We start from the raw sequence: 115,343 nt of genomic DNA on the forward strand, positions 1-115,343 counted from the left end.
GACCGGCAGCGAGCAGGAGCGGACGGCAGCGCCGTCCAGGTGCACGGTACAGGCCCCGCACTGGGCGATGCCGCATCCGAATTTGGTGCCGGGCAAGTCCAGGTGATCCCGCAGCACCCACAACAGCGGGGTGTCCGGGGCTGCATCCACCTGGTGCTCTTCATTATTGATGTTGAGTGTAAATGTTGCCATGGCTTAATTGGTTTAATTAAGTCGATCCCGGTTATTTTTTAAAGAGGGCTCAGGCTTTGAGCCTGGACAAAATCCCTGGTTTTTCGAAGTTCATTTAAGGTATTTTATAATACTGTATCCCTCACTTCAGCATTCAAATGTCTGCTTGATTCGTTAATCTCACAGGATAATTTCACTCGGTTGGAACTCGCTGCTAAGCAGACCTTAATTATTGTATCGATTTTTTTGAGAAAAAACCATTATCAAATCTATATTTAGAAGGATTCAACGGTATTATTTTAAATTGCAAAGTAATAAGTTGTAAAGCCGCATTTTTTATAAAATTGTGAGTTCATTGTTCCATGGATCACGCGAAAAAAATTTATCTGGACTACAATGCCACCACACCTGTTGACCCGGCGGTTGCAGAGGAAATCCAGCCCTATTTCACAGATAAATTTGGAAATCCCTCGAGCAGCAGCCATACCTTTGGCTGGGAGGCCGACGAAGCGGTTGAAAGGGCCAGAGAACAAGTTGCGGACTTGATCGGAGCATCAGCGAATGAACTCTGTTTCACATCCGGGGCTACGGAGGCCGTGAACCTGGCCATCAGGGGGTTGTGCAAAGCGAATCGCGACAACGGGAATCACATCATTAGCTGTGTTACAGAACACAAAGCCGTGCTGGATACGTGTGAAAGCCTGGAACAGGGAGGGTACAAAGTGACCTACCTGCCCGTTGATGAGTCCGGTTCCATCGATTTCGGCAAGCTGGAAGACGCTATCACCGATACGACGATATTGGTGAGTTTGATGCATGCCAACAATGAAATCGGGACGATCCATCCCCTCAAAGAAATTGCCCGGATCACCAAGAAAAAAAACATTCCGCTGCTGTCTGATGCCACCCAGTCGGTCGGTAAAATTCCGGTGGATGTGAAGGAACTGGGCCTGGATATGATCACCTTTTCCTCCCATAAACTGTATGGACCTAAGGGGGCGGGAGCACTGTACGTGAGCAAGGAGGACAAGCCGGATATTGCTCCCATTATAACCGGGGGTGGCCAGGAAAAGGGATTGCGTCCCGGAACGCTGAACGTACCGGCCATTGTGGGATTTGGGAAGGCCTGCCAGCTGTGTGCTGAGCAGATGGAAGATGAAGGCGGTCGATTGGCCAAATTGAGAGACCATCTGGAATCAGAATTAGCGGACCTTGAAGGAATCAAGTTTAATGGCGCTTCAACGAATCGCTTGCCTCATATGACAAGTATTTCGTTCCAGAATACTGATGGCAGCAACCTGCTCCGGCGATTAAAGGACCTCGCCGTCTCGCAAGGATCGGCCTGCAGTTCCGCAACGAAAAAGCCCTCGCACGTGCTCAAGGCGATCGGTCATTCTGATGGGCTTGCATTTTCCACCATCCGGGTGGGATTGGGTCGATTTACCACGAGAGAAGAGATTGAACGCGCTATCAGTGATATCAAGGAAGTAATCCCCAGGTTAAAACTGCTTGCCCGATGAGAGAAACAGAAGCGATCATATCATCTTATGACGAAGCCCGAAATGAAGGGCGACAATGTGTGCTGGCGACCGTCGTTCATGTGGAGGGCTCCTCATACCGTGCCGCAGGGGCGCGGATGCTGGTTGATGAGTATGGGGTTATGACCGGGGCTATCAGCGGGGGATGCCTGGAAGGGGACGCCCTCCGAAAAGCCCTGCTGGCGCTGGATCAAAACAAAAATAAGTTGATTAGCTACGATACCAGCGATGAGGATGATGCCGTGATCGGTGCGCAGCTGGGTTGCAATGGCATTATCCAGGTGTTGTTTGAGCCGATTGATCCCAGGCAAGAGAACAATCCCATAGAACTGCTCAGAAAAGCAGAGCATGTCGAAAGGCCGGTAGCCCTTGTGTCGCTGTTTAATCTCGATAAAACCAAACACCAGGTCGGCACCATGTTGCTGGTGGATGAAGAATCGCATGTTACAGGACAGCTTGATGACCAGGCTCTCTTTGAAAAGATTACCTCAGTTGCTCGAAATTCCCTGAAGAAGCGGGTTAATCATTTCGGGGAATATCGCTCAGCCGGTGTTACGCAACATGCATTTATAGAGATTGTTGAACCGCCCCCCAGGCTGGTGTTGGTTGGCGCAGGCAACGATGCCCAAGTCTTGTCCCGAATGGCGGAACCGCTGGGGTGGGAAATCATTGTTGCTGACGGTCGCCCCACACATGCCAATAAGCAGCGATTTAATTCGTGCCAGGTAGTCGTCACCAACCCGGGCGAAATCCTGGATAACATCAGGGTCAATGAAAACACCGCATTTGTTCTGATTACCCATAATTATAATTATGACCTGGATGTACTTAAGCTGTTGCTCAAAGAGGAGCAGGTCCCGTACATCGGCATTCTGGGCCCCAACAAGAAATACCGGCGTATGCTGGATGACCTGGAGGCGGAGGGTATTGCCCTTTCCGAAGAGCAATCCGCAAAAATTTATGCACCCGTGGGGTTACAGCTGGGCGCGGAAACGCCTGCTGAGATCGGGCTCTCCATACTCTCCGAAATACAGGCTGTGCTGACCGATTCCAACGTTCGGCACCTTCGCGAACTGGAGGGCTCAATCCACAACAAAGAAAACCGTGAATTTGAGGAGATTGAGCTTTGAGCAAGTCATCCGACATAGGAGTAGTGATCCTGGCAGCGGGCTCATCCAGCCGCCTGGGCCGCCCCAAGCAGTTGTTGGGGTACGAAAATAAAACGCTCCTTCAGCGTGTCATTGATATAATTGGGCCCTTTGAATTCAATCCCTCAGTGGTTGTACTCGGTGCGAATGCCGATCAGATCCGGGAAGCCACAGACCTAGCACAGGTTACCGCTGTTTATAATGAGCACTGGTCAGAAGGCATCGCTTCAAGCATTCGGCTGGGAGTTACAGAATCTCTAAAATTAAATAGTTCGCTCCAGGGCATTCTGTTTCTTTTATCTGATCAGCCTTATGTTTCCGGTGAACTGATCCAGGAATTGGTCAATACCCACAAAAGCGGGGAGCAACGAATAACAGCGTGTCGTTATAAGCAGAATGTTGGTGTCCCTGCCATTTTCGGGAAACGCTTTTTCCCGGGGCTACAGAAGCTGACCGGTGATGTGGGAGCTAAAAAAATTATCCTCCAGCATCGTCAAAAAGTAGAGGAGGTTCCGTTCAAGAAAGGTTTCTTTGATATAGATACTGAAGAAGATTATGAACATCTTAAGGACAACGAGATTTAATCAATCATCTTTGGCATGACCGTAACGATTAAATACTTTGGTTCAATTGCTGAAAAGACCGGTACGAAAGAAGAAGCAGTGACTTTGGATGGGGAAGAGTATGATCTGGAAGCCTTAAAACAGCGTTGTTTCTCAAAATATGGGTTTTCGGAGATGGAATCTGTTAAAACTGCTGTCAACCAGTCTATTGAGTCTTCCGGCATGTTAAAGGATGGTGATGAAGTCGCTTTTTTGCCACCGTTTGCCGGCGGATGACTCTTAAAGTGTGAATCAGCTTTAACCATTAAAATGGGTACCTGTTATGCCTAAAAAAGTTTTTGTTAAGGGTGCGATACCGCCTGGAAAAATTTCAAATTCCATAGCACACCATCAATCCAAAACAACCATCGGGGCCCACAGTATCTTTTTGGGGCAGGTGCGGGCTGACGAGGTGGAAGGCAAAACAGTGGCTGCCATTGAATACACCGCCTATGAAGAGATGGCTCTGAAGGAGGTTGAAAAAATCAGGGAGAATGCGTTTTCAAAATATGACCTGACCTGTGCTCATATTTATCACAGTTTGGGAACCGTGAAAGCCGGCGAATTATGTTTCTTTGTATTTACCTCCTCCGCTCACCGCAAAACCGCCCGGCAGGCCAACCGGTTCCTGGTGGATGAGATCAAAGAAAAAGTGCCCATTTTCGGCAAAGAAATTTTTGAAGATGAATCCCACCAGTGGAAGGTGAATCGGTAACCTGTATTCGGTAAGTCAGTATCTGGTAAAATCAATTTTTACTGCCAGTGTTTCCGGCCTCTGAAATTTTTGTTGGTACAGTGAACAAAACCGAAGCGTGAAAAAACCATTTATGTCTGAGATCCGTGTAGTTCAGCGGATCGAGTTAAATGGTTTTAGCGGAGGGAACTCAACAAAAATTTCAAAGTCCGGTGACTTTTGGGGTTAGTTTTACTACACACAAAAAAGAACATCTCTGCCACGGGAAAAGACGACTAGACTTTTTGAGGAAGGCCTATTAAAACTTAACAGTGACTAGTCCACAAATAATAGGCTAGGTGTTGAAAGTGGGGAAGCATTACCGGCAAAATCGTTTCATGAATTTAATAGGTGGAAAATGATTTCAATAGAAGAAGCTTTAAAAATTGTCAACGAGCAGGATATCGAACGGACTGTGAAAGAGGTCTCTCTCGAGGACGCCCAGGGCTTCTGGCTGGCGGAGGAGATCACATCCCCTTTCGATCTGCCATCGTTCGATAACTCAGCGATGGATGGCTACGCGGTTTCAGGCATTTCAGATGAATATGAAATTGTCGGGGAGATTCCCGCCGGAAGCACCGCCGACCATACCCTGCAGCCTGGCGAAGCCATGCGCATTTTTACCGGCGCCAAAGTGCCACAGAATACCACGGCCGTAGTGATGCAGGAAAAAACCAGTGTTGAAGACAACACTTTATATGTTGACGAGGCGATCAGCAAGGGGCAGCACATTCGGCCAAGAGGAAAGGAATTAGCGCTGGACCAAACCGTATTCACGGCCGGTCATTTTATATCTCCGGCCACGGTCGGGCTCATTGGATCGTTGGGGAAGAGCCGCGTCCAGGTGTACAAAAAGCCGGAGATACGCATCATCAGTACCGGCGATGAGCTGGTGCCGCCCGGAAGCCCTAAATCGGAAGGGGAGATTTATGAATCCAACAGCTTTGCGTTAAGCGCCGCTCTCGATCGATATGGTTTTAGTTGCGAGGAAAGCAAACATATTAAAGACAACTTTTCTGCCATAAAGGGCGGTATTGCTGATTTCCTTGATCACTCAGATGTGCTGTTGCTGTCCGGCGGCATTTCGGTGGGCGATTATGATTATGTGAAGCAGGCGCTGGAAGAAAACGGCGTTTCGGAACTGTTTTACAAAGTCTTCCAAAAACCCGGGAAACCGCTGTATTTTGGCAGACGGGACGATACATTTGTATTTGCCCTGCCCGGGAATCCTGCTTCCTCGCTCACCTGTTTTTACATCCATGTGTTGCCGTTACTCCAAAAGCTCAGCGGGGCCGCTAACACCGGGTTGCAGCGGGTTCGTATCCCCATCGACCATAATTATGATTACCGTTCAGATCGCCCCGTTTTCCTGAAAGCAAGTATCGAGGGGCAAACGGTATCAATTTTAAACCGGCAAAGCTCATCGATGATTCATTCTATGGCCATGGGCAATGCGCTCGCCTTTTTGGATGGCCCGCAAACGGTCCAAAAGGGTGATATGGTTGAGTGCATTGTAATTTGAAGAACACAACCCCTAAATGGATATCGAATTCCTGCCCTACATTTTTTTCCTGATCGCCCTTTTTTACAGTTCTGTCGGTTTTGGCGGAGGATCAAGTTACCTCGCCCTCTTGAGCCTGTTTATCGGTGATTTTTATGAAATCAGATCCACGGCCCTTGTTCTGAATATCTGTGTGGTCACGATTGGGACGTCCGTATTTATCAAGAATCGCGTGTTTAGCTTACGGCTGTATTGGCCGTTCCTGGTATCCAGCATTCCCATGGCATATATTGGGGCACAGCTTCAGCTGACCCAGACAGCGTTTTTCCTGATTTTAGGCTCGGCCCTGATTATGGCGGGGGGATTCCTGATCCTGAAATTTGTGGCCTGGAAACTTAAGTCTAAAGAGTTTAGTCTCCCCAAAAAAATGTCTCTCGGCGGAAGTGTGGGTTTGTTGGCCGGCATCTCGGGCATTGGCGGGGGTATCTACCTGTCTCCGCTCCTCAACCTGGTAAATTGGCAAAATCCCCGGACTATCGCTTCACTGGCCTCCGTTTTTATACTCGTAAATTCAGTTTCCGGAGTCATCGGTTTGATGGTTGCGGGTACCTTCCAAATCGATGGTGATCTTATTTTCCAATTGATAATCGCTGTAGTCCTTGGCGGGAGTCTCGGTTCCTACCTGTCTAATGAAAAATTTGATCTCCGCATTCTGGGCGTGTTAACGGCTATCCTTGTGGTGTATGTGGGACTCCGATTAATTTTGCTGCATGGATTCGGGATTCGGATATAGCCCCATTGTTCATAATAAAGTGGATCCACCTGCAGTCAACCCAGCCCGGATCAAAAAACTTGATCGCGGGGGTGTTGCAGCAGAACGGATCCACCTATACATCCAGTCACAGTAAGCCGACCGCATCTATATTTCCGGACAGGCACGTTGTTCTGCAACCACAAGGCACGGATCCCGGAAAAGGATTTCGATAGTGTCCCAGGGTGGCCCCTGGCGAATACCGGTATACTGATCTCTTGCTGTTGGAATCAAAATGAAGGTTGGCCACGGGCCGCTATAATCCCCTTCAAAAGTACTATCTTTATTCCAGACGAAGTTCCAGTATTGATTCCAGTTTGCAAATTCTGCATACACAAAGGTGGTCCAGGGACCATAATCTGCAAACCGTGAACCGGGCGTATTGGCAAACGTTCCTATAACATGGAGCGAGTCGAGATTGCCAATTTGGTTTATGCGGTTAAGCAAAACACTGGTGGGGGCGATGGGGTCTTCCCCTTCACGCATCAAGCCGGCAAGGGCATCCTTCCGGCCCGCCTCAAGCTTATCCATAGCATCCCTGGTGCGCCGGTTAAGTTTTGCAAAATGTTTCTTCTGCCGCTCTGTGGGATTTAGCATCAGGTTCAGGACAGGTTGCCCCCATAGCTTGGCGACTAGCCGCGTGTCGTCGGTCGTAAGTTCCAGTTTACCTCCATCAAGATAATAGCCCCCTTCTCTTTCCTGAGCGAGCCCGGGATTGGCATTATCTTCAGACCCGACGAGCGGGGGCATGAGGAAATCAGACTTGAATGCTGCACCCAGAATGGAACTGCGTAGCTCGTCAGCGGCGATCATGGACGTATTGCCCTGGATATAAAAGAAAAATTCCTTCTCCGGGAGCCAAACAAAGTCCGCTGAGAAGATCGTGTTACTGCCGCTGTGGGCAATCATCGGTCCCCACTCGGAATCGTACACCACCCATCCGTACCCATACCTGGATGCACCGTTGCTTTCGGTGACATAACCCTTGGTCCAGCGCCTTACAGTCTCTTTACCCAACACGTCCTGGCCTTGCAGGATGTTTTTAAACCATCGATACATGTCATCTGCCGTGGTGTGCAGTCCGCCATTGGCGCGCAGGTGCCAGCCCGGTCCGTCTCTGAGCCAGCCGCGCTCATAGACGAATCCCCACCGTTCACCATGTCGGTATCCCACCGCCAGCCGGTCGCGATTCCAGGTGGGAAGCAGGTAACCGGTTTCCGTCAGACCGGCCGGCAAGAGCAGTTCTTCACGCAGGAACTGCTCATACCCCTGGCCCGATACCTGCTCCACGATCATTCCCAGTAGTGCATACCCGACATTGGAATACGCATAATCTGTACCGGGATCAAATTGCAGGGGCACCCTCATCACGCGATCGATATAGGCCCGGGCTCCCGTGGGCTCTTCATCCGATCCAACTCCACCCGGCATGCCGGATGAGTGAGTAAGCAGTTGATGAATCGTAATATCTTGCTTCCCCCTTGGAATGTCATCGAAATATTTGGCAACAGGATCATCGACGGAGAGCTGTCCGCGGCTTTCCAGCAACAGGATTGCAGCTCCGGTCATCTGCTTGGTGATCGAGCCGTGCGACTGCACAGTGGTTGGCGTGTAGGGGCGCCGGGTTTCGCGGTCTGCAAGGCCATAGCCTTTCCTCAGTACAATATTGTCGCCTTCGCTGACAATAACAGCACCGGAAAACCCCATCACTTCGATACCCGAGAGATAGCGGTCAATATGTACTCCAATTTCGGACTCCCGGGCTACTTTTTCTGTAGGTAAGGCAGGTTCTTCTTCAGCCGAAGGAGTAAAATCGGCATTGTTATTCTGGCTGAAAGCGTTAATAAATAGAATCAATGGCAGTAAAATCAAGGGAAATATTTTTTTCATCACGTATTGTCTATAAAGGGTTGTGTTGTGTAGTACGGGGCAGATTGTCTAAGGCCCATACGAACCTGGAATTCACGTAATGTTTTTGATTTATGATACCCGGTGTTTGGGGGATAAGGTTCTCAGCTTATGAAGCAAGCATGCAATTTGCATAAGTAGCCATCCCAGAATGGTATCCGATACAACACAAATCAAAAGTGATTTCATCGCAGGAATAAATCATCGTGCAATGACCAGGTTGCTTTGACCGATATCTTGCCAAGGTCTTTGTAAAACCGTCATTTTGCCCAATTTCAGCCTGTTTGCACATTCGAAATCCCCATGTATGGAGTATAAACTGCGGGTTCGGATACGCTCTGGCGTTGAAAATGGACAGCATTCCTGGCTTTAAAAGCCCTCTTGCCCGTATTTGTGTTTTTTTGATAAGACTGAATGCTGTTCAAAAGCAAACCTAAGGGGCATTTATAGCTATGCCACTGACAAGAGGAGAGAAATCTATATTATGAGAAAATACAGGTGGGTTGGTAACTAAACTGCTGTATATTCCCCGTATGAATCGATGATTCTTGATATGATATATCGCCTCCACAGAAAAACCTTCTGCGGGTAAAAAAGATTGTGCACGATCCTGCTGAATAAAAACAAGCGCATTCATTCCGGTACCGGAATGTTGATTGTCCTCCCATTCACTTAGTGAGAGTCTAAACAAGTTGCCGTTGTCATCAGCTTGTTTATCAACCGGCAGGTCAGCGTCATGTGCACAGGCGTTAACACATGTTAACAGGCTGCATGAAATGGCTTCCGTTTTGCCTGTAGCTGGGTGTAGTTCTCCGCTGGTGTTGGATGGGGTGTGGTCACTGTTTGTTTGTAAACCAGAGTCAAGAACAGAATCCCCATTGTGAACAACCGGTTGCAATGAGAGGAAAGTGACCCCGAGTAATAATAGGGGGATGCTAAGAAATTGAGCGATATATGCTTTTGAAAATGGCATGTTGTAATGCATAATAACCAAAAATTATATAATTACAACTTTGAGCCTGAAATAGAGCTTTTAGCTGGCTAACTATTTTCCTGCCAAAAGCTAACAAGATAATCAAACTGTCTGGAATGCAAAGTTTTGCGGGTAGTTGCTAATTTGGCAGTATAAAATGATATAAGTTATTGTCACTCAAAAAGTGACATGATTTTATCCGAAATACTTGTGAAAAATTCGGATTAAAAACCTTTTCCGGAACAGCTTACATAGTACCAATTTGGAGAAGATTGATGGCGAAAGAAAATGTCAGCTTACGTTGGAAAGATGTAAATATTGACAATATACTTGTCGAACATTTGACAGACCCATTGTTCAAAAATACGCCCGAAAGGATTCGAACCCCTAACCTTCTGATCCGAAGACAAACTGATATATGGCTTTCTGATTCATAGAGGCTAATTTTCAGGAGACATGTTACATCATATGTAACAACTAATAGGAAAGCTGTGAAAACTATTCATTTTTACCTAGCATGATCGGCATTAAGTTTTGCCGAAGAATTCTAGAAAGTATATAGCCAAAAATAAACAGGCCCTAGCCGTTCAAAGCTAGGGCCCTGACTATTCATCAAGAGAGACGCTACTTGAGAGTAGCGCAGACGAAGTTCGGTAAAATTTATTATATATGAAACCTACGGATTCGACATAATTGACATATATCAAGAGTATTTCCTGTCATATATCAATGGCGTTCCTGTAAGGCTTCCCTATGTTAGGAGCGAACAAACTGTTTAACATCAAAGCATATAACAATGACTACTACAACAAAAACCTTATGGACCATTGATCCAACGCATTCGGAAGTACAATTTAAAGTGAAGCACCTGGTAATTTCGAGCGTTACCGGAAATTTCGGTTCCTATGACGGGAAGATTGAAGCTGATGGCGACGATTTTGAAAATGCCAAGGCAACGTTTACGGCTGATATCGATAGCATTTCAACAAATAATGAAGATCGTGACCAGCACCTAAAATCTGATGACTTCTTTAATGCGGAAGAGTATCCGCAACTGAAGTTTGAGTCCACAAACTTTGAGAAAGTTGGGGAAGGCGAATATAAAGTCACGGGTGATCTGACTATTCGTGATGTCACTAAAGAGATTGAACTTGACGTAGTGCATGGCGGTACCGTCGGAGATCCTTATGGACAAACGAAAGCCGGATTTGAAATAACTGGCTCAATAAATCGAAAAGAGTTTGGCCTAACATGGAGTGCCGTAACCGAAGCCGGAAATGTGGTTGTAGGCGATAAAATTAAACTGCAATTGAACGTACAGTTTATCCAGAACTAAAAAGGACTAACTTTCTAATATTTACCAGGCGGGTATGCCTCTTTTGGAGGATATCCGCTTTTTTATTTCCTGATATTTCACTGTACATTTTTAAATATCTTTGATAAGTCGTTTTGCATTAACAAGATGCCAATCCCAAAGCCTATAACGAATGTATCAGAAACTTAAAGAAAGTTTACAGGAGCATGTCTCACTATCTAATGAGGAGTGGGAATTGTGCAAAAACAATTTCCGTCCAAAGCGAATGCTTAAACGACAATTCTTGCTCCAGGAGGGTGATATTTGTCGCGAACTAGCATTTGTTGAGAAAGGAGCTCTTTGTTCCTACTCTGTGGATTCGAAGGGCAATCAGCATGTTCTTCGTTTTGCATTTGACGGCTGGTGGATTGCGGATCTGCAAAGTTTTTTCACTAAACACCCATCCACATTTAATATTGAAGTGCTGGAAGACAGTGAACTGTTGATGCTTGACCGGCAAAATCACGAAAAGCTGCTGGAAGAGATTCCAGGCTATGAACGCTACCATCGTATCATTGTGCAAAATGCCTATGTAGCACTGCAGCAACGCGTCGAAAATGCGCTGGGGCTTACGGCCGAGGAAAAATATGCACGTCTCATCAAACATAATCCCGAGTTCATGAATCGGGTCCCGCTAAATTTGGTGGCTTCCTATCTAGGGATGAGTCCTGAGACCCTAAGCCGTGTTCGAGGAAATTTTAGTGGTTAATTCAACACATCCTGTAGCGACTTGTCTCTTTCAATAATCGACTTGGCAAACGGGCATAGGGGAATCACGTTCAAGTTGTTTTCACGGGCATAGTTCACTGTGTGCTCAACCAACCTCTTTCCAATGTTTTCACCGCGCAACTCATCGGAAACCTCGGTGTGATCAATGATTATTTTAGTGTCCCCAGCTTTTGAATAGGTGATTTCAGCTTGTACTTCACCGTTCTCCTCAATAAAAAATGATCCTTTACTATCTCCCGCCTTGTATTGGATGTCCATAGTGGTTCAAAGTGTATTGTTAGCATCGTGAGCTTTATTCATCATATAGTATGCAAAGTAGGGAGCAATTAACAGCGTTAAACTAAAGACCATGTCCTTGATATATATCAAGGGTTTTTCCTAATACATATCAATGGCAAGGGGGCACCGATAGGTTATGTTTGTTGTAACAAATTTAAACTACAAAAGAACAACCGTTATGCCTATTACAAAACAAACAATCGCTATTATCGGAGCCGGTGGGAATATGGGCTCGGCCATTGCCAAAAGTATTGCAGGAGACAACTACCGTCTTCTTCTTTTTGACAGAGCCCCTGAACAGTTGGGGACATTAACAGAAGAAATTCAACAGGTCCAACCAGAGGCGGATTTGGAATCCATGAACTGTCCTCATGAATCCAGTTGGGAAGCTGATATTATTATTCTTGCGGTTCCCCATAAGGCCGAAAAAGAAATCGCTGACAAAATACGCGATGTAGCTACCCAAAAAATTGTGATCAGCATAGCTAATCCCGTAGATGGAGATTTCAGTAAGCTGACAACGGCACCCGATACCAGTGCGGCGGAAGAGTTGCAGCAATGGTTGCCTCATTCCAAGGTTGTTAAAGCTTTCAACACCACTTTCGCCGCCGACTTTGGGCAGCCGCTTATCGACGGAAAGCAGGCAGATGCCTTTATCGCAGGCGATGACGAGAATGCGTTAGAGGCAGTCACCGAACTTGTGGAAACAGCGGGATTCAACCCGATTATAGCGGGTGACCTGTCAGTAAGTGGCACACTCGAACGGATGCAGCTCCTACTTATGCAGCTTACGATCAGAAACAATGACGAATGGTTAGCTGGCTGGAAGATACTACGCAACTAAATTACACTTTAAAATTAACAACAAACCGATGAACACTATGATACTTATAACAGGAGCAAACGGAGAACTAGGGTCGCGAACGATTGATAATTTGTTGGATAAGAGTCTCGACGCCGATATAGCCGGACTCGTCAGAAGCGAAGAAAAAGGCGCTGAACTAAAGGAAAAAGGCGTAGAAATAAGGATCGGTGACTATACCGATTATTCATCTATAGAAGAAGCTCTTCAGGGAATTGAAACCTTGCTTCTGATTTCCTCCAGCACGCTGAAAGGACGAGCCCAGCAGCACAGCAACGTTATTAAGGCGGCAAAAGAAGCCGGCGTAGGACAGATATTTTATACCAGTATTGTAAAAGCAGAAAAAGAGTTGAGCCCGCTTTCGCCGGACCATGCCCAAACCGAAAAACTCATAAAAGAGTCCGGCATCCCTTATACGATTTTCCGGCACACATTTTATATGGAATTTCTACCCCTGTTTCTGGGCAATGCCCTTGAAACCGGTCAGTGGGCTTTCCCATCGGATGGCAACCCCATCAATTTGGCGCTGCGTTCAGAGATGGCCGAAGCATTGGCAAACGGCCTGGCGGATCCCGAGAAACATACCAACAGCATCTATGAAATCACGTCGGGTAAGGCCTATACCCTTGATGAAATTGCCGATATGCTGAGTGAAGCGTCCGGCCGGGAAATTACTTATACGGATATATCCGTTTCTGAATTCGAGAATATCCTAAAAGAAATAGGATTGCCGGAAGAACAGATTGCCATGAGCGTGATGACGGCCCAAACCTTCGTCAATAGAGCCCTTGATTTCACTTTTGATGATATGGAGAAGCTGCTCGGACGTCGACCTACCGGACTCGATACTTTTATAAAGCAATTTGGCCAACAATAATTTTAACAACCATTGCATACAAATAATCATACCTAAACACACAAATAAGTTACCACTATGAAAAAGTTAACCTTTATTCTATCACTCTTAATTCTTCCTGTCAGTGTTTTTGCCCAGGACAGCTGGGTGGAAGATCCCGCGCACTCAAAGCTAGGCTTTACGGTCACCCACTTGGGCATTGCGGATGTTCCCGGATACTTCGGTGAATATGACGTCACGATTGAAGCCTCTGAGGAAGATTTTAGTGACGCGCAGCTAGAGCTCATCGTACAGACGGCCTCTATCGATACACGCGTCGAAAAGCGTAACGATCACCTGAAAAGTCCCGATTTCTTTAACGTGGAAAAGTATCCGACGATGACCTTCAAAAGTACGGATATCAAAGAAGTGAGCGATGACAAATACGAGCTGACTGGAGATCTGACTCTGCATGGGATAACAAAATCTGTGACGGTAACCATGTTGTATCGCGGGAATATTCAAAATGAAATGACCCAGGGCAACCTTAAGGCTGGAATTCAAATCACCGGTACCATCGACCGCTCGGAGTTTGACCTAGGAGGCGATTTCCCGCCGCCCATGATCAGCAATGAGGTTCGTATCAAAGCCGACGGAGAGTTTACACAAGCTAATTAATATCTCTTTCATGGCGATGTATGAGGCCCCCGATATCGTTTCGGGGTCTTGTAGATCTCCAATAAAGAAATCTTAAAACGAATAACTGATTACTATGGAAACCAACTACACCGCACCGTCGCAGACCCACATTGGACACGTGCATTTGAAAGTGTCTGACTTGGATCGGGCTCTTGAATTTTACCGCAACTTGCTGGGTTTTGAGCTAACAACCATGTATGGTGAGAACGCAGCCTTTCTTTCGGCCGGAGGATATCACCATCACATTGGGCTCAATACATGGCACAGTAAAGGAGGTTCGCCTGCGCCACGCAATAGCGCCGGACTCTACCACACCGCTTTTCTATATCCCGCGCGTAAAGATCTGGCTGAAATTCTCCAGCGCCTCATTGATGAGGACTATCCCATTGACGGGGCCAGCGATCACGGTGTCTCGGAGGCCATCTATTTAAGAGATCCCGATGGCAATGGCGTGGAGCTGTACCGCGACCGTCCCCGCGACGAGTGGGAGTACACAGAGGACGGCTCGGTAAAAATGGTAACCCAGCCTCTTGACTTGCAGGACTTGCTCAAAGAGTTGAGCTAACACGCACTTTTCAAACTGAATTTTTAACAACTAACACGTAACTAAACAGATATAATCAACAATGAAGAAATTGAAAATAACATACTGGATTGCGACCGGAATCTTCAGTGCCATGATGCTATTCAGTGCAACGATGTATTTTACCAGTCCTGACATGGCCCAAACGTTCGAACATCTGGGATTCCCGGATTACTTCCGGATAGAGCTGGGCATAGCCAAAATAATCGGCGTACTGCTGTTGCTTGCTCCTTTCTCCGGGCGCCTTAAAGAGTGGGTCTATGCCGGATTTACTATTAATATGATTTCCGGTAGTATCGCTCACGGGGCAGCGGGTGACCCCATATCTGCTGTTCTTACCCCTTTAGTAATGTTGGGAATATTAGCGATCTCTTACGGAACGCTCCAAAAGCTGGATGAAGAGATCGAGTCTGCTTTTGTTTCGCAGCTGACAGGTTCAACTTCTTAACAGAGGGCGCTATGATACACATTGCCAGAGCCGACAAACGACACAAGGTAGGCCGGGGACCTTTTACTTCCCGGTTTTTACCACTGGGACGAACCATGGTTGACTCCACTGATCATGGTATTGCCCAAATTGGACGACTGGAACATGCCACGCTCGAAGGCGGGGCGCTGGTGCCGATGCACCTGCATCAGAACGAAGAGATCCTTTCCTACCTACGCAAAGGTGCCATGTATCACAAAGACAGCGATGGTAATGACATACCCATTCACAACAAGCATCTAATGTTGATGAATGCCGGAAGCGGTATTCATCATGAAGAAGGGGTTCGTGAAGGTGATGAAACCGTGGAAATGCTGCAAATTTTTATCCGTCCAAAAGCGGATAACTTACAGCCGAAGGTCCAGTTTTATAAACCCGACGAAGTCTACAGCCAAAACCAATGGCGGCTGCTTGCCGGCCATGACCGTTCGGAAGCCCCGATGCTATTCAGAAGTGAGGTGCTGTTTTATGACGTCAGACTTGAAAAAGGAACTTCATTGAAAACCCCAAATAATGACGGGTTGACTGGCCTGTTGTATCTGTTTAGCGGAGGCGTAACGATTAAAAATAATGGTAAAACCGTAAAGGAAGGAGATTCCATCATCATAAAAGATGAACGATTGACTCTAAACAGTAATGAAGATTCAGACCTTGTCTTTTTTGTACTGAATGAAACTGCATTGTATAGTCGAAATGGGTTATATGCAAATTAAAAAACTCATGCTTTGATCGGTAAAGCCTGTGACAACTTCACAGGCTTTTTTATTGAGATTTATCAAGGACTTTTCTTACCAATGATCAATGAAAGTGGAAGAGTCATATGATAGATTAGTAATAGAATATTTAAACCATAACAAATATAACGGTGAATTTTATGAAACAGTTAGAAAACAAAGTCGCCATTGTAACCGGCGCAGCCTCGGGAATAGGAAAAGCAACTGCCCTATTGCTTGCGGAAGAAGGTGCACGAACAGTGGTTTCTGACATCGATAAGAAAAAGGGACAAAAAGTTGTCGATGAGATCAAAATGAGCGGCGGAGAGGCATCCTTCATCAAAGCCGATGCTTCCAAGGCCGAAGACAATGAAAATCTTGTCAAGCAAACACTTGATGCTTATGGCAAACTTCATATCGCAGTAAATAACGCCGGTATCGGCGGACCACTAAGCCTCACGGCTGATTATTCTGTGAATGACTGGCAAAAGGTCATCAACCTGAACCTGAATGGCGTATTCTATGGTATGAAGTATCAAATAGATGCCATCCAAAAAGCGGGTGGTGGAAGCATTGTCAATATTGCTTCAATTTTAGGCCAAGCAGGAACTCGTCAATCACCGGCCTATGTAGCCGCCAAGCACGGAGTGGTTGGACTTACCAAAGCTGCCGCGCTTGAATATGCGCAGGAAAATATCAGAATTAATTCGGTGGGGCCTGGATATATAAATACACCTCTTGTTCAAAATTCTTTAGACGATGAGACTATTGACACACTGAAAGGGATGCATCCTGTGGGACGCCTTGGCGAACCTGAAGAAGTCGCCGAACTAATCTTATGGCTGGCATCTGACAAATCATCCTTTGTTACCGGCAGTTATTACCCTGTTGACGGCGGATATCTTGCACAGTAACGATAGTTTAAAATACGGCTGTTTTTAAAGCAGCTGTACTTTTTTCAAGACCAAATGTATTCGAAAAGCTGGTTTATATGAGCAAAAACAATGAACAAAAGCCGTTTTTTAAAAAATTGCCTGAGGATGGACCGATTACTAATATCCAAGTGAAGGGCAAGCAGTTTATTTTGGAAATAGTTGAGAGCGGTGAAAAGGGTGCCACAACTGCTATTGAGGCAGGTAATATCCAAACCATTCTTGATAACCTGAAACACGAACCGGCTGAGGCTATTGAGCTGGAAGCTGCTATAGCGGATATCGAAGATCAGCTGATGCCCATTATCAGGGACTTGCCCAAACGCCGCTGTTTGGTGACATCAGAAGAAACGTTTTGGAGTATCGCCAAAGTCGCCGGATGTAATACTGATGACAACCTCCAACTTGATATTGCCACCGTCGAAGAAATTTTTAACCGACTGGCTGATGTGGCCTATGGCACTCCTGCTTCCAGGCTCGGTGTACCGGAAAACCGTGAATTTGCTGCTGCCGTTCTATTTCTTCGCGAGCTGATGCACCATGCCGGCTTTAAGTGCATAATCCTCAGGCATTAAATTGCCAGAATGTTCATTTGTCATAACATCACCAACGAACCACTGCCTAAACTTGTAAGATCACCCGTCCGTTAATAGATCCGATTTCAATCGCTTTGTGCGCGTCCGCTATAGATTCCAGTTTAAATATCTCTCCGATTTCAAATCCTGACCATCCGGTGTTCAACAGCTTGTTGATCTCCTTTACAGCGGTTTGTTTTGATTCTTTGGGAAAATCATCACTCCCAAGAAAAAACAAACGCACATTCTTGAAAAGCAGCGGCCAGAATGGGATGGACGGTTCGGGATTACCGGTTGCATAGGCGGAAATCGATCCACCTGTGGCAATCAACTCTTTGTCGATTTCAATATTAGCATCAAAAGCGACTTCTATGATATGATGAATATCTCCTGGTGCTGCACCCTGTATTGATTCGATTATTGTATCCTGAGATAAGTTGTCGGTTCGAATCACCTCTTGGGCCCCAGCCTTTTTGGTAATCGATTCATCATATTTTGAACGGACCGTTGCAATTACTTTTCCACCCGCTAACTTGGTAAGAGCCACAGCACATTGTCCGACTGCTCCCCCGCCACCTTGCATAAGTACGGTTTTCCCCTGAACATCACCTGCGACATGCACCGCACGATGAGCGGTAATTCCCGGGATACCCAGGCAGGCTCCCTGTTCAAATGAAACATGCTCAGGCAAGGATACGGCATGATCCGATGGAACAACGACATACTCCGCAGCTGTGCCAAACGGACGGTAGCTTTGCGCGCCATAACACCAGACCCGCTCTCCAACGCGCGATTCGGAAACGTTCTCTCCGACGCGGTCTATAATACCTGCACCGTCACTGTGGGGAATCACGCGAGGATACGGCATACCCATGCCAAAAGCATCCTGGCGTTTTTTGATATCGCCCGGATTGATCCCGGAATAACGAATCTTAATGCGCACTTCACCTGCTTTAGGATTCGGATCAGGTTGTTCTCCGACGACCAGCACCTTGTCGGCGGGACCTTGGCGTTCGTACCAAGCTGCTTTCATTGCATGTTTTTTGTTAATTATAGAGAATCAATAGTGGGATTTTTTACTGGGTAAATAATCCGGCACCAAGATCTGCACCCTGCGTACCTGGTTTAATATGCAGGTAATTTCGCTGGGTTTGCCCTTCCTCGATTTGAATAGTACCACCTTTTTCAACAACTACATCATCGCTTAGTTTTAATCGTTCCGGGTCGGCCGGTTCACCAAAACCAGATGCGCCGCCTCCTTTATTCACAAATTGATTGTATCCAAGAACAAGCGAGTTTGAAAGTGAATGCGTTTTACTCTCATCCCTTCCTAAAATCCAAAAAATATTCGTATTGGCAACTACATTATTATAATATTTGAAATCATCCGCTACAGACCACGACCACACTGCTGCCCCATAGTTGCCAATCATCAAGTTGTGATGCAATTCACATCGCTGGGCAGGTTCTTCTGAAAACCAGAATACCACGGAATCCTTACAGTTATAGAACACGCAGTGATCTACAACCACTCCCTGCCCGCTTGCCAGTATCGGAAGGTGATTTGGTATGGCATGTCTATCCCCCAGGAATAAACATTGGGTAACCCTCAGATCATCCAGATCTCTTCCTTCCCGAACGATCGGGTAATTTCTTCGGACCATCCCTTCTTCCGGCTCTTCATGAACGGGAGTCCCCAGAACCCGTAATCCCTGAATGGTCACATGGTTCATTTCCATCTGCATGCCATAAGAGGTCCCGCCGATATCATCAACATTGCCACCCGGCTTAAAGTCCAGCGGCATGGTTGATATGATGACGGGCATCTTACCAGGATTCCACTCCGGGTCATCCGGAAGTATTTCCGAGCGAATGGTTAATCTTTCTTCTGCTGTAAAATGCCAGTTTACCGGGTGGAATGTGACCGTATCATCCAATCCGTAAATTCCCTCTTTCAGAAAGATGGTAATGGCCCCTCTGCCATTGGCTTTGTTGACCCTTCCGGCAGCTTCATACAGTGTTTTAATTGGATTTTCTTTCGTTCCATTATTTGAATTCTTCCCAAATTCCGGATCGATATACAACTCGCCATCCTCGGGTATGGTGCCATGGGATGCATGATTTATTCCTAGCAATTTTCCGGGCGCCAGCAGCGTCGATCCAGCCATGGTAGCGAACATGGTTTTAATGCTTTTTCTTCTATCCATTGTCTTAAATGTTTATTTGATAGTTAGTATTAACCGAACGAATATCTTGCGCTGACTCTGGAATCCCAGTTTCAACAGGATTGTCAGGATCCGCACACCATTCAAACCAGCCTCCATCGTATACCGAGATATTGGGCCACCCCATTAGCCACGCATTCCAAAAAGCCTCGCTTCCCCGCCATCCGGTACCACAATAAAAGGCAAGCTGTTTGTCGGGTGTGATGCCGACTTCTTTCCACGTCGTCTCAATTTCCTGGTACTCCCTCATGGTGTGGTCAAAGTTGCGGTAATTTTCCATATGATAGGCGTCACTTCCACAATTTCCGAATATGGCACCCGGAATTCGTCCTTTCTGGTCGATATAGTGGTAGCCGCTGCGGTTGCCGATAAACTCTTCCCAGCTTCGAATGCTAACGAGTTCTCCTTTGTCTGAAGTCAATAGTTGTTTTGCCGATGGGGTGTCGATCATGTATTCAGGATGGGCCGGAATATCGATTCCAAAATCATGAACCGGAGTAGGCTCACTAGGAGTATTTGAAAGCTCATAGCCTTCCGTTTTCCAACTAGTAAGGCCCCCATTCAAAATCCTGATATCTTTTACCCCGGCGTAAAGCATAATGGCTGCAGATCGGAGAGCACCAAGATGCCCTGCACTTTTTCCGGGGAAAGGATTGCCATCAAATACCGGTGATGAAAACCGTCCGTAAATAACTACGGTTGTATCATAACGAATGCCCAGATCCTGGAGCGTTTTACGTAGCTCTTCCGCTGGGCGCCGATTCCAAGTTTCCGTCGATTCCAAACTGTTGGTATCCACCGGAATAGCACCCGGAATATGGCCATTGTGATAATCTTCTATATAATCATAATGGGAATGGCAGATAACATAATCTTCATTTTCATAAAGAGGAGGCTGCCCATTATGGATGAGTTTATTTACCCATTCGGGATACACAAGATGTTTGAATTTTGGAAGCTTATGCAAGGGTAGATTTGGATTGGCTGACCACTCTTCCACAAAATGGGAATAGATTGCAAGATCGTGGAACCCCAGATCAACCAGTTTTTCCGCCATATGGATGCTGTCTTCTCGATTATATCCATAGATGATCAGAGGCCGTTCTTTCGTAATATTCTTCTCTTCAAGTACTTCAATCCAGTCCATATAATGCGTCCACTGTAAAGGGATACTTTTCGCGCCAGGAATATGTCCGCCTCGCTGCTCTCCCTGGAGAGGCCACCCGTTATAAGCAGCAATGGGCCGTGAATCAATGATGATTGAATCATCCGATTGTCGATTTGTCTCAAAAAGCGCCTGCGTTGAAATTTCTTTAAATGTTTTCATATCTATTATCGGATGCCAAGGATTTGAAATGTTTTTGGGTTCTTATATCCAGTTTTATTCATAAATCGTGAACTTCTTAACAGAGAACCAAGAATGGACCAGTTCTTTAAACTCATTCAATAAATATTTAGTTATTTAGCGATTTCGATGAGCAAGATAACACCCTGGCGCACTTGCGGACGCCAGGGCGACCATCCTGTGCAGAGTCCTGTTCAGCCTCATCTTACACGGTTCTGTTAGCGATAGCGGGACGGTGCCAAGGTGCTGTTGACCAAGCGGGCCCGGCACTTCATCTTCAGAAGACGATCACCGGTTTTACGGTCACACCAGATGCCGAGTCCTCAAACGCCTTGTTGATCTCATCAAGCTTGTAAGTCTTTGTCAGCTTATCGGCGGGGAATCGCCCCTGCTGCCAGAGGCTGACGAGACGAGGAATAAAATCCTGCGGAACCGAGCTGCCCTGAACGATGGTTTTGAATGTCCAGCCTCGAACGAGCGATTCGCCGATCTCAAACGGCGCCTCAGTGCCCGGACTAGCAGCGCCAACGAGTGCTAGTGTGCCACGGATGCTTAACGCTTTCGCAAGATTCTTCAAGACCTGTGGAATGGCAGTCGTATCCAGTATGTAGTTGACCCCTTTCTCTTCCGTAATACGCAGCAACTCCTTGAGGGTATCGGCCGAACTCGCGTTGATCGTATGCGTGGCTCCAACTTCTTTGGCGAGTTCCAGGCGAGAGTCATTTAGGTCGATCGCGACGATTGTCGTAGCCCCGGCAGCGCGTGCAGCCATAACGGCTGCGAGCCCTACGGCACCTATCCCCGATACCGCTACGGACGAACCTGCCCGCGGGCGTAGTTCATTAAGTATCGAGCCTGCCCCGGTTTGCATGCCACACCCGAAAAACGCAACCTTTTCAAGTGGCACGTCCGCCGGCACAGGAATGAGAGCACTCTCAACGACATTTGCATGCGTCGCGAAAGAAGACTGGCCAAAAAAGTGCGAGGAAACCTCCTCGCCTTCCGGGGTCTTGAGTGAGGTGGTGCCGTCACTGGTGCGTCGCCCCCCAAAATCTTCGGCTAAGAGGTTCTCGCAGTACGCAACATTCCCGGTGCGGCATTGTTTGCAGTGGGTGCAGTAAGCCGCGGACATAATGACGTGGTCACCAGGCTTCACCGTCTTCACAGCAGAGCCGACCTTCACGACGACACCGGCTCCCTCGTGGCCGAGCACGGCGGGCAATGGCGTAGGATAGACACCGTCTCGCACAATGGCGTCCGTGTGGCAGACGCCTACAGCCACCATGCGAACACGTACCTCGTTGGGGCAGATTTCATCAAGATGTAGCTTCTCAATGGTGAGTGGGGCCTTAGTTTTTCGAGCGACAGCAGCAGTGATAGTCGAGCTCATAACGTACCTCCTTTCTTTTTGAGTCCGATGATCTTGAATCCGAGGTCCGTACCGTAATTGGTGGGACCATACCCCAGTTGGATGTTGAGGAAACCAAGCGCCTCAAGGTAGCGCGCATTCGAGAGTGCGCCAACGTCTACAGACTCGAAGCCGATCGCTTTGCCGAGCTCCATTATCTTTGTCTTCGCATCCGCGTCATCTCCGGCTACGAGAAGGCTCAAGGCTTCGCCTTTGACTTTCCCGGTGGTCATATTCTGCGCGAATACCGTGTTAAACGCCTTCACGACATGTGTGTTTGGTGTCCACTCTTGGACCTGCTCGGCGCCGCTTTTCTTGAGATCGCCCGCATAGCTCCAGTCCTCGTTGAGCAGGTTCGTTGGGTCGACAAGTATCTTGCCCTTGATGTCACCGAGGTTCTTGATGGCGTCCTTGCGAGCCGATGCCGGGATGGCGAGGATAATGATGTCGCCCCAGGCGCCTGCGGCACGGACATCCTTTGGGTCAGATCCTGCGGTGCGAACCTCGTATTCTGCCTTTTCTGCCCCCTTCTGCAGGGCACTTCCAACGTTTCCGTTTCCGATAATTGCGATCTTCTTTGACATAAGTTACTCCTTGTTTATTACTAGTGATAGTTTCATTTACAATGTGCTGTATTAGAGTTAATTGGATTTAACCTCCAGATCGGTAAAGTATCCTTCAGTCCCTACATCAACCCACAAGCCAATAGCACCGGAGGCATTATTTCCGTGTTTTAAATCATCCACAACCAGTGAGGGTTGATCTTTATCATTTAAATAGAGCTCTGCCTTTTCTCCTTTTACGACAACTTTCATTTGAATCCATTTATTCAACTCCATGTCGGCATACGACTCATATTTTCCGGGGTCTTCATCTCTCAGACGGTCAAATTTGTAGTCTGGATAGGAGAAATATTGAATGGAATGATTTCGTCGTAATTGATCGTCTGATCGTGCATTGGTCGGGCGCAAGTAGATGCTTTCGAATTCTGAATTGTCCTGATTAATTCGAAACGCTATTCCAATAAAACCACGGGCAAAATCAGGAGCATCATCCGTAAGCCTGCTTAGTACCTTGACCTGGATGGTGCCGTCTTGAAAATCCACATCGTTTACCTTTACAAAGGTTGGTTCATCATACTTCTTGATGGCAGAGTTTTTTATGACTTTTATCGCTTTTTTGCCCAGTATATTTTCAATGGATGAAAATACATTTACCGCTTCTACACTATCTTCATTAAACCCAATTGATTGAGCGTATGTATTCGTAACAGTGATACACAAAAAACTCAGAAAGGTGAGTATTATTTGTTTCATAACTGACTGTGGGAAAAATTATCTGTTTGACTACCCTTGACATGCAAATTTGCCTTGTATACTAAAATCAAGGTGCAATAATGGTACCACAGATACTGAGCTATACAAATAAACTATCTTAAGAAATACCCTTAAGATAGTTTAAGAATCGCAAGTTACTGTTCGGCCAACTCACTGCGAATTTTGCTCAAAAACTCCGGTGTGATCCCCAAATAGGAGGCGATTTGGGTATTCGGCAGTCGGGAGGCAAGATTGGGATACTGTTCTATAAAATTGACATATCGCTGCTGTGCGTTAGAGCTAATGTTATTTAACACGCGGTTTTGCAGCTCAACAAACTTATTCTCAATAGTTATTTTGAAAACTCGATTAAGCTTTGGAATTGACCGAAATAGAAAATAAAGATCCTGTTTTTCTATTTGGATGATGGTTGAAGGCTCGATTGCTTCAATAAATAGTTTGCTCGGTTTATCAGAATAAAAGCTATCTACATCGGCTATCCATTCATTTTCTGCAGCAAACTGTAGATTATGTTCTGTCCCATTTTCATTAATCGCATACATACGAAAACAACCTTTCACAACAAAGGAAAAATGCTTGCAGGGAAAGCCTTCCTGCAGGATCATTTGCCTGCGCTTTATCCTACGCTTTGTTGTTCGTTCTTCCACTAACTTTGTCTCTTCATTCTCGAAAGGAAAATAGTTAGTCAAATGTTTGATAAGAGGCTGTATACTCAAACTTACCCCTGACTTAGTTTATAGCTCATAAAAGATTTTAAACGGTCTATCACTCTACCGATACCTCAATGTGTTTTATTTACACCAAATTTGTCTTTTCAATGTAATCTTTAGAGGGAGCTTCATTCATTATAAAATTTAAAACCTAGGTAGCATAATATATACTTATGTCAATCAATGCTAATTTAGGCTCTTGAGTAAAATGGTTCAACGTATAGCCATATTAGTATTAATCTGACTACATAAATCCATTATTATAAGGTGATATATGTAGTAGATCGCTTGACACAAGCTTATAATTTTCCTGTTATGTCGATAAGACTACCATGATGAGCAATAAAACTTGTATTAAAAGAGTTACATGACGTATATTGTGGGAAATCCCACCATGGGATGTATTTATCCCCTGGAATGCAATGGAAGAAAAAATAGACAGTTAGTTATGAATGCTACAGAAAAGAAAAAGGAGTACGATGCCAAACTCGACTCTAAAAAACGATTAACTATACGAGGAGCCCGTACAGAGTACTACCATGTCACGGAATTTGAAGATGGATCTGTTAAACTAAGTCCCCGAGAGTTGATCCACCCTGATGAGGTTTCCAAGCGTACGTTAGAGATGATGGACAAGGCGATGAAGAACCTTGAGGAAGGTAAGGTATCAGAGCCGGTGGACATGGAAGAACTCGAAAGGCTGCTTGAGGAGTAATCGCACCATATGTTTGAAATCTTGATGGGCGTCCCGGAAATGAAGGAGTTTTGGGACGATTTAAAGACCCGTAAAAAGAAAAACCAGTTAAGCGGGGATGAGAAAGAATTATTTAAAAAATTTGGTAAAGCCATTCAGTTTTTAGCCGCTGATCCTAGGCACCGGGGACTACAGACGCACGAAATCGATGATTTAACTCGAAGGTATGGTCAGAAGGTCTTTCAATCATATCTCGGGCAGGGGAAGCATGCCTACCGCCTGTTTTGGGTCTATGGTCCTAATCGGAAACAAATAACGATTATCGGCTTAGAGCCACATCCAGAAGATGCCAAAAGTGGGGCTTATGATCGTATTAATCTTTCTGATCTGCCGAATCCTTAAGATCTAGGTCGTAGCCAGTCTATCTGTGGAATAGTCGTTTAAAGACAAACATTCCTTGGTGCCATTTCATGTACCATCATACGTTACATCAGCATAGCACGAGTGGCGATTTTCCGAAAAAAATTTGTTCGAAAAGAGTAGTCATAAAATAAGCAGTGCCTGCCCATTGTAGGCAGGCACTGCTATGAAGTACGCCCGGTAGGACTCGAACCCACAACTTTCAGATCCGAAATCTGACGCTCTATCCAATTGAGCTACGGGCGCTTACAGTAATGTGTCAAGGTCAGTTGTACAACTTCTGCAAGTGAGTCTGACTGAGTAAAAGCCAAAGAACAAAATAACTACCGTAATCCTATTCTAAGCACCCCCTATTGCAAGTATTGCCACTGGATTGTCTGACTGGCCTGTTCCGAAGACATGACGATATTACGTTATATAAATCAGAAACACTGATTTTTAAGATTCATGTTACATCATTTGTAACAACAAATATGAAAGCTGGGAATGGGTTTCATTCTAAGTGATTTTTAAAAAATTAGGTTAATCTCTTTTAGTCCAGTTTCAAGGTTTTGATATTATGAGATATGGCTATCAAATAAGTCTTCTCTTGTTAAAAAAATATGAATTATAGTAGGCTTCATTTAAATGCAAGAACTGTAAATATATAAGGCCTCACAAGTATCAGTTGTGAGGCCCTGACTATTCATCAAGAGAGACGCCCTAAGGTGGGCGCTGCAAAATATCTACTTTTCCGTTTGTTATATCAAGATATCTTTAAAAGAGTCTTGTAAGTAGTGATTTGATAAATCCACCAATACGAATCAGCATTCTCCCGCCGTACTGATCAATTACAGTCCGCAGCTCATGTAGAAAAAGATCCAATAGTCGCTCCTTTTCTTGAGGAGAAAGTTTCTTGCCCTCTTCGCTGTTGGGATTCGTATACTGGACGTACAAGCGAAGAATTTCTTGGGCTTTTTCATATAGGATTCGGATTTGAACCGAGGCCGACAAGGCTATCATCCCCAAGATAACCACGCCAATTTCGGCCAAGTTATTTGGAGCCATCAGGCCTGAAAGCCAATCAGTGCTTAAGAAAACTAATAGGGTTGTGAAAATGAAGGATAGAAATGTAGTCATCGTTTTTTCTTTGATTTATGGGGTTTGTATTGGGAAATATCTACGGCTTGAATTTTGAGATCGGAGTAATCCTCATCAAACAAGGAGTTTCCGGGAATCCTGTATTCCTGATTCTTCTGCATTTGCTTCAGCCAATTTCGACCTAAATTCTTAGCCTGTTGGTCGGATAACCCGTCCCCTTTCCCTTGGAGTAGATCATCTACAGGATTGGTCTGTGAGGCCCCCGATGAAATGGCAATCATACCATAGAGATATCCTATGATCTCTAGGATGGAGAGGATGAGCAAAAGGGTTGTATCAATTCCAGATGCAGATAACCTGCCGGTTGACAGGAGTCCAGAAATAGTGAGGCTGGCTATGCCACTTTTTACGATTCCCTTTCCCTTTTCAGGGGTTTTGCTTTTGAAAAGACTGATTAGGGTGGGAACAGCCTTAATAATTGGTTTTAGTATCTTCAGCATTGGAGGTGTCCTCCTTAATTTTAGATTTATACCGGTGGAGTTGGCTGGGAATGGTTTTGAATTCAATAGAGCGAATTCGATCATTATGATCTTTGAAACGTTCATCCGCATGCTGGACATGCGTTTCTAAGCTTTTTTCCAATCTGTGGAGATTGTCAGCCTGCACTTTCACTTTCTCATTGATGCCAATCATCAGCTGGTACCACTTTTTGATCTCAGCAGTTTGATTATTGATCGAATCGTAGATGCCGGTCAGAAACAGGCAGATGATCGTAGTGACGATCAGCTCCTTATACTTTTGAAAAAAGCCATTGGTTTGTGGATTATTCATGGCCCGTACCTCCTTATCGTCTCGTCCAGCGTTATGGATTGCTTGTTTGTTTTACAATAAAAGTGTCCACTGGCAAGTGATTGGTAATAGTACTGACCGTCAATTCGCAGCCAACGCAGCGGACGCTGGGAATGGCCGTTCCCTGCCCATCCGTCCACGTGCAAACCGATAGCCGGTACTTTGTTACCTGCTTTGTTGGTGTAGCTCCAATCAAAGTACAAGCCTACGCCGTTAAATCCCCAAGTGGTTGCAAGTAACCAATGTTGTAGTTCTAAAACTTGACTGGAAAGCCACTGGTCAAAAAGCAACACATCAAAAGCAAACCCGTGGCCGTGGGATTTTTGGTCCCCTTTTCGCCAGGCGGAGCTGATAAGGGTCGGTAGGCCGTGCCATCGGCGCCAAGCTAAAAACGAACGCAGAAATCCGATGTCCATGTGTTTGATCGTTCCAGGACCTTGGATTTCGAGCTCTCCGATAGAGAAGTGGTTGCCGTAGCTATCCAGCAGCGCGTTATAATCTTGAGTATTCATTATTTTTTACCTCTTGTGGCTACAAGCAACAGGCCAACGATACCTAAACCGGCAACTACTTTTACAGGCGTTGGTATTTCGCTGTTAATGTACTTTTTGGCTTCCTTGATGAGGTCTTTCTGGGTCTCACTGTTGGTTTCGTCTTGGCCGGATTCGCCCAGGCCCGAGTGGCATCCGCAGTCGCTTTGCAGGTACTCGGAGCCATTCGCTAATGAGTGATCTGTGCAGCCGCAACCACATGGCTGGTCGGAGTAATGTAATGTATGTTCCATGATGGAGTTGTAATGAGTTGGTTATCGTTGAATTGAGTTAAAAGAGAAGTTTCCAGAGCAACAGGCCGGATATAGTTGCCCCACCAGCTGCGGCGTGTGTTTTCTTAATTTCCATGCCACCTATATTTATGGCCCCTTCTAAAAAACCGCCGTTGGGACTTGGTGAGCTACTTTGCACCGACGATTTAGATTTCGTTGCCCTTTTCTTCTTTTGAGAAGATGTTTTTGCGGTTGATTTCTGTTTGGTCCGGGTCTTCACGTTCCTAGTGACAGGTGGTTTTTTGGCCAGTTTTACCGTGATACGCCGAGGGGCCGGAATAGGGCTACGATGTTCAATGACCGGATCCAGGACTGGCCTCTTCATAATGGGGGTTACTCTAGGGTTCGGAGAGGATCTTCGGGACCCAGAAACGGTTCTGAGGGGTGTACTGATTTGGGTAGCGGGGCGTAGCCTTTGGTGTCGGATAGCGGGTAGGCGTCCTAATCCCTCCGGATAGGTCTCGTCGGTATCGATATAATGGGAATCCGTGGTCATAATTTCTGTGGGTTGATATAGTTATAGGTAAGAAGGGCCACTACACTTAATGGCAGCAGGTACGCCGACAGGCTAACGGCTTTGGAGAAGCCTAGCAGCTGGCTGATAAGCTGTTTTCGCTGCAGGACATCACGGCTGTAGTCCCGTCCGGTGGTGACCGCATCCGGTGGTAGTCCCGCATAAGTGGCGGTACGCACTTTGTTTGGGCCAGCGTTATAGGCTGCTACGGCCCAGGCGGTATTTCCGTTAAACTCTTGAAGAAGTTTCGCCAGATACTCGGCGCCATAATCAATGTTAGCCTGGTGATCAAAGGGGCTGTGATTCTCAGTAAATCCGGGATGATATCGCCGGTCAATCTGCATGATGCCTATCCCATTACCGTGATCACCGGTGCCATCGGCCGAAAGAGCTAGCCCCATCCGGCTCTCGCGGGAAGCCACTGCCAAAAGCAATACCAGGGGCAGGCCATACCTTTTTGATGCTTCTGTGAAATAGGGCATCAGGCCACGAATCCGCGCGTAGGTAAGTTCGGTTGACAATGAAAGTGAGCTGGCCATTAGACAACCATTTTGATCTTATAGTTGACCTTGCGCATCTGTCCGGCCATGATGGTAAATTGGTCGGCAGGCGCCAGGGCCCGGCGAGCTACCAGTTTTGGAATCCATTCGTCATAGTCATCCCCACGGTTGGCGTAAATACCTACCTCCTTTATGGTGATGTCGGTAGTGCCCCTGTTTTCAAACACGCGCGCCAGGTTGAAGTGCGCTTCATTATTGACCTCATCAATCGTCACCTGGTCGTCAATGAGCATTCCGTGATGGATGAGCTGCCCGTCTCCGCTGCCATGGGTGATACCTCCGAGGTTATAAGGAGTCTCTTGTGTGGCATCGGGAGATAGGTCAGCGTCTGTCATAGAGACAAATTTGTTGCTTTGGCCCAACCGAAGACCCAGATGCCATCCTTTATTTACTTCGGACGCCCGGCGCTCCAGAGAGGTCATCGAAGTGCCGCCACCGCCGATACACATCAGGTCCCGCCAGTTGGTATTGGTGTTTTCGACCGCTTGTCGCCGGAGGGCGCCCACAAATTCAGCGGTAAACCCACCGTTGGAACCGTTGAGATCCGTGTCTTGGTTGAAGTTTTCAAGCTCAAAACGGCACTCGTAGTCCAACGTCAGTGTTTTACCATTTGGAAGGTTCAGGGCCGCGGGCAGTACGTCACGGGCATAGAGGGTGGCAATGGTGTTGATTTCATGGCGGTTGACGTTGATGTGGGTCATCAGTCCCATCTCTGTGATAGCCAAGTCACCCCCGGATCCGTTAGTGAACGGGGCCGAAACGGTGAAGACACTTTTTTGTTGGTCTGTAATCACGCCGGAAACCGAGCGCGCTCCCCGAGCTAGCAACGCGTCAATGGGATTGTGCAGGCCCACATCAGATATGCTTACGGGGCGGCTGCCTTGCCCAATGGTGGGTAAAATAACGCGAAAAGGTGGGCAGTAGCTTTCGGTAGTCGTAATGGGATGATAGTGCTTGGCAATGACTTGCGCCTGGTCGGCTACGTAAATCGCTGGGTCAAAATTAGTTGGCGCGTCCTTCAGACGGATATAATAGTCGCCGTAGGTACTTTCGACCTCCCAAGTTCCATTGATCTGCGGAACCGAACTGCATCCCCAGATATGCACCCACACCGGTTTTTCGCCGTTAGGATTGACTCCGTGCATACCGCTGAATATATATTCCAGATAGTACTGGCTATAGATTTCCAGCGCCCCGTCGACAATATGCAGGGAGGTAATTTTTCCATCCTGAACGTAATCGTCGCCGGGACTAATCAGCCGATCCGTTTTCCCGCCGTGCATCATCCCGTGGACATCGCGCAGAAGGTTACCTACGAACGACTCGCAGTGCATCCGAAACAGGTGCTGCCCGTCGATGCTCACGTTGCAAAACAGATCCAGCCCTGATTTGGGGGTACCGATGGAGAGGGTTTGACTAATGGTATTCATAGGGTCAGGTGATAATGGTAATGGGGTTGGTGGTGGCATTGCTGCTGGTGGCTCCCGTCAGCTCCGACAGGTTGTTGTCTGTTGATAGTCCACTTGTGATGGATTGCGAGGTCACTTCCGGCTGGTGGTCCGCCCGGATGTCCGTCACTGGGGTACAAGCTAGATACCCTTCTTGCTCGTCAATAGGTCGCAGCTCTAAGATGACCTGGCCAGTCGGAGACTGAGTAGTCTGTTGGACATCGTCGGGTGTAATGACGGAGTAAATGCGGGATTGGCCGACTTGCCCACCGGCGGTCTTGGATCGAACTCGAAAATAGTGTCGGGCATCCAGGTAGGTGATGGGGAAATAAAGCGTATGGTAGCGCACCATCTCCGCTGGTTCGCGATGATATTCAGGAGTCGTAGCCAGATTTTCCGGATCCAAGCCCCAGTCCATTTGGGAGGAGGCTTTTTTGCCGGTAGCCCACGAGACCTGGATAGACCCATCAACCAGCATGCCACTTACCACCCGCATTTTAAACCCTTCGCTGAACTCTTTGCCGGTAATTTCACTCATGTCAGGCGCTCCAGAAGATTTCGGTTACGAGGGCTTTTGAGGTATCTAAGGCTCCAGAGTCCTCATCCCATAGCCCCATCATGCCGCCTTTGTAAAGTTCTTTGAACTGGCGCTCGTCCATATGGAGCGTTTCGCCGGGCTTGAGTTTGAAGGTATAATAGCGCCCGTCAATACGGTTCTCATCCAGGGCAATCATAAATTCTCCATCGCTACTATTATGGATGATGACGCCAAGACGCATCGGGTTTGGGTTCACCAACTTTACGGGATTGGTGGATTGTTTTAATACCGGAGAAATAGAGGTTCCAATTCGCCTGCCTCCCTGTTGGCCGACAGAGATATTATTCCCGTGAAGTTCAAGTAGCAGGCTATCCAGTTTTTGGGTCAGCTCGCAGAGGGATGCGATTAAGGCGTTCCACATCGGTTATACCTCCAGTGGTTTGCTATCAGCTTGCTGGACAGCGTATGCTTCACAGAGGAAACTTACGTTGGCCTGCGAGGGGCCTCTGTTGGACCCATACACCTGAAATGGCATATTAGAGCCAATGATAAAGGGGACGTTAGCATAGAACTGGCCGAATTCGTCGTTAATCTGCTCCAAATAAACCTCGTTGCGGATAGTCGTATTATAGACTTTCAGGCTGGCGGTGATATCGCCCGGCCGGTCGCTGGTCATTGCCAGGCGTCGGGCTTCCACGTCGATGCTTTTGGCTTTTACGCCCATATCGATATTGACTGCACCCGGTGCCAATGCGGCTTGCCCGTAGAGAAAGCGCGGTTGGGGCATCGGACTGCCAATTTCGGAGTAGATGTTTATCAGTTTGGTTAGGCTGTAATGATCGTAGCCGACAAGCTGGATATTGACTGTTTGGGGCGTGTTATGCGTATTGGTAAGCTCAAAGACGAGGCTGTTGCTTTTCTGAATGATAAACGGAGCAAGCAGGCCCTCGATGCGTTGAAAAAGCCGGTGGACGACGGCAAGCTGTAGGTCTCGAAATAGGTACAGGTCTTCATTCAGTCGTGCTGATACCAGCACCTTGTCCATGTTGGGAGCATAAGGGAGAATACGGCGAACCCCGAAACTTTCCCCGCCCATCCCGTTCATGATAATTTGCCCACTTGCTCCCGCCGGAAGATCAACCGATTTGGCAGGATTGAAGGGGCTGGACTCGGTTGGTGGAATAAAATTCTTTACAATCTTCATCGCTGATACGTTATAGGATTAGAGCAATATTGAATAACCGGCAACGGCCACGGGCCGCTGCCGGTTAGGGAGGTTATTTTTCGGGCTTCATTTCGGCGACGACAATACTTGCGCGCAGGTACAACAGGCCTTGGCCGGATGTGGTCCAGCCCGCATCACTTGGGAACACCGAAGCATCATCAAAGTGAACCGATAGCGATAAGGTTTGGTTAACCGCCAGATCGAACGGATCGGCCAGGCGATACTCGTCAGCGGATTTCAGGGAAGCAATGCGCTTGAAGACCACAGGAGCATCTACGGTATTGGCCGTACCCGCTACCATATGCATACCTGTGCCGGAGAAGTTGGAGTGCTTGGAGATGGGCACCCGCAAAAATTCTTTGTTGTCATTGTCAGCCTGCAAAATAACGCCGGCATCCTTCAGGGAGTTGACAATGCCACGCGCATCAATGCCGTTGGCTTCATCGTCCTCGATGAACTGCTTGGTCACCTCGAAGGAAAGCGCGAGGATTCGTCGCTTAAGCTCGCCCGGGAAGGGATTGCCCACGTAGTTGTTCCGGGTGATTTGCCGCGTGGAGTTGGGCGGGAAAAAGTTTAGGACCGCCCCATTTTGTTCCACCTTCTGAGTGTCAAAATAGGTTTTGATGCGGGCGCTGGCGGGTACAATTGCTTTTTTAGTAATTTGGTTGCTCATAGCTTGTAGTGTTAAAGAGATTTTAGTTGGGCCAGTTGGCCATTTAGCTTATTCCCGTAAGCAGTCTCTGGGCAGTGAGAGCTATGAGTAAAAGAGGGGGTTATACCTCCACGGTTTCCTCAATGATGTTTTCGATTTGGGATACGTGGCCGGTTTGCTGGGGAAGCGAGGCCGCAGGCGCGGCTGTTGCGGGAATGTCCTGGTCATCCCACAGGTATTCGCTGCCTTCCATCAGGCCTTGAGAGGGCGTCCAGTCGGGCATGACGAACTTGATCAGCTCCATCACGCCTTGTACGCCGAGGCCCATGGCCAGGCCGCGAAGGTGGGCGTTCTTGGTAAACATGGTGAAGACCATGCCGAGCGTAAGGGGCAGGCCAACGCGGGCCGCTTGCTGAACGGTAGGCGAGCTTCCGCCAAGAATAGCGGGAACGGCCAGCCCGTTAAGCTGTGCACCAATTGCCTGGCCGCCCACAATATATCCGGCAGTGATAAGCTGCTGCTTGAATTCGCTGACAGCTTTTTCGGTTGTTAGTTGTTTTGCCATAGTTGCAGTTTTTGGGGTTGTTGGGTTTTCGATTATATCCAAGTGGGTTGGATTTTTTGCAAATATTCGTTGGGTCATGGGAATGGTATTAAGGGATTAGTTGAGAATTCCTCGTCCGTCGATATTTAAGTTGGTTATGATATACACATCTCCGTATTGGAAGATCGGGCGCTTGCCCCCGTCGAAGTAGTGATAGTACTGGTGGTTCTCACCTTTCTTGTCGCCGGGGTATATCACCTTGTCGCTGCCGTACATGATGCGCTCAGCGTGGCCGATGGAAACCAGCTCAGCTTCACCAGGTGGAAACAGTTCGTAGTCATAGCCGTCGGCTGGAAAATGATGGAACTCCTGGTACATCTGCTCGGCTTGGTCGTTGTCAAAGGCTCCTTTAATTAATTTCATGCGGGTGGTCGGGAAGGCGAACAGCGTGGTTCCCTCGGCGTCGATGATCATCGCCAGATCCTGATTCTCTGAAAGAATGCGCTGCATGAACCCTTTGGTGTCGATGAATTCTAGTTCGCCCACGGTTCCAGCATACGCCAAGGGTTCCTCGTATAAGGTTTTGAGCGGTTTGGGAAGCGCCCTGTTCTTTCCGGGTGCTGATCTGTTGGGACGGATATCGTCAGGCTCTGGCGTGTCGCGATAAATACCAACTTCACGCACGCGAACAGTCCCTTTTATTCCATAGGTGGGCGCTATGCGATTGAGTTCTTCATAGAGCTCCGTGCGGTCAGTGAATTTGGTTTTGACCAGCTCGTTGACTACATCTTGCAGGCGGGTGACCGTTTCTTGGTTGGATTTCAGGTTGTCTTGGGCCCGGGCAAGCTCGGTTCGGGTTTGCTCGTGGGTAATCTCTAGTTCCTTCAGTGTTTTCTTCGAACGGTCCAGCTCGGCGGTGATCTGCTCGATACGGACCTGAGCGGACTGTTGCCATCCTTTTTCGAGGGCTAAGAAGAGACCCGCTAGCTTGTGTTTAATGATGGGCAGCCAGCGCTCGGTTTTGTACATGCCCAGCTTTTGTTTTATGTGATCAAAGGTTACTTCCGTCCCGTCTGGATTTGTAGCCTGTTTTTCGGCTTCGATATCTACCTCGTAATGAGCGTAAAAATCTGCTTCATCGGCAATGATATTACCTTTATTACCCGCCAGGCTTCGGCCCGATTGCACCGGCTCGTCCATGCTCCAACCAAATTCTTCATTCAGCTGGTCACCGGCCATCTGTTTGATGGAGCTCCATTTGATCTTGTTGTAGAAGCTTCGGCTGGGAGCGTTGGGGTCAGGGATAAGATTAAACAGTACCCGCCCGTTGGCATTATTTTTCGGTACTTCCAAGGTCAGTTCGTGGCGGAACCGTGGGATGCGTTTGCCGTCCGTGGAGAGGTTATTTTCGATGGTGCCGATTTCTCCGCTGTAATCCAGCCATCCTATGCGGATAAGTCCTTGCTCCAAAGCCTCGGCCCCCGAGGCTGGAAGCTCCGAATCCAAAAGGGATTGCTCACGGGCAATAGCAGATCCCATACGCTCGGAGCGTTTTGTTACATCCCCGCTTGCTTGCGCCAGAGATGACTCCAGACGTTGGGTTTCGCTGAGCAAGGAATCGATGCGGGCTTTCAGCACCTTGGTTTGGGCTTTGGACTGGAAAAATTCTTTGACCCGTGGGTCGGAGTTGGTAGCGGCCACCATTTGCTCGTATTCCAGGGACTCTCCCTCGGAGTCGGCAGAGGTTTCTCGGCCATCTCCAAAGAACAGTTCGTCAATCCAGCTTTGTTTTTTGCTGACCAGCTCCAGGCGGTACTGATCGAAGGAATCCTTCATTAGGTAAAAGTGGATGTTCACTTTTCCGTGTTGGTTTCCTTGCCGGAGCCCGCGGCCGTTGCGCTGCTGAATTTGCGAAGGGGTATAGGGTACGTCCATGTGATGCAGGTCGGTCGTCCATTTTTGCAAGTTCATCCCTTCGGCGATGGATTGGTTTCCGATCAGCACACGGTACTTGCCCAGGTTGAAATCATCCTGCACCTGCTTTTTGAGGGCTTCCTTATCGTCGGACGAAGAGACAAAATAGTCGTCACCTTTCGGGCCGGTGCCAATAATAGAGCCGTTAATGATGGCAATTTCTCCCCTGGGGATCCCGGTTTCGGCCAGCTCCTCTTTTATTAGCTGATGGTAGCTCCCGCCTTTTTGGCCTTCCACGGAGATCCAGTCGCAGAAGATGATTTGGTTGCGGAAGGTAGGAGCGGCTGGATTTACGCGCCTACTGTACAGGGCTTCGACAATCATTACCGCTCGGTCGAAGGTTTCTTCCATCGAGTCCGACCCGTCGGAGTGTTTTTTCCGCTGTTTTTCGATCTTGTTCAGCAAGAACTGCTTCCCAACGGGGACTTCGTGAAGGTCGCCTTCGGTGGCCTCGATTTCACCGGCCACCTCTTTGAAGTATCCAAGGGATTTTAGCTCCTTGATAAGTTTGTGGCGGGACTGGCCATGGTATGGATTCGGGTTTTCCCTAGCAGGGTCAGATGTTACTTTGGAAAAATAATCGCCATAAATGCTATCGGGTATCCTGCTTGGAGTTGGATTTGCGCGTGTAGCATAACTTTCGGCAACGTTATCTACCAAGGCGCCCAGCTTCAGGAACTTACCATCTACGCCTGTGAAGCTGCTGTCATAGACGCGAAGATCCGTAGCTATTTTACTTCCGTCGCCGGTGATGACCAGGAAATTGTCTTTGGTCTGGCATCCGCGCTGGCGCATGCAGTCCAGAATGTTATCGGCCCGGAGAATAATATCGTCAAAGAGCAGCTTGTGAATTTCACTGGGCTCGATAACCTGCTGTTTGGTTTCGGCTTCGGGGCGCTTGAATTTCGGTTTTAAAGCTTGGGGGTTGCCTTGGTTATCGGTTACAATTTCGCCTGATTTATCCCGGAGGTAGTCCGGAAATTTCTCGTAGAATCCCACCAGCTGATCATAGCTTTTGATGTCCATGACTTCATCAATGATGGCACGCATTTCAGGCAGGTTGTAATATCCGGCTACTACGCGCTCGGTTCGGTATTCGCCGTTGGTCTTTTTGACGATCTTTTCTTCCTCGCGGACAAACTGATTGATAAAGTTGTCCAAGTTGGCAATCTGGTATTTTTCGAGCAGATCCGGGGCGCAGAGGTTGAGCATGTGCCACACCTCCACCGGGGAATTTACCACCGGCGTAGCAGTCAGGACAAACACGTTCCGGTAGTCCACTTTTGAAAACAGCCACTTCGTTTTTTGAAGCGCGTCCTCGGCTCGTTGGGATGGTTTGTTGGCTGCAATACCCAGCTTGGCCGCTTTCGCGCTCCCCAGAGCATTTTTGTAGAAGTGGGCTTCATCAAAGAACAGGGCATCCACCCCGAGCTCATCAAAAAAGATATCGGTATCCAGGCGTTTGGCACTGGCTACATTGCGGAGCTTCGCCTCCCACTCCTCTTTCATCTTCTCCAGCCGCGTCACCATCGACTTTTTGGCCGTTGAGCTAAGGGCATCATCTTCTTCGATGAGTTCGTCGAAATTTTCGATCATTTGATCGAAATACTGGACGCGCTCCGAGTACATTTGCTGCTGGACCGCTGGAGATAGCGGGAGGCTCTTGAAAGCGTGATCGGCGATAAATATCGCATCCCAGTGGTAAAGCTGGGCCATGGTCAGTTCCTTATGGCGGTCTTTCCCTGCCATCTTCATGTTGAGGATTTTCGCATCGGGGAATAGCATGGAATATTCCTCCACCCACTTTTCCTGGACTTTACCGGGCACCACAAACATGGGTTTTCGGCAGGCGCCCTGCTGCAACAGAACCTGGGAAGTGATGATAGCCGAGAGCGTCTTACCGGCGCCCACGTCGTGGCAGTTGGCCCCGCGTCCGTTCCAAACTAATTTTTCGGCCACCGCGCGATTGTGTTTATACACCGCAAAATCCTTTACCCCGTAGAAGGTGTCGGACATGCCGCGCACTCGGAGAGTACTCCCATCGAATTGCGGGTTGATATGAGCGTTGTACTCGTGGTTATATGCCAGTTCGATGAGTTCGCGGATCTCCGTGGAGGCTTTGGTACGTACCCACTGATTGAACTTTTGGGGCACGCGCGTGAGCATCTGGTCATTATGGGTCCTTTGTTTGGCTCGGGACCGCTCGATAAGAGCTACAAGCCCTTTCTGTTCGGCATATTTCAGAGTCATATTGGGTATGACATTGTCATCCTCATCATAGAAGACCAGCGGAAAGCTTGAATCCTGAATATAGTTGTTGATGATTTTGCTGAAGGGCGTCTGTCCCCAACCTTGGTTCCAGTCATCTTGGGTTTCCTCACCGCTGGCCACATACCGCCCCGCTTTGCGGAGTTTCATATAGAACCGGTTGCCGAGGTCGGCCTTGTCTTTTACAAGTCCGATATGCACGTCCCGATAGCCCAGCTCATCTTTGATCCACTCCGTTAGCACTTTCGTGGGCAAGTATGTGAAAATGTGGCGGGGATCGACGGTGATGCTGTAGGCATCAATCCACTCAGGAAGAACCGCTTGTAGGGCCTGGATATTTTTCTCCAGCTGATTGTCTTCGGCTATTTGCAGTTTCTGGCGAACATTTCCGGCCAGGTATTGGTAACGAAATTCGTAGTTATTGGACTCAGGGTTATAAAAGAAATCCGGATGGTCCTCGATAGCTTCGGTGAGCTCGGCCCGGCTGGCCGTACCCCCTTTGTAGGTGGAATGGTAGAAATCCAGCGAGAGCTCTTCCCCAATGGAGCGGCCATACATGGCAATTTCGGCCAGGTCATCGGAGTCGGAAACTGCCGGTACGTAGTTGCGATTGAACATTGATTCGGCATCGATGATATCAGCGTAAACCAGGTCTCTGCTGATGGGATCACGCTTAACAAAGGTCGTGAGTTTATACAACCGGTTGTCGTAGCGGAATATCTGGCGAATGTCTTCGTCTTCGTCGGGAATGCCGTAGCTGTTGATATGGCTTTCGAGTAGCTCCTTAAACTCTCCGCGGAGCGGCTCTTTTTGCTCGCTCTCTTGGGCTAGTGCCGTGACGAAATCATCGTATTTGTCTAGCATCCGGCAGGACGAGCTGATTTTGGCGCGAAGTCCTTCGCCCGCTTTATCCGAGCCGCCCACGGTAATAGGGTTGAAATAGTGGCGCTGTTTTTCGTAGAATTTCTCATCATGGAAAATGATATTCCCGGCGTGGTAATCGCGGGTTGTCTCCAGCCGCACGCCCTCATCGGGGATCCGGTAGAACGGTATTTTCCCCGGAAGCGGATATGGGAAGCGAAGATCATCTCCAAGAACCTTGCCGGCCGTGGCCTCATCTACTTGGCCTTTGACGCCCATGCGGGTTAAAAACTGCATGTCGTGTCCCTGAATATGTTTGCCTAGTACCTGCTGGGGATATTTCTGGTAATACGGATTATAATAGGCCCCGTAGGATTCGCCTTTGTGTTCGGTGATACTTACCGCGAGATCCTGGTAGGCAAACAGCTGGTTTAATTCACTGCTGACATCAGGATGGGTTTCGCCTCTAGCGTCGGGATACTTCTGAAACAGGAGCAGATCCGTGGTTACAAGGGTATCGGCATTGTCTTTGAATGCCGTGGACGGGAGCCGGTAGGCGCCCACAAATCGGGCGCGCTGGACCATGGCCTGTCGGATGGCCGGATCTTTTTTGTCCATCGTGCCGACCGAGGTGATCACCGCCATAAAACCGCCCGGTTGGAGAGCGTCCAGAGACTTCAAGATAAAGTAGTCATGGATGCGCGGATTTAGGTGAGCCAGCGGATCGCGCTGTGCATGAATTTTTATATCTCCAAAGGGGACATTGCCTATGGCGCCGGTAAGATTGTATAGTGACAGGTCGGTCTCAGCAAAGTTTTGATGTTTAACTAACTGATTAGGGTATAGGAGCCGAGCAATACGAGCGCTCACTGCAGACCGCTCAACCATCAGCATGCGATAGCTGCCGGAATTGGGTAAAAATCCCGCAAAATTGCCAATGCCTGAGCCGGGCTCTAATATGTTGCCACTGTCCACACCCATAGCCTGGAGTTTATCCCAAATTAGCTGTATCAACGGGTAGGAGGTGTAATGCTCGTTGAGTAGCCCGCGCTCGGTGCCGGTGCGATCCTCCCCGTACCCCAATCCACCAGCTCCAGTATACCGGCGAAGGGTGTCCAGGTCGGATTCGGTGATAGCACGATCTTCTTTTTCCAAGACGGCCAGCGCTGCTTCGTTGGCCCGGCGACGCTCGGATTTCGTTAATTTGATCGGATCATAGTTTTTCAACGAAAGGTCTGAAAAATCGCTTCCATATTCGGCTTCTCCCGCACGATCTTCAGAGGCTTGGTATGATTGGTTGTCTTCAATTTTAGTTGTTAGGTCCTCACTTGTGGCACCTTCAAAAATTTGGTCAAAGTCGACGCCAATAATATTTCCATGCTGGCGAAACAGTTCCAATGCCTGCTCGCGATGCTCGGTTGGAAATTTGTCTAATGAAAATGCCAGTGCTAATTTCTTTACCGTTTCGGTGAAGGAGTCCTGGAGTGCCTGCAACTGGCTAGGAGGATTGTTACGACTCGTCAGCTGTTGGTTCAATTTTGTGGAGTTGTCCAGAAGGTCATCTATTTCCTTTGCGGCCTCCTTATTTCCCTGGTCAGCTTTCCAGGCCAGATCGGTTAGCTGTTGCATGCGTTTCGTATTAAGTGTATTGGATTTATAAGGCTGGTGAGCCGCTTCAGCGATTTGGGCCATACGCTTGGTTTTTACCTGAATCTCGACCGGAATATCTCGGGTCGGACCCGCCATCACGACAAAATGGTGAGCGCGATATCCTCCAACGGGCTTGGCGTATTTGTCTTCATGTTCAAATGCTTCTCCGATTGCTCCTGAACCAATTTGTTTTACCACTTGATCCAGATCTTTTTGATCAGACAACACGATCATGCATCCGGCCATATCGGTCAGGCCTTGCATATAGTGTTCGCCAGCGCCAGCCTGCTTGATATCTCCTTTAATGCGCTTGCGACGCAATTTATTGATAACTGAATATGGAGATTTAACGCGCCCTTTTATCATAGCTTCCGGTTGCATGTCGGTGAGCTTTGCTACCACTTCATCGAGGGCCTGCTGGTAGTCCCCTCGTAAGTCGATCAGCTGTTTGATTTCGTCGGTAAGCTTGGTTTCTTCGACAGTTTCGGTGTCCCCGGCCAGCTGCGGGTTGGGATCGTCGGCGTTGGGGATACCGTCTCCATCGAAATCGCCAAAAATACCGGGGTAATCCTCGGTTGTAATTTCGTCAAAAGGAGTAACAGTCGGATTGTCTCGCATCGGGCTAGCCCAGTATTTTGGTTAAAAAGGCATCCAGTTTGTCCTGGCTTTCTTTGGCGGCTTCAATGTCGATGGGTTGCTGCGTTTCTGCGGCCGGGTCGGTGTCACTCGTTACCGGTTTTTCGCCAGTAGAAGTGTCGGCGGGCTGGGTGACTGGGGTCGGTTTATCTTTGCCGGCAGGCTTCTGTTTTGCCTTTGGCGCTGGCGCCTCATTTGCAAAAGATTTTTTGTCCTTTTTAGCAAACGCTCGTTCCTGTCGCTTATATTCTTTAGCGCCCAAAACGACCTTGGCATGATCTTGTTTGAATATGCGTACTTCCAAATCGCCATATTTGCTGACTAACTTTTTCCAGCACGCTTTGAGCCCGCCCCCTTTGCCTTCTGTACAGGCCTGGTATTCCAGGTGGCCATCGAGGAGCAGGTCCAAGACATATCGCTTTTTGGGGTAGTCGGCGGTGTAGCGGATCGACAGATGGGCATTTTCGGATTCTCCGGAATGCTTCGGGGCATAGCAGGGCATCTTGCTGCCGAACATGGAGTTAATGCGTTTCCAGGAGCGGATTTTGTGGAGCTTGTCTAATTCTTTGAGGGTAATTTTAAAAGGGGTGTCCACGGGATTTTCGCGGTTGGCTGGAGCCTTTTGTTTCGCTGGCTTAGTTTTTCGGGAAACGTTTCGGTCAGCGGCTGTAAAGGGCACGGCAATAGCGGTCAGCTCCTGGTAGCGGTTTTTTTCGGTTTCGGCTCCGCCTTCTTTGGTAACCTTTATTTCGATGTCGCATTCGTGGGCAATACTGGTATTACCCTTGTACTGTCCGTCCTTAGTGGCATGCGATACCATAACAAACATGATCCCGTTTTCTCGGCACCACTGGGCCAGCTCCACGGTTTCTTTGGCGTTGGCATCGATCACGGAAATCGAATCCAGAATACAGGCGAAGGATCGGTTCTTTAGCAGAATTTCTTTGAGCGCCTGAATGGATTTCCATTTGGTGAAATTCAGGTTCCGGTGGGTCGCTCCTAGGCGCTTGACGCGGTCAACCAATGTTTTGCCAAAATGTTCTTCGGCGGGGATATACTCGATGCGCCCGTGTTCGGCTAAGGCATCAGCCAGTCCGAGACTCATCGTTGATTTACCGGCTCCTTTTTCGCCCCAAATAAAAATGACGGCATTCTTTTCGGGCTCACCGAGAAGTATCCCGTAGGGTTGTGCTATTTTTATGCCTTTAATATTAAGCTTGGAAAGCTGCTGGGCAGTCATTGATTCCATATTACTGTCGTCTGATTGTTTTAATTGCGATTCCAATGGCGATAATAGTCAGGCTGCCAAACAGCAATACCTTCCGGTTTACCGATGCCTGTGGTGGCCTTTGGGTTATGGCGTTCGGATTAATGCCTAGTTTTTGTAGTAGCTCCTGACCGGCTATGCCGCTGGTCGGGAGCCCAAACTGTTGTTGGGCTTGTCGGACGGCCTGCTGGGTCTCCGGGCCAAATATCCCGTCGACACCATATTTGGGCAGGTCCATACCGGCGGCTTTGAGTGCTGATTGCAGGTGCATGACCTGCGGCCCTTTGTCACCTATTTTGAGAGTCATTGGGAAGATCGGTTTCGGTTTATGAAGGTGAGACCGGCTATTCCAATGGCGATGCCCATGGAAAGAAAGCCGGCCTGTTTAAGTGTGGCCATGGATTTGCTTTTTGCAACGGTTTCTTCAAGACCGATAAGATCACTTACAGCCTGTAGGTCCACATATTCGAAGTACCGGTTGATAACCCCAGCATGTTGGTGGTAGACGGTATTTAACCCATCTTTATCGGTTGTAAGGTCAGCCATGATGATAGCCGTAGTTGCGGCTTTTCCTTTCTTGCCGCTTAGGGCGCGGTCGGCTAGGCTAATGGCTTTGCGAAACGCATTTTTTCCGGTTTGGCGCAGGTAGCTGTTTAGCCCGCCCATACCGTCGTCCACAATCTGATAATCACGACCTTCAATGAGCTCACGCATTTTTCTGTTCCTCCCGGCCGGTGTCAGGGTTGGCTATGTTTTTCAAGCTGTCTCGCATGCCGGGGATAAGCGGGCCAAGGAAATACGCTCCGGCTCCGATGCCAACCAGCCATAATACTTTAGTGAGCGTGCTGTTGACGCCGCTGAATGCGCTTTGCGGATTCGGTAAGCTAATCTGATACCACGGCTCGGTGGGCGGGGCATATACCCCGCTCTGTTGGCCTTGGTCGATATCCAGATCCAGCGTCATAACCTTGGAGGCCGCAAGCGGTTTGGCTTCGGATATATTGGCTTCGGTGACATTGCTGGGATGCAGCTCAAAGATGACCGGGTGATTACGGTCCGGACGAAAAGATCGCCCGAACACCAGCCGGGTTTGCCCGCGACAGCCGTCCCACATGCTGGTCAGGATTCGGGATATGGCCAGTACCTTTCGGGATTGCGGATCAAGAGCGGCAATGACCGCATCAGGACATACTATAAGTAGAAACGAGTTCCAGAAGTTGCGGTACCGGTCGATTTCGATATCAACGGAGAAGGGAACCCCGTTTTTGGGCACCCCGCGCTCGGGATACCGGCCAATAATGCGAACTTCGCCAGCCTCAGAGCTAATAATATTTCCTGTAATGCCAGCGGATCCTAATCCGTTGTCGCTATATGCATATTGGGTCTGGGTCATGTTATCTTCGTCTGGTTAAGATTCGAAAAGCAAGATATCCACCGGCAATCCATCCCAGAGTTTTCTTGTGTTGGTCAAACCAATTTCGGAGCTCTTCGGAGGGTCGGGCGGCTGAGAGCCGCTGGCAGATCGACTGGTCTTCAGAGGCTTCAACCTCTGCCCCTTTTGGGACTTCCTGCAGCTGGATGGTCGGTTGCAGGTACACCTTTTCCTCCGACCGAGAGGGATTTGGGTAGCGCCCGTTGGGAATATGACCATCGAGATAATGAGAAATTCCTACCGGATGGGCGGGATAAGTGGCTTCTATCATATTACGATTTCTTTTTTAGTAAGGTGTACATGAGTCCTCCCCCAACGGCAACGACGCCGCCAATAAGCAGAATGCTCGTCATATTGGGGCTGCTCGATTTTTGGGCTTGCAGGAGCGCCATTTGTTGCTGGGGGGTCAGGCCGCTGCCACTGGAGTTATTTTTTCTGCCATTGATAACCCCGTCCACAGTTACGGCGGTATCGGCCGCTGTGGTCAAAAAGCTGGACAGGTCATTGAGGATACTGCCAAACTTAGTTTTCTTTGACTCCGGAGGGGCAGTAGGAAAAGTGGTGGTGGTAAAATTAAACGGTCGGGTAGTTTGCAAGAAATCGATTTGATCAAAAGAGCTGCTGTTCATAATGCAGTAAGTTATGCAGGTTGGGGTTTGGCTTTTTTCTTTTTGGCGATGAGCATAATCGCTACTCCAAGGATAGCCACGCCTCCGACAGCCGCCCCCGCAATCATGGCTGTGCTTGCGGTCTCTTGTTTGGCAGCTGTATCGGTGACGTTGTGCTGTAGGGCAGTCATGAGTTGCTGTTTTTCCTGCTCTATTTTCTTCTTTTCAGCCAGCTTGCGCTCGTGGGCCTTGCAGAGGGCTTGCGATTTTTCGCGCTTGCGCCGACAGCTTTTGAGCTTGCCGAACATCTTTCCCTTACAGCTCTGGTTGGCATATCGGCAGGGATCATCTTCTTCCCAGCCGTCTAAGCCACTACGTAGGCTATTAGGTATGATCAACTGATCATCGTCGTTTGTTATCGCTATAGGTTGTAAGTAAGCACTACTCATAAGGTCAGGAGTGGTTAAGGGTCCAGTAGCTGATACCGCCAAGCGTCAAAAGCCCGGCCGAGAGTCCGCCGTACAGGAGCCATTTTTTGTTTCGAGATTGTTGTTGGCTGGCCAGAAAGCTGTTGTCCAGGCTTCCGAACCTATTCAGGTAATCAACGGCCGGTTGGCCATGTTCTTGGATAATCATAGCATACTGCTGGAGGACTGCGTTATCCTTTTGGGAAAACGAAATGACATCCGAGCGGACCCCTCGGGCCATCAGATAGTCTCGCCACTGCCCGCGCTGGATGCGCTCATCTTTATCCTTCGCGCCAAACCATTTGGAAAACATGCTTTTCATAGTGACGCCTGTTTGCAGAGCTGTCGTTGCAGCAGCGGTCAGGGTAATCGGGTCAATACCTAATCCGTCCGGCATCCGGTTCGGCAGGTGCTTGGATTTTTTGATGAGGGTTTCGTCAAAAGCGAATCCTGGATATTTGGCGACAGTCGTATCAAAAGATTTCCATCCATCAGGGGAGCGAAAGACGGTGTAGATATGATCGTAGTTTCGTCCCGTCCGGCTTACAATCCGAAATCCGGTTTGAATGCCTAGGCTTTGTAGCAGGGCTGACGACAGGATTGCGTGATCGTCGCAATCTCCAGCCTTTTGCTTGATTGTGACATCCGGGGATTGAATGCGCTCAACATTCCAGGGATCACGAACGTAGTTGATATTACGAGTCATCCACTTGTAGATAAAATCTGCAATCTGATCTACATTTCGTAGGTCAGGAAGGCCGGTGCTAATATTCCTGGGAACCCTACGAGTGATTTTTAAAGCAAGGCTGCGGATATCATCCCGGCCGGTATATTTGGTTACGAGCCTGGAAGCTAATTCGAGGACGCCATCGATACCAGGGTACTTTTGGCGGCGGGAAATAATAGGGGCGGCAGCATCACCTTGTAGGGTAAGTGCTGCCGCCTTATTGCTCATCACTAAACCGTCGGTAGTGACTGCGTTACGGGAAGGGGTGATATGAGGATAGTGGCTACTCAAGAGCGGTAGGTGATATAGTCAAGCAGAAGTTGCAGGCCGTGCTCGGGGTTGCGGGTTGTGACATCACCGAGCCGTTTCGCTAGTTTTGGATCAAGGTCGCCCAGGCTGATAAGCACGCCTGCAAATTGACGGGAGCGCGTGATGGTCGTTATTCCTGCGGTATCCAATTCCTTGTAGATATTATCCCGAAGGCTCGTAACGGGTTGTTGGGTAATGGTTGGCATAGGGGTTAACTAAGATTTGGGTCCGTTGGACGTGACTAGTTTTTGCAGTTCGATAATGACTTCCGTAAGGAGCGCCTTTATTTGATTGCTCACCTTCATACCGGTAAAGCGCAGCAGCTGTTGGCAAGCGAAAGGGGCAGGGATATAGCAGAGCGTAGTTGCGTGTTGCCCTAATCCATCCACAAGGGGATATATCGTTTTTGCAATGCGTTCGGCTCCGATATCCCTGCTTATCGCTTCTTCGGAAAGTAGTTTGGCCATGCGTGTCCAATCCTGTATCGTAATCGGGCGCCCGTAGGACTGCATCAGTGCGAGTTGTGATTTAATGCGTTTGGCATAGCGCCCGTAGGGCTGCGGGTGGTCACCAAGATATTCGAGGGCCATTTTGAGCAAGGGAATATGATCAGGATTCATGGCGGGGTTGTTCAAAGTTGGTTATATGGTCATGGGTGATTCGGGATGGCCACCTGCCTCGGGTGAAGAAAAGCTGCCGTTCAGAGTCGGCCCGCCTGCGGCATCCAGTAGGGTCTCTGGGATATCGGCTCCGTCGGCGGGAAGGTGCCGAGGAGTCTCCTCCCCGGCACCTTTGGGTTGTTCGGCTTCGTTTTTCAGGAGGGCATCTTGTTGGGGTAGGTCAGACTTGTTCTGAGATTGAATCTTTTGGGCTACTGCGGCTTTAAAAGCCTCGGTTTGCTCGGGAGTTAGTTGGCCTTGGCTTCCGGCCCGTTGGGCAAAGAGCCCTGAGATGACGCTAAAAAACAAGGGCGCATTTTCTTCCAGCATATCTAGCATGCGGCTTCCGGCGTCTCTGCCACCCGCTCGCTGTTCCATCTCCATGCGGAACTTTACCTTTTCCAGTTCTCCGAGCTCTTTTTCGAGAGCTTTGAGGTTACTTCGTTGAATTTCTTTGAGCCGGTCAATTTCGTTGCGATGGGATTCTTTGAGGTCGGCCAGCTCTTTCTGGTGGGTGAGCAGGGTCGTAGTTTTATCTTCGGCAAGTTCTCGTTTCAGATTCATAATCTCATCAACCTGCTGGCGGATCTTGCGGTCCGCATCGTGGAGCTCCCCTTCCAGTCTAAGAATACGGTTGCTGTAATAGTCTTCGTCTTTGGTCTCCCTGGAGCCCGTTGATTGCCCGAACAGGTCACCAGCTACTTCAGCCTGCTTGTTTGGGTCGTCAATCCGGAAATTGATTTCAATATCATGGTCATCGCCGGTATGCAGGGTATAAATGCCAGGCTCCAGGCGGCACATGGCCTTCGCCACCTTAAAAGGAGAACGAATGTTGAACGGAATATCCTTCTCGACGTCGATGAAATCATCAGTCCGGCCAGTAATGCGCCCGAAAATAGGCATCCCCTCTCGCAGTTCCTGGAGGGTAGTGGCATAATCGCGTTTCTGGGTTTCTAAGGTATTCGACAAGTGTTGAGGCATCGGGCCAGGCTTGGTTAATATGTCGTGATTGTATCACTATTTGCAATCACCGATGTCAACGTAACACTATTTCAAATCAAGAGAAATACCCCGGGATGGGCTGGAATAGCCTGCAATAAACTGCCAGAGATTGGGACAGGATGGGAAAAGAAGAAACAAGATGTGCTAGTTTGAGAAAAGTTCTTCTAAGAGTGAGGGATATGGATAAACAATATATTGACAAATCCCTTTTAGATGAACTTAAACTTCAGCTTTGCATAGTATATTGACAATGAATAGTATTTAACTCTCTGCTCATAAGCTAAGGTTAGCTATTTGTTAAAAATTCACCTCATGAAGATAGAATTACCTGATCCTTTTATAGAACACATAAATTCAAAGGGAGAGTATTTTTATTCTGAGCTCTCTGTATTCAGTAAAAAACCTTCTGAAAATACTGGAAATCCAAATAGTGAAAGATCGGTTGACCACCATCCTACTAGCCATATATCAGACGATGGTATTGAGATAAATACTGAAAGTGTTGTTAATATTTTGGGAGAAGAAATAGTTAAAACTTTTCCTAATCCCGATAACGATACATATGTTGGTTTCAAAGATGAGAAACTAGAGGAATACTCAACTTTCATTGATAGCTTAGCCAAAAGAAAAGAAATAAGAGATCTTCTTAGCGATAAATATTTAGATAAATTGGTTTTTCAATGGCTAAAAGAAAAGTATCTAAAATCAAGTGAGGTTACTTTAACCAAATATATAATTAAGAATTCAGAAAATGATATAAAGCCTTTTAGAATAGCATTTCCAATCCAAAACTTATTCATAGATAGTTCTTTTTCAGTAGGCAATTGTAAATTCACATTTTTAAGACAGAATTTATTTGATGATTTAGAAGAACACTATCAAAAAGAGCATGGTAAGGAACCTTCTAAAACGCACCAATGGCTAAGAGATAACTTTCAGGGAAAAGTTATTGCTTACCATGAGTTGATTGCTGAACAAGATAAGGCAATTGAAATTGCAAAAAGGGAAGCTGAAAAAAGTCTTGTGGGTTTACGGTTTTATTCACCATCAGCAAAACTTCCAAAACTTATTTCTACGGTTGGTTTCTTTGAAAGTAATATAGTTCCAGCCACCCATGTTTTTGCCTTTTCTGAAGGACTCCCAGACTTTGTAATTAATCCCAAAATAAACGGTCAGCCATTCTGGAATATTACAGCTCAGGAAATAAAAAGAATGGAAGATCTAAGCATGTATTTAATTGATGATTTATTAAAAAAATCGGAATTAACAGATTTCCAAGAAACTTTAACTAACTGTCTATTTCTTCTCGACAAAAGCATTACCTCTTCAGACATTCAAGATAAATTAGTATTTCTACTAGTATGTCTAGAAACACTTCTACTGAAAGACTCAGGAGAGCCAATCAAAAAATCTATTGGACTCAGATTATCATTTTTAGGTTTTGAAGATATTGAAGATCGGAAGAAGGTATTGGAGTATTTAAGCGAAGCGTATAAATATAGAAGTTCTTATATCCATCATGGACGTCGAACAGATATAGATGATGATCTCTTAACCTATTTCCAAGCTCATGTTCGTACAGCGATATTAGAGTCTTTACATAAGATGGACGAATTTGATACGAAATTATCCTTTTTAAACTACCTTGATGATCTCGTACTTACCGGAGACAAAGCATAAACGAACAGCTAATCCGCCTTTAAGGGGACATACCTCGCCTATACTTTGCCGGTCTTGGGTTTTAAACTCATCTTTTGTTAGTTGCTAATTCAACAGTAATACGTAAAGGCACCTTATACGCAATGTCGTTAGCATGCTTAATTCCATTTCAATATGATTAGTTTGGTTTTTGATACCAATATCTGGATTAGTTATGTAGCCAAGAATTGGCCTGCTGGCATAATTGATCAAATCAAAGAAAAAAGAGATTCTGGAGAAATCATTTTATTAACCAATGATATCATTATACAAGAGTGGGAGAGAAATAAAGAAACAACTTTAAAGGATGTAGCTAAAAAAGCAGATGAAGTATTTTCTTATACAAAAAAGATGTTTGAAAACTTTGACGATGAAATGGAAGATAAATATGGGGAACTGGTCAAGGATTTTTTAAGCCATCGAAGTGAGTTTATTGAAACTGCTAAACAACAAGTTGAAGAAACTGAAAAATTAATTAAGGAATGTGATGTCACACCTATTACTGATGAAATGAAAATCAAAGCTGCAGAATGGGCTCTTCAGAAACAAGCACCTTTTATCAAGAATAAGAACAGTGTTGCTGATGCGATAATAATTTTAAGTTCTGCCCAATATCTAAGGGAAAAATCCATTGGCATTACTGATTCAATATTCGTCTCATATAATCATGAGGAGTTTTCTAGCAAAGAAGATAAAGACAAGATTCATCCAGATCTAGAAGATCTCCTCAAAGAAGCAAATATGACATTCACCAGACATCTTGGAAAGGCTCTAAGATTACCCGACAAAATGCTGAAAGAAATTGATGAATATATTGAGTACAGGGTCCAAGATTGGATAGAAACTCAAGCAGAAATTGCTCGTGGAAAATAATATAACAGGAGGCAAACCCGCCTTTAACGCGGACAGGCCTCGCCATTTCCTTGCCTCCCTTTCATTTATTAGTTAAGCTTTCATTTTAAAACTAATTCAACATTCTGGCGCCTGCCAGTTATACGCCATGTCGTTATATGTGGCTATCATATTCTATGAATAAATTCAACAAAAAAGGAAAAGAGGCCGAAGAAGCTACCTATGAATTATTAACTTCTTCATACCTATCACACTGGACATTTATTAATCCAATGGATGTGGATGGTGATAAAAAAGAAATATGTGACATCTTGATTTTTTTTGATGGGCATTTGTTTCTAATATCTGTCAAGAATTATGCATTTAAAGGAGATCATGAGAAATTTTTCAGAAAAGTGATTGAAAAATCATCTCGTCAACTTCATGGGGCAGAAAGAAAAATTACTAATAGAGATAATATTAAAATTATTCATGAAGAGCGTGGCGAAGTCGTCATTAAAAAAGAGGAAATTACTGATATTTATTTAATAACAGTATTTCATAACGATGATTTAGAATATTATCCTATTCACGACTTAAAAAAAGAAGACAAGCCCATCTCAATTTTTCTGCAATCCTACTTTGAAAAAGTAGTAAGCGAATTTGACACCACTTCAGATTTAATAGACTATCTGATTAAACGCCATAATTTATTATCAAATAACGAAAACGTTTCTTTAAACGGAAATGAGCTTGATTTAGCAGCAGTTTATTTAACAAATGCCCGCGAATTCCCTTCAGAATATTATCAGAAAGTGGATCACGTTCTATTAGATATAAGTGACGAATGGAATAAGTATGACCAAAATGAACAAACTAGATTAAAACGGTTAGCAGATAAGCCAAGCTATTTTATTGATTGGCTCGTAGAAGAATTTATTCTTAAAAACTATTCCAATCCTGCTAATACTAAATTAGCAGAAGTGCTACTTAATTTAGACCGATTAATGAGAAGAGTTATTACAGATTCACTTTTTGAGCTGATCGACAAGCACAAAGAGAAAAAAGAGTTTATAGCACGCCGTGTTTTCTCAATTGATGATCATTATTATGCCCTTATATATGTTAGTAATGATATCTTACAATCCGACCTTGCTGAGTGGTTATGTGAAACATTAGCTGTAGGCACCCACATTTATTTCGCTGATAAAAAATCATCAAATCATATAGTTTTAATAACTAATCAAAAAATTCAACCAGTATACTATGCTTATTGGGGAATCGGGGAAGAGTTAGATGAATCATATCTGGAAGAAATAGAAAAAAGGTGCAAAGAGTATGGGTTTCTTCAAAATTTGAAAGGATTTAAGAAGCACTACAGCGAATATCCCAGCGATATATAACTCGCGCATTAAGGCACCTTATGCGATGTCGTTAGGGCAAGTTAAATTCATTCAACCAAAAACCGCTAAATCTTGTGTGCAACTTTAGTTTTTTAAAAAACCAATTCACCGATTTTGATAACAACTTAGCACAAACCTTTTTAACAGGTGTGATGAATGAAGATATATTCGAGGATTTTCCTAGCAATGTGCCTAAAAAGATTGAAGCACAATGGAAAGATGAAATCGAATATTTAGCCGATGGAATTAGGGAAAATAAGAGAGGGACAACAGATAGAAATTTCAGGTATATACGTCCATTAATAAAAGTGTTTGGTGATGCTAACTTCCAAGATGGTTATAATTTTGATTTCCAAAAGCTTCATTTGAAGCAAGAGTATATTACGTATTTCACCTTCTTAGAAGGTATTTTTCAAGACTATCTACGAGTGATTTTTAAACAAAAACCGGAATTTATATCAGGAGAAAAACCTGTTGAATGGCAAACAATATTAGATCTTAAAAACTTTGACAACATCCATGACTATTTGATCGAGAAAGAGTTAGAAAAATCTGGATATCAAAAAGTTTCTGACTTAATTAAAAAATTAAATAACAAACCTTACGTATTTAAAATAAGACTCAAATCAGATGAGATTGATAAACTACATGAGCTAATACTTGTAAGGAATTTCTTGATTCATAACAATTCCAAAGTATCAAAAGATTATTTAGCGTTTGTTGAAACCTCCGATTATAGTTTGGGAGAAGAATTTAAACTAGATAGAAATTTCCTGTACAAAAGTTATGACTTGATATCACATGTTAGTTTTGAATCTCTTTCAGCCATTGCAATTAAACTTTTCGATAAGGAATATGGTGATCTTTGCAAGGAGTTCCAGCATGTGGAAAACTATGAGTTCAATTGGAGTTAAGATGCCCACTTGCCCTAACCCGCCTTTAAGCGGATGTGCCTCGCCAATTCTTGCCCGCTTCCCTTTTATTAGTTAACCTTTCATTTACAGGTAATTTCAACACGTTGGTGCCTGTAGCTTATTCGCAATGTCGTTAGGTACAAAAAAAAGATATTGTACACATTTTAAAGCTATTCGTTTAGTCATAGTCCAGTCATTTTTGTTCTATTTAAACTTTACCAAAGCTTTAGAGGCTGTGATTACAATTTTAAGCTTACAATATTTATGCCTAAAAGAAGTAATGATTTTCAGAGACTTATAAAGCTAATTGAATCTCAATTGGCAGAAGAAAATATTACTGTAACTGAATCTAAGTTGCTTGAAGATAAAAGAAACGGCGTCCAAAGGGAGGTAGATATCCTCATTGAGACAGAAGTGAATGGACACCCTGTTAATATTGCAATCGAATGTCGAGATCAAAAAAGAAAATCGGGAATGCCATGGATAGACTCATTGATTGGCAGATTTAAATATTTGCCTATACATAAAATTATAGCTGTTTCCAGGTCAGGTTTTACAGATACTGCTTACGAAGCTGCAATAAAAAGTAATATTGAACTATTAACACTTGAAAATGCAATTGAAGAAGATTGGGGCAGAGATGTAAAGAATATTGATGCGATGTATATAACACTAGTTAGATTTATACCTGTATCGATTTTTTATGAATCTAACCGAGTTCTTTTCGAGAAAGATGAATCAAAAGTCAGTGTTTTTAACCTTGAAGGAAAAAGACTTGGAAATTTGGATGAGTATCGTGCCTCCATTTTTAATAAGCCGGATATTAAAAATCCAATGAGAGAGACTCTTATAAAAGCTTATGACGAGGAAAAAGGAGATTTCAAAAAAGGCAACATAGCAGAAGCTAGATGGGCTTTGAAACAGCCTCTGGTTCTAAAGGATGATTTTGGATTTGCGAGCGAGATAAATTCAATCTCTTACAAATTTAAATGTGAAGTAGAAAAGGCGTCTGTAGCTACTCAAAAATATAAATACGGAGAGGCACAAGTCGCAACAGTTACTAATGAGATGCACGACATGAAAGTAATGATGAGTGTCAGCGAAAGTAAACAACGTGAACCCAATTTAGCTATATTTTTAGAGATTGAATTAAACAATGGGAAAGTATTTAAGGATGAGATAATTACTGCGCCACTTCCTCAAAATGAAGGTCCAATTAAATTTACTAGATATATGCTAGGTTAACCTAAACTAATTTGTGCCTAACCGCGCAATAACTCGGACAGGCATCGCCATTAACTTGCCCCCCTTTCATTTTAAAACTAATTCTATATTCCGGCCGGTTATGCGGATGTCGCCCGATTCTCTACTTTTAACTGGCTGAATAATTGGGAGGGGCTCATTAGCCTGCTAATTTTAATTTAACAAGTCTATAAAAATGATTTTACCTGACGAAGTAACTTTGATCAAGAATGGAGAAGTTTTTAAAGAAAATATACCTGCTGATGTTCAACCTGAAATAATATTTATCGATAACCATAAAATTCCTCTCGAAGAAGGGGATATTTTACAACGTACTTTGCCAAATTGTATCGAAGAAAATTACAAAGTTCTAGATAAAGGATTTTTTTCAAACAATTCAGGTGGGGAATATCAAGCAAAAGTCAAAAAAGTAACAACGTTATCTAACGAGTCAGATAAAACAGTTTTTAATCTTCATGGTGAGAATTCGAGAGTTAATATTAGTTCTAATGATAACTCAATTAATATTGTCGACAAAAGTTCACAAGAATTCTTTGCTGATTTAAGATCCACAGTTGAGAATGAGATTCCTGACTCAGAAAAAGAAGAACTGCTTAAGAGAATTGAGGAGTTAGAAAATTCAGCAGGAACAGAATCTTATTCCGAAAACTACGCAAAATTTATGGCTATAGCCGCTAATCACACAACTGTTTTAGCTCCTTATTTTCCAGCCTTACTTCAGTTGTTAACTTAATTTTAGCAGGCTAACCCGCCTTCTCGTGCTTGTTTTACTTTCTTGTCAGCAAATAGTAAACTGAAATTGAATTAAAAACTGTAAGGCCGGTTATGTACAATGTCGTTTGGCCAACTCAGAAAGTTAAATCATGAATGAGGACAAGGAAAATAAAAGAATTCAGTTTTATTTGAGCGAGCAATATCAAAAAAGTATGGAACAGCTTAGTAATGCTATAAAAACAAATGCGTTAGCTGGACTTTCCCAACAATTCTCGGAAATAAATAAAATTGCGATAAATCCATCACTTAAACTTGCTGAAGCTCTAAGTTCTGCAAATTTTCTACACGATTTTGACTTTGCAAAAATTGCAAAACTAAATGAAGAAGTCTTTTCTCAATTCAATGAACAACAGCAGAAAATTTATCAAGAGTTAAATCTTAATATTGCTAATAACATTGCTGCATTAGCTAATAATATAAATACTGCTGAACTTGCTATTGCATCAGTAGCTAATCTCCCACGAGTTGATTTTAAAAAAATCAATGAAGTTTATAAGCAGGAATTAGCTTTAGAAGAATTTGATAGAAGTTCTAGGGAAACCCTCCTTGAAGATATAAATCATTTTTTCAGAAAAAAGATTGAAGAACTGCCAAAAGGAAAAATAAGTGCTCATGGCCTGCTACATTTATATATGGCAGTTTTAACAACTATTTCCTTGGTTTTAACTTACTCTCAATCTCAAGTTAACAATCAAGTATCTGATAACCTGTCCACCTTAAATGAAAACCAGGTGAAATCCAATGAAATACTGACAGACCTAAATCAAGAAGTGATTCCGTTACTTAACGATTTAGCTAAAGATGACAGTGAAGAACTAATTTATATTGTTACAAAGGAGTCACCTATAAGGGAACAAGCTACCAGCAACGCCGATACCCTTTATAGAGTTTACCCTAACCAACCCGTCAAAATTTTAAAAGACCAAAAGAGATGGTTCTATGTTGAGTATTTTGACTATGAAAAATCAATTCCGAAAATGGGATATATTTACAAAGGTAATGTAGAAAAATATAATTCTAAATAAGTTGGCCTACCCCCTTTAACTCGGATACACCTCGCCTATTCTTGTCAACCTCTCTTTTTATAGTTACTCTTTTATTTGCAGACAATTTCAATACGTTGTCGCCTACAGCTTATGCGCAATCTCGTTATAGGAACCTGTTGAACATAGTTTAAAAATATTTCAATGGACGATTCAGCCACAGCTTTGTTGGTGTTATTAGTGATAATCGGTTTTGTTTGGCTAATTCCACTAATGCGTAAAAAAATAATGAACCTATTTAGAGGTTGGTTTGGTGAAAAAAAGACTACTTTCTATCTATGGCTATCACTCAATTCAAAAGTTTACCGAAGATTTCATGATGTCATCATTAAATCGAAAAAGGGTACAACCCAAATTGACCACCTTCTTGTATCACCATATGGGCTGTTCATAGTAGAAACAAAGAATAGGAAAGGTTGGATATTTGGATCTGAGGATCAACAAAAATGGACCCAGTCACTATATGGGGATAATTATTCTTTTCAGAACCCGATTAGGCAAACCTTTAGACAAAAAAAGATTCTATCAGAATTTTTGGGCCTTAATGAATCAATCATACATACTGTTATTTACTTCGTTGGCAATTGTAAATTTAAAACACAACTGCCAGATAACGTATTAAACTCCCGGTTAGGCAAATACATTAAGCAGTTTAAGGATCGAGTTCTTTCGCCTGAAGAAATTGATCAGATAGTCAATGAAATTGATTACTTCGTTTCTGAGTCTTCACTCACCACTAAAGATCATGTGCAATCATTGCGTGAAAGGCATAATTCAATAACAGTTTGCCCGAAATGTGGTTCGAAGCTAGTTGAGAGAATAGCAAAAAAAGGTCATAATGCTGGCACGAAGTTTTTAGGATGCGAAAACTTTCCACAATGTCGATTTACAAAGGACTTATAACAGAAACTAAGCTGCATTAAAACGCATTTAGCTGGGCATAAAATTCTAAAACGTACCACAAGGCGATCTATAATTGCCTTCAAGGGAACATACCGCGTCATCACCTGCCAACTTTTGGCTTTTTAGCTTTCCGTTCGTTACTTAATAGATTATTGTTATTCCGAGGGCACCTTAAGCACCAGGTCGTTATACGGCCTTTAATAAATCGAATAGAATAATTCATCATGCTACGTAATCAACTTTTATTCATTGTTTTCACAATATTTTTAACTTCTTGTGTAACTACTTCAAACATTCCTACTGAAGTTTCATCTGAAATACCAGATGACGCAAATGCGATTGAACTGTATTCTAATGAATCATCATCTGACTTTTATAAAACAATCTACCAATACCTCGCTTCAGAAGGATTTAGCATTTCTCAAGAAAATAGCGAAATGGGTACGCTTTCTACTGGGTTCAAAGAAGTTGGACAAGAAACAACTTTAAAAATCGACGTATTTGTCGAGAAAAATAACAATGGAAGTAAGGCTACATTAAGAGGTTCTTGGAATGTAACATCTTCAATGGGAGCTGGAATTACAGCTGCAACTGGGGCAAGCTTAGGCGGTACTTCAACAGAAAGAGCAAGTTGGGATCAATCAGGTCGTCCGAAAGTTGCCTTCGGTGAAATGGCTATAATTGCCAAAGACATTAAGCATCAAAAATTAGAATATATTACAGATTAAAAGTATTTTGGCTGGCCATATTACTCGTCTTTAATGAGACGCTCCTCGCCATTCTTTGCTCCCCTCTTATTAATTAGTTAACCTTTTATTTTATAATTACTTCAAAACGTGTCGCCTGCCGGTTATGCGCAAAGTCGTTAGATTGTTAACATATTAACTATGGGATCACAATTAACTGCTGAAGAGATAAAACAAAAGTTTGTTAAATCATATCCTCAGGATTCAGGCTTATTGGCCTACTATCTTTGGAATGATATTGCTCACCTTCATCAGAATTGGAAAAATTACCGAATATTTTATGGGACTGATCAAGAAACAATTGAGTTGTTAAATGAACTAGCTCCCTCCTTTTTTAATTCATTGCAACGAATTTTGAGGCATGAAATAATTCTCTCAATTGGTAGACTTACTGATCCACCTTACTCTGGCCGAAATAGAAAAAAAGAAAATGCATCGATCAAAAAGTTATTGGAAGAAGTAACTTCTACACTGGATAGTGATGTTGAAAAAGAATTGCAAAAAGAGCTGAAAAAGCTCAAAAAACAAACATCTAAGATCAGGGACCTCAGGAATCAGATAATTGCTCATTCGGATTTACCAACAAGATTAGAACTCAGATCTGATCCCTTACCTGGCATAAGTAGAGCTGAAATTGAAGAAACCTTAGTAACTATCAGAAAAATTTTTACAAAAATTGAGAAAGAGTTTACTGGTTCCACAAGTTATTTTGAAGGAGTAGTCACGACTGACGATGCGAATAGTATTATTGGCTACTTAAAAACAGCTAGAAAGTATCATGAAGAAGAGTACAAAAGATTAAAAGGAATAGAATAGCAACTTATCCTCGTGCAGTTCATCAATTTATGACCAATAATAGAGATTATTCAAAACAAATTTCACCTGCTGCTCTTCATGCTTTAAAAGAGGCATTAACATATATTTATTGGTTTAAATCAGATTTAAGAAGCTTCTTATCTCATAGTCTTCAAGATTCTCAATTAATCGCAAGGCTTAATTGGGACGATTATAAAAGGAATGTTGTAGGCAACCTCGTGGATTTTCTTGCTCGAAACGAAGATATATATCAAAGAAAACTCTTGAAGTTGATGACTGATGTGGCCAAAGTTGACGATTTTAGTCATTTGGCACGAGTAGAAGATGGAGAAGAAAAAATTGAAAGAGCTGAAGATTCCGTAAAAGCCCTCCAAAAACAAATAAAAGGACTTGAGGATATTTTGGAGGAAGAAAAAGAAATTGAAAAAAGACGCGAAGAAGCCCATCAAAAAATGATGGAAGCTACTGCTGTCAAGGAAAAGCTTAAGGAGCTTAAAAAGATTTACTACGACTTGCTTTCTTCCGATGATCCACAGCAAAGAGGTTACCAGCTTGAAACGATCCTGAAAGATTTATTTGAACTATTTGATCTCGATCCAAAAGCTTCTTTCAAAATAAAAGCCGAACAAATAGATGGTGCTTTTACATTTGAAAACACTGATTATTTACTTGAATGTAAATGGCAAAATGATCCAGTTAATGCCCAAAATTTGGATAGCTTAGCAGGTAAATTATCTCGAAAACTTGAAAATACCTTGGGCCTTTTCCTTTCGATAAATGGTTTTTCTCAAGATGCAGTTGATGTTCATTCTTCTGGTCGAAGTCTAATGATATTAATGGACGGTAGTGATTTAATGGCAGTTTTGGAAGGAAGAATTGATTTAATACAACTTCTGCTTAGAAAAAGGCGATCAGCAGCCCAAAAGGGGAATATTTATCTTCAGATTCATGAAATACTGGTTGGTGGAACCTAATCCCTTTAAATTCAGACACACCTCGCTAATTTTCTGCCGCCCTTGGTTTTAAAACTCATCTTTCGTTAGTTGCTAATTCAACAGAAAGGCCTCTTTTGCACAATGTCTTTATACATCATAAACTATGTTAATAACAGATAACACACCAGGAGATTGGAGAGCTTTACAAGACGAGGTTGCAGCTATCCTCAGAGAATGTGGTTTCGATGTTGATATAGAACGTACCTTTGATACTGTTAGAAGTTCAGTTGAAATAGATGTATACGGAGAAGAAGAAATAGATGGTCGTACTTATACTATTGCATGCGAATGCAAACATTGGACAAGAAATGTCCCACAAGGTATTGTTCACTCATTTAGAACAGTTTTAAGTGATCTTGGTGTTAACTCAGGTTATATCATTTCAAGCAATGGATTTCAATCGGGTGCTTTTGAAGCATGTGAGAATACCAATTTAGAATTATTAACTTGGCAAGAATTCCAGTCTGAATTTATTGAAACGTGGCTTGAGGAATTTCTTTCACCGATTTTGCAAGATGAGCTAGATCCTATTCTTTCCTATACAGAACCATTAGTTCCTACGTGGTTCACTCAGGTTCCAGATCATGAAGTTCAAACTCTGCGTGAACTTAGAGAAAGATATATGCCATTTGGGATGCTTATCATGACATTTATGCCGTATGCCGATTTCATGCGTGAAGATGGTTTTCCTGAATTACCTTTAAGGCAACATATGGCAGAAAACATAGAAATGATTCCAGATCCAATACTTGACGCAGTAGGATATCGAGAATTCATGAACCATGCCATAGAATATGGCACCCAAGCAATCGAAGAATTTCGTGAGGTGAGGAGGAGAAATGAAGTATAACCCGATTTAAGCGGGCAGGCCTCGCCTATTCTTGCTCGCCTCCCATTTATTAGTTAATCTTCCATTTGTAAATAATTTCAACACGTTGGCGCCTGTAGCTTGTACGCATTGTCGTTAGTGGGCTTCAAGTGTATTATGTTATTATTCATAATAACATTCAATTAAGAGTAAAAATAATGGCAAGGCTTATCGGGCAAAAATGGAGAAAGTTTGACTTACATCTTCACACTCCTGCATCTCATGATTGGTCAGGTGGAGAAATAACACCAGAAGAATTTGTAAAAGCTGCTCTAGATAACGGTTTAGATGCAATTGCTATTACAGATCACAACACTGCAAACTGGATTGACAGAGTAAAAATAGCCGCTGATACTACGCATTTAAAAGTATTTCCAGGCACTGAGATAACTGCTTCAGGTGGTGAAGGTGGTATACATATAATTGCGATATTTGATCCAGAAAAAAATGAGGGCGCTGTAAATGATTTGCTTGCAAAAGCTGACATCACATCTGAAATGCGTGGCAATAAAGAAGCAATTTCTTCCAAAAGTGTAAATGATATAGTTGATTTAATATACAATAGCGATGCTCTTCCAATACTTGCCCATGCAAATTCAAGTAAAGGTGTTTTAAATGATATGAGAGGGCAACAACGAAACAAAATCATGAATAATCCACGTGTTGCAAGCGTGGAAGTAAGTGATACTGAGAGGTATCGGTCTTTATTGGATGGGAATGATCAAAATTACAAAAGAGCTTTACCTGTTCATAGAGCATCGGATAATCCTGCTACCGGTGATAATGGACATTCTTTGGATGGAATTGCGTTGCAGTACTCATACTTTAAAATGGATGAAGTAAACCTCAATGGCTTAAGACAATGTTTCTACGATCCAGAAATAAGAATAAGAACGGATGAAGATATATCTCCATTATCTGAATCAATAGGTCCTTACATCAAAAATATTTCAGTTTCTCAAGGATTTTTGAGTGGTTCCTATCAATTTCATGAAGGATTAAATTGTATTGTAGGTGGCAAGGGTGTTGGAAAGTCGTTATTAGTTGAAGCAATAAGGTTTGGTTTAAGTCAAGAATCTGAGTTAGAACAGATCTCAAAAGATCATAAAAGTAAACTCGAAAAAAGGTTTGGTCTTGGTTGTTCAGTAGAAATACAAGTTGTTTCAAAAAGCGGGCAGGAGTTTAAAATAACTAGAGTTTATAATGGAGAAACAAATCCAACTAATGTTATAAGACCCTCAGATAATACTGAGTATGATGGTGAAGTTGACGAGCTTTTTCCAATTATGGCCTACAGCCAAACAGAAGCAGTTGAAATTGCTAGGGATGAAACAGCTCAGTTAAGTCTTGTTGACAGATTACTTGATTTGACATCATTATTCCGAGAATTGAGAAAAATTCAGGAACAGTTGAATGCTCTAGATCAGGATCTTGCTAATTGCATATCTGAAGCTGAAAAGTGCAATCAACTTAAAACAGAAATTGCAAGTGTAGAAGAAAAAATAGCTGAAATTGATCGCCAGTTGGGGTCTGGAGAACATGTAACATATAACGAAATGTTAACTAAAAAGGACTATTTGGATGAACATACTCAGCAACTAAATGAATGGAAAAAATCATTAAGAGAAGAAAAGGAAAATATAGACTCTGATGTTTTGCCCGATCTACCAGATGAACTTGAAGATGATACTTTATCGAATGACTTTAATGATCTCTCTCTTACTAATAAAGAGGAAATCAAAACATCGCTACAGGAATCTATAGATCTTATTGAAAATAAGATCATGGAGTTGAAAAATTTGAGAGAAGATTGGGATAATGAACTGGAAAATGCAAAAGAAGCCTATGAAGAATGGGCAGAAGAGGCAGGTGGAGATGCTCCGAGTCTTACCAAAAAAAGAGAAGAGTTAAATCTCGAATTGAAGGATTTAAAAGAATTGCTAACAAATTCTCAATCAATAGCAAACAATGCATCTGATTACAAAGTTAAAAGAGATGAACAGCTTGATAAATTAGAAGTTGTTAGAAATCGCATATTTGAATTAAGGTCAAACAAATATGATGAAATTACTGAAGCCACTGAAGAAAGGCTCCGTTTATCACTTACAAAGAACGGGAATCGGGAAAGATTTGAAGAACAATTAATTGAAATATGCAGAGGTACACACACCAGACACGAAGACTTAAAAAAACTTGCTTATAAAATTAGACCAAGAGAATTTGGAAAAATTCTTCTTGAAGACGATGCTACTGAGTTGGAACAAGTTACTGGCATTGATGGAGATTTAGCAGAAAGAATTTATGAGGGGGCATGTGAATCATTAAATATTCAGGAGATACTTTCCCTTCAACATCAAGATCTAATGGACGATGCCCCAACTATTGAATTAAAAAAACAAGATGGTTCCTATGGAAAACTATCCGAGTTATCAATAGGACAGAAATCTTCAGCATTACTTATGATTGCATTGACAGATAATGACTCTCCAATTTTAATTGATCAACCAGAAGATGCTTTGGACTTAGCATCAGTATTTGAAGATATAACAACCCCAATTCGATCTAGAAAAGAACAAAGACAGTTTTTACTCACAACTCACAATCCAACAGTTGCTGTTGCAGGCGATGCAGACCGTTTTCAAGTTCTTAAAGCGACTTCCAGCACTACTGATATATCAGTTCATGGAGCAATAGAAAGAAAGGACGTGCGAGAAGAAATAATATTACACCTAGAGGGAGGCGAACGGTCTTTTGAATTAAAGACAAAGAAATACAAAAAACATTTACAGAATTAGGCAGTAAGCTCACTAAACAGTATATACCGACAGACCTCATCAAGTCTTTTATAATCATGGGTTTAGGTGCTTCTTTCGTTAGTTGCTAATTCAACAGAAATGCGTGTGTTTGTTATGCGCAATATCGTTAGGTATCCTACTCTCTATTATTCAGTTCAGGGTTTATTAGATGCCTGTAAAAGGATGGTGTTTACTACAACCTCTTTCAGATTATGGTGGATTATCATTATTCAACTTTACCCTCGTTCAAAAAAGCTTCTATATCATCAATATTGTATCGAATTGTACGACCCTTCTGTGAATAAGACAGCTGATTGCTATCCCTTAGATATTGGATATGACGTCGAGAGCATTGAAGCATTTCCATTACTTCTTCAGTTGTAAGCCATTTCCTCCTGGTAGCTTTGCGAATAATTTCAGGCATTTCTTCCCGCAGTACTTGTTGGACGGCCTCATAAATTGCTTCTTCTAACTCTTCTTTATTCGGAATAAATACATTCATGATAAGTGGTTTTATTACAATTAGTCGTAGGTAAGTATGCAGGTTTTGAATCTATATAAAACGTTCTTACATTATGTACGAACGTTCATAAGATGGCTATGGATTCTCTTACCCCTAAACAGAAACAGTTTTACGACAGCTTGATCAGCTTCTTTCGCAGGCATCAGCGTTTGCCTTCTCACCGCGAGGCAGCTGATATCAATGGACTCCAATCAAAAAATAGTTCGCTTCAATATCACCAGGCTTTGGAAGAAAAAGGATATTTGGAAAGGGACGAGTCTGGCAATTACCGGTTTACCTCGGCTGTAGATATATGGCCGGGATCTGACGAGGCAGGAACTTCTATTCCGGTGTTGGGAGAAATTACAGCCGGTGCTATGCAGGAAGCAGTACAGGCAGACCTGGGTGAGATTACATTCAGTCATCTTTTTCCCAACGTAGAGAACGTCTTTGCTCTCCGGGTGAAAGGCATGAGTATGTCTGGGCTTGATATATCCGATGGCGATTATGTGTTGCTATCAAAAACTGAATTGCGAAATGGAGACGTAGGAGCTGTGCTATATAATGGGGAAACCACCCTCAAAAAAGTTCACAAAGAGAAAGACAGGATTCGCCTTAAACCTGCCAATCCCGAATTTGACGATCTTGTCATCGAGCCCGATGAGGCCGAAGAGGTACAAACCCTTGGAAAATATTTAGGACACATAAACCAGCATGGACTCTTTAAGTCTCCCTATTAATCCAACAGCATGCCCGCTTCTTCATATACAAGGTACCAGCCTACCTTTCGCGTGTCGAACACAATATCCAGGTAGCGGTCATCTTTGGTTTGGAGCGTAATATGAATCTGTTTGTGGCCGTGACCGACTGGTTCTTCGTGGCATTTGCGAATCTTCTGGACGCGATGAACCTGCCCGTTTTGGCGCTTGATGCGAATTGGCTGCAAGCGTTTGGTTATCCCGTTTTGCTTGTCGGAAAACGAAGCTACCGTCGTAATGACGATCAGTGGCTCGGGTTCTTTCTCGCTATGCTTGCTATTCCCACTCATCGACCTCTTCAATTAAATCTGGTTCGTTATTTCTTACATTATTTACTTTTTGTGATACAGGATAACGGTACATGCCATCATCAGGATACGGCTCAAATACTCCGGATTCTTTAATGGCCTTGGTATTCTTATTTTCGGGATCCAACCACCAGTCGAAGTCTTCCTCCGTGAGGATTACCGGCATGCGGGGCTTGCTGTTGTGTACCTCACCGACTGTTTGATTGTTATCAGTAGTGATAATCGTAAAAGATGGAATTTTCTTGCTTCCATCTTTGGATTCCCAGATGTAATACAGGCCAGCAAAGGGTACAATTTCACTATCTTTCAACCGAAAAGCATACGGGTACGAGTTACCATCCTTTTTGCGCCATTCATAAAATCCAGAGGCCGGTACAATGCACCGATACTTTTTAAAGGATGTCTTGTATGCTCCGTGTGAATCCACTTTCTCTTTTCGAGCATTGATGTATGGGTATTTCGGTTTCCCTTCCTTCTCATAGGGTGGGACCAGTCCCCAGCGAAACATTTCTATACTTCGGCTTCCATTGCGTTGCAATACAATGGGATTTTGCGTGGTTGGAGCCACATTGAAGTTCGGCAGTATTTCATCAATGTCGAAAGGGACCTCTAACATATCCTTGCAGGCCTCCTGAAATTTTATATCTCTCCAATATCGTCCACACATAATCTACTCCTATTTGATTGTTCAAATTGCTTTTGTAATATATGTACGTTCGTACATATAAAGTATAACAACCTTACGCTCATTGTCAATATGTATTATAGTGAAAAAAATAGTTGGCCGAAGATGCCCGATCCGGGCCGGTATCAGCTAAATAAGAACGTCCACAACATTACGCGGTACCAAACCATCACTGCCGATATGCAGCATCCGGGGAACAAGCCGCGCCTGTATGTGCACGTTGATATGAACGCCTTTTACGCACAGGTGGAGCAACTCTGCTACAATCTATATGGCATGCCGGTAGTAGTAGGTGGATGGCGCAAGCCGGATGGGACGGTCAAAGGTATTGTGGCAACGAGTTCATACGAAGCCCGGGCTTGGGGCATCAAGACCGGCATGAGCGCCTTGGAGGCCTACAAGCTTTGCCCCCACGTGATCTTCAAACAAGTGGATTACGAGAAGTACCGCGCCTTCAGCAAGCGGATTAAAGGCGTGCTGGACACTTTTTCTCCGGACGTAGAAGCTTATAGCATGGATGAGTATTTCCTGGATATTACCTGGAAGCTGGACGAATCCTATGAGCAATTGGTCGAATTTGCCTGGACCATGAAAGAAGCTATTTACGAAGAAACCAACCTTCGGTGTAGCGTAGGTATTTCAACCTCCAAAACCTATTCAAAGCTGGCTTCGGACCTGGAAAAACCGGATGGGCTCACAGTTTTAACAGAAGAGGAAGAAATTAAAGACAAAATTTGGCCACTGCCGGTAGATGAGGTCTGGGGCATAGGTAGTCGGCGATACGCAAAGATCAAAGGCCGAGGCATTACTAGTATAGGAGAAGCTATCCAGCGTGGTTATCCGCTTTTTCAAAAGTTGTTTGGTAAATACTTTGGCAAAATGCTGTGGGAGACGGTAGCCGGAAAGGATCGGGCCATTGTCAGTGATGATACCGAATACATTCCAGAGCGTGTCTCCTATGGACATACGTTTTCAACATGGACAGATGACCCGTGGAAGGTGGCTGGGGAATTTGCCAAGGCGACGAAGCAGGTCTGCTACCGCCTGCGAGGATACGGAAAGAAATCGGATAAATACTTTGGCAATGTTCGTTTCCAAGGGCAAGAGAAAGAAGGGTTCTCCTTTACCTTCCGAGCTCCTGGGCTGACTAACCTCGATGGATACGTGCTTCGAAATTGCCTACAGAAAGTTCTGCCGATGCTGTTCTATTGTAAAGACCAGGGGAAGAAATTTCGGGCGATCATGCTTGGGACTACCGAGTTAAATATGACTACCCAGGCCGAACTGTTTTTCCAAGAAAACCCCAAAGTCCAACGAATGTACCAGGCGATGGACTACCTGAATAACCGGTTTGGCTTAGATACTATTGACCACGGTATCAGCCAATTTGATGTGAAGGGGAATACGCATTTTAAGGAGCGGTCGATGTGAATGCTTTAAATAGTTTATTTAGATTAAAAACTTCCTTTAAAAAAGTATATAGGGTCTTATGAGTGATGAGAATTTGAATTTTGATGAATTGAGAAAGATTGACTCTTTGTCTGATTACAATAGTGATCAAGCTATTCAAATAATAGGTAGCTTGGGTGACTTTTCATATGATAGGAATTCTCTGAAGGGTATAAAACATGCTATATCACTGAGTGAGCAAATAAAAGATAAGCCACTCAATGAGGTGCAGGAGGCTTATTTTCATTACACTATTGGAAATTTATGGTCTTATAAGCATAAGATAGAAAATCCAAAGGGACAGAATAAATGGCCTTGGGAATCCGAAGAATTTGAAAAAATTATTATTAATCTTCGAAAAGCTCTTCACCTTTTAAGGGAAAACAGATATAAAGAGAAGTATTATTACTGTCAGATTAATACGAACCTAGGCAATCATCTCTCCCATCTTGGTCGGATAATAGGTGCTGTCGAATATTGGAATGAATGTATCCAAGTTGATGAAAATTTTGGAATGGCTCTTGGTAATTTGGGCCACGGGCTAATGCAATACTCAAGAATTGTTTATGATAAGGGCCACAAAGTTATCCTACTTAAAGTAGCTTATGGTCATTTAAATAAAGCATTAAATCTGAATATCACGGTTGAAGCACATAAGGGATTCAAGAAATGCATAAATCATATTACCTCAATATTAGATGGGGACTTTTTGGAAGAAGAATCTACCCTGGATAATTGGGATTTAGGAGAAACAGAAAGTGAAAAATTATATAGAAGGTGGGTATTAGATAAAAATCTTTTTTTAAATCCCTTAAATGATATTGGTTCTCACACCATTGCTGCTAGAGATATTTTGCATTTGCCCAATATTGTTACTGATATAGAAACTAACCCTTTTCACCATGGCTTATTTAACGTTATAAAACAAGAATTTATATCTGCAAGATATCTGTTTTATGAATCAGACATGACTGGAAAAAATAATGAGATTCATTTTTCGGATAAGAATAATCTACTTTATGATACATTGGATTATTCGTGTCATTCGTTATCGGTTGAAAAAATGAAGGTTGCTTATAAAAGTGCCTACTCCACCTTCGATAAAATAGCCTTTTTTATAAACGAATACTTCAACTTAGGAATACCCGAGAGAAGGGTGAGCTTTCGTACTGTTTGGTATAAAAATGATAGACTTAGAGATGAATTTGCTCAAAATAAAAACTGGCCTCTTAGAGGACTTTATTGGTTAAGCAAAGATTTTTTTGAAAATAACAAAGAGTTTAAAGAATGTTTAGAACCTGATGCCCAGAAGCTTAATGAAATAAGAAACCATCTTGAACATAAATATCTTAAGGTCCATCTATTTGGTGGGGCTATGACTTCTTCTTATTCGTCTGATGATTTGGCATATTCAATATCAAGATCCGAATTGCATGCCAAAACGCTAAGAATTTTAAAATTATCAAGAGCTGCTATAATGTACCTTTCGTTTGCAGTTCATGTTGAAGAACAATTTAGAGATAAAGGAAGGGATTCTTCAACAATTTCAGTGCCATTACCCCTGACTGAATTAATTGAGCATTTGCGTTATTGAGTAAATTTTAAAGTTCTTCAGTTTGATTATTCGATAATTTGAAGTTTCTATACAAAAACAATTCAACCTCCAGTAGCTCTATAAGTTCAGGTTGAATTAAGAGTTGCTTCCAGAGATCGATTATCTCTTTTTCGTTTAGCTCCCCCTTTATATAATATGTTATTTGCTTGCTGATCAATTCTTTCTCGAAAAAATTAAACTGTTTATATAGTAAGACCGATTTGGGTCAGAATACTTACAGAAAATGTTGGATTTTCCAGTTTTCTCAAGGATTTTCCATTATCCCTTCTTCTTTATCTCTTAATAGCATTGTGATATATTGTACTTCAAATTATTGAAATCGTTTAATCCGTATTTATTTTGATGCATATCCTCATTCCTCGAAACAGCTTGTTAAAGGAGCTATTCCCGAAGATCAAAAATCCTGAGAATTTATCTGACGAAGACATTGCAGCCATAAAAAATGCCTATTCCATAACTAACGTAACGCCAGAGGTTGAAGTCGAAGATGATATAATAAAGATCATCTTCGATGAAGAGCTCATTCAAAAAGAGAGCGATAAGTTTAAGAAAGTGGTGCAACTCTGCGAGCAAAACAACTATTCCAAGGCGCTAACACTCGTAGATGAATTAATTGAACAAGATCCAGCCGTATCGGACTATCATCGTATTAAGGGACAAATATTTTTTGAACAAGGTGATGCCGAAAACGCTGTCGATGCGTTGATTGATGCGGTACGCTTGGATCCCGAAAATATTAATGCCCTAATCCTGCTGGGTAACCTTCATGCCAGGGCGTATTCTGACGCAGAATCGGCACTGTCGTTCTACGAAAGAGTGTTAGAGTTAGACCCTGAAAATTATTTGGCTATCAATAACTTTGGTGGCAATCTGGCAAACTTGGGGAAGTATGATGAGGCCAAACGATATTTTGAATTAGCCCATGAGTTAAAACCGGATTACCCAAATACCCTATATGGGATGGCTCTGATTGAGTCTCGTCAGAATAACTCTAAAGAGGCTTTTGATTATGTACGGCGGGCTCTAATTAAACTTGATCCTAAGAAACAGTCAGTACTTTACAATCAGGCTTTTCAGTTAATCAGGGAAGAAGCCCAAAAGTCTTTAAAGGGAGATTTAGGGGAATTGGTATCGCCCTACCAGGAAATTTTGGAGGAAAAATCTGAGAAAGGAATAGTTGTTGAAGCTTCTGCATCTATAATCTACACCGGCAAAACTGGAGGTGGCCGAAGTCCATAACCGAGAGAATCATGTCGTAAAATATCAGCCAAGTCGTGAGGGTGTGGAACACTTGGTGATGCACGAGCTTGGACACCTAGACCGGCAACTGGAAGCCAGAAATATTGGCAAGAATCAGCTTTTTACCGCGGACAGGCAGTGTAAAGAGCAGTTTAAGCAGGATAACCAATACATAGCTAATAAGCTTGAAAAGCAAAATATTCCTGAAGCCAAAATCCAGGGCTTTATCAATCAGATTTTTGATGGGTTAAATTCACAAGTCTATAATACTCCTATCGACCTTTTTATCGAGCAGAAGATATTTGATAAATTTCCTGATCTGCGGCCTTATCAATTCATATCCTTATTGAATTTAGAACAGGAATACATCCAATCAGCTACAAATAAGGATGTTCATGAATTTGTACCGAAGAAGATCATACGAATAAATAAGATACTGAGCCTGGTCAATACCATTCAATTTAAAGAGCTCTATGGTGTTGACTTAATTGAAGAATTCAACCCCTCTAAGAAAGAGATAAATGAGGCTAAAGAATTGTACAAGGAATGGTTGGCTTATTTCAATGATGGTGAATATGCTGTTGAGTACGAGCTAATCAATTTATGGGCAGATGACTTTGGTGTATCCGAGTATTTTAAACTTGTTGATGAGGATGAACGCATTGGCAACAGCCTTGATTCAACTGTTGATCAGATCGAAGAAGATCCTCTTTCGTTAGAGAATGATGAGTCAGTTGGCCAAGAAAGTTTTTCAAACAAGGGTGCACCTGCCGGTGAAATGTCAACGGTTATGTACATAGTTGACGCTCTCCAATTTTTTGAGGGCAAAAGTACGGACGAAATACGCAAGGTTGGGTTTGAAATTGGAATGCTTGGCCGTAACGGCATTGATACTGATACCCCGGAGAAGAAATATAGTCTTAATTCGATTCCTGGAAAGAAGTTTTCGGGACGCCACCTGTTAGCCTATATGTACACGGCTTTTCAAAAATTCGATCCGGATGTAGATACCGGTATTGACTTTGATGAGGAGTATGAGCAGGCTAAGGAGTTGTTTGATAAAGGATAAGAGTTCCCCTGCACTACCATCTACACTACCCACTACCACATATTCCTTTGTAATTCCAATTCATATATAATATTTGTACTCAGGTTGAACCGATTCTCCTTCTGGTATATGTTTCAAGATTTCACCTACTTTGTGTGCAAATGATAATGTAATTGGTACTCCATCAGTAAATTCACAATTATTGACATTCATCTTTGTCAAGGAAAGTACATCCCTAAATATATCTCTAGGTGCACTTTCACCAATATGTTGAACCAACTCCCAAGGTTCAGGAACGTAACCTTTAATATATTTTCGGAAATGAGGAATCATACCCATAGTATAAAGTAAGTGTTTACCTCCATTGCCCAAATTGATATGGGTACCTCTTAAGGGAGGATAGTTACCCTCTCTGAAAAACCTAATGCCAGTTTGTTTAAGTACAACAAAATCAGTTTGTATCCCAGGATAAACATCATCTATTCCTTCATAAAATCCTTCAATCTCATTAAAGTCTTCGTGTTCCTTTCCCCAGAACTTAGAACTCTTAAATAAAACCACTCTTTTGGGAGGAATTTGAGTAGCCTTTAGGTATTCATCTAATGCCTTCTTAATTAATTTACTTGCAAGTTTAGTTTTAAGGTGAGGTGTACCTCCGAGAGACTCAGAATCCCATTCAAACTTTTCACCTCTTAGAATTACCCCTTGACCTAAATAGTCAAATGCTGACGCAATACTAGATCGTATTGTAGTATTATTACTAAGTTCATCACTTTCTTTATCAACATAAAAATTAATACCTATATAACAGGTATTAGATTCTAGCTCAGTAGGTATCCAAGGTACTCCCCCCGCCTTATAATATTGAGCTACACAAAAATTCCAAGCTCTGGTGGATATATCCTGAAGGCTCTTTCTCTTGCCAGTTAAAGTCCCATGTTGCATGATCTGTATTGGAACAGGATTACGTTGCATCATAGCCTTTGCTTTAAGGACTCTTCTAAGATTGTAATAATAATTGCCATGTACTTTGACTGTATCGGCCTTTTCAACTATTTCCTTAGTGAGAGCTATAATTACCAAATCAGGTTTAGGACCAACTTCCAGAATACTTGAAAGGTTACTATTGATAAGTTCTACGATCTCATTTATTCGTGAATATTTATTATCATTATCTAATATTCTGCTTATTTCTCTAGAGTTAAGACTCCTTTGCCACCTTTCATTTGGAATAAATTCACATTCGAACGATGAATCTTTATTAAATCCTACAAAATCATAATCTACATTTTTATCAATGATGTCTCTCTCTGTAGTCAAACTATTGTCATTGGGAAATAACAAATTAGTTTCATTATCACTATTCCTACTTTTGCTTTTTTTGATGTTTTCACTTTCAATATAACTTGAACATTTATTTAGCCATTCAACTGTATTTGAAATAGTCTCTCTAGTTCCAATTATTCCTACTTTAATTTCATTAACATGTAGTCCTTTTACATTAAGTCCATATGGACCAAAATCATACAATCCAATTTTGGGATCTTCATGCTCAAAATAGTGTCCAAATCTTAAATTTGGCTCAGCAATGTAATCTATTTTAATATTACCCATTTATTAATAATCAAAAGTTAATTGGTCTTGACTATCTTCTTTATTCAATGGTGCAGCATCAACAAAAGGGGCAAAGTTAGTGTTACCATGAACAGGCATTCTTTCTATTATTAATATCGGTCGATAGAATAACTCTATTTCAATGTCTCTTTTTCTAACAGATTTGCCAGTATTAGAAGCCAAGACGTCAGACCAAAATAACACATCATTTAAGGCTCCAGGATTATAATTCAATGCCTTAACTTTAGTAACTAATCTACCAATTCTCTTAGATTCATAAGGTGTTTCACCGTCACTTGTCAGAAAAAACTTGGGCATTAATTGCATATACCATTCATCTCCTATTTGATGAAACTTGAATTCAAGAGCAGAATGACGCCAAAATTTATCAAGACCATACTCATAGTATTTTACTATAATTCTAGGTCTTACTTCCTGATGAGTTCTTACATTGAACCAACCTCTTTTGAATTCTTTAGACTCTTTATTAGGTAAAGCGAAATAACTTCGCCTAAAATCATTGCTATAATGTACACCTCTTCTATACAAGTGATCACCAACTAATTTATTGAGCAATGAAATGTACAACCGATATGTGTCGTTATCTTCCCATAACTTTTCTTTCTGTTCTTTTCTCATTTCAGAAATATTACAAAACTCTTTAAATACAGATCTTTCATCAGCCAGATAACTAAAAGAATATAATCTGTTCTTAAATAATCGAAATGGAGGGATATGACCTTCAATACTCTCAAATAAAGTTGTTGCTTTTTTAACGCTGGTTGGAGCTGACCAAACTTCGGGTAATTTTTTTATTCTTAATAAATTAGAAATTAATCTTTCTTTGGTGTTGAAGTCTACTCTAGGTGGGGCAATTTCACCTAATTCCAATAATTTTTCATAAACTTCAGTCCCGAAGATATCTTTAGACTTGTCAAACCTAATTTTATGAGGTTTTTTCCAAACATTAGATACATTATTAATGTAGTTATTAATGTGCTTCCAATATAGTTGATCATCTTCTGAATGATATATAATAAAAAGTATTGGAAAATTAGATTGATGCCAGTCTTTTAGATCCTTCTCTCGCACTTTACAACTAAATGAATCATCTTTATCCTGAACTATATAACTCATTCCAGACTTTGCCTGAAACTTTAATATACCGCCAGTTGTCTCATACTCTTGCTCTCCACTTGGTGTTACAAGTTGAATCTCACCATCTATACCATAATCATCCTTGGATATTTCTCGATAAACGCATTTTAATTCTTCATGCACTACTTGTTGTATTCGATCTAACCCTTTCCACTCTTGGATCTTAGACTTTGTTATTTTTTTACCCATTTTAAATGGCTTATTTAATTAATAACTATTCTAATATACATTTAATGAAGTAACTATCTTGAACCTTATTCCAGCAAGCTACAACAAGTAGATTTGAAGTTATAAAGAACTAAATCCATCCCATAATTCTATCAAGTTATTTTGTTCTGATTCCTACTAGCTAAATGAGAAATTTTCCACTCACACTGATTGGAATCTTTACCAAAAGAAGTAAGAATAATCTATCAACTTATATTTGCCATTTTATGAGAAGAGAGGCCTACTTAACACCTATTCCGATTTCACCAACGATATGGCCCTGCTCATACTGGTTTATTTGGCTACCTAAAACATTGAGAAGAAATGAACATCGCCCTTGCAGAATTGGGCCTTAACCATTCAGCAACTGGCCATTCGATGTGGCGATCGACTACCACTGGACTTAACCCGTAACCCTAAATAATAAACAACCTACACAGAGTTTACACTACCTTTAAGTATCATTAGAAGATCTTTCCTAAATCATTCGACCAGTACTTGTCACGATACTCTGCCGATATTTCTGCTCTAATATCTTCATTCCAAAACCATAGCGAGGTTACAACTTCTTTGCCATCCACTTCAAACGTTTCATGATTCTCAATTGCATCTTGGAAGCCTTTAATTTTGCTGATCACATTTGATTGATGTTCAGCTCCTTTGGGATCAACAAAGGTTATAAACAGTTTATCATCTTTTTTCATCCAAAAGATGAAATCTGGGAAAAAGTCGCGGTATTTCTGTTTTTTATTATCAAAATACGGGATAGCAATATCATCGATATTCTCTTCTAACTTTGAAAAATACCACCAATCATAGTTTGTAAACATTCCATTCTCAGCTTCTTCAGACAGGTTTTCGAGGAACCTTATTTCTGACGGTACTTTGATTATATAGCGATACATATCATCAAACCCTTGCTCAATAGCAGCAAGGAGAATTGGTCTATAATAGTGCTCTTTAAGAAAATCCTTATTGATATTTACAGGATGACTCCCACTGCTAAAATCAGGATTATTAAGTAAATCATATTGATAATCAAAGTCTTCGTCTGAGACTTTGCCTTGCTTATAATCTTCTCTTAATTCCTTTTTTGAGTCATATTCTAAATCGAGTATTTCAGCAATTTTCTTTTCTAAATTTTTTAGTGATTGTTCATCAATATTCTTAGCCTGAACTTTTTCAAAATGCTTTATTTCGTTTGTGACCGGCTTATAATGATCTATCCGTTCAGGCTTGTTATTAAGATGGCTGTTAATGGCAAGCAACTCTTGAAATGGATGAGAAAAATCTGATTGTTGAGGGTAATTCTCAATATTGTCCTTATTCCTAATTTTCTTTAGAGTAGTTAATAATTGCCCAGTAACTCCATCCGGTACATTCATTAACAATCTTTTATCCTGATTGCTGGGTTCTTCACCTATATGTTCAATTAATTTATTATAGTCCTTTTCAGAGATGCGATAGGCCGGAGGCTCATAATCTTTTTCTTGTTTGTAAACGGGTATTAGTAAATCTTCCGGTATTTTGTTCTTTTCAATTCCGCTCACATTATGCCAAGTATCTCCCTTACTTGTTTTATTGAGACCTTCAATTACATTGCTAATTACATCTTTGTCGGTTGCAAATACAAATAAAGATTCGACAGGGAGCTGGACATCATTATCAAGTATATATTTCTGATCTTCATCACTCAAACACTTCGATAAAGCCTCTTTATCCTTGATATGCTTTAGACGATTTCGGTGATTCTTTATGGGCTCAATTCGTACACCGCGACCGGTGGTTTGCAGGACAAACTTTTTGGCTTCATCATTAACACCAATGTTGATAAAATTTATCACATTTGGTCTATTACTGTCCCAGCCTTCCGTAAAAATTCGGGATCCTAATAATAAATTAATTTTATTATCGGGATCGTTGATTTCTTTAAAGAAGCTTTCGGTAAGAACGGCATTGGCTTTATCATAGTCTGCTAAAACGTTATCTCCCCATTTATTTATCTCAGAAGCAACTACGAGACCGAAATGTCCATCTTCAGTGGCGCTCTTGAGTCGAAAAGCTAATTCCCGATTATTACCGCTTATTGATGTGTATTCAATTTGACCGGGTGCATCGGCATTGAATACATATTTGTAAATATCAGCTTTTTCTATACGCTGTAGCGTTTCTATAAATTGATCGGAAATTTTATTTGTCGCGAATTGATAGGTACGGTTTTCATTTAATGCCTTGATGAGTTCATCTTTGGTCTGCTTAAATACATTTCCCTTAAAATTCCCGGCCCCAATTTCTGCTAATTGTTCAAAGAATATTTTAAGATCAGCTTTCTTTGTATTGACCTGATTAGCCGTAGTTACCAATAATGGATTATGATAAAGCTTTTCATTATATCCTTTTAATTCTTGTGCATGTTTTTTAACCGCTGTAAATGTTAGCAGAGACTTTAAAACAATTTGACGTTTTTCCTCATCGGTAAAATCTTCATCTTCGGATCGGGTTCTAAAACTGCTAAAATCTTCATCAACAACTTTTACATGTTTGCCGTATCCATCCTCTAAAAATCGCTTGAGATTAAAATTGTAGAGGGTTGTTATGATATCAATATCATCGGTAAAGGTAGCTGAAAAATTAAAGAGCATCCCATTTTTACTAAACAGCGAGTAGTACTGCTGTTGATCACTGGTATCAGAATCTCCTTTGTGAGCCTCATCTAATATTACGTACCAATCAGAATTATTCAGTACCGTCTCATAGTTTAGGAGCTTTTCTTTATTTTCCTTCCTGATGTTATCAGCCCGATAATAGAACACAGTTATAGTATTATTGTCATACAGACTTTGTTGCATCTGGTTGACGTGTTCAAACTCACGTAGATCACGAAGTTCTATCTTAAGTGCCCCATTGGTATTAAACTTTTGTACGTGCTCTTTAATCTGCGAGAGAATGTCATCTTTCGGCGCCAGCAGCATTATATTCTTTTCTTCAATTTCTCCCGCTTTGGCCAAGTTAAACAGCATTTCTATTAGTTTAATCATCACCAAGGTTTTACCCGACCCGGTGGCCATCCAGAAGGAGGCCCGGTTCATAAAGTGTTTAAATGATATTTTTCCTTCATTTACTGGGTAGTAATTGCTTAGAAATTCAAAATTATCATCCCCTTCACTGACTGCAAGACTATCCCACTGGTCCTGATTTCCTCGCAGCTTTTCCAAGTATGAAGTATAGAGATCATCTTTCTCATTCTGATACTTATAAACAAAAGTTAAAGCACGCTTTAATGCCGCTTCTTGGTAATCATACAGAGTCCAGTCAACGCTGAACCGCTTTAAATCCTGAATTTTATAAGTTGGCGGTAGATCTTCGTAGCTGTTTTTACAAATGTCTTCTAAAACGATATCTGCCATTGTAATGCCCCGAATTAATTTTGTTTTGTCCTTCTGCTGTTCCACCAGATAAGCGGTTTAATCCAGGGATATTCCCCAAAAGTCATCTCATCGAAAACAATCTCCTGACCGTCTTCAAACTCAACCCGTTCAGCATTCAGCTTTCGGATCTTCTTGCCAGTTAAATTAGAAAGGGTTTCGGCAATATCTACATCGGGATAGAGCTTCTCAAAATTAATATGGGCTTTCTCATTCTCGTAATCTAACTCAATAGCTTCCAACTGTTTCTGATCAGCTCCAAATGCATATTTGGAAATATCATAGTTATCTTGCTCTTGATATGCACTTCTGGATAACGCATCCTCATATTGTTCTAATTGATAATACTTGATGAAACCTCCCCCATGGTATGATTCTTCCCTTGAAACTGAAGTCTCATGACCTAACAAAGTTCTTTTAATTCGAGGCAACAAAGTTGAATCAAAATGTTCACCCATTTCACAAGTTATAAACTTGCGATTTATTTTTAATGCGGTAGCGGCTGTTGTTCCACTTCCTGCAAAATAATCGAGAACCCAGTCACCGGTATCAGTTCCAGATTTTATAATTCGACTTAATAATTCTTCTGGTTTCTGAGTATCGAAAAGGATTCGCTCACTAGAAGTCGGTTGTTGCTGAAAAGACATAATATCACCCCACACATCTTCTTGAGGTCTATCAAAATTAACTGCTGCTGTTAATTCTTCCCAAACATCGGGAAAAGGCCTTTCTACATCTATTATATCCTTGAGCTGTGGCCAAACATCGCCAAAAGGTTTTCCTTTATCTTTTACCTCATCTTTATAAATCCTCCTACCATGAGCAACCTGATAATCCCTACCATCTTCATCAGTTTTATTAAAAGACCGGAGGTATTTTAATGTATGAGGTTGGACTTGTTTATTAAATTTGTAGGAATCACTTTTAGTATGAAATAGAATTGATTGATGCCCTAGTATCCAGTTAGTTTCTGCAACTTTAACTTTATAACCAGAGAGAACCTGAATGTCCCATATAATTTCCCTCTGAAAATTTTTAGATCCGAAGATCCGATCTGAAAGAATCCTTCCGAGGTAGTTTGCATTTTCATCTAAATGCAAATAATGTGAGCCTTTTGTATTAAGCAATTCATAGGAGAGGGCCATTCGATTTTCCATCAAGGTTAACCAAGTACTATCCTGAAACTTATCCTTGTATAAAAAATCGTCTCCAGTATTAAAAGGAGGATCAATATATATTAAATCTATACCTTCTTGGAATTTAGTCAGAAGCGTATTTAAGGCTTGATAATTATCTGACTTTATTAAAAAGCCATCAGTTTGATCTTCTAAATGATCAAAATCATCTAAAATATCCCATTTTAAATCAGCGAAATACTTAGTATCAACTGGTAGATGTTTGAAATCGGGATTTAACTTCTTTGAACCTTCTTCAGTTATTAAAATGTCTTCAGGTGAAAAATCACTTGCCCACTCAAATTCTTTCCAAACCTTCTTAGTTGTATTACCCTCTTCATCTGTCCATTCTTCATGTAAATTTTTATATTCCTCAATCTGTTTCTCAAAGCCAGGATGTTCAACTATCTTCTCGATTAATTCAGCATTATCAGAAATGCGATCTAAAGTGAACACATAGTTAGAATTGCGAACAAATTTTGGCTTATTCCAAATGGACTTCAGTTCATCTTCAAAGCAGGCAATATAATCAATCACCTCAGCGGCAATCTCTTTTATTGTCTGTATCTGCTTTACGCGCTTTTCTGTAAATTCTGTGTCTTTATCATCAAATAAATAGTTATACAAGTAAATATTGAACTGCTCAGTTAGAAAACCTTTGGCATCCTTATGAATAAAGTAGTCAACCTCATTCTGCTTCTTGTAAATACGGAATGCTTTGCGAAGCTGATCTTCACTTATCGGGATCTCTTTTTCCTTAATATATTTTAGAATATGCTCAACCTTATAGGGAGCAAATTCTACCCCGGCTGTTTGTACGGCATCATTTATATCATAAACTGAAATAATCTGCTTAAAATCAGTTTTTGAATAAATCGTATGATCTAAATCATTGGTAACTACCTTAACATTAGGATGAACAATATCGGGGTAATTATCATAGATAAAATTTTTAACATCAGCAGAGCTGTCATCTTCGTCGAAATGCTTTCTAAAATGATCGTAACTATTCTGTTCCTGGTATTTGGGCTTAAAGGTAAGTTTACTGTCTTCGATACCCGCTAAATAGAATTCAAGCTGTTTCTTTTCATTTCCCTTTGAATGTTTAATGGCAGAGGCATCAAACCTGAAAGTGATCCCGTCAATCTCGGTTTCCAGATCATCGTAAAGTGCTTCTGATTTTACGTAATAGAGCTTTTGTGTTTTCCAGAATAATGATACATCATCACGATCAGAATAAACCCGTTCATACAGGTTTTTGTGCAACTGAGTATCAGCAAAGAACACAGTGCCCGTTTCATTTAGATAGGCATCAAAAAAGGTATATAGTTTATCATAGAGTTCTTCCTTGGCAGCATCATTTTCTATCTTTTCTTCAACGCTTTCTTTGATAAAAGGCTCAATCTTATCAAAATATTGCTGGCGCAAATTCATCAGGTTCACATATCCTGATTCTCCCTTAATTTCTTCACCAACGAAAGTATCTTTTAACTTAGAGTAAAAGCGCTGTTCGGCACGTTCTCGCATACTGATTTATTTAAGCTTCTCTGGTTAATTCGGTTGTTAAAATGCGGTAATATAATGGAAGGCGCAATAACTTATACCTTCTGTTTAATTTAATATAAAAGGCTAAAGACCTTCTGTTACAAATTCATCTTCCAGAAATACTACTAAAAATTCAGCAGCATCTTCTGAGATGATTAATAGATCTTCCCAGTTTATAGGAATTGGTTTCTCATCAATGAATTTATAAGTCTTATTTTTGTATTCAATAATTAAATTGTTGCCCTGATTCTTTGAATAATGGAAACCATCATTATGAATTGCGTTCCTTATGTTTCTAAACAATTTAAAGAGCGTTTTATATAGATCTTTTTTCTCAATATTAAGTCGTTTGAATAGATAGCCTAAAATATTGTGAAAATTATCTCTGGCATTATTACAGGCATCAGGATTAATATCTCTTAGAATCTGACGTAAACAGTGTTCAATTACAGAGAAAATACTTATTACAAAACCACGAAATATTGTTGTATGGTAGGCATTGATAAGACTTTCTTGGATCTTTCGATTAGGTGGTTCGTTACGATGAGAAATTTCCCACCAGTCAAGATTCATAAGGGATTGTTCAATTAGAAATAAGTTAAATCTTGCTGACATAAATTCTCGCTTAAGGGCAGATAGCCATTTCGACTTAATTTTATCAATCCCCGAATTCTCATCATTTTCAATCTCAACTATTTTTCTTGTTAGTATATCATCCGATATTCTTTCTATTGTATCCCTTATCTTGTGAACATTATCTAAATAAAATGCGGATGGGCTTTGGTACTTTTGTTTAACTTTTAAATTATTGTGATGGCAAATTGCCTTTAATAACTCAGAAAAATGTAGATATGTACAGAAGTCAATTTGTTTTCTCTGCCCTTCAAAGTATTGTCGACTTTCACCTTTCCCAAAGGTTGTGATAATTCCTACTGGATTAATGCTGTTATTGTTCTGCTTATAAACAAGGCCACCCTGGTAGATTGACTCCGGAAGTTCATTTTTAGCAAATTCAACGGTTTTTTGATTATATAAAGTAAGATTAAGGTCATCTACATTTATTTTTTGGTGGAGATTAAAGTTTTTTCCCTGAAAAGATCGGTGCTCTAAAAGCTCTTTATCTGAATGAACCTGATCATAAGAAAGATCCTCTTTATCAATGGAAGATATACTGATTCGTTCTGTATCAAATATTGAAGGAAATTGATGATCTAATTGAAGTTCAAATATTTCAAAATTAGGCAACCCGTTCTCCAAAACCACGTAAGCAAATCCCAATGAATGTTCAGTTTTATCCTGGGTATGAAATTTAAAACTGTCTTTGGGAGCACCAACTATTAGTTTCTTTATTTCTTCATTCTCATCTATAAGCTTGAAAAGAAATTTAGCTGTGTATTGATCGGGAATACTTCTTAGTAGGGGCTTACTTGTTACAATGATTTCTTTCCCTTGGATTCTCAATAGAATAGCTGAACCAACAGAAGCCATGAAGATACTTTTTTCAAAGTCAGGTCCATAGCCAATTAGACCAATTGAGTTAGATAGTTTTTTACTTGACGAAGTTTTCTCCATCTTAATAAGATTTTATTTAAATCCTCATTGGAACTTATATAACAAATTCCAATGACACCCTTGTGTCATACGGATTTAGTTCACAATTTCAATGGGTAAAGACTTCATCCCAATCTGCTTTGCTACAAAATAGGTTGAATTCCCATCCACAATATCACAAAGACCTTTTTCTTCTTTATTTGGTCTAATAGAAATAGGTTTTCGCCGGGGTATTATTCCCTGATAAGCCTGTCGCATATAGAAAAAAGCATTAGCAACACCTTTTGGGCGTTTTCTTGTCGGGCGGAGCCAACTAATAGGTACAATGGCCGTAGCTTTATCCAAATGGAAAAAACGATCTATACGGTAGGGATCCAGGCAGAACATCCGCTGGTAGTTTTGGAGGTACGTCCCAACTTGTTCCATATTGAGCCAACCGGTCAATGGGGCATCAAAACCATCATCATTTATATAATTCACCTGAATGAGTTGCCTCGTTTCATCTACAATTAGATGGAGTCTGTTGTAATCATGATACTGGCGGTTGATTTCATCTATTTTTGCTGAAAGATGTTCAACAGATATAGATGATTTTACCACCTTTTGTCGGGTAAAAGGCATTTCATCTACGCGGTTATAGGTTTTCCGCATGGGGATTCTCCTGAATGGTCTGAATGATATAATCTACTTCTGATTTGCGGCATAGCTTAACGGCTTCACGCCCAGTACTTTTATTCCGCCCGTAACTACGCACGGTTATCATTTTGCGATAGCCGCACCGGTAAAAGGTGGTCCGGGAGATGCGTCCCAGCTTTTCACACATGTAGCTGATCGCTTCGCCAATCGTCATGAAATCTTCATTGTTGGAGGGCATGTTTTCCATCGGGTTGGTGGTATTTTCAGGATTTTCAAAATTAGACATAGTCTTTCTTATTTTCTTAGAGGCCAAGGTTAAGTGCAGTAAAAACTATAGGTTAAGTGTCTAAGAAATTGGCAAAGATTCATCTTAGATATCTTAGACCGATCTTAGACTTCTTAGTCGTTTCTTAGTGGTTTTCTTAGATATATTATTATTTACTAACTAACTATTATTATTATACTTATAGGGTGTTGTTTGGGAGAGAAATGGAACTTCTAAGAAAATAAGACGGTGTTTTCAAATTCTTAGAAAATCATAGATTTCTCCTATTTTCGCCTAAAATGGTGGCGAGCTATCACCGGTGCTTGTCTGGTATTCGGTGGCCGGTTGGCGGCCTTGCTCTTGCAACATAATGTTCGCCTCCTCCCGCTTGCCAAAGGCGCGTAGCCAGGTTGGCGTTAGATGTTTGCGGGGAATATGGTAACCATGTCGGCTTTCTTTGACGGTACCCTTTACCGGATCTTCGTAACTGTAATAATTCGTTTTGGCTTTCCCGTGTTGGTCTAAGGCTTCTATTTCTTCCCGGATAATATCCTGGCTGATATACTCCCGGCCTTTGTTGTAGTTGGTGTAGGCGTCCCAAATGCCGCTCCAGTACATTACCAGTCCATCCTTCGTATTCCAGCCGTAGTATCGTTTCGGCAGCTCCCCGTTATCATTCATGATCTCAATGCTGGCCAGGAACTGCTGAAGTGGGGTTTGGTGTACTTCACGCTCTGCGGAATTAGCTAAAAATTCCACACCATAGCGGAATATCTCGGTGGATACGCGCGAATCCCGTAGCAGGCTCTGCATCTCCTGTAAGTCCTCTTCGCTTACTTTGACTCGTTCTTGAGCTGACTGTTCAACCAGTTCCGCGAATTGGACATCACCAGGCCGACAGACAAATAGATCTACGGTAATAAGGGCCGCCATATTTTCGATTTGACGGTCTTTAATTTGGAAACGAACGCCTTCCTGGTCACTTCGTCGGCCTAGTTCTTCCTCGACAGCTTCGGTAAGCAGGCGCTTGGTCCAGAGTAGCTCACTTTTGAACAGCTCCCGATTAAAGTCATTAAACTTGTAGAGTAGCGACAGGAAAAGTCGCTGCATCTCTTTTTTGTGGTTATCAAACCACCAAAGGTTATCCACCGAACCACGTTTATCTTTGGCATATTCAATCATAATACACCGCGATCGGAAGTGGTCCTCGGTCGGTTTGTAGTTGGAGATAAACATGAGCTGGGAACGCACGGGGCTCCAGGCGTTTTTGGTCCGATCGTGAGAGGCGCTTACCCCACGTTGCCGCAATTCGTACCACATGTTAAATACTTGTGGCGTGATCTTGCCTTTCCCGGGTACAAACTCATCCATAATGACCGGTATTTTACTGTGGTTCGCCAACTTGTTTTCGGCGGACTTGAGCGTAGGATTGGAATCTACGTCCGTAAAGGATTGACCAAAGAAATTGAGCATGATTTGAGATAGTTGTCCCTTACCGGTTGATGGTTCACCAAATAGGTATAGAAACACGACATGTTTAAACACATCGTAGATCTCGTCAAAAAACAGAAAGGAAAGCATATAGGAGAAGATGAAATACCCTTCCGCTTTTTTCTCGGGCTGTTGTCCGGCGATAAGCTCTCCAAATTTGTCTCGCACAGTATCGATAAAGTACTGGAGCTCTTTCCCAGTAAACAGATGATGTTCCTCATCGCTGTAAAAGCCATCTGTGGGCTTAGGAAGATCTAATAGTGGGGCGGGTTCAATGCGGCCGGGTTTCACGTAAAAGGTAGTGTCGGCAGCTACCATGGGGAATAGGCCAGAGTCACTATCAGGCGCTATCATGTATTGAGGCTCCCGAAGGTGATCATCCGGAATATTAATTAAGGCATTGCGGGTCAGGTAAAAGGTGTAGCCATGGTGCTCTATGAATCCATAGTAATTGAACTCATACACGGTCTGCGGCTGCCATCGGTTGCATAGGAAGCTCATAAAAAAGAGGATCTCATCATCCGACTTAAAGCGAGCCGATTGATAGGAATGCTTAAAGATCTGAATCTGGAAGGCCTTCTTCGACAGCAGATCTTCCGGCTCCAGCACAAAGAGTTCGCTTTGGGTTAGAGTTCGGGTTTCCGGTGTCAGCCAGCTTACCTGGCATTCATAGAGCGTCGAATCCCATTTCAGCGTTTCGGGGTTGTAGCGGATGATCTTGGAGTGTATTTCGATATCGAAGGTGCCGATCCGGCGACTGGTGCCATCGGTTTCATTGCGATACCAGCCAAAATCCAGGGGATCGGAGCTGTCGACATATTCGAACGGTTCATTTTGAGAATTGGATACTGCTGGCCCGTAGTCATCGGGTTGTTGCCGGTTGTTTGGAGATACTAGTGTTAGGGACTCTTCCCGGGTGTTGCTGCTGCTCATTTATTTGTCGTTGAGATATTAGAATTTTGTGTTCGCTCACATGGTTGAGCTTGTAAAGGTTGTCACCATATCCGTAAATCACCCAGAGGTCGTAACCTTCTACGATCTGTGTTTCGATCATGCGGACGATTTCCCTGCGTGGCTTGTCATCGCTGTCTATGAACTGGATGGTATCCCCTAGGGTATAGCGTGTTTTAATGGTTGCCATGAGTGGGCCTGTCAGGTGAGTTGAGGTTCGATAAATTCAAATTTTATTCCCTTGGCTACCTGCAGTAGCTGGCTAGGTAGGTTGAATTCTTCTGTCAGTCTTGCTCTGACTTGGGCAGGAGTTATTCCCAGGGTGTTTTCCATATGACAAAGGCGCTGGTCAGAAATGTAATAGGGTTTTTTAAACCATTGGCGAAAGGTGTTTAATTTGATGTCGGGAAACATTTCTTCCCTGAACTCATTGTAAGAGTCGAACTGCCGGAAAATTTCCTGTTTAATTAGCGACAGGCGGGTTCGATTAATTTCATATTTTGTTATTGGTCCGTTCACAAGCGTAATTCTGTCTTTTAAAATTTATGGGTAAGTAGTATAATCGGATGGTTACAGTTAAACGTTACCGATACCTACAGGGATAAAGTAGTGATGCGATAGTAACGAAACAACAAAAAATGATGTGATCGAAAAATATTTAGGAAGGATATTTATTCCAATCACAATAAAACTAATAGGATAGGAAAAGAGGAATTTTGGAGAAAAAATCTGGCGAAACTTTACAAGATAATGTCCGGTATCTGCTTGAGAAGTATTACGATGGAAATGTGTCTGAAATGCAGCGGGAGACGGGCGTAAATCGGTCTGTGATTTCAGAGATAAAAAATGGAGGGAAGACGGAAGTAAACAGCTCCACGCTAATACGGTTTGCACAATCAGGGATAAATCTTAATTGGCTATTAACGGGAGAGGGCGCGCCATTTACCGTTAATGAAATGGCCGATATTAGCGAAGAGCTGAAAGAAAAGCAGTTGCTTGATAACCGCATGAAAGAGATTAAAAGGCTCGTAGGTGACATTGAAGATCAGCTATCCGAGCAACCGCACCTGCGGCTTGATCCGGATGTTCAGAGCGCACTTCTTGAACTACTGAAGAAAGCTGTTCGATAAGATTTAGCACTTCCTTTTTTTTATTGATCTTTTTTGAATTGGGTACCTGTAGAGTAAGTTGACTGGTATTTAGCATAGGGCACTCCTACTTGACTTATTTTTTAGTTACAAAAATAAATAGATACAAGAGTAATTTGATGATGATTTGTTACACTTTTGGCAAAAATATTTTCTCAATGACTTTGCGCTCAAAATATTTTCGGCGTGTCCCCAATCGGTGAAATGGGACAAAGTCTTTATGTTCAGGAGGCAAGTTACTTCTATTAAGCACGGTACGGTGATGTAATCCTATTAGAGCTTCAACATCTTTAGCTGTCATGAACTTTGATTTATCAGGTTCAACATTAAGCTTGTTGAGAATGGCATCTAACTTGGAATCAAGAATCGCTATAGTGGCCATGATATTTTCTTTGGGGTCTTGAGAATTCATAAATGATATCTTTGGGGTTGCAAAAATTTTATGGCGCTAAAGAAAAGGCAATCCCAAATAAAATACACTTCCAGGAAAAATCAGATTTTGAAAATCAACAGGAGAATTAAGTACTGAAAATCAAAATCTGTAATTGTTCCCGAAAAAACAGGCTCTAATTAACAGAAGGATAGGTTTGTTTATACAGATTTCAACTGGTTTTTAGCAAACTTTTTAAGGGTGGATTTAATCCGGTGCTTGAGAATTGACTTGTAAGCTTCTGGATTAACAAGATAGGTTGGGGCATTTAGAATTTCGTATTTCCCAGCTGCTTCTTTTACAAGCTCATCGACTGGTTTTTGGGCTTTCACTTTATTGATATGTCCATTGGAACTGTCAATAAGGAAGTCATTGATTAGTTCGTCCAAATTATCCACCAACAGCTTAAAGGTATATTTACCGTGCAAGCCTATGCGGACCTCTAAAAATGAAATTGCGTCATCGAGGCATCCGAATTGTCCAATCGTTCGAAGTTTGCCTTCTAACCGGTTCATTGTATCCTTAGAGCAATTATAGATGCGGGCAATTCTACAACTCCATGGAGCATGGTCTAGGCTAAGAACACCTTCACCATACTCATTAAAAAGATTCTCCAGAATACCGGAGAAGTGTGGGTTGGAAATTTCGGAACCTCTGAAATCTAAATCCAAAGTTTTCTTCCGGTTAACTTTTTGCTCTGAAAATTCAATTATGCTATGCCCAAGATTTATTAAATGCTCCTGGTAAAGTTTTCTTACAGCTGAAACAAATTCCGGACGAAAGGTTTCAGACGTTCTGCCAGCAAAATTTTTGAGACAAATTTGAAGTTGTCTTCGGTATTGACTGGTTTCCTTAAGATATTCAATAGCCGTAATATTGGTTGCTAAGGCTCGATCTTCATCCGATTCGAAATTTAGATTACTAGATAGTTTTGAAAAACGATTTGCAGTCAGCTTTAGTAGTACGTCTCTATTTGATAAAGAATCAAATCTTGTAGCTGAAATCTTATGCCTCATTTAAGTAATTCATTTTACCGTTTCGGTTGGCTGTTCGCATTAAGTCTTTGGCAACTAAGTGTACATAGCGGTTGGTAACTTCAAGGCTTTTGTGTCCCAGCATATTTTTAACTTCGATCACGTTAAAGCCGATACGTAGCAAGTATGTTGCACACGAATGCCTGAGGCCATGAAAGTTTACAGTGTCTTTCAATTTAGCTTCCTCTGTTGCGTAAAACTTAAAACGTTTAGAGACATTATTCCCTGTCATTGCAATTTCCCGATCCGGAGTTGATTTCGGACTCGGGAAAACTAATCCTTTTTGAGGATTGCCCATAAGTTTTTTCCAGGCAATTAAACGCCAGTATAAGGTTTCAAAAATTGGAATAGTACGTTCAGAGCCGTTTTTAGTATCAGTAACTCTGAGATAGCCCTCATTCAAGTTTATATGCTCCCAGCGCAATTGAATGATTTCCTTACGTCTCATTCCGGTATAAAAGGCGAGTGTAATCAGCGGTTTAAACCAGAGCTGCATCTGATCAGCCGATTGTATGGAACCCGCTTTTTTGTGTTTTAATTGATACTGCCGAAACTTTTTGAAAATTAAGTCAAGATCATCCTCTTCAATAATTTTATCGACAAGGTTATCTCGAACTCTTGGCAGGGCAATTTTATCGCAGGGATTGGACTCCAGATATTCTTCTTCAACCAGCCAATTAAAGAAAGTCTTTAGATGCTTTAGGTAATTCTTTTTTGAGGCGTTGGCCAAGTCATCTCGGAGGCAAAAGGCACGAATATCATCAGCATCAATTCTCGTGACGGGCATTGTATATCCCACATGCTCCATAAACATCTTAAGGAGATATTTATAATGCCTTTTGGTTGGTGCTGTTACATTGGTTTTTTCCCTTAGAAATTTCTTTTGGAGTTCATTCAAGATTGGACTAACAACAGATGTACCCTTAAGCTCCTGTTGCTTTTCGTATTCTAAAAGATTCCAATCGTCGTCAAAGGGATTAATCTCATCAGCTTCATATAGTTTTTCGTATTGAATCCTTTTTTGTTCAGCTATCTTTTTGTGCTTTGTACCAAGTGCATAAGCTCTTTGAATGAGTTTCCCATCAACCCGCGTGGCGAAAACGATAGAGTAGTAGTTGCTACGCTTTCTTAGACTGGCCATATGATATTAGATAAGTGGTTTAGGTTGGAGAGTAATGTAACATCATATGTAACATCAGTCCAGTAAAATATGTATGAAAAATGAAAAATTTTCATTTTGAGAGGTGGGAAATACAACAAAAAAACCCCGCCAAAAATGACGGGGTTTTTCTAAAAGTGCGCCCGGAAGGATTCGAACCCTCAACTTTCAGATCCGAAGTCTGACGCTCTATCCAGTTGAGCTACGGGCGCTTACGGGTTTTCAGCATTTTGAAAACCAATGCTAAAGAACTAATTAAAAGAACAAAACTACAAAATTTCTTGCTCGTCATGTAGTCAAAAAATCGACTAAAAACTGAAATCCTTTTACCCCCGCCTGTTTGTTCCGAAGCCAAACGCTCTATCCAGTTGAGCTACGGGCGCAGGTGTATTGAAGCTAAATATAACAACCAGCTCCAATTCTGAGAAAGACAAAAGTAAGGAATAATTATCTTTTCTTCATTTATTAATTTTACGGTTTAAATAAGCTAAAATACAACATGTTGTGGTGACACCGGATGAAGCGTAAATAAAGTTCGCAGGTTGTTTTTTGTTGTACTCATCCCGGCAAAATTCGTACCCGGTATAAACGGTTTGCCGTCAAATTGAGTTGTACCAATAGCTAAACCCTTCAGGTAAATGGAAAATACAAAATGGGAGTTACATCATGAAGAGTACAGGGATTATTTCGGTTATAATGATAATGACAGGAATATTGTTGGTTATAGGTTGTTCAGAAGAGGATAAAGATCTGATCGATCGGATGCAGCTTGAGCATAATGATGATGAACCGGTTGCCAATGCGGCGGCTGACTACTCTCCAATACAGGAAGTTACCACCGAGACTGTTACGTATGCTACGGTTGACGGGGAGCCGGTTACCGGATATCTGGCCTACCCCGGGAATGCGGCTGATGATATTCCCGGGATAATAGTTATCCACGAGTGGTGGGGACTCAATGACAATATCCGCATGATGACCCGCCGGCTCGCCGAGCAGGGATACCGTGCGCTGGCGGTGGATCTATACAATGGGGAGTCGGCTGAATCTGCTGACCGGGCCGGTGAGCTTGCCCGGAAAGCAGGAGAACACCCAGAGCGGGCCGTCTCAAACCTGGAACAGGCCTATCGTTACCTGAGAGAGGAGCATCGTGTGCCTCGCGTCGGGACCATCGGCTGGTGCTTTGGGGGTGGTTGGTCGCTGCAAACGGCCCTGGCTCTCCCGCAGAATATTGATGCCACTGTCATTTATTATGGGCGGCTGGTAACCGACCCGGGACAGCTCCAAAAGCTGGAGATGCCAATACTTGGAATTTTCGGATCCGAAGACAGCGGGATTCCCCCGGAGGAGGTCAGGAAGTTTGAAACCGCACTCAATGAAGCGGGGATCTCCAATTCTATTCATATTTATGATGGGGCCGGGCACGCTTTTGCAAACCCTTCAGGCAATCGTTATATGGAGGAAGCCGCCGAGGACGCATGGAATAAAACCATATCATTTTTTGAAGAATATTTGAAATAATCGGAATATTCCCCTCTTGTCAGGGACTGTAGAACTGGAATCTGAATTTTATCTCAACATACGATGTCATACACAGTTGATATAACAGGTATTGAACAGGTTACGCATGATGTAAAGCGATTTAAAACAGAAAAACCGGAAGGCTACGAGTTTGAACCGGGCCAGGCCACAGAACTTTCGGTCAATAAGGAGGGATGGGCAGACGAAAAACGTCCATTTACTTTTACCTCCCTGAATGAGGAGCCCGAACTGGAGTTTACCATCAAAATTTATGATGATCACGACGGGGTGACCAAACAGATCGATCGACTGCAGGCCGGGGATCAGTTTATTATCGGTGATCCCTGGGGTACCATTCAGTACAAAGGTCCGGGCGTTTTCCTGGCGGGTGGCGCCGGAGTTACCCCGTTTATCGCCATTTTGCGGGATCGTTATGAAAACGGGGAAATTGAGGGAAACAAACTTATTTTCTCCAACAAAACCGAAAAGGATATTATCCTTAAAGAGGAGTTCGAACAGATCCTGGGTGATAACTTCATCAACGTGATTACCGATGAGCCGACCAGCGATTATATCTATCTCGACGGGTTCATTGACAAGGCATTTTTAGAAAACCAGATCGACGATTTTGACCAGCCATTCTATATTTGCGGTCCCATGCCGTTTAATATGGCCATGATGGATTACCTGGAAGAGCTCGGGGCAGAGCCCGATGCCCTCATTTTTGAGGAATAGGCGGAGAAGACGGCTTGGCGGTGCTCCCTCGGCCTGGCACCCAGTGCTGCCGCCGGAATCAGATTTCTCCTTTGACCCACGGATTTTGTTACGCGAGGTCTTTACGACTATTCCAGTCGCCCCGAAAGGCGATCTCATCCAGCTTTTTGCGACTTCGCCCCGAGGAAGGCTCGGCCTCCCCGAGGTAACCCAGGGCGATGCCCGTAAAAGGCTCATATCCCTCGGGAATGTTGAATACATCGCGGGCGGCGCCGAGGTCGATTCCCGCCATCTGATGCAGGTAGATATCGTGGTTCATAGCCTCCAATGTCAGATAGGCAACGGCCTGGCCGAGATCATGCCTGGCGGAACGGTTTGGAGATCCGCTTCCTGAAAATATGGTCTTGACCACCGTAAGAATCAGAACCGGGGCTTCTTGTGCCCACCGGCGGTTTCCGGGATTAAGTATATCTAAAAGCTGCTCATATTCTTCCGGGTGATCCCGGGTTGCAACGATGAAACGCCACGGCTGTTCATTGTATGAGGAGGGCGCCCACCGTGCCGCATCAAAGAGCTGGCGCAGGAGGTCGGGATCCACCGCTTCACCGGAAAAAGAGCGGGGACTCCACCGCTGCTGTATTAGCGGATGAACGGGATAGTGCGTATCTGATGCGACAGTATATTTTTCTGTTTCGATACTCATGCAGATGGATTCAGGATTATTGTTCAATGTTAAACCAGGGAACGAGTCCCTGGAGGTCTTCATTCCAGCATTTAAGGAACCCGGTGGGGGAGTAGAGATGTTTCCAGAAGGGCCTGCTATATTTGCCGTTTATTTGAAGCTCTGCCAAAGGATTGATATCCTGTTAGTTCGTGTTATAAATGCAGAAATCAGAACAAGAATGAACACAGAACATAATGAAACTTGTAGATCCGTCAGGAAATGAAGTAACGAGTAAGCAAAATGAAAATGCCCAGGAGCTGGAAAAGCAGGTCTCCAAAAAGGTTGAAAAGTTACTGGAGCCGATCTTGAACAAGGTCAAGTTGTCGGGCGCCCAGGTTCCGCAGCAGCAGCTTGTACAGCTGAGTTCAATGGCCCATCAGATGCTGTTCAACCGCATGATTTATAATCTTATTCAAAAAGTTGGCATTGATGATATCGACGAGCTGCTGGCCGACGATGATGTGGAAGAGCTGAAGACAGAGCTGAGCAACCAGATCCAAATGGTTGACCAGGCCGATTTGCAGGAAAAGATGCAACAAGCTCAACAACAGGACAAGCCGGAAGCCTGACTATAACCTGGGTTAAAGTTCAAAACCCTTTAATTATTACAGCCTGTATCCCGCCGGGGTGCAGGCTTTTTTATTTTGTAGCTGCTGAAGGATGAAAAAAACTTTATAGCGCATGCTGTACGAAAGGAGTAGAATTTAAACAGGGAGGGTTTTCAAAGGCAGGCAATGAAAAAGCCCGATTGCTCACCGTGCTTTTTGAATCAACTGTTATTAATATAGGGAGCAATACCTATACGGGGCAACATTATCTTTAAATATCCATGTAATATATAACTAATATACAAGTGAAGTTATTTTATCATGTGGATAACGTTATCTTTTGTTGATGTACTTTGTACCGGGATTGAACATAATGGAGACTTTTGGAAGGGATGTTGTGTCAGGGACAGGCCATATACGATGATCGCGCTTATAACCGTCCCTTCGTTGCCGATAGGTTATAAGATAAGCATGGCGTCACCAAAGGAGTAAAACCGGTATTCGTTTTCGATTGCGTGCCGGTATACGCGGTGCATCTCCTCAAATCCCATAAAGGCTGCAATCAGCATCAGCAGGGTGCTCTTGGGCAGGTGAAAGTTGGTTATTAATGCATCAGCGGCCTTAAATTGGTAGCCCGGGCGAATAAATATATCTGTTTCCCTGGTTTCCGGTTTGAACTGTCCCGCCCTGTCGGCGTTGGATTCCAGCACGCGCATGCTTGTTGTGCCGATTGCGGTGATATGTGAGGCGCTGTTCAGCTTGTCGGCCGTTTCCCGGTCGATCTCATACCACTCGCTGTGCATATTGTGTTCGTCGATATCTTCCGTTTTTACGGGGGCGAATGTCCCCAGTCCCACATGCAACGTGACTTCGGCCCAATCAATAGTTGAAGTTTCAATTTTATCAATCAGGCTATCCGTGAAATGGAGTCCCGCTGTTGGGGCCGCCTTGCTTCCGGGGTCCCGGGCGTAAACCGTCTGGTATTCTCCGGAAAGCGACTCATCCTGCTCGATGTACGGGGGAAAGGGAGTATATTTATAGGTGTTGTAAATCGGGTCGTGCAGGCTCGGGGTGAGCTGAAGCGTACGGATGCCCTCTTCATCTACAGAAAGTACGGTTGCCGTTATCTGCCCGGTAAGCTCAACGGTCTTCCCCTCCCCAAATTTTTTCCCGGGCCGGACCAAAGCGCGAACCGTCGTCGGGTTGATGGTTTCGAGGATAAAAATTTCCCTGCGGCCATCTTCAAACAGGAGCCTGCATTTTTCAACCTTGCTGTTGTTGGCCACCAGCGTCGTGTTTTCAGGGAGGTAGTCAAGTATATTATAGAAGTGATCGTCGGTGATCGTTTTTCGAGAGCGGTCATAAACGAGTAGTCGTGCGTGATCGCGGGGATGGACCGGCTCTTGGGCGATCAGCTCCTTGGGGAGCTCATAGTCAAAATCAGAAAGGGAAAAACTCATTGCAGATATCAGTTCGGGGATGATCGATTAGTGCCAGTTAATGCCGGTTAAGGTAAACACATCGGCCTACAGAAAAAAGGAAAATACGGCAAAAGTCGCTCGTCTCTCGCCCCCCGGTTTATGCAGCAAGTACCGAAGTTGAAGTTTCCCGACGATCAGTTCTCCCGGTTGTTGCCAAACGGCAGTTCCAGCTGTTTGTGAATCCCCTCTTCATTTAGATTGAGATTGGATAGGGTGATTCCCAGCAGCCGGACTTTTCGCTGGCCCGCCTGGGTCTGTTCCAGCAGGATGGTAGCCGCCCTGGCGATCTCATCCGCATCATCGATATAGTGGTCAAAAGAGACGCTTCGGGTAATGGTTTCAAAGTCGGCATATCGCACTTTAATGGTGATGGTTTTGCCTGCCGCATTTTTACTTTTCATGCTGGTGGAGATTTTTTGGGCCAGCTCACTAAAAAAATTGCTAATCCATTCGATATCGTCTACATCTTCAGAAAACGTGCGCTCCTTGCCGATCGACTTTCTGATTCGATCCGGTTTCACCTCCCGGTTGTCGATGCCGCGGACAATCCGATAGTAAAACCGGCCCGTCTTGCCGAAATGCTCCACCAGGTCGATCTCCGACCACTGCTTCAGGTCCGCTCCATTGGTGATGCCGAGAGCGTGCATCTTTTTTTCGGTGGCCTCCCCTATCCCGTAGAATTCACCGATGTCCAGTTGTTCAAGGAAATCCGGGGCCGCTTCCGGCGTAATCAGGGCCAGCCCGTTCGGTTTGTTGAGGTCGGAGGCAATTTTAGCCAAAAACTTGTTGTAGGATACGCCCGCCGAGGCGTTGAGCTGTACCTGCTGTTTAATAAGTTTGCGAATTTTTTGGGCGATAAGGGTGGCGGAGGGGATATCATGGTGGTTCTCCGTGACATCCAAAAATGCTTCATCCAGCGAAAGGGGCTCCACCAGGTCGGTGAACTGGTAGAAAATCTCCCGGATCTCTCCCGATATTTTCCGGTATACCTCAAATCGGGGTTTGACAAAGATGGCATGGGGACAGAGCCGTGCGGCTTTGGCGGCCGGCATTGCGGAATGGACTCCATATTTTCGCACCTCGTAACTGGCAGCGGCCACCACGCCGCGTCCCTCGGGCGAACCGCCGACAATCACCGGTTTCCCCCGGTATTCAGGGAAGTCACGCTGCTCCACGGATGCGTAGAATGCATCCATGTCGATATGGATGATTTTTCTGATGTTATCGGGATCCGACATGCCAGACCGGGATATTATTTTACCTGAAATGTACGAGTTCTGCTTCGAATGTTAAGCATCTTCCCTATATTTAAGGAAACAACCGCTAAACAAAAATTCACGGAGGTTATATCGTTTTATGGAACAAGTAAGTGGAGAAACTATTTTTTGGCTGATCGCGCTGGGAATTGTTGTAGGGTGGATTACCCACCTGGTCATCGGGGAAAAGGGATTTGGACTGGGTCCCAACCTGGCCAGTGGAGCTGTTGGCAGCTTGATCGTGGGGTTGATAGCCCTGCAGCTTGGAATGCCCGGAAGCCTCCTGTTTGGATTTTTGGGATGCATGACGATCCTGTTTTTGGCGAATGTATTCAGCGTGGGTTCGGCGCACGAAACAGGAATGAAAATCACCAACAAGCGTTAACCGCCATGCAATCTCTTGCACGCTCCTGTCGTCCAAAACCCCTTGAAATGGCATGGATGGTTGGTTTTTTCAGGTTCAGAAGAGTTGGGCCCTGATATTTTTTCCTTTTTTTGCATTGGTGAAAAAAATATTAGGACTTTTCCATAAAATTTTTAATTTATGTGTAGGGATTGTGATGGGATGATAACGAAAAGGGCCTCGATGTAATGTCGGGGCCTTTTTTATTTCCTCAAATTACCGCCTGCTCTTTCCCTTATTTTGCCTTCCGTCCAATATTTATTTCATTTTCCATTCATAATGTCGTTTAATAAGCATTTTCAGGACTGTTATCGTGCAAAAGAAACGCTTTCCTCAGAATTGCATGTCTTTTAAAACTGAATTATACCGGTCGCAGCGTGCAGAATTTTACATCCTGAATGAACAGTCTGGCGCACAGGTGATGCCGTGGGGCTCTGCGCAGCCGGATCTTAAGAGTGAGGAATTTGCTGGCCGGGATCTGTCAGGAATGGTGGGTTTAAGGAAGGCGGCATCTCGGTTCCGCTGATTACCTGCCTGCGTCACTGCCGTTGAATGATTGAATAAACTAATGTAGCTTGCGAAGCGGATGAATGAATGTTGCTGAATAAAAACATATGACCATATGAGTCAAAAGCAGACGTATTCCTTGTGGCTTCGTCCATTTGGGGATATCGCTTACAGCCTGCATGAGCGGATTAAAAAGCTAAGTGCCCAACACGATACCCCGGTTTTTGAGCCGCATGTAACACTGCTGGGCGGACTTGCGGCCGGGGAGACTGCACTCACACAACTGACCGATACACTGGCTTCTTCGCTGCATCCTTTTGAGATACTGCTAACCCGTGCGGGATATACAGACAGCTTCTATCAATCCCTGTTTGTGCATGCGGAGAAAAGCGAAGAGCTGGTTAAGGCCAGGAGAAATGCCGAGCGTTTATTTGATGTGCATCCGGAAGAGGAGTTTATGCCCCATCTGAGTTTGTTGTATGGTAATCTTACGCGCAGGGAAAAGGAGCGTATTCTCAATGTGATGGGACGAGAATTTCATACCCGGTTTCCTGTCCACAACCTATTGCTTATTGAGACGACAGGAAAACCGGAAAGCTGGAAGAAAATTCATTCGGCAGAATTTAAATCCTGAATGCGCTATACCCGTGGTTTGTTATCCGGAATATATCTGGCTGCGGGACCCAGGCCGACGAACTGTGAATTAATTTAATTCCAAAAAAAATTGACTATGTCCAACTATAAATTTTTTGACCAGGTAAACAAGGCGTTTGACAAGGCGGCAGAATTTTCACGCTTTGAAAATGGATTACTGAATCAGATAAAGATCTGTAATACCGTATATCACGTGACGTTTCCGCTGAGAAGGGATAACGGTGATATCGAGGTTATCCAGGGCTGGAGGGTGGAGCACAGCCATCACAAACTGCCGACCAAAGGGGGAATTCGGTTTAGTACTACGGTTAATGAAGATGAAACCATGGCGCTGGCTGCACTGATGACGTACAAATGCGCTGTTGTTGACGTGCCGTTTGGAGGGGCCAAAGGGGGGATAAAGATCGATAAAAACAACTACTCGGATGCCGAAATCGAACGTATTACCCGCCGGTATACCTTTGAGCTGATAAAAAAGAATTTCATAGGTCCAGGTTCGGATGTGCCGGCCCCCGATTACGGCACCGGGGCCCGGGAAATGGGCTGGATTTTGGACACCTACCGCCAGCTTTCCAATGATATCAACAGCGAGGGTTGCGTTACTGGTAAACCGATTCCCCAGGGAGGAATTCGCGGGCGCACGGAAGCGACCGGACGAGGGGTGTTTTTTGGAGTTCGGGAAGCGTGCGAAAACAAGGAAGACATGAATGAGCTGGGGCTCTCCAAAGGTATCGAAGGAAAAACCTTTGTTGTTCAGGGATTGGGCAACGTTGGCTATCACTCGGCGAAATATATGACAGAGGCGGGCGCCAAACTGGTGGGAGTGGCAGAAATTGAGGGTTCAATATACGATCCTGGCGGTATCGACCTGGAGGCACTGGTGGAATACCGGAAAAAAAACGACACCCTCATCGGGTTTGGCAATGCCAGGGAGCTGGGAAACAACAAGGCCGTCCTGGAGGCTGAGTGCGATATCCTGATACCCGCCGCGCTCGAGAATCAGATTAACGAGCAGAATGCCCCCAATATCAAGGCCAAAATTGTTGCCGAGGCGGCCAACGGGCCCACGACCTCCGAGGCCCATGAAATATTAAAGAAGCGCGGGGCCCTTGTCATTCCCGACAATTACCTTAACGCCGGCGGGGTTACGGTCTCCTATTTCGAGTGGCTGAAGAATCTCTCGCATGTGCGATTTGGCCGGCTCGAAAAAAGAGCGGAGGAAACCAGCTATCGCAAAATATTAAAAGTGGTTGAAAATATTTCCGACAGGTCGTTTACCGAAGACGAGATGAAGGCACTGGCACACGGGGCCGGTGAATACGAGCTCGTTGATTCTGGCCTGGAAGAGACGATGGTCAACGCCTATATCGAAATTAATGAGCTCCGCAAGCGACACGACATAGACTTGCGTACGGCGGCTTTTTTGAGTGCCATAGAAAAAGTCGGGATCATGTATGAACAGATGGGCATATTCCCATGATGGATTACGAGTTGTGGGTCATGGGTCATGACTCGTGAGTTGTGGGTCGTGGGTCTTGAGTTGCGGGCAGCTGGTTGTTTTGTCAATGACAGTCCGTTTACTCGTTTTTGCCTGATTCCCTCATCCCGGATCAATTTTGCATAAGCTAAAATATGAGGTCTGTTAAAAACTTCTGAGTCGATGCTTAGCTTCTACATTATGATGTTTGCAGTGCCGGCAGCTATTATCATATTTAGCTTTTGGCTCGTGCATAACGCCAAGACCAGCTGACTGCCGTGGAAGAAAGCCAGATCATATCCATAGCTGCCAATGAGTACGCAGTGGGTGCTTTTGTCGGGTACCTGCTGTTGCTCGTGGGGATCGGTCTCTACTCATCCCGCTTTTCTTCGGAGGGGATCAGCGAGTTTTTTATTGGAGGTCGAAAGATGAACCGGTTTGTTATCGCACTCTCCGCCGTCGTCTCCGGTCGCAGTGCGTGGCTTCTGCTGGGCGTCACCGGCATGGCCTACAGCCAGGGGGCGTCGGCTGTCTGGGCGGTGATCGGGTATATTGTGGTGGAGCTCTTCCTGTTTCTTTATTATGCACGAAGGCTCCGAAACTTTTCTGAAACCTATGACTGCATTACCGTTCCAGACTTTTTTGCCGAGCGGTTTAATGATAAAAACGGTTCGCTGCGGATAGCGCTGGTGAGCGTATTCCTTATTTTTATGGTGGGCTATGTCTCTTCCCAGTTTGTGGCGGGCGGAAAAGCATTTGCGTCGAGCTTTCATATCGAACAAACGACCGGAATCTTCTTTTCTGCAGCCATCATTTTGCTGTATACCGTGCTTGGCGGATTCCTGGCCGTAAGTCTGACCGATATGTTTCAGGCTATCTTTATGATTTTTGCGTTGGTTGTGCTTCCGTTCATCGCAATACTTGATGCAGGTGGGCTGCAACGGGTACTCTCGGAGCTGGCCGGCCTGGAGGCCTCACTGGTCGACCCGTTTGCACTCACCCTGGGCGGGGTGTTGGGATTCCTGGGCATCGGGCTGGGCTCGCCGGGCAATCCGCATATCCTCTCCCGCTATATGGCTATTGATGATGTGGAACAGCTCCGCTGGACGGCTGTTGTCGGCACAATATGGAATGTCGTGATGGCCTGGGGCGCGCTGTTCATCGGTCTTGCGGGCAGGATCTATTTCCCGGAAGCGGATATGCTGCCCGCCGCCGACCAGGAGAACCTCTACCCGGCGCTGGCCCAGCAGCACCTGCATCCCGTTCTTTTCGGAGTGGTGGTGGCTTCGATTTTTGCGGCGATCATGTCCACTGCCGACTCCCAGCTGCTGGTTGCAGCTTCTGCGGTTGTGCGGGATGTATACGATCGGATCATCCAAAAAGGAAACGAGATTCCCCAGAAAACGCTGGTATTGTACAGCCGGGCGGTCGTTTGCATTCTTGTTGTTATTGCGCTGGCCTTCGGTATCTTTGCCCAGGAGTATGTATTCTGGCTGGTACTGTTCGCATGGGCCGGGCTGGGTGCCTCCATAGGGCCCACCTCCATTTTGGCGCTGTATTGGCGGGGTACCACCAGGGCCGGTGTTTTTGCCGGCCTGTTTACCGGTACCGCCGTGACGATAATCTGGTATTATATACCGGTGCTGAAAAACAGCCTCTACGAGTTGATCCCGGCTTTTTTCCTGAGCCTGCTGGCTACCTGGCTCGTTAGCCTGTTCACCCAAAAACCCGAAAATATTGATGAGGCGTTTGTTGAGCTGGAAAAATAAATACAGAATCACGGAGGGAGAAGGCCAGTTGCCGGAAAATCTAAAAAAATCAAAAATCGATTGGACAGCAGTAAACTGGAAAATATATTTCGTCTCCCGTCTCCCGTCTCCCGTCTCCCGTCTCCCGTCTCCCGTCTCCCGTATTTTTCTCCTTTCACCTTTCCCGCATTTTCCTTAGCCTGTCACTGAAACTATAAAAAACATAAGGGATCGGGACTTTGGACAAAATATTATCCGACAAGAAAAAATGGTTGTGGAATGAGGGCAAATACCACCGGGCGTATGAATTGCTGGGAGCGCATCCGGTCAAAGAAGATGGCATGGAAGGAGTACGATTCACGGTTTGGGCCCCCAACGCCCACCGGGTAAGTGTGGTCGGTGACTTTAACAGCTGGAATGGAGACGCCAATATCATGGACAAGGATGATGATACGGGGCTCTGGAGTACGTTTGTTCCTCATGTGGATCAGTGGGCTATCTATAAATATGAAATCAAGACCGCCGAGCACGCCCCCCCGTTTTTGAAGGCCGACCCCTACGCGTATGTCAGCGAGCTCCGCCCGAAAGTGGCTTCGCTGGTGTATGATCTCGACCATTACGAATGGAGTGATGACCAGTGGTTGAAAGAACGAGGAGAGCGCCAGAAGACCGATCAGCCTATATCGATTTATGAAGTGCACCTGGGATCCTGGCGGCGAAAGGGTGAACACCAGGAATACCTGACCTATCGAGAGCTGGCCGATGAGCTGGTTTCTTATGTCAGTGAAATGGGTTTTACTCATATCGAACTTATGCCCGTGGCCGAGCACCCGTTTGATCCTTCCTGGGGCTACCAGGTGATGGGGTATTTTGCCCCTACAAGCCGGTTCGGAGATCCCGATGACTTCAGGTATTTCGTGGAGCAGTGCCATAACAACGGGATCGGCATCATTCTGGACTGGGTGCCGGCCCACTTCCCCCGCGACGAGCAGGGGCTGCAGATGTATGACGGTTCACCACTGTATGAATACGAAGATCCCAAGCGCCGGGAACAAAAAGACTGGGGAACCCATATTTTTGATTATGGCAAGGCGGGGGTCCGCAACTTTTTGCTGTCTAACGCGCTTTTCTGGTGCGACAAGTATCATATCGACGGGCTGCGTGTAGATGCGGTAGCCGCCATGCTCTATCTCGACTATTCGAAGGAGGAGGGAGAGTGGAGCCCCAATAAATACGGCGGACACGAACACCTGGAGGCGATTGAGTTCCTGAAACAGTTCAACGCCATGATGCACAAAGAGTATCCGGGCGTGCTGACATTTGCGGAGGAGTCCACCTCATGGCCGGGCGTTACCCATCCGACAGAACACGGCGGACTTGGCTTCGACTTCAAGTGGAACATGGGATGGATGAATGATACGCTCACATACATGGAGATGGGGGTGGACAAACGCCGGGTTTATGCCGACAATATCACCTTTCCCATGGTATACTCCCTTTCTGAAAAATTTGTGCTTCCGCTCTCGCATGACGAGGTCGTACACATGAAAAAACCGCTGATATATAAAAGCCCGGGCGAACATGAACAGCAATTTCCCAACCTTCGGCTGCTGTTTGTATACCAGATGGGGCATCCCGGTAAAAAGCTGCTGTTTATGGGAGGAGAATTTGCGCAGACAAGTGAGTGGGCGGAGGACCGGTCGCTGGACTGGCACCTGCTGGAATTTGAGCCACACCGGGGCGTAAAGCGACTGTATAAAGACCTGCTTTCGCTGTATCGGCGGGAAGCGAGCCTGCATGAGCAGGACGACCGGCAGGAAGGATTTGAGTGGACAGACCTGGGAAGAACCCACGGGGGCGTATTCTCCTTCCTCAGGAAAGCGAAGGATCCGAGCAACCACCTGTTGTTTATCCTGAATTTTTCGGACGATATGATTGGGGAGTACAAGCCGGGTCCATTTCAGGGAGTAGATTACAAGGTAATTTTAAACAGCGACTCCCGTTTCTATGGCGGGGATGATCGGGGAGGGATCATCGATCGCTTTAATAATTCCATTCCCGTTGCGCCGTTCTCCGGGTTGGTTTTAAAACCGGAAGACAAGTAACAGCCGCGGAAATCAGATTTTGATCTTACCACGGGATTCATTACTAATAAAAGGTTTCAGTGTTAAAAATATGCGGGATGCCGGCACGCCCGGAAGTAGACTTTATTAAAAAGCTTCATTTTAGTATCTTAGACCGTTTAAATTTCAATCTCAAACAGGCATATGGCATTTAAACTTAACCATCTTCCGAAACGAACAAGCAAACCGCGCGAGAAAGGGGTCACCCTAGTTTTGGACAAAGGCTTAAGTGTTAGGCAAGCCGAAGATTTTTGTGAATCCAGCTCAAATTACATGGATATCGTAAAGCTGGGCTGGGGCACCAGTTATGTAACACAAAATTTAGAAGACAAGCTCTCCGTTTACGCCAATGCCAATATACCCGTTTATTTTGGAGGCACGCTGTTTGAAGCGTATATGCTGCGCGACCAGCTGGACGGGTATCGGCAGCTGCTGGATCGGTTCGGCATAGAGTACCTGGAGGTCTCCAACGGCACAATTTGGCTTTCAGATCAGCGGAAACTCGAAATTATCCGGGATCTGAGCCGCGATTATACCGTGCTGTCGGAAGTGGGAAGCAAGAACCCAAACGATATTATCCCGCCCTACAAGTGGGTAAAGATGATTGAGCGAGAGCTGGATGCCGGCGCGTGGAAAATTATTTGTGAAGCGCGCGAAAGCGGAACAGTAGGTGTATTTCGGCCTAACGGGGAGGTACGATCCGGTTTAATCGACGAAATTGCCGATCAGATTTCTGTTGAAAATCTGATCTTTGAGGCTCCCAAAAAAGAACAGCAGGTCTGGTTTATTAAAAAATTTGGCAGTAATGTCAATTTGGGAAATATCCAGCCCTCCGAAGTCATCCCTGTTGAGACTCTGCGCCTTGGCCTGCGAAGTGATACCTTGTTCGACTTCTATTCGTTAAACGATGAAGAGATGGATCAGCTCTACATAGAAAAAGAGCTGGACAAGGAAAACAATGAGAACGAAGAATAATAGTACTCACCCCAATTTTTTAGCTATCATAAATTTATGAAAGTTTTATATGCTGCTGCCGAAATTTCTCCATTCGCCCGAATGACAAACACTGCGGATCTGCTGAGGTTCCTGCCGGCTTCTTTGCAGGACAAGGGATATGAAATCCGCATTCTTCTGCCCAAATACGGTACTATCAATGATCGCCGAAATCGACTGCATGAAGTAATTCGCCTGTCTGGAATTGAGGTTGAAGTGGGTGATAAGGTCGAAAATATGCGCATCAAGGTTGCCAGTATCCCCAATGCCAAGCTTCAGGTCTACTTCCTGGATAACGACACCTATTTTAAACGGAAGGCGCTGTTCCTTAATCCCGAGACCAATGAACATTACGAGGATAATGACGAACGTCTGGTCTTCTACAATAAAGGGGTCCTGGAAACAGTTATGAAGTTGGGCTGGAAGCCGGATATTATCCATTGCCACGACTGGCCGGCCGGTTTGATTCCGTTACTGGTGAAGGAAAAATACAATGACCTGGATATTTTCAAGGATTCTAAAATCGTGTATAACATCCACCATCCCGAAAACCACGGAATTTTTGACCAGTCACTGCTCGACCTGATCGGGTTATCTGATTCGTTTGATATCGACCAGGTCCAGAAAGACGGCAAGGTCGACCTTCGAACACTCGGGTTGAAATATAGTGATGCAGTGGTTACCGGCAACCACCTGACAGGTCAGCTGGACGACCTTTTTGAAGAGCTGGGAATAGAGCCTACCCAGATACAGGGGTCTCCTGAAAATGTTTCCAGCCAGTTTGCTGACTACTACGACAAGCTGGCCGGTGAATGACTGGTGAGTGGCAAATAACTAAATTAGATTTTCCATACTGTTAACATCGCTTATGAATATTGCACAATCCCGTGCATCTGAAAGCAGAAATGTCCTGTTTCTGTTGTTGGTAGTCTCGTGTGTTACCCTGCTCGTCGGTTGCGACGAATCTGGAGTAGTGGGAGGCGGATTTACAGATTCCGACACAACCATCAAGGTTGATACGCTGATGGTGGACGGAATCGAGACGGAATCCTACAACTTCTATTCCGGGAATTTAACCTATTTCACGCCGGGTCAGTTCAGTGATCCCCTGTTCGGGGATATGAAGGTTACCGGGCTGCTCCGTCCCCAGTTGCTCTCCGGCAGTGCCGAAATGGCCCCGGATGCCAATATGAAGCTTCGGCTGGTGTTCAACCAGGAGCTCGTCTATGGCGACACAACGCAGCCGGCGGAATATGACATCGTTGAGCTCGATCAGGTTTGGCGCGGCAGGGCGTGGAAATTACATGATGAGCCCGGCCTTTCGGGCAATGCCCCGCTGGCCTCTTTTACAGCTGAAAAGGAGGATTCGGTTGACATCCCCCTTTCCGGAAGCTGGGTGCAGTCCTACCGCGATTACACGCAGATGGAGGGCGCCAACAGAGATTCTCTCTACAGAATTGAATTCCCGGGACTGGCCCTCGTACCAAAAAATTCAGCCAAGCTGCTGCCGGTAGATGCACAGGCAAGCAAATTTATCATTGAAAACCCGGAGAGTGATACCCTGGAGGTTGCCCCGAGAGATTGGGCCAACAGCCTCGAAAGGACCAACGTGCCGGATACCCCGGACAACACGTTTAAACTGCACAGCACGCTGGAGCAAGTTGTGAGTTTTGATATGGACCTGACCAGAGAAAATATCGGGTCTGTGAATCTCTCAAAGGTAGAGCTGGTACTGTACGAAGACACGCAGCGCCTGGAAAACACGATGGATCAGGTGTCGCCGACCGCCGGGCGCGGACCGATAAGCGAAGCCAGGCTGCAGATACTGGATCCGGCCGATGTCCCGATATCCCTGCAAACAGGTTCTGTTCTCTCAAACGGATCCTACAACGAGGAGGACGGGAGTTATCGATTTAATATAACTTCATTTACCAATAGCGTTTTACTGGATGGGCTGCCTTCGGAACTTAAATTTTATGTGTCACTAGAAACAAATAACGGCATTATACGATCCAGCTTGATTCATAATGAGCAGGCACCGGAGGCTAAACGACCCAAACTCATTGTCACTTACGTTAAAAATCAAGAAAACACAGATTGAAAAAATTTGTATTTATAGCGGTCATATGTAATCTGCTAACAGTTCAGGCGTTTGCACAGGTTGCTGCCGACAAGGCGCGTACGGGCACCGTTTACTCCAAGATCGGGGTTGGCATGCCGGTGGACCTGACCTCCTCCAGTGCTGACGGAATGGGAGCGCTGGGCGTTTCTTTTAATGAAACCAACGTTGCAGGACTCGGAAATCCGGCAACGTGGGGTAACATGGCCTGTTTCAGCGGGGAGGGAATGGGCTGTTTTGCGCTGGCTTCCGGCGGATTTTCGATGGAGCGCCTGAACGGTACCGATAACCAGGGGCGGGCAGAAACGTCTGTTTTTTCCGCGAACCATTTTCAGTTGCAGCTTCCCGTTAAGAAAAATAAAGTCGGAATTTCTGCTTCTGTTACTCCGCTCACCCGCTCAAACTACAACTTTATTGGTAATCAAACCTGGACATCCGGCGGGCAGCTGGATACGGCCACGGTTCAAAACCAGGGTACAGGAGGAATTAATAGTATTGAGCTTGGATTTGGCTGGGAAATATCCCGGAATATCTCGGTGGGATACGCGGGTTCGCTTGTGCTGGCTTCGCTCGAAAATAATATTACCACGGTATTTCCGGGAAGCGACTACCAGAGTGTGGAATACACCGTGCAGACCAGCGGAACAGGCTTCGGAAACCGCTTCGGTACGTTGATAACCCTTCCCAACCTGCTGCAGGAAAGAGATTATCTCAGAATTGGGGCCTCCGTAAACTTGCCGGTGGTGCTAAACGCTGAGCGGATACAGAAGTCCGACAAGCAGATAAGTTCAGGAGCTGTTGAAACCATTACGGTTCGGGAAGGTGAAGGACTGGGCGACGGAAAGCTGCGTCTCCCTCTCGAGCTAAGTGGAGGGTTGACCTACCAGGCAAGCCCGAAACTCTCATTCACCACGGAAGCCCTGTATGAGGAGTGGTCTGATTTTGGATTTGATTTCAACGAAGAGATCCGGCAGGACGCTCAGCTTATCGACCGATATAAAGCCGCTTTCGGAATTCGGTACTTTCCTTTTGCGTCAGGATCTAATAACTTTCTGTCACAATTTAAATATAGAGCGGGTGTATCTTACGATGCGGGGCATCTGAAAATCGATGGAAAAAGAATCGAAACAATATTACTTTCTGCTGGTTTAGGAATTCCTTCCCCCAATTCTAATTCTTCGATCGATGTTAGTTTCCATTACGGGATGAGAGGAACAGAAGCTCAAAATCTTGTCAAAGAATCGATATGGGGAGTGAAGCTTTCCATAAACCTGGCAGAGCTAATGTTTAGTCAGCCCAAATTACAATAAAATATATCGGGTGCTTTAGGAGTTTCTTAAAAACAAGTAAATATTCACCAAATACTGAGTCATGAAAAAATTGATACTGGCAATAGGGTTATTGATACTTTGCAGCCCATTGGTATCTACTGCGCAGGATGAAAATGTGCAACCCCCAATGGGCCTGGATCAACTATCCGCGTATTCTATCTACTACGAAAATTATAAAAACGAGGAATATGAAGGGGCCATACGGTATGGCCGCTGGATCTACAAAGCGATGCCTAAAAAGCTGAAGGGCTATTCGCGCTTCGACCTGGAGCGGAACCTCAATCGGTTGATAACCGCATACAGCGAAGTCGCCATGCAGAAGCAGGACCCCAGCGAACGCTCTGCTTACCTGGATACGGCCCAGGTTATATTCGAAAAAGTATACAACGAGTTCGGTGAGGATGAGATCGATATGTTTGAATGGAAGTTCAAAGAAGCGCGCTTTCTTCAGGAAAATTCCGATTTTATTGACGATGCCATGACCCGCGCTTACGGTATTTATTTAGATCTTTTCGAGCAGGATCCCGAGAAATTTACCCAGTCGGGCGACGGGTACTATGTTCAGGTCACGCTGCAGCACCTGGTGAATGAAGAACAAAAAGACAAGGCGCTGGATATGATTGAAAAAGCCGAACCGCACGCTCCCAACGACAAGCTGCTCGCCTTTTTCGATACTATCCGCAATAAGCTGTTTGATTCCCCGAAAGAGCGAATTGCCTTTCTGGAAAGCCAGCTTGAACAAAACCCGGACAGCACGGCAATTCTCCAGGATCTCGCTGACCTTTACGACCAGCAGGGGCAGATGGATAAAGTGCGTGAAATACGCAACAAGTTGTATGAGGTCAACCCGAATTTTGAGAACACCCGGGCCCTGGCAGATTACGCGATCAACAATGCAAACTATGATGAAGCGATCAGGTACCTGAAAGAGGCGCTTGATAAAACGGATGATCAAACTGAAAAAGCGAGGGTGGCCCTGGATATTTCAGATGCCTACCTGAACAAGGAGAATCTGCAGCAGGCGCGCAGTTTTGCCCGCCAGGCCATGAATCTTGATTCCAGCTCGGGGCAGCCCTACATGCAGATGGCTTCCATCTATTCGCAGGCGGTAAGTCAGTGTACGGGAGGTCGAAAAATGGACCGGAAAGACAAGGTCGTTTACTGGCTGGTGCTCGATTATCTGGACAGGGCCCGACAAACAGATTCTTCCCTGTCTTCCCAGGTGCAAAATCAGTATCAGTCATATCAACCTGTTACACCTACAACAGAAGAGAAATTCATGTGGGATCCGAACCCACTGGAAGAGGGACAGGAGATTGAGGTGGGAGGAAACCTCCACTCTTGCTACGAATGGATCGGAGAAACAACCACCGTTCGGTAAGTTTTAAATTCTTCCAAACATTATTATCTTCCCTCTATACGATAGTTAAATTTGCAGTGCAGCAGTTACACAGGGCTGCACTGCTCTTTTCTTCACCTCTCAATTTTTTGCAATCACTTACAAGATTACCAATCCTCTTGCTTTAGCCTGTCCGATACGCATGTGAATTGTTGCTAAGCAGGATTGTTAGTTTAACTCAAACAAAGATCTAATGGGACGTTCCAGAAACAACAAAAACCGCGGTAGAAAGAACAAAGGCAAGAACAACGTCTTTGTACCCCGTTTCAACGAAAATCACAACGTTGAGGTCGCCGGCAAGTACCGGGGCGTATTGGAAATCAATGAAAAAACCTACGGGTTTGCCCGGAAAATAGATCATGAATTCAGTTATGAACCCCGTGATCCCTTCCTGAAGCCGGACGAAGTGAAACATTACGATTTGCGCCCGGGACTGATCCTGGAGGGCGAATACGAAGAGGATGGACATGGACACCGCCACATCCATTCCATCGAAAAAATAAACGATCGTGACCCCTGGCACTGGCAGATGGCCACCCGCTTTGAACTGCAGACCCCGATCATGCCGAACGAGCAGATCAAGCTCGGTTACGACGCCGATGATATAGAGATGCGGGTAATGGACCTTGTCTCTCCTATTGGAAAAGGTCAGCGGGCGCTGATTGTAGCTCCGCCCCGTACCGGAAAGACAGTGTTGCTGAAAAAAATTGCAGAGTCAATCACCAAGCACCATCCCGATATAAGTACCAGTGTATTGCTCGTGGATGAACGTCCCGAAGAGGTAACCGATTTTATGCGAAGCACCGATGCACAGGTATTTGCCTCCTCCAATGACAACCCAACCTCGAGCCATATTCGCGTCAGCGAGCTGGCACTGGGATATGTGAAGCGAATGGCCGAGCTGGGCGACGACTCTGTGCTCTTGATCGACTCGCTGACCCGCCTGGGACGTGCCTACAACAACATCCAGAGCAGCAGCGGGAAAACCCTTTCCGGTGGACTTGATGTCCGCGCACTGGAGATCCCCAAGAAAATTTTTGGCTCGGCCCGTAAAATTGAGGGCGGCGGATCCCTTACCATCATTGCCACATGCCTTATCGAGACCAACTCTCGCATGGATGATCTTATTTTTGAAGAGTTCAAGGGAACCGGTAATATGGAGCTGGTACTCGACCGTGAACTGGCCAACGACCGGATCTTTCCGGCTATCAATATCGCCGCGTCCGGGACCCGTAATGAAGAGCGTTTTATTGAAGATTCCCTCGAAGAGCGGAACATGGTACGCCGGTATCTGCTCAAAAAATCCCCAAAAGAAAGCATGCAGAGCTTGCTGAAAGTGTTGCGCAATACCGAAAGCAACCAGGAGCTGCTCAATCAGATTGCAGCAATGGTATAGGTTTCAGGGGCAGGCAGAGCCCTCTGAGGTAAGTCCATACCCCTTTTCTTCCCCAGGGATTTATGCTTTGTACTCCGGGAAGGGATCGGGTTGCTTTATCTCCACCACTTGTCCCTCCTCTTTGGGATAAATTTCGAGCGGACGCCCGGTAATCTCCTCAAAAAGATGGCGTTTGCGCATGGCCCCCCATATTTCGAGCTCCGGATCACTCTCCGTGGTGATGTAGAAACAGGTTTTACCGTCCACAATTTCAATTTCCAGATTCTGCACATTTTGATAGTGGCTTCGATCCAGTCCGTCGGCCACACGCAGAAGTCCAGCCAGCATTCGTATTCGCCTTTTTACCTCTTTATTTTGCCGGTCATAATACTTGTGCCGGCTGGCAGGCGTCGAACGGCGATGATAACGTGCCACATTGGCGATGATGTTGATCTCCTCGTTGTTGAACCCACGCAAATCGGAGTGCCGGATCAGGTACAGCGTATGTTTATGGTGCTTTCTGCGAGAGATAAAATACCCGATATCGTGCACATACCCTGCATATTCAAGCAGTTCGCGGTCGCTGTCGGGCAACTCCAGTTCCTGCTGCAGTTCATCGAAAAGCTGAAGAGCCATATTGGTGACATGGGTAGAATGATCTTCGTGCCATTTATACTTTCGGAGCAGCTCAAAGATGCTTCGCCGCCGGGGATTGCGTCCCACCGACCTGGCGGCCAGCAGGTCCAGATTCAGGTTTTCCTTCTCCTTTTTAATGTATTGAAGAATCATCCCCTCGCGCAGCGCTGATTCGGATATTTTTACGTTCTCTATTCCGAGCTGTTTTATGAGCAGTTTTAGCAGGACCAGCCCGGGAGCGATAATATCAACCCGCTTGTCGTCCAGTCCCTTTTCACCGAGGCGTTCGTCATGACTGCGCTTGATGAAATCCTTGTAAAATTTCTTGTAGGATTTAGCTGAAAACTGCAGTTCATTCAGCGTCATCTTGGTGCTTATATCGTTCCGGTTGGCGATCATCTGGCCGATATTTTCCATCGTCCCCGAAGACCCTACGATGGTATCGATTTCATACTTTTCAGCTGCCTCAAAAAGGTCCTGGAGCTCCTGTTTAAAATGGTTGCGCAATTTCTTCTTCTCTTTCTTGGAGATCGGATCGGTTGAAACAAACTGCGCGGCCATCCGGGCCACCCCCAGTTTCTTGCTGGATGAATAAAAAAACTTCTTGTTGTTGGCGATGATAAACTCCACGCTACCGCCGCCCACATCGGCCATCAGTACGGGCTTTTCATCCAGTGAAATGCCATGTTGGACAGCGTGACCGATCAGTTCGGCCTCCATTGTACCGGAGATGGCCAGTGCCTTTACCTGCACCTGGTCGATCATTCGCTGAATGAATCCCCCCCCGTTGCGCGCCTCGCGGATGGCACTGGTGGCGTAGGCCAGGATCTCCTCCACCCCTTGGTTGTCGCACAAAATTTTTATCTTCTTCAGTGCCGCCAGCCCGCGCTCCATCGCATCCTCCGAGAGCAGGTCACCCATCCCCTTTTCCGCCAAAATCACCATCTCTTTCAGCTTGTCCACGGTGCGAAAACTCCCGTCAGGGTAGATATCTACAATGACTGCGTGGAAGGAGTTTGTCCCCAGATCGATTGCCGCTATACGTTTGGTCGGAGTGCCGTTGGAACTGTTTGCTGCCATATTCCCCTTTCTTAGAGTAGAGTTTGTCTAATATATAAATTTTCGATGGTTTTGTTAGTGTGCGGTTTTACCTGCATCTTGAGCGTGATCCGGAAACGGTGTTGTCAGGCCGAAATATGACTGCACTGCAGCGAGGTTGGTGCCGGATTGGTTGGGCTCCTGGAAACTTTTATCCTGCTAAATGAAGATATATATACCCATTTTCGCAGTTACTTTTAGTATCCTGTTGCTTGTGCCGGGACTTCTCCCCGCGCAGGGCAGCCGCCCGCAGTATCTCCCAAATACGCTTATCATTAAATATGAGGATCAGCAGACGCTCGGTACCCTCCGGCAAAAAAGCGGTACTGAACCAAAAGACAAGATCCATAAATTTCTAAACAGGTTTGGCGCCGCGCATCCCAGACCGATCTGGGAACAATCCCAGTTCCATTTCCGAAAAAATGAAGCAGGCACAGGTTTTTCCAACAACTCTGAAGTTGAAAAAGCGGTGGCCGGACTGCAGCGGATCTATTCTGTCCGGTACGCTGCAGATATTGATCCTGCCTGGCTGGCGGCCAAGGTGTCCCGCCTGGAGGGGGTGGAGTATGCCGAACCCCGATACCTCCGGTTTACCCAGCATATCCCGGACGAGGAGTTCAGGAATCCGTATGAAGAATACCATCACTTCTATGATGCCTGGGAGGTTACACAGGGGTCGCCGGACGTAGTGATTGCAATTATTGACTCGGGGGTGGATTACAACCATTCTGATCTTGATGAAAAGCTGTGGGAGAATGAAGATGAAATAGCCGGTGACAACATCGATAATGACGGGAACGGTTTTGTTGATGATGTGATCGGCTGGGATTTTTGGGCCGGCGGCACGCTCTCCGGAGATGTTACCGAAGACAACGACCCGATGATGGATGCCAACGACCACGGAACCCATGTGGCGGGCATCGCTGCTGCGGAAACCGACAACGGCCTGGGACTGGCGGGTGCGGGGTACAAGGCCCGGTATATGGCTGTTAAAGCAGGCGGCGTCCCCGCAGATCCGGAGGCGATCGCTTTTGGATTTGAAGGAATTTTGTACGCGGCCAGCAACGGCGCCGATGTAATCAATTGCAGCTGGGGGGGATACGGCTCTTCTGAAGCAGAAAAAGAGGTCATCGAGTACGCTACCCGTCTTGGAGCCGTGGTGGTCGGGGCCGCCGGCAATGAGGGGAATGCGGAAGTAATCTACCCGGCAGGATACAATGATGTCGTGTCGGTAGGGTCTGTGGAGCCGGGAACCGACCGGCGTTCCGGCTACAGCAATTACGGGCTGGGGCTGGATGTTCTTGCAACAGGATCGGGCATCCAAAGTACCGTCGGCAATAACGGGTTTGGGGCCAAAAGCGGAACCTCGATGTCAACACCCGTAGTCTCAGGCCTGGCCGCGCTCCTGCGTGCCCGGCATCCCGGGTGGTCGGCCCGGCGGATCGCTCAACAAATACGGGTTTCTTCAGACCGGATTGACATGGGGATACTGCTCGGGCGTGGAAAGATTAACGCCTCAACGGCGGTGAGCAGCAACTTTCCCGGAATCGAGGTGGATCGAGTCGGGTTTGTCAATGAAATTGGACAGAAGCTGGGGTTTGACGAACCTGGTCGCATGGAGATTACCCTCGTCAACTACGGGGCCTCAACTTCAAATCTTGAGATGAACGCTGCGTCCCTTTCGGGAGACGGGATTCAGCTTCGGGAGCCGACACGTTCGTTAGGCTCTATCTCTACGGACGACACCGTCCGGGTAACGGTGCCCCTGCAGATCAGCAGCAGCTTCAACCTGGAGCAGGTCCCAACCTTTGTGCTGGAATTTGAAGATTCTTCGAATGGCTATGAGGATTTTGATGTGGTCCGGTATGGCGACCTGTTGTATGATACGATGGCCGAAAACCGCGTTAAGATTTCCATCTCAGCCGACGGCACGATCGGCTTTACCGATCCTCTCAGCCAGGAGGGCGGGGTTGGATTTATTCCCCGCGACGAGGTGAACGGCCAGTATGTAGAGCGGAATAACCTGCTGTTTGAAGGAGGACTTATGCTGCAGGTTAACCGCACGATGCACGATGCCGTTCGCACCGCGGATGGTGCCGTATCGCGCGACTTTAATCCGCAGTCAACCGTTCGGCTTGATTCGTTGGCAGCCGAGGCGGATCTGAAAGGGCACACCCATTTTACGACCGATACCGTGAATAACCGTTCTGCCCATATTGAACTGACAACGTATGCCTTCCGGAGACCCAATCTTTCCAACACCGTGCTCATGCTGTATCAAATCCGGAATCCTTCATCCTATCTTGAACTTGAGGAGGTCTATGCCGGCCTGTTTAACGACTGGGATATTGGCGAAGAAGCGGGTAACAACGGGATCTCCTACAGCCCGCAGGACAGTATTCTCTACATCTATGACGAGGATCCCGAAAGCACGCAGCCGTTCGTGGCGGTAGCAAGCCTGGGCCCCACCTCCAGCGTGTTTGCGATCGATAACGCGGCTTCGGGGAGGGGGGCGAACTTCGGGATCTACGATGGGTTTACCGATGACGAAAAAAAATACGCACTCAGCGCCGGCACTGAACATACGTCCGTTTCGGGGGCAGATGCATCCGCCGTAGTGGCCTCCGGGCCGTATACCGTCGGGGCAAACGCTACAGTCAGGGTGGGATTTGTCTACGCTTTTGGCGACAATCTGGATGAGCTTCGTTCACAAATACAGGCAGCCCGGGCTCAAAAGCCGTTTCAGGTATCGGGGAAGGGCCGGGTGCAGTCTGCACAGCCTCCACAGGTAACCGATTTTTTTCAGAACTACCCAAACCCATTTAACGGCTCCACACGCCTGCGTCTCGACCTGGCTGAAAAGAGCCATGTCAATATCTCAATCTACAATATCCTGGGACAAAAGGTAGGGGAGCTTGTCGACAGCGAGCTGGGAGCGCGCATCCATATATTCCATTTTGATGCACAAGACCTGAGCAGCGGCATCTACTTTGCCCACCTGCAAACGGAATCTCGTTCAACGACCATCAAATTGGTGCTGGTAAGATAGTTGTGGGTTTTGAGTCTTGAGTTTGGGGGGGGGGATGCAAGATTTGCTGGTCAGGATTTACGAATGTTCCCTGTTCCGCCTCCTGTGGGCATCTTCATTTTGTTTGGAGATATGCAGCCGCATTTCCCGTCGTTCTGCAGCCTGCTCATAGCGCTCCTGCTCAAAGTCGGTTTCCGGAATAATCCGGGGAACCGGCACCGGTTTGCCATCCGCATCAACAGCTACAAAAGTATAGAATGAGGTGGTACACAGGCGTCGTTCACCGGTACGGAGATTCTCCGCCCACACCTGCATCGCCACTTCCATCGAGGTATTGAAGCTTCGGGTTACCTCGCCCTCGATGACGACAACCTCTCCCAGGTCGATCGCATTTTTAAATTCCACGCTGTCGACCGCCACGGTAACCACGTTTCGGTTGCAGTGACGCTGGGCAGAGATCGCCGAACAGATGTCCATCCACTGCATCAGGCGTCCGCCCATAAGCTTTCCGAGTGGATTGGTGTCATTGGGCATTACCAGCTCGTTCATGCGTACGCGGGAAGAGGCTACCGTTTTTTTACTGCTGTCGGTTTCCACCGGAGGGGTCTCATCAAATCGATTGGTCATTTTTTAATAAACTGCTTGAATTTACCTATTCTGGTATGGAAGGTAAGGAATTGTATCCATAATGTTATCCCATAACTGTAAACTACCGCCGGTGCCCACTCCTCTTTTCAATGGCAAAGAGTTTCAACTGGTTTCGAAGAGTGCAGATAACTGGACACTTGAATATTATTCTACCTGCTCCTTAATAGCATTTGATGAAAAAACAGAACTGGCCTATACTTAAGAATTCAAATTAAATCACGAAATAATTGAAGACAGACCTGCCATATATTGTTGACTTTCAGGCGCCGTCCTGGTGTTTGAACGGTCATTTTCATACCATCGGGCGTTCACTGTTTAACAATGCGGAAGATCCTTATCACCAACGCATCGAAATCCCTACACCAGACAACGATTTTCTGGATCTCGACGTTATCAAGGCGCCCAGCTACCGGCCGGTGGTGGTTCTTTTTCACGGGCTGGAGGGCTCCTCAAAGCGGTATTACATAACGGAGCTGGCCCGGGCGTTCTCAGAGCAGGAGTATACGGTCGTAGCAACCAACTTCAGGGGATGCAGCGGCAGGCTGAACCGGCAGCGGCGTTTTTATCATTCGGGTGAAACTGAGGACATCAGTACCGTGATCCGGTGGGTTGGTGAGCGGTTTCCGAATGCACCGATAGGGGCTGTGGGGTTTTCCCTGGGCGGCAACGCCCTCCTCAAGTCGCTCGGTGAACTAAAGAGCCGACACCCGCTGGCGGTGGCTTCAGCTGTTTCCGTACCCTACGACCTGGCGCAGGGAGCTCAACACATTTCCCGGGGATTTAATCGCGTATATGAGATCAATTTCATTCGCACGCTACGTGAAAAACTGAAGAAAAAACGCGAGTTCTACCCGGATCTTCCCACCTTTGAGGGGAATACCATCTATGAGTTTGATGATCAGGTGACCGCGCCCCTGCACGGTTTTGATGGAGCGGACGACTACTATAGCCGCTGCTCGTCACAACACTTTCTGGAGCATATCGGGATCCCCACCCTGGTGGTACACAGCCGGTCTGACCCGATCTGTCCAATGGATATAATACCGCTTGAGAAGATCGAAGCAAACCGCTCGATGTCTCATGTCATTACGGACGAAGGCGGACATGTGGGGTTTTGGAGCGAACCGCCCGGCTGGTTAAATAATACCATAGTGAACTTTTTTGCGAAAAAAATTGATGTGTAAGCTTCCCGCAACTATCACTTTAAACTTTAAACACTGGTAAAAATGGTAATAATCGTAGGTGCCGGTCCTATTGGACTCGCAACCGGCATTGCCCTGAAACAGCGAAATATTCCCTTTAAAATTATCGAACGCGGATGCCTCGTTAACTCAATATATAACTATCCCAAGAATATGACCTTTTTTTCCACCTCCGACCGACTGGAGATCGGGGGCATCCCCTTTATTTCCCATGGTCACAAGCCGACGCGCCGCGAGGCGATGGAGTATTA

Annotated in this window: 111 protein-coding genes and 2 tRNA genes (1 of these 113 running past the window's edge); 56 read left to right on the plus strand and 57 right to left on the minus strand. The window is 44.6% G+C overall.

Going from position 1 to position 115,343, the window contains the following annotated elements:
- A partial coding sequence (locus ACG2F4_RS06445) for a (2Fe-2S)-binding protein (protein WP_395259398.1) occupies positions 1 to 192 on the minus strand: 192 nt, incomplete at its 3' end.
- A gap of 341 nt (positions 193 to 533) precedes the next feature.
- Between ACG2F4_RS06445 and ACG2F4_RS06450 the strand changes: the two genes are divergently transcribed.
- The 7 genes from ACG2F4_RS06450 (at position 534) to ACG2F4_RS06480 (ending at position 6,486) form a co-directional block, all read left to right on the plus strand.
- Entirely contained in the window at positions 534 to 1,691 is a 1,158-nt protein-coding gene (locus tag ACG2F4_RS06450) for a cysteine desulfurase family protein (RefSeq protein ID WP_395259399.1), read from the plus strand.
- Positions 1,688 to 2,839, plus strand: coding sequence for an XdhC family protein (locus ACG2F4_RS06455; protein ID WP_395259400.1), 1,152 nt, complete (start codon positions 1,688 to 1,690; stop codon positions 2,837 to 2,839). The genes ACG2F4_RS06450 and ACG2F4_RS06455 overlap by 4 nt, the downstream gene beginning before the upstream one ends.
- On the plus strand, positions 2,836 to 3,441 hold the full coding sequence (locus tag ACG2F4_RS06460; protein ID WP_395259401.1) for an NTP transferase domain-containing protein: 606 nt from the start codon (positions 2,836 to 2,838) through the stop codon (positions 3,439 to 3,441). The genes ACG2F4_RS06455 and ACG2F4_RS06460 overlap by 4 nt, the downstream gene beginning before the upstream one ends.
- A 15-nt stretch (positions 3,442 to 3,456) precedes the next feature.
- Positions 3,457 to 3,696, plus strand: coding sequence for a MoaD/ThiS family protein (locus tag ACG2F4_RS06465; RefSeq protein ID WP_395259402.1), 240 nt, complete (start codon positions 3,457 to 3,459; stop codon positions 3,694 to 3,696).
- 46 nt (positions 3,697 to 3,742) lie between these two features.
- The gene (locus ACG2F4_RS06470) at positions 3,743 to 4,174 is read left to right on the plus strand and encodes a molybdenum cofactor biosynthesis protein MoaE (protein WP_395259403.1); all 432 of its coding nucleotides are present in this window, start codon (positions 3,743 to 3,745) and stop codon (positions 4,172 to 4,174) included.
- A 376-nt stretch (positions 4,175 to 4,550) separates the two neighbouring features.
- Entirely contained in the window at positions 4,551 to 5,714 is a 1,164-nt protein-coding gene (gene glp / locus ACG2F4_RS06475; RefSeq protein WP_395259404.1) for a gephyrin-like molybdotransferase Glp, read from the plus strand.
- A gap of 16 nt (positions 5,715 to 5,730) precedes the next feature.
- Positions 5,731 to 6,486, plus strand: coding sequence for a TSUP family transporter (locus ACG2F4_RS06480; protein ID WP_395259405.1), 756 nt, complete (start codon positions 5,731 to 5,733; stop codon positions 6,484 to 6,486).
- 126 nt (positions 6,487 to 6,612) lie between these two features.
- Here the strand turns inward: ACG2F4_RS06480 and ACG2F4_RS06485 are convergent, their stop codons facing one another.
- On the minus strand, positions 6,613 to 8,394 hold the full coding sequence (locus ACG2F4_RS06485; protein ID WP_395259406.1) for a serine hydrolase domain-containing protein: 1,782 nt from the start codon (positions 8,392 to 8,394) through the stop codon (positions 6,613 to 6,615).
- A 451-nt stretch (positions 8,395 to 8,845) separates the two neighbouring features.
- The gene (locus ACG2F4_RS06490) at positions 8,846 to 9,385 is read right to left on the minus strand and encodes a hypothetical protein (protein WP_395259407.1); all 540 of its coding nucleotides are present in this window, start codon (positions 9,383 to 9,385) and stop codon (positions 8,846 to 8,848) included.
- Between the two features lie 796 nt (positions 9,386 to 10,181).
- Here ACG2F4_RS06490 and ACG2F4_RS06495 point away from each other — a divergent pair.
- Positions 10,182 to 10,721: a YceI family protein gene (locus ACG2F4_RS06495; protein WP_395259408.1), complete on the plus strand. Its 540-nt coding sequence runs from the start codon at positions 10,182 to 10,184 to the stop codon at positions 10,719 to 10,721.
- Between the two features lie 151 nt (positions 10,722 to 10,872).
- On the plus strand, positions 10,873 to 11,448 hold the full coding sequence (locus ACG2F4_RS06500) for a Crp/Fnr family transcriptional regulator (protein ID WP_395259409.1): 576 nt from the start codon (positions 10,873 to 10,875) through the stop codon (positions 11,446 to 11,448).
- On the opposite strand, the gene ACG2F4_RS06505 is transcribed toward ACG2F4_RS06500, so the two are convergent.
- Positions 11,445 to 11,726 carry a GNAT family N-acetyltransferase gene (locus tag ACG2F4_RS06505; protein ID WP_395259410.1) on the minus strand — a complete coding sequence of 94 codons (282 nt, stop codon included), beginning with the start codon at positions 11,724 to 11,726 and terminating at the stop codon, positions 11,445 to 11,447. The genes ACG2F4_RS06500 and ACG2F4_RS06505 overlap by 4 nt on opposite strands.
- Before the next feature lie 199 nt (positions 11,727 to 11,925).
- On the opposite strand from ACG2F4_RS06505, the gene ACG2F4_RS06510 reads away from it, so the two are divergent.
- The 8 genes from ACG2F4_RS06510 to ACG2F4_RS06545 all read left to right on the plus strand — a co-directional run bounded on the left by ACG2F4_RS06510 (position 11,926) and on the right by ACG2F4_RS06545 (position 17,433).
- Positions 11,926 to 12,591, plus strand: coding sequence for an NADPH-dependent F420 reductase (locus ACG2F4_RS06510; protein WP_395259411.1), 666 nt, complete (start codon positions 11,926 to 11,928; stop codon positions 12,589 to 12,591).
- A 37-nt stretch (positions 12,592 to 12,628) separates the two neighbouring features.
- On the plus strand, positions 12,629 to 13,486 hold the full coding sequence (locus tag ACG2F4_RS06515; protein ID WP_395259412.1) for an SDR family oxidoreductase: 858 nt from the start codon (positions 12,629 to 12,631) through the stop codon (positions 13,484 to 13,486).
- A 57-nt stretch (positions 13,487 to 13,543) separates the two neighbouring features.
- Positions 13,544 to 14,122 (plus strand): YceI family protein, encoded by a 579-nt coding sequence (locus tag ACG2F4_RS06520; protein WP_395259413.1) that lies wholly within the window; start codon positions 13,544 to 13,546, stop codon positions 14,120 to 14,122.
- A 94-nt stretch (positions 14,123 to 14,216) separates the two neighbouring features.
- Positions 14,217 to 14,708 (plus strand): VOC family protein, encoded by a 492-nt coding sequence (locus ACG2F4_RS06525; protein ID WP_395259414.1) that lies wholly within the window; start codon positions 14,217 to 14,219, stop codon positions 14,706 to 14,708.
- Positions 14,709 to 14,769: 61 nt separating this feature from the next.
- Entirely contained in the window at positions 14,770 to 15,174 is a 405-nt protein-coding gene (locus ACG2F4_RS06530) for a DoxX family protein (RefSeq protein ID WP_395259415.1), read from the plus strand.
- A gap of 11 nt (positions 15,175 to 15,185) precedes the next feature.
- On the plus strand, positions 15,186 to 15,926 hold the full coding sequence (locus ACG2F4_RS06535) for a pirin family protein (RefSeq protein WP_395259416.1): 741 nt from the start codon (positions 15,186 to 15,188) through the stop codon (positions 15,924 to 15,926).
- A gap of 161 nt (positions 15,927 to 16,087) precedes the next feature.
- Positions 16,088 to 16,840 carry an SDR family NAD(P)-dependent oxidoreductase gene (locus tag ACG2F4_RS06540; RefSeq protein ID WP_395259417.1) on the plus strand — a complete coding sequence of 251 codons (753 nt, stop codon included), beginning with the start codon at positions 16,088 to 16,090 and terminating at the stop codon, positions 16,838 to 16,840.
- A 77-nt stretch (positions 16,841 to 16,917) separates the two neighbouring features.
- Positions 16,918 to 17,433, plus strand: coding sequence for a hypothetical protein (locus ACG2F4_RS06545; protein ID WP_395259418.1), 516 nt, complete (start codon positions 16,918 to 16,920; stop codon positions 17,431 to 17,433).
- A gap of 46 nt (positions 17,434 to 17,479) precedes the next feature.
- Here ACG2F4_RS06545 and ACG2F4_RS06550 read toward each other — a convergent pair whose 3' ends face one another.
- From ACG2F4_RS06550 to ACG2F4_RS06580, 7 genes are all read right to left on the minus strand, one after another.
- Positions 17,480 to 18,466 carry an NADPH:quinone reductase gene (locus tag ACG2F4_RS06550; protein WP_395259419.1) on the minus strand — a complete coding sequence of 329 codons (987 nt, stop codon included), beginning with the start codon at positions 18,464 to 18,466 and terminating at the stop codon, positions 17,480 to 17,482.
- A gap of 43 nt (positions 18,467 to 18,509) precedes the next feature.
- Positions 18,510 to 19,640: a hypothetical protein gene (locus ACG2F4_RS06555; RefSeq protein ID WP_395259420.1), complete on the minus strand. Its 1,131-nt coding sequence runs from the start codon at positions 19,638 to 19,640 to the stop codon at positions 18,510 to 18,512.
- A 4-nt stretch (positions 19,641 to 19,644) separates the two neighbouring features.
- On the minus strand, positions 19,645 to 20,985 hold the full coding sequence (locus ACG2F4_RS06560) for a sulfurtransferase (RefSeq protein WP_395259421.1): 1,341 nt from the start codon (positions 20,983 to 20,985) through the stop codon (positions 19,645 to 19,647).
- Between the two features lie 295 nt (positions 20,986 to 21,280).
- Complete coding sequence (locus ACG2F4_RS06565; protein ID WP_395259422.1) at positions 21,281 to 22,393, minus strand: NAD(P)-dependent alcohol dehydrogenase; 1,113 nt, start codon at positions 22,391 to 22,393, stop codon at positions 21,281 to 21,283.
- Positions 22,390 to 22,995: an NADPH-dependent F420 reductase gene (locus ACG2F4_RS06570; protein ID WP_395259423.1), complete on the minus strand. Its 606-nt coding sequence runs from the start codon at positions 22,993 to 22,995 to the stop codon at positions 22,390 to 22,392. The genes ACG2F4_RS06565 and ACG2F4_RS06570 overlap by 4 nt, the downstream gene beginning before the upstream one ends.
- Before the next feature lie 57 nt (positions 22,996 to 23,052).
- Positions 23,053 to 23,727: a hypothetical protein gene (locus ACG2F4_RS06575; protein WP_395259424.1), complete on the minus strand. Its 675-nt coding sequence runs from the start codon at positions 23,725 to 23,727 to the stop codon at positions 23,053 to 23,055.
- A 155-nt stretch (positions 23,728 to 23,882) separates the two neighbouring features.
- On the minus strand, positions 23,883 to 24,395 hold the full coding sequence (locus ACG2F4_RS06580) for a Crp/Fnr family transcriptional regulator (protein WP_395259425.1): 513 nt from the start codon (positions 24,393 to 24,395) through the stop codon (positions 23,883 to 23,885).
- Positions 24,396 to 24,825: 430 nt separating this feature from the next.
- On the opposite strand from ACG2F4_RS06580, the gene ACG2F4_RS06585 reads away from it, so the two are divergent.
- Both ACG2F4_RS06585 and ACG2F4_RS06590 read left to right on the plus strand, forming a co-directional pair.
- Complete coding sequence (locus ACG2F4_RS06585) at positions 24,826 to 25,173, plus strand: hypothetical protein (protein ID WP_395259426.1); 348 nt, start codon at positions 24,826 to 24,828, stop codon at positions 25,171 to 25,173.
- Positions 25,174 to 25,182: 9 nt separating this feature from the next.
- A complete protein-coding gene (locus tag ACG2F4_RS06590) occupies positions 25,183 to 25,554 on the plus strand; it encodes a hypothetical protein (RefSeq protein WP_395259427.1) in 372 nt (123 codons plus the stop codon).
- 190 nt (positions 25,555 to 25,744) lie between these two features.
- Here the strand turns inward: ACG2F4_RS06590 and ACG2F4_RS06595 are convergent.
- The 25 genes from ACG2F4_RS06595 to ACG2F4_RS06715 form a co-directional block, all read right to left on the minus strand.
- A tRNA-Arg gene (locus tag ACG2F4_RS06595) sits at positions 25,745 to 25,818 on the minus strand.
- A 510-nt stretch (positions 25,819 to 26,328) separates the two neighbouring features.
- Positions 26,329 to 26,691: a hypothetical protein gene (locus ACG2F4_RS06600; protein WP_395259428.1), complete on the minus strand. Its 363-nt coding sequence runs from the start codon at positions 26,689 to 26,691 to the stop codon at positions 26,329 to 26,331.
- Entirely contained in the window at positions 26,688 to 27,152 is a 465-nt protein-coding gene (locus ACG2F4_RS06605; protein WP_395259429.1) for a hypothetical protein, read from the minus strand. The genes ACG2F4_RS06600 and ACG2F4_RS06605 overlap by 4 nt, the downstream gene beginning before the upstream one ends.
- A complete protein-coding gene (locus ACG2F4_RS06610) occupies positions 27,124 to 27,483 on the minus strand; it encodes a hypothetical protein (RefSeq protein WP_395259430.1) in 360 nt (119 codons plus the stop codon). The genes ACG2F4_RS06605 and ACG2F4_RS06610 overlap by 29 nt, the downstream gene beginning before the upstream one ends.
- Positions 27,480 to 28,013 carry a hypothetical protein gene (locus ACG2F4_RS06615; RefSeq protein WP_395259431.1) on the minus strand — a complete coding sequence of 178 codons (534 nt, stop codon included), beginning with the start codon at positions 28,011 to 28,013 and terminating at the stop codon, positions 27,480 to 27,482. Before ACG2F4_RS06615 ends, ACG2F4_RS06610 begins: the two co-directional genes overlap by 4 nt.
- A complete protein-coding gene (locus tag ACG2F4_RS06620) occupies positions 28,013 to 28,285 on the minus strand; it encodes a hypothetical protein (protein ID WP_395259432.1) in 273 nt (90 codons plus the stop codon). Before ACG2F4_RS06620 ends, ACG2F4_RS06615 begins: the two co-directional genes overlap by 1 nt.
- A 531-nt stretch (positions 28,286 to 28,816) precedes the next feature.
- Positions 28,817 to 29,377: a transglycosylase SLT domain-containing protein gene (locus ACG2F4_RS06625; protein WP_395259433.1), complete on the minus strand. Its 561-nt coding sequence runs from the start codon at positions 29,375 to 29,377 to the stop codon at positions 28,817 to 28,819.
- The gene (locus ACG2F4_RS06630) at positions 29,377 to 30,828 is read right to left on the minus strand and encodes a hypothetical protein (protein ID WP_395259434.1); all 1,452 of its coding nucleotides are present in this window, start codon (positions 30,826 to 30,828) and stop codon (positions 29,377 to 29,379) included. The genes ACG2F4_RS06625 and ACG2F4_RS06630 overlap by 1 nt, the downstream gene beginning before the upstream one ends.
- Positions 30,829 to 30,832: 4 nt before the next feature.
- Positions 30,833 to 31,384 (minus strand): hypothetical protein, encoded by a 552-nt coding sequence (locus ACG2F4_RS06635; RefSeq protein ID WP_395259435.1) that lies wholly within the window; start codon positions 31,382 to 31,384, stop codon positions 30,833 to 30,835.
- A 1-nt stretch (position 31,385) separates the two neighbouring features.
- Positions 31,386 to 31,805, minus strand: coding sequence for a hypothetical protein (locus ACG2F4_RS06640; protein WP_395259436.1), 420 nt, complete (start codon positions 31,803 to 31,805; stop codon positions 31,386 to 31,388).
- A 3-nt stretch (positions 31,806 to 31,808) separates the two neighbouring features.
- Positions 31,809 to 32,588, minus strand: a complete 780-nt coding sequence (locus ACG2F4_RS06645) for a hypothetical protein (RefSeq protein WP_395259437.1) — start codon at positions 32,586 to 32,588, stop codon at positions 31,809 to 31,811.
- Positions 32,589 to 32,661: 73 nt separating this feature from the next.
- On the minus strand, positions 32,662 to 33,282 hold the full coding sequence (locus tag ACG2F4_RS06650; RefSeq protein WP_395259438.1) for a hypothetical protein: 621 nt from the start codon (positions 33,280 to 33,282) through the stop codon (positions 32,662 to 32,664).
- A gap of 100 nt (positions 33,283 to 33,382) precedes the next feature.
- Positions 33,383 to 33,826 (minus strand): hypothetical protein, encoded by a 444-nt coding sequence (locus ACG2F4_RS06655; RefSeq protein WP_395259439.1) that lies wholly within the window; start codon positions 33,824 to 33,826, stop codon positions 33,383 to 33,385.
- Positions 33,827 to 33,922: 96 nt separating this feature from the next.
- Complete coding sequence (locus tag ACG2F4_RS06660) at positions 33,923 to 41,176, minus strand: helicase-related protein (RefSeq protein WP_395259440.1); 7,254 nt, start codon at positions 41,174 to 41,176, stop codon at positions 33,923 to 33,925.
- A 4-nt stretch (positions 41,177 to 41,180) separates the two neighbouring features.
- Positions 41,181 to 42,443 (minus strand): hypothetical protein, encoded by a 1,263-nt coding sequence (locus ACG2F4_RS06665; protein WP_395259441.1) that lies wholly within the window; start codon positions 42,441 to 42,443, stop codon positions 41,181 to 41,183.
- A gap of 1 nt (position 42,444) precedes the next feature.
- Positions 42,445 to 42,768, minus strand: coding sequence for a peptidoglycan-binding protein (locus ACG2F4_RS06670; RefSeq protein ID WP_395259442.1), 324 nt, complete (start codon positions 42,766 to 42,768; stop codon positions 42,445 to 42,447).
- Positions 42,765 to 43,175, minus strand: a complete 411-nt coding sequence (locus tag ACG2F4_RS06675) for a hypothetical protein (protein WP_395259443.1) — start codon at positions 43,173 to 43,175, stop codon at positions 42,765 to 42,767. The genes ACG2F4_RS06670 and ACG2F4_RS06675 overlap by 4 nt, the downstream gene beginning before the upstream one ends.
- Positions 43,168 to 43,854 carry a hypothetical protein gene (locus ACG2F4_RS06680; protein ID WP_395259444.1) on the minus strand — a complete coding sequence of 229 codons (687 nt, stop codon included), beginning with the start codon at positions 43,852 to 43,854 and terminating at the stop codon, positions 43,168 to 43,170. Before ACG2F4_RS06680 ends, ACG2F4_RS06675 begins: the two co-directional genes overlap by 8 nt.
- A 1-nt stretch (position 43,855) precedes the next feature.
- Positions 43,856 to 44,164 carry a hypothetical protein gene (locus tag ACG2F4_RS06685; RefSeq protein ID WP_395259445.1) on the minus strand — a complete coding sequence of 103 codons (309 nt, stop codon included), beginning with the start codon at positions 44,162 to 44,164 and terminating at the stop codon, positions 43,856 to 43,858.
- A 1-nt stretch (position 44,165) separates the two neighbouring features.
- The gene (locus ACG2F4_RS06690; RefSeq protein ID WP_395259446.1) at positions 44,166 to 44,522 is read right to left on the minus strand and encodes a hypothetical protein; all 357 of its coding nucleotides are present in this window, start codon (positions 44,520 to 44,522) and stop codon (positions 44,166 to 44,168) included.
- An 11-nt stretch (positions 44,523 to 44,533) separates the two neighbouring features.
- On the minus strand, positions 44,534 to 44,950 hold the full coding sequence (locus ACG2F4_RS06695; RefSeq protein ID WP_395259447.1) for a hypothetical protein: 417 nt from the start codon (positions 44,948 to 44,950) through the stop codon (positions 44,534 to 44,536).
- Positions 44,951 to 44,954: 4 nt separating this feature from the next.
- A complete protein-coding gene (locus ACG2F4_RS06700) occupies positions 44,955 to 45,923 on the minus strand; it encodes a transglutaminase family protein (RefSeq protein WP_395259448.1) in 969 nt (322 codons plus the stop codon).
- Positions 45,924 to 45,982: 59 nt separating this feature from the next.
- Complete coding sequence (locus tag ACG2F4_RS06705) at positions 45,983 to 46,210, minus strand: hypothetical protein (protein WP_310681598.1); 228 nt, start codon at positions 46,208 to 46,210, stop codon at positions 45,983 to 45,985.
- A 9-nt stretch (positions 46,211 to 46,219) separates the two neighbouring features.
- Positions 46,220 to 46,624, minus strand: a complete 405-nt coding sequence (locus ACG2F4_RS06710) for a hypothetical protein (RefSeq protein WP_395259449.1) — start codon at positions 46,622 to 46,624, stop codon at positions 46,220 to 46,222.
- 21 nt (positions 46,625 to 46,645) lie between these two features.
- Positions 46,646 to 47,644, minus strand: coding sequence for a hypothetical protein (locus ACG2F4_RS06715; protein WP_395259450.1), 999 nt, complete (start codon positions 47,642 to 47,644; stop codon positions 46,646 to 46,648).
- A gap of 333 nt (positions 47,645 to 47,977) precedes the next feature.
- Here ACG2F4_RS06715 and ACG2F4_RS06720 point away from each other — a divergent pair, with 333 nt between their 5' ends.
- The 13 genes from ACG2F4_RS06720 (at position 47,978) to ACG2F4_RS06780 (ending at position 62,714) form a co-directional block, all read left to right on the plus strand.
- Entirely contained in the window at positions 47,978 to 49,345 is a 1,368-nt protein-coding gene (locus ACG2F4_RS06720; RefSeq protein WP_395259451.1) for a hypothetical protein, read from the plus strand.
- Positions 49,346 to 49,507: 162 nt separating this feature from the next.
- Positions 49,508 to 50,236 (plus strand): PIN domain-containing protein, encoded by a 729-nt coding sequence (locus ACG2F4_RS06725; RefSeq protein ID WP_395259452.1) that lies wholly within the window; start codon positions 49,508 to 49,510, stop codon positions 50,234 to 50,236.
- A 155-nt stretch (positions 50,237 to 50,391) separates the two neighbouring features.
- Positions 50,392 to 51,597 carry a hypothetical protein gene (locus ACG2F4_RS06730; protein WP_395259453.1) on the plus strand — a complete coding sequence of 402 codons (1,206 nt, stop codon included), beginning with the start codon at positions 50,392 to 50,394 and terminating at the stop codon, positions 51,595 to 51,597.
- Positions 51,598 to 51,749: 152 nt separating this feature from the next.
- Positions 51,750 to 52,511, plus strand: a complete 762-nt coding sequence (locus ACG2F4_RS06735; RefSeq protein ID WP_395259454.1) for a hypothetical protein — start codon at positions 51,750 to 51,752, stop codon at positions 52,509 to 52,511.
- Between the two features lie 264 nt (positions 52,512 to 52,775).
- Positions 52,776 to 53,756, plus strand: coding sequence for a restriction endonuclease (locus ACG2F4_RS06740; RefSeq protein WP_395259455.1), 981 nt, complete (start codon positions 52,776 to 52,778; stop codon positions 53,754 to 53,756).
- Between the two features lie 193 nt (positions 53,757 to 53,949).
- On the plus strand, positions 53,950 to 54,507 hold the full coding sequence (locus ACG2F4_RS06745) for a hypothetical protein (protein ID WP_395259456.1): 558 nt from the start codon (positions 53,950 to 53,952) through the stop codon (positions 54,505 to 54,507).
- Positions 54,508 to 54,637: 130 nt separating this feature from the next.
- A complete protein-coding gene (locus ACG2F4_RS06750) occupies positions 54,638 to 55,573 on the plus strand; it encodes an SH3 domain-containing protein (protein WP_395259457.1) in 936 nt (311 codons plus the stop codon).
- Positions 55,574 to 55,735: 162 nt separating this feature from the next.
- Positions 55,736 to 56,494, plus strand: a complete 759-nt coding sequence (locus ACG2F4_RS06755; RefSeq protein WP_395259458.1) for an NERD domain-containing protein — start codon at positions 55,736 to 55,738, stop codon at positions 56,492 to 56,494.
- A 224-nt stretch (positions 56,495 to 56,718) separates the two neighbouring features.
- On the plus strand, positions 56,719 to 57,222 hold the full coding sequence (locus ACG2F4_RS06760; protein ID WP_395259459.1) for a hypothetical protein: 504 nt from the start codon (positions 56,719 to 56,721) through the stop codon (positions 57,220 to 57,222).
- 159 nt (positions 57,223 to 57,381) lie between these two features.
- Positions 57,382 to 58,056, plus strand: a complete 675-nt coding sequence (locus tag ACG2F4_RS06765; protein ID WP_395259460.1) for a hypothetical protein — start codon at positions 57,382 to 57,384, stop codon at positions 58,054 to 58,056.
- Positions 58,057 to 58,085: 29 nt separating this feature from the next.
- Positions 58,086 to 59,030 carry a restriction endonuclease gene (locus ACG2F4_RS06770; RefSeq protein ID WP_395259461.1) on the plus strand — a complete coding sequence of 315 codons (945 nt, stop codon included), beginning with the start codon at positions 58,086 to 58,088 and terminating at the stop codon, positions 59,028 to 59,030.
- Positions 59,031 to 59,154: 124 nt separating this feature from the next.
- Positions 59,155 to 59,901 (plus strand): restriction endonuclease, encoded by a 747-nt coding sequence (locus ACG2F4_RS06775; protein WP_395259462.1) that lies wholly within the window; start codon positions 59,155 to 59,157, stop codon positions 59,899 to 59,901.
- Between the two features lie 176 nt (positions 59,902 to 60,077).
- Positions 60,078 to 62,714 (plus strand): TrlF family AAA-like ATPase, encoded by a 2,637-nt coding sequence (locus tag ACG2F4_RS06780; RefSeq protein ID WP_395259463.1) that lies wholly within the window; start codon positions 60,078 to 60,080, stop codon positions 62,712 to 62,714.
- Between the two features lie 226 nt (positions 62,715 to 62,940).
- On the opposite strand, the gene ACG2F4_RS06785 is transcribed toward ACG2F4_RS06780, so the two are convergent.
- Positions 62,941 to 63,216 (minus strand): helix-turn-helix domain-containing protein, encoded by a 276-nt coding sequence (locus ACG2F4_RS06785; protein WP_395259464.1) that lies wholly within the window; start codon positions 63,214 to 63,216, stop codon positions 62,941 to 62,943.
- Positions 63,217 to 63,314: 98 nt separating this feature from the next.
- Here ACG2F4_RS06785 and lexA point away from each other — a divergent pair, with 98 nt between their 5' ends.
- Positions 63,315 to 63,956 carry a transcriptional repressor LexA gene (gene lexA, locus ACG2F4_RS06790; RefSeq protein WP_395259465.1) on the plus strand — a complete coding sequence of 214 codons (642 nt, stop codon included), beginning with the start codon at positions 63,315 to 63,317 and terminating at the stop codon, positions 63,954 to 63,956.
- Here lexA and ACG2F4_RS06795 read toward each other — a convergent pair.
- A complete protein-coding gene (locus ACG2F4_RS06795; protein WP_395259466.1) occupies positions 63,953 to 64,264 on the minus strand; it encodes a hypothetical protein in 312 nt (103 codons plus the stop codon). The two genes, lexA and ACG2F4_RS06795, sit on opposite strands and share 4 nt — an antisense overlap.
- Positions 64,251 to 64,949 (minus strand): SOS response-associated peptidase, encoded by a 699-nt coding sequence (locus ACG2F4_RS06800; protein ID WP_395259467.1) that lies wholly within the window; start codon positions 64,947 to 64,949, stop codon positions 64,251 to 64,253. Before ACG2F4_RS06800 ends, ACG2F4_RS06795 begins: the two co-directional genes overlap by 14 nt.
- A 123-nt stretch (positions 64,950 to 65,072) precedes the next feature.
- On the opposite strand from ACG2F4_RS06800, the gene ACG2F4_RS06805 reads away from it, so the two are divergent.
- The 4 genes from ACG2F4_RS06805 (at position 65,073) to ACG2F4_RS06820 (ending at position 70,339) form a co-directional block, all read left to right on the plus strand.
- On the plus strand, positions 65,073 to 66,398 hold the full coding sequence (locus tag ACG2F4_RS06805; protein ID WP_395259468.1) for a Y-family DNA polymerase: 1,326 nt from the start codon (positions 65,073 to 65,075) through the stop codon (positions 66,396 to 66,398).
- A 58-nt stretch (positions 66,399 to 66,456) separates the two neighbouring features.
- Positions 66,457 to 68,010: an LA2681 family HEPN domain-containing protein gene (locus ACG2F4_RS06810; RefSeq protein WP_395259469.1), complete on the plus strand. Its 1,554-nt coding sequence runs from the start codon at positions 66,457 to 66,459 to the stop codon at positions 68,008 to 68,010.
- Between the two features lie 363 nt (positions 68,011 to 68,373).
- Positions 68,374 to 69,270, plus strand: a complete 897-nt coding sequence (locus tag ACG2F4_RS06815) for a tetratricopeptide repeat protein (RefSeq protein ID WP_395259470.1) — start codon at positions 68,374 to 68,376, stop codon at positions 69,268 to 69,270.
- Complete coding sequence (locus ACG2F4_RS06820) at positions 69,254 to 70,339, plus strand: hypothetical protein (RefSeq protein WP_395259471.1); 1,086 nt, start codon at positions 69,254 to 69,256, stop codon at positions 70,337 to 70,339. Before ACG2F4_RS06815 ends, ACG2F4_RS06820 begins: the two co-directional genes overlap by 17 nt.
- A 60-nt stretch (positions 70,340 to 70,399) precedes the next feature.
- Here the strand turns inward: ACG2F4_RS06820 and ACG2F4_RS06825 are convergent, their stop codons facing one another.
- From ACG2F4_RS06825 to ACG2F4_RS06860, 8 genes are all read right to left on the minus strand, one after another.
- Positions 70,400 to 71,932, minus strand: coding sequence for a hypothetical protein (locus ACG2F4_RS06825; protein WP_395259472.1), 1,533 nt, complete (start codon positions 71,930 to 71,932; stop codon positions 70,400 to 70,402).
- Positions 71,933 to 71,935: 3 nt separating this feature from the next.
- Positions 71,936 to 73,279, minus strand: a complete 1,344-nt coding sequence (locus ACG2F4_RS06830) for a DUF4365 domain-containing protein (RefSeq protein WP_395259473.1) — start codon at positions 73,277 to 73,279, stop codon at positions 71,936 to 71,938.
- A gap of 482 nt (positions 73,280 to 73,761) precedes the next feature.
- Positions 73,762 to 76,749, minus strand: a complete 2,988-nt coding sequence (locus ACG2F4_RS06835) for a DEAD/DEAH box helicase family protein (RefSeq protein ID WP_395259474.1) — start codon at positions 76,747 to 76,749, stop codon at positions 73,762 to 73,764.
- On the minus strand, positions 76,719 to 79,424 hold the full coding sequence (locus ACG2F4_RS06840; RefSeq protein WP_395259475.1) for a DNA methyltransferase: 2,706 nt from the start codon (positions 79,422 to 79,424) through the stop codon (positions 76,719 to 76,721). The genes ACG2F4_RS06835 and ACG2F4_RS06840 overlap by 31 nt, the downstream gene beginning before the upstream one ends.
- Before the next feature lie 102 nt (positions 79,425 to 79,526).
- On the minus strand, positions 79,527 to 81,014 hold the full coding sequence (locus tag ACG2F4_RS06845; RefSeq protein ID WP_395259476.1) for a hypothetical protein: 1,488 nt from the start codon (positions 81,012 to 81,014) through the stop codon (positions 79,527 to 79,529).
- 75 nt (positions 81,015 to 81,089) lie between these two features.
- Positions 81,090 to 81,644, minus strand: coding sequence for a hypothetical protein (locus ACG2F4_RS06850; RefSeq protein WP_395259477.1), 555 nt, complete (start codon positions 81,642 to 81,644; stop codon positions 81,090 to 81,092).
- The gene (locus tag ACG2F4_RS06855; RefSeq protein ID WP_395259478.1) at positions 81,628 to 81,915 is read right to left on the minus strand and encodes a hypothetical protein; all 288 of its coding nucleotides are present in this window, start codon (positions 81,913 to 81,915) and stop codon (positions 81,628 to 81,630) included. The genes ACG2F4_RS06850 and ACG2F4_RS06855 overlap by 17 nt, the downstream gene beginning before the upstream one ends.
- A gap of 273 nt (positions 81,916 to 82,188) precedes the next feature.
- The gene (locus tag ACG2F4_RS06860) at positions 82,189 to 84,318 is read right to left on the minus strand and encodes a hypothetical protein (protein ID WP_395259479.1); all 2,130 of its coding nucleotides are present in this window, start codon (positions 84,316 to 84,318) and stop codon (positions 82,189 to 82,191) included.
- Positions 84,319 to 84,358: 40 nt separating this feature from the next.
- Here ACG2F4_RS06860 and ACG2F4_RS06865 point away from each other — a divergent pair, with 40 nt between their 5' ends.
- On the plus strand, positions 84,359 to 84,499 hold the full coding sequence (locus ACG2F4_RS06865) for a hypothetical protein (RefSeq protein ID WP_395259480.1): 141 nt from the start codon (positions 84,359 to 84,361) through the stop codon (positions 84,497 to 84,499).
- Between the two features lie 38 nt (positions 84,500 to 84,537).
- Here the strand turns inward: ACG2F4_RS06865 and ACG2F4_RS06870 are convergent, their stop codons facing one another.
- On the minus strand, positions 84,538 to 84,855 hold the full coding sequence (locus ACG2F4_RS06870; RefSeq protein ID WP_395259481.1) for a hypothetical protein: 318 nt from the start codon (positions 84,853 to 84,855) through the stop codon (positions 84,538 to 84,540).
- A 197-nt stretch (positions 84,856 to 85,052) separates the two neighbouring features.
- On the opposite strand from ACG2F4_RS06870, the gene ACG2F4_RS06875 reads away from it, so the two are divergent.
- Positions 85,053 to 85,466: a hypothetical protein gene (locus ACG2F4_RS06875; RefSeq protein WP_395259482.1), complete on the plus strand. Its 414-nt coding sequence runs from the start codon at positions 85,053 to 85,055 to the stop codon at positions 85,464 to 85,466.
- Between the two features lie 148 nt (positions 85,467 to 85,614).
- Here ACG2F4_RS06875 and ACG2F4_RS06880 read toward each other — a convergent pair whose 3' ends face one another.
- From ACG2F4_RS06880 to ACG2F4_RS06895, 4 genes are all read right to left on the minus strand, one after another.
- Positions 85,615 to 85,896, minus strand: coding sequence for a hypothetical protein (locus ACG2F4_RS06880; protein WP_395259483.1), 282 nt, complete (start codon positions 85,894 to 85,896; stop codon positions 85,615 to 85,617).
- Between the two features lie 179 nt (positions 85,897 to 86,075).
- Positions 86,076 to 86,930: a hypothetical protein gene (locus tag ACG2F4_RS06885; RefSeq protein WP_395259484.1), complete on the minus strand. Its 855-nt coding sequence runs from the start codon at positions 86,928 to 86,930 to the stop codon at positions 86,076 to 86,078.
- Complete coding sequence (locus ACG2F4_RS06890) at positions 86,920 to 88,089, minus strand: tyrosine-type recombinase/integrase (RefSeq protein WP_395259485.1); 1,170 nt, start codon at positions 88,087 to 88,089, stop codon at positions 86,920 to 86,922. Before ACG2F4_RS06890 ends, ACG2F4_RS06885 begins: the two co-directional genes overlap by 11 nt.
- A gap of 156 nt (positions 88,090 to 88,245) precedes the next feature.
- A tRNA-Arg gene (locus ACG2F4_RS06895) sits at positions 88,246 to 88,319 on the minus strand.
- Positions 88,320 to 88,773: 454 nt separating this feature from the next.
- On the opposite strand from ACG2F4_RS06895, the gene ACG2F4_RS06900 reads away from it, so the two are divergent.
- Together ACG2F4_RS06900 and ACG2F4_RS06905 are read left to right on the plus strand one after the other, a co-directional pair.
- Positions 88,774 to 89,628: a dienelactone hydrolase family protein gene (locus ACG2F4_RS06900; protein WP_395259486.1), complete on the plus strand. Its 855-nt coding sequence runs from the start codon at positions 88,774 to 88,776 to the stop codon at positions 89,626 to 89,628.
- A 63-nt stretch (positions 89,629 to 89,691) separates the two neighbouring features.
- Positions 89,692 to 90,363 carry an FAD-binding oxidoreductase gene (locus ACG2F4_RS06905; RefSeq protein WP_395259487.1) on the plus strand — a complete coding sequence of 224 codons (672 nt, stop codon included), beginning with the start codon at positions 89,692 to 89,694 and terminating at the stop codon, positions 90,361 to 90,363.
- An 88-nt stretch (positions 90,364 to 90,451) separates the two neighbouring features.
- On the opposite strand, the gene ACG2F4_RS06910 is transcribed toward ACG2F4_RS06905, so the two are convergent.
- Positions 90,452 to 91,045 (minus strand): nitroreductase family protein, encoded by a 594-nt coding sequence (locus ACG2F4_RS06910; RefSeq protein WP_395259488.1) that lies wholly within the window; start codon positions 91,043 to 91,045, stop codon positions 90,452 to 90,454.
- A 215-nt stretch (positions 91,046 to 91,260) separates the two neighbouring features.
- On the opposite strand from ACG2F4_RS06910, the gene ACG2F4_RS06915 reads away from it, so the two are divergent.
- Entirely contained in the window at positions 91,261 to 91,635 is a 375-nt protein-coding gene (locus tag ACG2F4_RS06915) for a hypothetical protein (RefSeq protein WP_395259489.1), read from the plus strand.
- Positions 91,636 to 92,072: 437 nt separating this feature from the next.
- On the opposite strand, the gene queA is transcribed toward ACG2F4_RS06915, so the two are convergent.
- Both queA and dinB read right to left on the minus strand, forming a co-directional pair.
- Entirely contained in the window at positions 92,073 to 93,074 is a 1,002-nt protein-coding gene (gene queA / locus ACG2F4_RS06920; protein ID WP_395259490.1) for a tRNA preQ1(34) S-adenosylmethionine ribosyltransferase-isomerase QueA, read from the minus strand.
- A 155-nt stretch (positions 93,075 to 93,229) separates the two neighbouring features.
- A complete protein-coding gene (gene dinB, locus ACG2F4_RS06925) occupies positions 93,230 to 94,333 on the minus strand; it encodes a DNA polymerase IV (RefSeq protein ID WP_395259491.1) in 1,104 nt (367 codons plus the stop codon).
- A 118-nt stretch (positions 94,334 to 94,451) separates the two neighbouring features.
- On the opposite strand from dinB, the gene ACG2F4_RS06930 reads away from it, so the two are divergent.
- From ACG2F4_RS06930 to rho, 11 genes are all read left to right on the plus strand, one after another.
- A complete protein-coding gene (locus tag ACG2F4_RS06930; RefSeq protein WP_395259492.1) occupies positions 94,452 to 94,736 on the plus strand; it encodes a hypothetical protein in 285 nt (94 codons plus the stop codon).
- A gap of 640 nt (positions 94,737 to 95,376) precedes the next feature.
- Entirely contained in the window at positions 95,377 to 95,895 is a 519-nt protein-coding gene (locus tag ACG2F4_RS06935; protein ID WP_395259493.1) for a 2'-5' RNA ligase family protein, read from the plus strand.
- Between the two features lie 96 nt (positions 95,896 to 95,991).
- On the plus strand, positions 95,992 to 97,395 hold the full coding sequence (locus ACG2F4_RS06940; protein ID WP_395259494.1) for a Glu/Leu/Phe/Val dehydrogenase: 1,404 nt from the start codon (positions 95,992 to 95,994) through the stop codon (positions 97,393 to 97,395).
- 275 nt (positions 97,396 to 97,670) lie between these two features.
- On the plus strand, positions 97,671 to 99,161 hold the full coding sequence (locus tag ACG2F4_RS06945; protein WP_395259495.1) for a sodium/proline symporter: 1,491 nt from the start codon (positions 97,671 to 97,673) through the stop codon (positions 99,159 to 99,161).
- Positions 99,162 to 99,379: 218 nt separating this feature from the next.
- Entirely contained in the window at positions 99,380 to 101,245 is a 1,866-nt protein-coding gene (gene glgB / locus ACG2F4_RS06950) for a 1,4-alpha-glucan branching protein GlgB (protein ID WP_395259496.1), read from the plus strand.
- A gap of 162 nt (positions 101,246 to 101,407) precedes the next feature.
- Positions 101,408 to 102,238 carry a phosphosulfolactate synthase gene (locus ACG2F4_RS06955; protein WP_395259497.1) on the plus strand — a complete coding sequence of 277 codons (831 nt, stop codon included), beginning with the start codon at positions 101,408 to 101,410 and terminating at the stop codon, positions 102,236 to 102,238.
- A 36-nt stretch (positions 102,239 to 102,274) separates the two neighbouring features.
- Positions 102,275 to 103,072, plus strand: a complete 798-nt coding sequence (locus tag ACG2F4_RS06960; protein ID WP_395259498.1) for a glycogen/starch synthase — start codon at positions 102,275 to 102,277, stop codon at positions 103,070 to 103,072.
- A 52-nt stretch (positions 103,073 to 103,124) separates the two neighbouring features.
- Positions 103,125 to 104,357, plus strand: coding sequence for a hypothetical protein (locus ACG2F4_RS06965; protein ID WP_395259499.1), 1,233 nt, complete (start codon positions 103,125 to 103,127; stop codon positions 104,355 to 104,357).
- The gene (locus ACG2F4_RS06970) at positions 104,354 to 105,685 is read left to right on the plus strand and encodes a hypothetical protein (RefSeq protein ID WP_395259500.1); all 1,332 of its coding nucleotides are present in this window, start codon (positions 104,354 to 104,356) and stop codon (positions 105,683 to 105,685) included. The genes ACG2F4_RS06965 and ACG2F4_RS06970 overlap by 4 nt, the downstream gene beginning before the upstream one ends.
- Positions 105,686 to 105,833: 148 nt before the next feature.
- On the plus strand, positions 105,834 to 107,087 hold the full coding sequence (locus ACG2F4_RS06975) for a tetratricopeptide repeat protein (RefSeq protein ID WP_395259501.1): 1,254 nt from the start codon (positions 105,834 to 105,836) through the stop codon (positions 107,085 to 107,087).
- A gap of 211 nt (positions 107,088 to 107,298) precedes the next feature.
- The gene (rho, locus tag ACG2F4_RS06980; protein WP_395259502.1) at positions 107,299 to 108,501 is read left to right on the plus strand and encodes a transcription termination factor Rho; all 1,203 of its coding nucleotides are present in this window, start codon (positions 107,299 to 107,301) and stop codon (positions 108,499 to 108,501) included.
- A 60-nt stretch (positions 108,502 to 108,561) separates the two neighbouring features.
- On the opposite strand, the gene ACG2F4_RS06985 is transcribed toward rho, so the two are convergent.
- Positions 108,562 to 110,196, minus strand: a complete 1,635-nt coding sequence (locus ACG2F4_RS06985; protein WP_395259503.1) for an HD domain-containing protein — start codon at positions 110,194 to 110,196, stop codon at positions 108,562 to 108,564.
- Positions 110,197 to 110,377: 181 nt separating this feature from the next.
- Here ACG2F4_RS06985 and ACG2F4_RS06990 point away from each other — a divergent pair, with 181 nt between their 5' ends.
- On the plus strand, positions 110,378 to 113,263 hold the full coding sequence (locus tag ACG2F4_RS06990) for a S8 family serine peptidase (protein WP_395259504.1): 2,886 nt from the start codon (positions 110,378 to 110,380) through the stop codon (positions 113,261 to 113,263).
- Positions 113,264 to 113,320: 57 nt separating this feature from the next.
- On the opposite strand, the gene ACG2F4_RS06995 is transcribed toward ACG2F4_RS06990, so the two are convergent.
- Positions 113,321 to 113,869, minus strand: a complete 549-nt coding sequence (locus ACG2F4_RS06995; protein ID WP_395259505.1) for an acyl-CoA thioesterase — start codon at positions 113,867 to 113,869, stop codon at positions 113,321 to 113,323.
- Between the two features lie 299 nt (positions 113,870 to 114,168).
- Between ACG2F4_RS06995 and ACG2F4_RS07000 the strand changes: the two genes are divergently transcribed.
- Complete coding sequence (locus tag ACG2F4_RS07000; RefSeq protein ID WP_395259506.1) at positions 114,169 to 115,074, plus strand: YheT family hydrolase; 906 nt, start codon at positions 114,169 to 114,171, stop codon at positions 115,072 to 115,074.
- Positions 115,075 to 115,116: 42 nt separating this feature from the next.
- A protein-coding gene (locus ACG2F4_RS07005) for a YpdA family putative bacillithiol disulfide reductase (protein WP_395259507.1) crosses the window boundary here: on the plus strand, positions 115,117 to 115,343 show its beginning. 730 nt of this gene lie beyond the right edge of the window; the window shows 227 of its 957 coding nt (coding positions 1–227); it begins with the start codon at positions 115,117 to 115,119; its stop codon lies off the right edge, out of view.

Source organism: Halalkalibaculum sp. DA3122, from assembly GCF_043951865.1.
Classification (GTDB): Bacteria; Bacteroidota; Rhodothermia; order Balneolales; family Balneolaceae; genus JAMQKA01.

What these genes read in the sequence shown, in the direction of transcription:
- ACG2F4_RS06735 (WP_395259454.1), top strand. Translation starts at nt 51,750, where the DNA reads ATGAATGAAGATATATTCGAGGATTTTCCTAGCAATGTGCCTAAAAAG.
- ACG2F4_RS06570 (WP_395259423.1), bottom strand. Translation starts at nt 22,995, where the DNA reads ATGTCAAAGAAGATCGCAATTATCGGAAACGGAAACGTTGGAAGTGCC.
- ACG2F4_RS06885 (WP_395259484.1), bottom strand. Translation starts at nt 86,930, where the DNA reads ATGAGGCATAAGATTTCAGCTACAAGATTTGATTCTTTATCAAATAGA.
- ACG2F4_RS06720 (WP_395259451.1), top strand. Translation starts at nt 47,978, where the DNA reads ATGAAGATAGAATTACCTGATCCTTTTATAGAACACATAAATTCAAAG.
- ACG2F4_RS06645 (WP_395259437.1), bottom strand. Translation starts at nt 32,588, where the DNA reads ATGAAGATTGTAAAGAATTTTATTCCACCAACCGAGTCCAGCCCCTTC.
- ACG2F4_RS06670 (WP_395259442.1), bottom strand. Translation starts at nt 42,768, where the DNA reads ATGACTCTCAAAATAGGTGACAAAGGGCCGCAGGTCATGCACCTGCAA.
- ACG2F4_RS06880 (WP_395259483.1), bottom strand. Translation starts at nt 85,896, where the DNA reads ATGAATTCTCAAGACCCCAAAGAAAATATCATGGCCACTATAGCGATT.
- ACG2F4_RS06695 (WP_395259447.1), bottom strand. Translation starts at nt 44,950, where the DNA reads ATGAGTAGTGCTTACTTACAACCTATAGCGATAACAAACGACGATGAT.
- ACG2F4_RS06745 (WP_395259456.1), top strand. Translation starts at nt 53,950, where the DNA reads ATGATTTTACCTGACGAAGTAACTTTGATCAAGAATGGAGAAGTTTTT.
- ACG2F4_RS06675 (WP_395259443.1), bottom strand. Translation starts at nt 43,175, where the DNA reads ATGCGTGAGCTCATTGAAGGTCGTGATTATCAGATTGTGGACGACGGT.
- ACG2F4_RS06815 (WP_395259470.1), top strand. Translation starts at nt 68,374, where the DNA reads ATGCATATCCTCATTCCTCGAAACAGCTTGTTAAAGGAGCTATTCCCG.
- ACG2F4_RS06450 (WP_395259399.1), top strand. Translation starts at nt 534, where the DNA reads ATGGATCACGCGAAAAAAATTTATCTGGACTACAATGCCACCACACCT.
- ACG2F4_RS06730 (WP_395259453.1), top strand. Translation starts at nt 50,392, where the DNA reads ATGAATAAATTCAACAAAAAAGGAAAAGAGGCCGAAGAAGCTACCTAT.
- ACG2F4_RS06610 (WP_395259430.1), bottom strand. Translation starts at nt 27,483, where the DNA reads ATGAATAATCCACAAACCAATGGCTTTTTTCAAAAGTATAAGGAGCTG.
- ACG2F4_RS06795 (WP_395259466.1), bottom strand. Translation starts at nt 64,264, where the DNA reads ATGAGTGGGAATAGCAAGCATAGCGAGAAAGAACCCGAGCCACTGATC.
- ACG2F4_RS06770 (WP_395259461.1), top strand. Translation starts at nt 58,086, where the DNA reads ATGACCAATAATAGAGATTATTCAAAACAAATTTCACCTGCTGCTCTT.
- ACG2F4_RS06615 (WP_395259431.1), bottom strand. Translation starts at nt 28,013, where the DNA reads ATGAATACTCAAGATTATAACGCGCTGCTGGATAGCTACGGCAACCAC.
- ACG2F4_RS06495 (WP_395259408.1), top strand. Translation starts at nt 10,182, where the DNA reads ATGACTACTACAACAAAAACCTTATGGACCATTGATCCAACGCATTCG.
- ACG2F4_RS06940 (WP_395259494.1), top strand. Translation starts at nt 95,992, where the DNA reads ATGTCCAACTATAAATTTTTTGACCAGGTAAACAAGGCGTTTGACAAG.
- ACG2F4_RS06960 (WP_395259498.1), top strand. Translation starts at nt 102,275, where the DNA reads ATGAAAGTTTTATATGCTGCTGCCGAAATTTCTCCATTCGCCCGAATG.
- ACG2F4_RS06630 (WP_395259434.1), bottom strand. Translation starts at nt 30,828, where the DNA reads ATGAATACCATTAGTCAAACCCTCTCCATCGGTACCCCCAAATCAGGG.
- ACG2F4_RS06710 (WP_395259449.1), bottom strand. Translation starts at nt 46,624, where the DNA reads ATGAATCCTGATCATATTCCCTTGCTCAAAATGGCCCTCGAATATCTT.
- ACG2F4_RS06685 (WP_395259445.1), bottom strand. Translation starts at nt 44,164, where the DNA reads ATGATAGAAGCCACTTATCCCGCCCATCCGGTAGGAATTTCTCATTAT.
- ACG2F4_RS06525 (WP_395259414.1), top strand. Translation starts at nt 14,217, where the DNA reads ATGGAAACCAACTACACCGCACCGTCGCAGACCCACATTGGACACGTG.
- ACG2F4_RS06715 (WP_395259450.1), bottom strand. Translation starts at nt 47,644, where the DNA reads ATGCCTCAACACTTGTCGAATACCTTAGAAACCCAGAAACGCGATTAT.
- ACG2F4_RS06690 (WP_395259446.1), bottom strand. Translation starts at nt 44,522, where the DNA reads ATGAACAGCAGCTCTTTTGATCAAATCGATTTCTTGCAAACTACCCGA.
- ACG2F4_RS06990 (WP_395259504.1), top strand. Translation starts at nt 110,378, where the DNA reads ATGAAGATATATATACCCATTTTCGCAGTTACTTTTAGTATCCTGTTG.
- ACG2F4_RS06865 (WP_395259480.1), top strand. Translation starts at nt 84,359, where the DNA reads ATGGTTGAGCTTGTAAAGGTTGTCACCATATCCGTAAATCACCCAGAG.
- ACG2F4_RS06855 (WP_395259478.1), bottom strand. Translation starts at nt 81,915, where the DNA reads ATGTCTAATTTTGAAAATCCTGAAAATACCACCAACCCGATGGAAAAC.
- ACG2F4_RS06485 (WP_395259406.1), bottom strand. Translation starts at nt 8,394, where the DNA reads ATGAAAAAAATATTTCCCTTGATTTTACTGCCATTGATTCTATTTATT.
- ACG2F4_RS06705 (WP_310681598.1), bottom strand. Translation starts at nt 46,210, where the DNA reads ATGCCAACCATTACCCAACAACCCGTTACGAGCCTTCGGGATAATATC.
- ACG2F4_RS06800 (WP_395259467.1), bottom strand. Translation starts at nt 64,949, where the DNA reads ATGTGTGGACGATATTGGAGAGATATAAAATTTCAGGAGGCCTGCAAG.
- queA (WP_395259490.1), bottom strand. Translation starts at nt 93,074, where the DNA reads ATGAGTTTTTCCCTTTCTGATTTTGACTATGAGCTCCCCAAGGAGCTG.
- ACG2F4_RS06530 (WP_395259415.1), top strand. Translation starts at nt 14,770, where the DNA reads ATGAAGAAATTGAAAATAACATACTGGATTGCGACCGGAATCTTCAGT.
- ACG2F4_RS06480 (WP_395259405.1), top strand. Translation starts at nt 5,731, where the DNA reads ATGGATATCGAATTCCTGCCCTACATTTTTTTCCTGATCGCCCTTTTT.
- ACG2F4_RS06620 (WP_395259432.1), bottom strand. Translation starts at nt 28,285, where the DNA reads ATGGAACATACATTACATTACTCCGACCAGCCATGTGGTTGCGGCTGC.
- ACG2F4_RS06575 (WP_395259424.1), bottom strand. Translation starts at nt 23,727, where the DNA reads ATGAAACAAATAATACTCACCTTTCTGAGTTTTTTGTGTATCACTGTT.
- ACG2F4_RS06850 (WP_395259477.1), bottom strand. Translation starts at nt 81,644, where the DNA reads ATGCGGAAAACCTATAACCGCGTAGATGAAATGCCTTTTACCCGACAA.
- ACG2F4_RS06660 (WP_395259440.1), bottom strand. Translation starts at nt 41,176, where the DNA reads ATGCGAGACAATCCGACTGTTACTCCTTTTGACGAAATTACAACCGAG.
- ACG2F4_RS06930 (WP_395259492.1), top strand. Translation starts at nt 94,452, where the DNA reads ATGGAACAAGTAAGTGGAGAAACTATTTTTTGGCTGATCGCGCTGGGA.
- ACG2F4_RS06775 (WP_395259462.1), top strand. Translation starts at nt 59,155, where the DNA reads ATGTTAATAACAGATAACACACCAGGAGATTGGAGAGCTTTACAAGAC.
- glp (WP_395259404.1), top strand. Translation starts at nt 4,551, where the DNA reads ATGATTTCAATAGAAGAAGCTTTAAAAATTGTCAACGAGCAGGATATC.
- ACG2F4_RS06635 (WP_395259435.1), bottom strand. Translation starts at nt 31,384, where the DNA reads ATGAGTGAAATTACCGGCAAAGAGTTCAGCGAAGGGTTTAAAATGCGG.
- ACG2F4_RS06975 (WP_395259501.1), top strand. Translation starts at nt 105,834, where the DNA reads ATGGGCCTGGATCAACTATCCGCGTATTCTATCTACTACGAAAATTAT.
- ACG2F4_RS06760 (WP_395259459.1), top strand. Translation starts at nt 56,719, where the DNA reads ATGCTACGTAATCAACTTTTATTCATTGTTTTCACAATATTTTTAACT.
- ACG2F4_RS06845 (WP_395259476.1), bottom strand. Translation starts at nt 81,014, where the DNA reads ATGGAGAAAACTTCGTCAAGTAAAAAACTATCTAACTCAATTGGTCTA.
- ACG2F4_RS06755 (WP_395259458.1), top strand. Translation starts at nt 55,736, where the DNA reads ATGGACGATTCAGCCACAGCTTTGTTGGTGTTATTAGTGATAATCGGT.
- ACG2F4_RS06900 (WP_395259486.1), top strand. Translation starts at nt 88,774, where the DNA reads ATGAAGAGTACAGGGATTATTTCGGTTATAATGATAATGACAGGAATA.
- ACG2F4_RS06905 (WP_395259487.1), top strand. Translation starts at nt 89,692, where the DNA reads ATGTCATACACAGTTGATATAACAGGTATTGAACAGGTTACGCATGAT.
- ACG2F4_RS06955 (WP_395259497.1), top strand. Translation starts at nt 101,408, where the DNA reads ATGGCATTTAAACTTAACCATCTTCCGAAACGAACAAGCAAACCGCGC.
- ACG2F4_RS06555 (WP_395259420.1), bottom strand. Translation starts at nt 19,640, where the DNA reads ATGGATAGAAGAAAAAGCATTAAAACCATGTTCGCTACCATGGCTGGA.
- ACG2F4_RS06470 (WP_395259403.1), top strand. Translation starts at nt 3,743, where the DNA reads ATGCCTAAAAAAGTTTTTGTTAAGGGTGCGATACCGCCTGGAAAAATT.
- ACG2F4_RS06455 (WP_395259400.1), top strand. Translation starts at nt 1,688, where the DNA reads ATGAGAGAAACAGAAGCGATCATATCATCTTATGACGAAGCCCGAAAT.
- ACG2F4_RS06640 (WP_395259436.1), bottom strand. Translation starts at nt 31,805, where the DNA reads ATGTGGAACGCCTTAATCGCATCCCTCTGCGAGCTGACCCAAAAACTG.
- ACG2F4_RS06750 (WP_395259457.1), top strand. Translation starts at nt 54,638, where the DNA reads ATGAATGAGGACAAGGAAAATAAAAGAATTCAGTTTTATTTGAGCGAG.
- ACG2F4_RS06560 (WP_395259421.1), bottom strand. Translation starts at nt 20,985, where the DNA reads ATGAAAACATTTAAAGAAATTTCAACGCAGGCGCTTTTTGAGACAAAT.
- ACG2F4_RS06605 (WP_395259429.1), bottom strand. Translation starts at nt 27,152, where the DNA reads ATGCTGAAGATACTAAAACCAATTATTAAGGCTGTTCCCACCCTAATC.
- ACG2F4_RS06785 (WP_395259464.1), bottom strand. Translation starts at nt 63,216, where the DNA reads ATGAATGTATTTATTCCGAATAAAGAAGAGTTAGAAGAAGCAATTTAT.
- ACG2F4_RS06535 (WP_395259416.1), top strand. Translation starts at nt 15,186, where the DNA reads ATGATACACATTGCCAGAGCCGACAAACGACACAAGGTAGGCCGGGGA.
- ACG2F4_RS06545 (WP_395259418.1), top strand. Translation starts at nt 16,918, where the DNA reads ATGAGCAAAAACAATGAACAAAAGCCGTTTTTTAAAAAATTGCCTGAG.
- ACG2F4_RS06965 (WP_395259499.1), top strand. Translation starts at nt 103,125, where the DNA reads ATGAATATTGCACAATCCCGTGCATCTGAAAGCAGAAATGTCCTGTTT.
- ACG2F4_RS06565 (WP_395259422.1), bottom strand. Translation starts at nt 22,393, where the DNA reads ATGAGCTCGACTATCACTGCTGCTGTCGCTCGAAAAACTAAGGCCCCA.
- ACG2F4_RS06625 (WP_395259433.1), bottom strand. Translation starts at nt 29,377, where the DNA reads ATGGCCAGCTCACTTTCATTGTCAACCGAACTTACCTACGCGCGGATT.
- ACG2F4_RS06765 (WP_395259460.1), top strand. Translation starts at nt 57,382, where the DNA reads ATGGGATCACAATTAACTGCTGAAGAGATAAAACAAAAGTTTGTTAAA.
- ACG2F4_RS06665 (WP_395259441.1), bottom strand. Translation starts at nt 42,443, where the DNA reads ATGGAATCAATGACTGCCCAGCAGCTTTCCAAGCTTAATATTAAAGGC.
- ACG2F4_RS06510 (WP_395259411.1), top strand. Translation starts at nt 11,926, where the DNA reads ATGCCTATTACAAAACAAACAATCGCTATTATCGGAGCCGGTGGGAAT.
- ACG2F4_RS06600 (WP_395259428.1), bottom strand. Translation starts at nt 26,691, where the DNA reads ATGACTACATTTCTATCCTTCATTTTCACAACCCTATTAGTTTTCTTA.
- rho (WP_395259502.1), top strand. Translation starts at nt 107,299, where the DNA reads ATGGGACGTTCCAGAAACAACAAAAACCGCGGTAGAAAGAACAAAGGC.
- ACG2F4_RS06915 (WP_395259489.1), top strand. Translation starts at nt 91,261, where the DNA reads ATGAAACTTGTAGATCCGTCAGGAAATGAAGTAACGAGTAAGCAAAAT.
- ACG2F4_RS06650 (WP_395259438.1), bottom strand. Translation starts at nt 33,282, where the DNA reads ATGAGCAACCAAATTACTAAAAAAGCAATTGTACCCGCCAGCGCCCGC.
- ACG2F4_RS06500 (WP_395259409.1), top strand. Translation starts at nt 10,873, where the DNA reads ATGTATCAGAAACTTAAAGAAAGTTTACAGGAGCATGTCTCACTATCT.
- ACG2F4_RS06840 (WP_395259475.1), bottom strand. Translation starts at nt 79,424, where the DNA reads ATGCGAGAACGTGCCGAACAGCGCTTTTACTCTAAGTTAAAAGATACT.
- ACG2F4_RS06740 (WP_395259455.1), top strand. Translation starts at nt 52,776, where the DNA reads ATGCCTAAAAGAAGTAATGATTTTCAGAGACTTATAAAGCTAATTGAA.
- ACG2F4_RS06985 (WP_395259503.1), bottom strand. Translation starts at nt 110,196, where the DNA reads ATGGCAGCAAACAGTTCCAACGGCACTCCGACCAAACGTATAGCGGCA.
- ACG2F4_RS06810 (WP_395259469.1), top strand. Translation starts at nt 66,457, where the DNA reads ATGAGTGATGAGAATTTGAATTTTGATGAATTGAGAAAGATTGACTCT.
- ACG2F4_RS06995 (WP_395259505.1), bottom strand. Translation starts at nt 113,869, where the DNA reads ATGACCAATCGATTTGATGAGACCCCTCCGGTGGAAACCGACAGCAGT.
- dinB (WP_395259491.1), bottom strand. Translation starts at nt 94,333, where the DNA reads ATGTCGGATCCCGATAACATCAGAAAAATCATCCATATCGACATGGAT.
- ACG2F4_RS06910 (WP_395259488.1), bottom strand. Translation starts at nt 91,045, where the DNA reads ATGAGTATCGAAACAGAAAAATATACTGTCGCATCAGATACGCACTAT.
- ACG2F4_RS06585 (WP_395259426.1), top strand. Translation starts at nt 24,826, where the DNA reads ATGACGTATATTGTGGGAAATCCCACCATGGGATGTATTTATCCCCTG.
- ACG2F4_RS06520 (WP_395259413.1), top strand. Translation starts at nt 13,544, where the DNA reads ATGAAAAAGTTAACCTTTATTCTATCACTCTTAATTCTTCCTGTCAGT.
- ACG2F4_RS06935 (WP_395259493.1), top strand. Translation starts at nt 95,377, where the DNA reads ATGAGTCAAAAGCAGACGTATTCCTTGTGGCTTCGTCCATTTGGGGAT.
- ACG2F4_RS06890 (WP_395259485.1), bottom strand. Translation starts at nt 88,089, where the DNA reads ATGGCCAGTCTAAGAAAGCGTAGCAACTACTACTCTATCGTTTTCGCC.
- ACG2F4_RS06825 (WP_395259472.1), bottom strand. Translation starts at nt 71,932, where the DNA reads ATGGGTAATATTAAAATAGATTACATTGCTGAGCCAAATTTAAGATTT.
- ACG2F4_RS06700 (WP_395259448.1), bottom strand. Translation starts at nt 45,923, where the DNA reads ATGAGCAATAAGGCGGCAGCACTTACCCTACAAGGTGATGCTGCCGCC.
- ACG2F4_RS06805 (WP_395259468.1), top strand. Translation starts at nt 65,073, where the DNA reads ATGCCCGATCCGGGCCGGTATCAGCTAAATAAGAACGTCCACAACATT.
- ACG2F4_RS06830 (WP_395259473.1), bottom strand. Translation starts at nt 73,279, where the DNA reads ATGGGTAAAAAAATAACAAAGTCTAAGATCCAAGAGTGGAAAGGGTTA.
- ACG2F4_RS06780 (WP_395259463.1), top strand. Translation starts at nt 60,078, where the DNA reads ATGGCAAGGCTTATCGGGCAAAAATGGAGAAAGTTTGACTTACATCTT.
- ACG2F4_RS06465 (WP_395259402.1), top strand. Translation starts at nt 3,457, where the DNA reads ATGACCGTAACGATTAAATACTTTGGTTCAATTGCTGAAAAGACCGGT.
- ACG2F4_RS06860 (WP_395259479.1), bottom strand. Translation starts at nt 84,318, where the DNA reads ATGAGCAGCAGCAACACCCGGGAAGAGTCCCTAACACTAGTATCTCCA.
- ACG2F4_RS06505 (WP_395259410.1), bottom strand. Translation starts at nt 11,726, where the DNA reads ATGGACATCCAATACAAGGCGGGAGATAGTAAAGGATCATTTTTTATT.
- ACG2F4_RS06515 (WP_395259412.1), top strand. Translation starts at nt 12,629, where the DNA reads ATGATACTTATAACAGGAGCAAACGGAGAACTAGGGTCGCGAACGATT.
- ACG2F4_RS06590 (WP_395259427.1), top strand. Translation starts at nt 25,183, where the DNA reads ATGTTTGAAATCTTGATGGGCGTCCCGGAAATGAAGGAGTTTTGGGAC.
- ACG2F4_RS06655 (WP_395259439.1), bottom strand. Translation starts at nt 33,826, where the DNA reads ATGGCAAAACAACTAACAACCGAAAAAGCTGTCAGCGAATTCAAGCAG.
- lexA (WP_395259465.1), top strand. Translation starts at nt 63,315, where the DNA reads ATGGATTCTCTTACCCCTAAACAGAAACAGTTTTACGACAGCTTGATC.
- ACG2F4_RS06490 (WP_395259407.1), bottom strand. Translation starts at nt 9,385, where the DNA reads ATGCCATTTTCAAAAGCATATATCGCTCAATTTCTTAGCATCCCCCTA.
- ACG2F4_RS06550 (WP_395259419.1), bottom strand. Translation starts at nt 18,466, where the DNA reads ATGAAAGCAGCTTGGTACGAACGCCAAGGTCCCGCCGACAAGGTGCTG.
- ACG2F4_RS06540 (WP_395259417.1), top strand. Translation starts at nt 16,088, where the DNA reads ATGAAACAGTTAGAAAACAAAGTCGCCATTGTAACCGGCGCAGCCTCG.
- ACG2F4_RS06680 (WP_395259444.1), bottom strand. Translation starts at nt 43,854, where the DNA reads ATGACCCAGACCCAATATGCATATAGCGACAACGGATTAGGATCCGCT.